This window comes from Nitrosospira multiformis (genome assembly GCF_003050865.1).
Taxonomy (GTDB): domain Bacteria; phylum Pseudomonadota; class Gammaproteobacteria; order Burkholderiales; family Nitrosomonadaceae; genus Nitrosospira; species Nitrosospira multiformis_E.
Genome location: NZ_QAOK01000005.1, coordinates 1 through 115,343 on the forward strand (window position 1 = coordinate 1; position 115,343 = coordinate 115,343).

At 54.3% G+C, this 115,343-nt stretch carries 97 protein-coding genes and 1 tRNA gene (1 of these 98 running past the window's edge); 44 read left to right on the top strand and 54 right to left on the bottom strand.

Going from position 1 to position 115,343, the window contains the following annotated elements; all coding sequences use genetic code 11:
• Positions 1-97: 97 nt before the first annotated feature.
• Positions 98-185 (bottom strand) — tRNA-Ser (locus C8R21_RS03895).
• Between the two features lie 445 nt (positions 186-630).
• On the opposite strand from C8R21_RS03895, the gene C8R21_RS03900 reads away from it, so the two are divergent.
• Both C8R21_RS03900 and C8R21_RS03905 read left to right on the top strand, forming a co-directional pair.
• Entirely contained in the window at positions 631-1,167 is a 537-nt protein-coding gene (locus tag C8R21_RS03900) for a hypothetical protein (RefSeq protein ID WP_107761530.1), read from the top strand.
• Positions 1,168-1,360: 193 nt separating this feature from the next.
• Positions 1,361-2,056, top strand: coding sequence for a Bax inhibitor-1/YccA family protein (locus C8R21_RS03905; RefSeq protein WP_074703749.1), 696 nt, complete (start codon positions 1,361-1,363; stop codon positions 2,054-2,056).
• Between the two features lie 99 nt (positions 2,057-2,155).
• Here C8R21_RS03905 and rlmD read toward each other — a convergent pair whose 3' ends face one another.
• From rlmD to C8R21_RS03950, 9 genes are all read right to left on the bottom strand, one after another.
• Entirely contained in the window at positions 2,156-3,475 is a 1,320-nt protein-coding gene (rlmD, locus tag C8R21_RS03910) for a 23S rRNA (uracil(1939)-C(5))-methyltransferase RlmD (RefSeq protein WP_107761531.1), read from the bottom strand.
• Positions 3,476-3,609: 134 nt separating this feature from the next.
• Positions 3,610-4,413 (bottom strand): 3'-5' exonuclease, encoded by an 804-nt coding sequence (locus C8R21_RS03915; protein ID WP_107761532.1) that lies wholly within the window; start codon positions 4,411-4,413, stop codon positions 3,610-3,612.
• Between the two features lie 57 nt (positions 4,414-4,470).
• Positions 4,471-4,893, bottom strand: a complete 423-nt coding sequence (locus C8R21_RS03920) for a YdbL family protein (RefSeq protein ID WP_181258841.1) — start codon at positions 4,891-4,893, stop codon at positions 4,471-4,473.
• A 17-nt stretch (positions 4,894-4,910) separates the two neighbouring features.
• Complete coding sequence (locus C8R21_RS03925) at positions 4,911-5,141, bottom strand: hypothetical protein (RefSeq protein ID WP_107761533.1); 231 nt, start codon at positions 5,139-5,141, stop codon at positions 4,911-4,913.
• Entirely contained in the window at positions 5,138-7,228 is a 2,091-nt protein-coding gene (locus C8R21_RS03930) for a YdbH domain-containing protein (protein WP_258192253.1), read from the bottom strand. Before C8R21_RS03930 ends, C8R21_RS03925 begins: the two co-directional genes overlap by 4 nt.
• 90 nt (positions 7,229-7,318) lie before the next feature.
• Positions 7,319-8,206 carry a cysteine synthase CysM gene (cysM, locus tag C8R21_RS03935; protein ID WP_107761534.1) on the bottom strand — a complete coding sequence of 296 codons (888 nt, stop codon included), beginning with the start codon at positions 8,204-8,206 and terminating at the stop codon, positions 7,319-7,321.
• A gap of 157 nt (positions 8,207-8,363) precedes the next feature.
• Positions 8,364-8,690: a ComEA family DNA-binding protein gene (locus C8R21_RS03940; RefSeq protein ID WP_375135994.1), complete on the bottom strand. Its 327-nt coding sequence runs from the start codon at positions 8,688-8,690 to the stop codon at positions 8,364-8,366.
• Between the two features lie 31 nt (positions 8,691-8,721).
• Entirely contained in the window at positions 8,722-9,180 is a 459-nt protein-coding gene (gene ssb, locus C8R21_RS03945) for a single-stranded DNA-binding protein (RefSeq protein ID WP_107761535.1), read from the bottom strand.
• Positions 9,181-10,566 (bottom strand): MFS transporter, encoded by a 1,386-nt coding sequence (locus C8R21_RS03950; protein ID WP_107761536.1) that lies wholly within the window; start codon positions 10,564-10,566, stop codon positions 9,181-9,183. It abuts the gene before it with no gap.
• Between the two features lie 112 nt (positions 10,567-10,678).
• Between C8R21_RS03950 and uvrA the strand changes: the two genes are divergently transcribed.
• The 5 genes from uvrA to C8R21_RS03975 all read left to right on the top strand — a co-directional run bounded on the left by uvrA (position 10,679) and on the right by C8R21_RS03975 (position 17,845).
• Positions 10,679-13,513, top strand: a complete 2,835-nt coding sequence (gene uvrA / locus C8R21_RS03955) for an excinuclease ABC subunit UvrA (RefSeq protein WP_107761635.1) — start codon at positions 10,679-10,681, stop codon at positions 13,511-13,513.
• Positions 13,514-13,545: 32 nt separating this feature from the next.
• Complete coding sequence (locus C8R21_RS03960; protein WP_107761636.1) at positions 13,546-14,898, top strand: glycerate kinase type-2 family protein; 1,353 nt, start codon at positions 13,546-13,548, stop codon at positions 14,896-14,898.
• A 182-nt stretch (positions 14,899-15,080) separates the two neighbouring features.
• Positions 15,081-15,785 carry a phosphate regulon transcriptional regulator PhoB gene (phoB, locus tag C8R21_RS03965; protein ID WP_107761537.1) on the top strand — a complete coding sequence of 235 codons (705 nt, stop codon included), beginning with the start codon at positions 15,081-15,083 and terminating at the stop codon, positions 15,783-15,785.
• 40 nt (positions 15,786-15,825) lie between these two features.
• On the top strand, positions 15,826-17,127 hold the full coding sequence (phoR, locus tag C8R21_RS03970) for a phosphate regulon sensor histidine kinase PhoR (protein ID WP_107761538.1): 1,302 nt from the start codon (positions 15,826-15,828) through the stop codon (positions 17,125-17,127).
• Between the two features lie 142 nt (positions 17,128-17,269).
• Positions 17,270-17,845, top strand: a complete 576-nt coding sequence (locus C8R21_RS03975; RefSeq protein WP_258192244.1) for an NUDIX domain-containing protein — start codon at positions 17,270-17,272, stop codon at positions 17,843-17,845.
• Between the two features lie 87 nt (positions 17,846-17,932).
• Here C8R21_RS03975 and C8R21_RS03980 read toward each other — a convergent pair whose 3' ends face one another.
• The 7 genes from C8R21_RS03980 to purB form a co-directional block, all read right to left on the bottom strand.
• Positions 17,933-18,502 carry a DUF1292 domain-containing protein gene (locus C8R21_RS03980; RefSeq protein WP_258192245.1) on the bottom strand — a complete coding sequence of 190 codons (570 nt, stop codon included), beginning with the start codon at positions 18,500-18,502 and terminating at the stop codon, positions 17,933-17,935.
• A 56-nt stretch (positions 18,503-18,558) separates the two neighbouring features.
• Positions 18,559-19,173, bottom strand: a complete 615-nt coding sequence (locus tag C8R21_RS03985; RefSeq protein ID WP_107761541.1) for an SCO family protein — start codon at positions 19,171-19,173, stop codon at positions 18,559-18,561.
• A 127-nt stretch (positions 19,174-19,300) separates the two neighbouring features.
• Entirely contained in the window at positions 19,301-20,812 is a 1,512-nt protein-coding gene (locus C8R21_RS03990; protein ID WP_107761542.1) for a YncE family protein, read from the bottom strand.
• A 672-nt stretch (positions 20,813-21,484) separates the two neighbouring features.
• Positions 21,485-22,591: a molecular chaperone DnaJ gene (dnaJ, locus tag C8R21_RS03995; protein WP_107761637.1), complete on the bottom strand. Its 1,107-nt coding sequence runs from the start codon at positions 22,589-22,591 to the stop codon at positions 21,485-21,487.
• A gap of 170 nt (positions 22,592-22,761) precedes the next feature.
• Entirely contained in the window at positions 22,762-24,696 is a 1,935-nt protein-coding gene (dnaK, locus tag C8R21_RS04000) for a molecular chaperone DnaK (protein WP_107761543.1), read from the bottom strand.
• 97 nt (positions 24,697-24,793) lie between these two features.
• Entirely contained in the window at positions 24,794-25,375 is a 582-nt protein-coding gene (gene grpE / locus C8R21_RS04005) for a nucleotide exchange factor GrpE (protein ID WP_107761544.1), read from the bottom strand.
• Between the two features lie 122 nt (positions 25,376-25,497).
• Positions 25,498-26,880, bottom strand: a complete 1,383-nt coding sequence (purB, locus tag C8R21_RS04010; protein WP_107761545.1) for an adenylosuccinate lyase — start codon at positions 26,878-26,880, stop codon at positions 25,498-25,500.
• Positions 26,881-26,988: 108 nt separating this feature from the next.
• Here purB and C8R21_RS04015 point away from each other — a divergent pair, with 108 nt between their 5' ends.
• Positions 26,989-27,597 (top strand): glutathione S-transferase, encoded by a 609-nt coding sequence (locus C8R21_RS04015; protein ID WP_107761546.1) that lies wholly within the window; start codon positions 26,989-26,991, stop codon positions 27,595-27,597.
• Positions 27,598-27,838: 241 nt separating this feature from the next.
• On the opposite strand, the gene mnmA is transcribed toward C8R21_RS04015, so the two are convergent.
• Positions 27,839-28,930 (bottom strand): tRNA 2-thiouridine(34) synthase MnmA, encoded by a 1,092-nt coding sequence (gene mnmA / locus C8R21_RS04020; RefSeq protein ID WP_107761547.1) that lies wholly within the window; start codon positions 28,928-28,930, stop codon positions 27,839-27,841.
• A 1-nt stretch (position 28,931) separates the two neighbouring features.
• Complete coding sequence (locus tag C8R21_RS04025) at positions 28,932-29,378, bottom strand: NUDIX hydrolase (protein WP_107761548.1); 447 nt, start codon at positions 29,376-29,378, stop codon at positions 28,932-28,934.
• Positions 29,379-29,642: 264 nt separating this feature from the next.
• On the opposite strand from C8R21_RS04025, the gene icd reads away from it, so the two are divergent.
• Together icd and C8R21_RS04035 are read left to right on the top strand one after the other, a co-directional pair.
• Complete coding sequence (icd, locus tag C8R21_RS04030) at positions 29,643-30,896, top strand: NADP-dependent isocitrate dehydrogenase (protein WP_107761549.1); 1,254 nt, start codon at positions 29,643-29,645, stop codon at positions 30,894-30,896.
• On the top strand, positions 30,893-31,105 hold the full coding sequence (locus C8R21_RS04035) for a hypothetical protein (protein WP_107761550.1): 213 nt from the start codon (positions 30,893-30,895) through the stop codon (positions 31,103-31,105). Before icd ends, C8R21_RS04035 begins: the two co-directional genes overlap by 4 nt.
• Here C8R21_RS04035 and C8R21_RS04040 read toward each other — a convergent pair.
• Entirely contained in the window at positions 31,085-31,288 is a 204-nt protein-coding gene (locus tag C8R21_RS04040) for a cold-shock protein (protein ID WP_011381544.1), read from the bottom strand. The two genes, C8R21_RS04035 and C8R21_RS04040, sit on opposite strands and share 21 nt — an antisense overlap.
• 280 nt (positions 31,289-31,568) lie before the next feature.
• Here C8R21_RS04040 and clpS point away from each other — a divergent pair, with 280 nt between their 5' ends.
• Complete coding sequence (clpS, locus tag C8R21_RS04045; protein ID WP_107761551.1) at positions 31,569-31,877, top strand: ATP-dependent Clp protease adapter ClpS; 309 nt, start codon at positions 31,569-31,571, stop codon at positions 31,875-31,877.
• Between the two features lies 1 nt (position 31,878).
• Positions 31,879-34,137: an ATP-dependent Clp protease ATP-binding subunit ClpA gene (clpA, locus tag C8R21_RS04050; protein WP_107761552.1), complete on the top strand. Its 2,259-nt coding sequence runs from the start codon at positions 31,879-31,881 to the stop codon at positions 34,135-34,137.
• Positions 34,138-34,343: 206 nt separating this feature from the next.
• Here clpA and C8R21_RS04055 read toward each other — a convergent pair whose 3' ends face one another.
• The 9 genes from C8R21_RS04055 to C8R21_RS04105 form a co-directional block, all read right to left on the bottom strand.
• Positions 34,344-34,562 (bottom strand): dodecin family protein, encoded by a 219-nt coding sequence (locus C8R21_RS04055; protein WP_074974823.1) that lies wholly within the window; start codon positions 34,560-34,562, stop codon positions 34,344-34,346.
• Positions 34,563-34,945: 383 nt separating this feature from the next.
• Positions 34,946-37,516, bottom strand: a complete 2,571-nt coding sequence (cphA, locus tag C8R21_RS04060; RefSeq protein ID WP_107761553.1) for a cyanophycin synthetase — start codon at positions 37,514-37,516, stop codon at positions 34,946-34,948.
• A 49-nt stretch (positions 37,517-37,565) separates the two neighbouring features.
• Positions 37,566-39,806, bottom strand: coding sequence for a cyanophycin synthetase (locus C8R21_RS04065; RefSeq protein WP_107761554.1), 2,241 nt, complete (start codon positions 39,804-39,806; stop codon positions 37,566-37,568).
• Between the two features lie 384 nt (positions 39,807-40,190).
• A complete protein-coding gene (locus tag C8R21_RS04075) occupies positions 40,191-40,670 on the bottom strand; it encodes a cyanophycin metabolism-associated DUF1854 family protein (protein ID WP_107761556.1) in 480 nt (159 codons plus the stop codon).
• Positions 40,667-43,009: a cyanophycin metabolism-associated ABC transporter gene (locus C8R21_RS04080; protein WP_375135995.1), complete on the bottom strand. Its 2,343-nt coding sequence runs from the start codon at positions 43,007-43,009 to the stop codon at positions 40,667-40,669. Before C8R21_RS04080 ends, C8R21_RS04075 begins: the two co-directional genes overlap by 4 nt.
• Before the next feature lie 276 nt (positions 43,010-43,285).
• Positions 43,286-44,161, bottom strand: coding sequence for a DMT family transporter (locus tag C8R21_RS04085; RefSeq protein WP_107761557.1), 876 nt, complete (start codon positions 44,159-44,161; stop codon positions 43,286-43,288).
• Between the two features lie 111 nt (positions 44,162-44,272).
• The gene (locus C8R21_RS04090; protein WP_107761558.1) at positions 44,273-45,499 is read right to left on the bottom strand and encodes a MalY/PatB family protein; all 1,227 of its coding nucleotides are present in this window, start codon (positions 45,497-45,499) and stop codon (positions 44,273-44,275) included.
• Positions 45,496-47,607: a 5-histidylcysteine sulfoxide synthase gene (gene ovoA / locus C8R21_RS04095; protein ID WP_181258842.1), complete on the bottom strand. Its 2,112-nt coding sequence runs from the start codon at positions 47,605-47,607 to the stop codon at positions 45,496-45,498. Before ovoA ends, C8R21_RS04090 begins: the two co-directional genes overlap by 4 nt.
• 382 nt (positions 47,608-47,989) lie before the next feature.
• A complete protein-coding gene (locus C8R21_RS04105; RefSeq protein ID WP_107761561.1) occupies positions 47,990-48,688 on the bottom strand; it encodes a GNAT family N-acetyltransferase in 699 nt (232 codons plus the stop codon).
• 133 nt (positions 48,689-48,821) lie between these two features.
• On the opposite strand from C8R21_RS04105, the gene C8R21_RS04110 reads away from it, so the two are divergent.
• The 3 genes from C8R21_RS04110 to C8R21_RS04120 all read left to right on the top strand — a co-directional run bounded on the left by C8R21_RS04110 (position 48,822) and on the right by C8R21_RS04120 (position 51,767).
• On the top strand, positions 48,822-49,484 hold the full coding sequence (locus C8R21_RS04110) for a thiopurine S-methyltransferase (RefSeq protein ID WP_107761562.1): 663 nt from the start codon (positions 48,822-48,824) through the stop codon (positions 49,482-49,484).
• A 186-nt stretch (positions 49,485-49,670) separates the two neighbouring features.
• Positions 49,671-50,213 (top strand): Slp family lipoprotein, encoded by a 543-nt coding sequence (locus C8R21_RS04115; protein WP_107761563.1) that lies wholly within the window; start codon positions 49,671-49,673, stop codon positions 50,211-50,213.
• 291 nt (positions 50,214-50,504) lie between these two features.
• Positions 50,505-51,767: a hypothetical protein gene (locus C8R21_RS04120; RefSeq protein ID WP_107761564.1), complete on the top strand. Its 1,263-nt coding sequence runs from the start codon at positions 50,505-50,507 to the stop codon at positions 51,765-51,767.
• A gap of 230 nt (positions 51,768-51,997) precedes the next feature.
• Here C8R21_RS04120 and C8R21_RS04125 read toward each other — a convergent pair whose 3' ends face one another.
• From C8R21_RS04125 to C8R21_RS04135, 3 genes are all read right to left on the bottom strand, one after another.
• A complete protein-coding gene (locus C8R21_RS04125; RefSeq protein ID WP_107761565.1) occupies positions 51,998-52,384 on the bottom strand; it encodes a TIR domain-containing protein in 387 nt (128 codons plus the stop codon).
• 97 nt (positions 52,385-52,481) lie between these two features.
• Entirely contained in the window at positions 52,482-52,871 is a 390-nt protein-coding gene (locus C8R21_RS04130) for a RidA family protein (protein ID WP_107761566.1), read from the bottom strand.
• Between the two features lie 76 nt (positions 52,872-52,947).
• Entirely contained in the window at positions 52,948-53,415 is a 468-nt protein-coding gene (locus C8R21_RS04135; RefSeq protein WP_107761567.1) for a hypothetical protein, read from the bottom strand.
• 440 nt (positions 53,416-53,855) lie between these two features.
• Between C8R21_RS04135 and epsA the strand changes: the two genes are divergently transcribed.
• Positions 53,856-54,638 (top strand): XrtB/PEP-CTERM-associated transcriptional regulator EpsA, encoded by a 783-nt coding sequence (gene epsA / locus C8R21_RS04140; RefSeq protein ID WP_107761568.1) that lies wholly within the window; start codon positions 53,856-53,858, stop codon positions 54,636-54,638.
• 73 nt (positions 54,639-54,711) lie between these two features.
• On the opposite strand, the gene C8R21_RS04145 is transcribed toward epsA, so the two are convergent.
• The 6 genes from C8R21_RS04145 to C8R21_RS04170 form a co-directional block, all read right to left on the bottom strand.
• On the bottom strand, positions 54,712-57,096 hold the full coding sequence (locus C8R21_RS04145) for a sucrose synthase (protein ID WP_107761569.1): 2,385 nt from the start codon (positions 57,094-57,096) through the stop codon (positions 54,712-54,714).
• Positions 57,080-59,245: an HAD-IIB family hydrolase gene (locus C8R21_RS04150; protein WP_107761570.1), complete on the bottom strand. Its 2,166-nt coding sequence runs from the start codon at positions 59,243-59,245 to the stop codon at positions 57,080-57,082. The genes C8R21_RS04145 and C8R21_RS04150 overlap by 17 nt, the downstream gene beginning before the upstream one ends.
• A gap of 7 nt (positions 59,246-59,252) precedes the next feature.
• Positions 59,253-60,167 carry a carbohydrate kinase family protein gene (locus tag C8R21_RS04155; RefSeq protein ID WP_258192246.1) on the bottom strand — a complete coding sequence of 305 codons (915 nt, stop codon included), beginning with the start codon at positions 60,165-60,167 and terminating at the stop codon, positions 59,253-59,255.
• A 456-nt stretch (positions 60,168-60,623) separates the two neighbouring features.
• Positions 60,624-61,358 (bottom strand): bifunctional demethylmenaquinone methyltransferase/2-methoxy-6-polyprenyl-1,4-benzoquinol methylase UbiE, encoded by a 735-nt coding sequence (ubiE, locus tag C8R21_RS04160; protein ID WP_107761571.1) that lies wholly within the window; start codon positions 61,356-61,358, stop codon positions 60,624-60,626.
• A gap of 55 nt (positions 61,359-61,413) precedes the next feature.
• Complete coding sequence (locus C8R21_RS04165) at positions 61,414-61,833, bottom strand: gamma-butyrobetaine hydroxylase-like domain-containing protein (protein WP_107761572.1); 420 nt, start codon at positions 61,831-61,833, stop codon at positions 61,414-61,416.
• 423 nt (positions 61,834-62,256) lie between these two features.
• Positions 62,257-62,766 (bottom strand): DUF1269 domain-containing protein, encoded by a 510-nt coding sequence (locus tag C8R21_RS04170; RefSeq protein ID WP_074974845.1) that lies wholly within the window; start codon positions 62,764-62,766, stop codon positions 62,257-62,259.
• 232 nt (positions 62,767-62,998) lie between these two features.
• Between C8R21_RS04170 and C8R21_RS04175 the strand changes: the two genes are divergently transcribed.
• Together C8R21_RS04175 and fghA are read left to right on the top strand one after the other, a co-directional pair.
• Complete coding sequence (locus tag C8R21_RS04175; protein ID WP_107761573.1) at positions 62,999-64,123, top strand: S-(hydroxymethyl)glutathione dehydrogenase/class III alcohol dehydrogenase; 1,125 nt, start codon at positions 62,999-63,001, stop codon at positions 64,121-64,123.
• Positions 64,124-64,160: 37 nt separating this feature from the next.
• A complete protein-coding gene (gene fghA / locus C8R21_RS04180; RefSeq protein ID WP_107761574.1) occupies positions 64,161-65,030 on the top strand; it encodes an S-formylglutathione hydrolase in 870 nt (289 codons plus the stop codon).
• Between the two features lie 189 nt (positions 65,031-65,219).
• Here fghA and mgtA read toward each other — a convergent pair whose 3' ends face one another.
• Complete coding sequence (gene mgtA, locus C8R21_RS04185; protein ID WP_107761575.1) at positions 65,220-67,796, bottom strand: magnesium-translocating P-type ATPase; 2,577 nt, start codon at positions 67,794-67,796, stop codon at positions 65,220-65,222.
• Positions 67,797-67,934: 138 nt separating this feature from the next.
• Complete coding sequence (locus C8R21_RS16360; protein ID WP_258192247.1) at positions 67,935-68,063, bottom strand: hypothetical protein; 129 nt, start codon at positions 68,061-68,063, stop codon at positions 67,935-67,937.
• A gap of 198 nt (positions 68,064-68,261) precedes the next feature.
• On the opposite strand from C8R21_RS16360, the gene C8R21_RS04190 reads away from it, so the two are divergent.
• From C8R21_RS04190 to C8R21_RS04250, 13 genes are all read left to right on the top strand, one after another.
• Entirely contained in the window at positions 68,262-68,498 is a 237-nt protein-coding gene (locus C8R21_RS04190) for a HypC/HybG/HupF family hydrogenase formation chaperone (RefSeq protein WP_107761576.1), read from the top strand.
• Positions 68,491-68,838 carry a hydrogenase maturation nickel metallochaperone HypA/HybF gene (locus tag C8R21_RS04195; protein WP_107761577.1) on the top strand — a complete coding sequence of 116 codons (348 nt, stop codon included), beginning with the start codon at positions 68,491-68,493 and terminating at the stop codon, positions 68,836-68,838. Before C8R21_RS04190 ends, C8R21_RS04195 begins: the two co-directional genes overlap by 8 nt.
• Before the next feature lie 18 nt (positions 68,839-68,856).
• Positions 68,857-69,663, top strand: a complete 807-nt coding sequence (hypB, locus tag C8R21_RS04200; RefSeq protein ID WP_107761578.1) for a hydrogenase nickel incorporation protein HypB — start codon at positions 68,857-68,859, stop codon at positions 69,661-69,663.
• The gene (hypD, locus tag C8R21_RS04205) at positions 69,660-70,805 is read left to right on the top strand and encodes a hydrogenase formation protein HypD (RefSeq protein ID WP_107761579.1); all 1,146 of its coding nucleotides are present in this window, start codon (positions 69,660-69,662) and stop codon (positions 70,803-70,805) included. The genes hypB and hypD overlap by 4 nt, the downstream gene beginning before the upstream one ends.
• A 107-nt stretch (positions 70,806-70,912) precedes the next feature.
• Positions 70,913-73,222 carry a carbamoyltransferase HypF gene (gene hypF, locus C8R21_RS04210; protein ID WP_107761640.1) on the top strand — a complete coding sequence of 770 codons (2,310 nt, stop codon included), beginning with the start codon at positions 70,913-70,915 and terminating at the stop codon, positions 73,220-73,222.
• Positions 73,215-74,219, top strand: a complete 1,005-nt coding sequence (gene hypE, locus C8R21_RS04215) for a hydrogenase expression/formation protein HypE (protein WP_107761580.1) — start codon at positions 73,215-73,217, stop codon at positions 74,217-74,219. The genes hypF and hypE overlap by 8 nt, the downstream gene beginning before the upstream one ends.
• Before the next feature lie 6 nt (positions 74,220-74,225).
• Positions 74,226-76,022, top strand: coding sequence for an NADH-ubiquinone oxidoreductase-F iron-sulfur binding region domain-containing protein (locus C8R21_RS04220; protein WP_107761581.1), 1,797 nt, complete (start codon positions 74,226-74,228; stop codon positions 76,020-76,022).
• Positions 76,004-76,756, top strand: a complete 753-nt coding sequence (locus tag C8R21_RS04225) for a 2Fe-2S iron-sulfur cluster-binding protein (RefSeq protein WP_308811375.1) — start codon at positions 76,004-76,006, stop codon at positions 76,754-76,756. Before C8R21_RS04220 ends, C8R21_RS04225 begins: the two co-directional genes overlap by 19 nt.
• Positions 76,746-77,294: an NADP oxidoreductase gene (locus C8R21_RS04230; RefSeq protein ID WP_107761583.1), complete on the top strand. Its 549-nt coding sequence runs from the start codon at positions 76,746-76,748 to the stop codon at positions 77,292-77,294. Before C8R21_RS04225 ends, C8R21_RS04230 begins: the two co-directional genes overlap by 11 nt.
• Positions 77,295-77,338: 44 nt before the next feature.
• On the top strand, positions 77,339-78,820 hold the full coding sequence (locus tag C8R21_RS04235) for a Ni/Fe hydrogenase subunit alpha (RefSeq protein WP_107761584.1): 1,482 nt from the start codon (positions 77,339-77,341) through the stop codon (positions 78,818-78,820).
• Positions 78,821-79,019: 199 nt separating this feature from the next.
• Positions 79,020-79,742, top strand: a complete 723-nt coding sequence (locus C8R21_RS04240) for a PEP-CTERM sorting domain-containing protein (protein WP_107761585.1) — start codon at positions 79,020-79,022, stop codon at positions 79,740-79,742.
• Positions 79,706-80,251, top strand: a complete 546-nt coding sequence (locus tag C8R21_RS04245) for a hydrogenase maturation protease (RefSeq protein ID WP_107761586.1) — start codon at positions 79,706-79,708, stop codon at positions 80,249-80,251. Before C8R21_RS04240 ends, C8R21_RS04245 begins: the two co-directional genes overlap by 37 nt.
• Positions 80,232-82,901, top strand: a complete 2,670-nt coding sequence (locus tag C8R21_RS04250; RefSeq protein WP_107761587.1) for a bifunctional acetate--CoA ligase family protein/GNAT family N-acetyltransferase — start codon at positions 80,232-80,234, stop codon at positions 82,899-82,901. The genes C8R21_RS04245 and C8R21_RS04250 overlap by 20 nt, the downstream gene beginning before the upstream one ends.
• Positions 82,902-83,076: 175 nt before the next feature.
• On the opposite strand, the gene C8R21_RS04255 is transcribed toward C8R21_RS04250, so the two are convergent.
• The 6 genes from C8R21_RS04255 to C8R21_RS04280 all read right to left on the bottom strand — a co-directional run bounded on the left by C8R21_RS04255 (position 83,077) and on the right by C8R21_RS04280 (position 91,214).
• Positions 83,077-83,988, bottom strand: coding sequence for a universal stress protein (locus C8R21_RS04255; RefSeq protein WP_308811376.1), 912 nt, complete (start codon positions 83,986-83,988; stop codon positions 83,077-83,079).
• 18 nt (positions 83,989-84,006) lie between these two features.
• Entirely contained in the window at positions 84,007-85,680 is a 1,674-nt protein-coding gene (locus tag C8R21_RS04260; protein WP_107761588.1) for a multicopper oxidase domain-containing protein, read from the bottom strand.
• A gap of 196 nt (positions 85,681-85,876) precedes the next feature.
• A complete protein-coding gene (locus C8R21_RS04265) occupies positions 85,877-86,242 on the bottom strand; it encodes a BON domain-containing protein (protein WP_258192248.1) in 366 nt (121 codons plus the stop codon).
• Between the two features lie 60 nt (positions 86,243-86,302).
• A complete protein-coding gene (locus C8R21_RS04270) occupies positions 86,303-89,083 on the bottom strand; it encodes a cation-transporting P-type ATPase (protein WP_107761589.1) in 2,781 nt (926 codons plus the stop codon).
• A gap of 48 nt (positions 89,084-89,131) precedes the next feature.
• On the bottom strand, positions 89,132-90,034 hold the full coding sequence (locus C8R21_RS04275) for a universal stress protein (protein WP_107761590.1): 903 nt from the start codon (positions 90,032-90,034) through the stop codon (positions 89,132-89,134).
• 136 nt (positions 90,035-90,170) lie between these two features.
• Positions 90,171-91,214 (bottom strand): zinc-dependent alcohol dehydrogenase family protein, encoded by a 1,044-nt coding sequence (locus C8R21_RS04280; protein WP_107761591.1) that lies wholly within the window; start codon positions 91,212-91,214, stop codon positions 90,171-90,173.
• 78 nt (positions 91,215-91,292) lie between these two features.
• Between C8R21_RS04280 and C8R21_RS15815 the strand changes: the two genes are divergently transcribed.
• The 8 genes from C8R21_RS15815 to C8R21_RS04320 all read left to right on the top strand — a co-directional run bounded on the left by C8R21_RS15815 (position 91,293) and on the right by C8R21_RS04320 (position 100,014).
• A complete protein-coding gene (locus tag C8R21_RS15815; RefSeq protein ID WP_181258847.1) occupies positions 91,293-91,622 on the top strand; it encodes a hypothetical protein in 330 nt (109 codons plus the stop codon).
• A protein-coding gene (gene prfB, locus C8R21_RS04290) for a peptide chain release factor 2 (protein WP_146162439.1) occupies positions 91,539-92,643 on the top strand; the annotation gives its coding sequence in 2 pieces (ribosomal slippage) (positions 91,539-91,619 and positions 91,621-92,643; 1,104 coding nt in all). Before C8R21_RS15815 ends, prfB begins: the two co-directional genes overlap by 84 nt.
• A 33-nt stretch (positions 92,644-92,676) precedes the next feature.
• Positions 92,677-94,194 (top strand): lysine--tRNA ligase, encoded by a 1,518-nt coding sequence (gene lysS, locus C8R21_RS04295; protein WP_107761643.1) that lies wholly within the window; start codon positions 92,677-92,679, stop codon positions 94,192-94,194.
• Positions 94,195-94,945: 751 nt separating this feature from the next.
• Positions 94,946-97,345, top strand: coding sequence for a heavy metal translocating P-type ATPase (locus C8R21_RS04300; protein WP_107761594.1), 2,400 nt, complete (start codon positions 94,946-94,948; stop codon positions 97,343-97,345).
• A gap of 65 nt (positions 97,346-97,410) precedes the next feature.
• Positions 97,411-97,620, top strand: coding sequence for a heavy-metal-associated domain-containing protein (locus C8R21_RS04305; RefSeq protein WP_107761595.1), 210 nt, complete (start codon positions 97,411-97,413; stop codon positions 97,618-97,620).
• On the top strand, positions 97,604-97,915 hold the full coding sequence (locus C8R21_RS04310) for a metal-sensitive transcriptional regulator (RefSeq protein ID WP_258192249.1): 312 nt from the start codon (positions 97,604-97,606) through the stop codon (positions 97,913-97,915). The genes C8R21_RS04305 and C8R21_RS04310 overlap by 17 nt, the downstream gene beginning before the upstream one ends.
• A gap of 69 nt (positions 97,916-97,984) precedes the next feature.
• Positions 97,985-98,716: a c-type cytochrome gene (locus C8R21_RS04315; protein ID WP_107761597.1), complete on the top strand. Its 732-nt coding sequence runs from the start codon at positions 97,985-97,987 to the stop codon at positions 98,714-98,716.
• The gene (locus C8R21_RS04320) at positions 98,713-100,014 is read left to right on the top strand and encodes a c-type cytochrome (protein ID WP_107761598.1); all 1,302 of its coding nucleotides are present in this window, start codon (positions 98,713-98,715) and stop codon (positions 100,012-100,014) included. Before C8R21_RS04315 ends, C8R21_RS04320 begins: the two co-directional genes overlap by 4 nt.
• A 33-nt stretch (positions 100,015-100,047) precedes the next feature.
• On the opposite strand, the gene hpnA is transcribed toward C8R21_RS04320, so the two are convergent.
• The 4 genes from hpnA to C8R21_RS04340 all read right to left on the bottom strand — a co-directional run bounded on the left by hpnA (position 100,048) and on the right by C8R21_RS04340 (position 105,419).
• Positions 100,048-101,040 carry a hopanoid-associated sugar epimerase gene (hpnA, locus tag C8R21_RS04325; RefSeq protein ID WP_107761599.1) on the bottom strand — a complete coding sequence of 331 codons (993 nt, stop codon included), beginning with the start codon at positions 101,038-101,040 and terminating at the stop codon, positions 100,048-100,050.
• 314 nt (positions 101,041-101,354) lie between these two features.
• Positions 101,355-102,998 (bottom strand): MutS-related protein, encoded by a 1,644-nt coding sequence (locus tag C8R21_RS04330; RefSeq protein WP_107761600.1) that lies wholly within the window; start codon positions 102,996-102,998, stop codon positions 101,355-101,357.
• Positions 102,999-103,208: 210 nt separating this feature from the next.
• Complete coding sequence (locus C8R21_RS04335) at positions 103,209-104,540, bottom strand: TolC family outer membrane protein (protein WP_308811377.1); 1,332 nt, start codon at positions 104,538-104,540, stop codon at positions 103,209-103,211.
• Between the two features lie 207 nt (positions 104,541-104,747).
• Positions 104,748-105,419, bottom strand: a complete 672-nt coding sequence (locus C8R21_RS04340) for a protein-L-isoaspartate O-methyltransferase family protein (RefSeq protein ID WP_107761602.1) — start codon at positions 105,417-105,419, stop codon at positions 104,748-104,750.
• 268 nt (positions 105,420-105,687) lie between these two features.
• On the opposite strand from C8R21_RS04340, the gene thiC reads away from it, so the two are divergent.
• Entirely contained in the window at positions 105,688-107,595 is a 1,908-nt protein-coding gene (gene thiC, locus C8R21_RS04345) for a phosphomethylpyrimidine synthase ThiC (protein WP_107761644.1), read from the top strand.
• Positions 107,596-107,901: 306 nt separating this feature from the next.
• The gene (locus C8R21_RS04355; RefSeq protein ID WP_107761604.1) at positions 107,902-108,723 is read left to right on the top strand and encodes an undecaprenyl-diphosphate phosphatase; all 822 of its coding nucleotides are present in this window, start codon (positions 107,902-107,904) and stop codon (positions 108,721-108,723) included.
• A 146-nt stretch (positions 108,724-108,869) separates the two neighbouring features.
• On the opposite strand, the gene C8R21_RS04360 is transcribed toward C8R21_RS04355, so the two are convergent.
• Positions 108,870-109,328, bottom strand: coding sequence for a rhodanese-like domain-containing protein (locus C8R21_RS04360; RefSeq protein WP_107761645.1), 459 nt, complete (start codon positions 109,326-109,328; stop codon positions 108,870-108,872).
• Positions 109,329-109,591: 263 nt separating this feature from the next.
• Here C8R21_RS04360 and glnA point away from each other — a divergent pair, with 263 nt between their 5' ends.
• The 3 genes from glnA to C8R21_RS04375 all read left to right on the top strand — a co-directional run bounded on the left by glnA (position 109,592) and on the right by C8R21_RS04375 (position 113,131).
• Entirely contained in the window at positions 109,592-111,001 is a 1,410-nt protein-coding gene (gene glnA, locus C8R21_RS04365) for a type I glutamate--ammonia ligase (RefSeq protein ID WP_107761605.1), read from the top strand.
• A 59-nt stretch (positions 111,002-111,060) separates the two neighbouring features.
• Positions 111,061-111,726 (top strand): tetratricopeptide repeat protein, encoded by a 666-nt coding sequence (locus C8R21_RS04370; protein WP_107761606.1) that lies wholly within the window; start codon positions 111,061-111,063, stop codon positions 111,724-111,726.
• Between the two features lie 142 nt (positions 111,727-111,868).
• The gene (locus C8R21_RS04375; protein WP_107761607.1) at positions 111,869-113,131 is read left to right on the top strand and encodes a putative Na+/H+ antiporter; all 1,263 of its coding nucleotides are present in this window, start codon (positions 111,869-111,871) and stop codon (positions 113,129-113,131) included.
• Between the two features lie 89 nt (positions 113,132-113,220).
• On the opposite strand, the gene C8R21_RS16365 is transcribed toward C8R21_RS04375, so the two are convergent.
• The 3 genes from C8R21_RS16365 to C8R21_RS04390 form a co-directional block, all read right to left on the bottom strand.
• Positions 113,221-113,688, bottom strand: a complete 468-nt coding sequence (locus tag C8R21_RS16365) for a LapA family protein (protein ID WP_258192250.1) — start codon at positions 113,686-113,688, stop codon at positions 113,221-113,223.
• A 74-nt stretch (positions 113,689-113,762) separates the two neighbouring features.
• Complete coding sequence (gene pbpG, locus C8R21_RS04385) at positions 113,763-114,599, bottom strand: D-alanyl-D-alanine endopeptidase (RefSeq protein WP_107761608.1); 837 nt, start codon at positions 114,597-114,599, stop codon at positions 113,763-113,765.
• A 170-nt stretch (positions 114,600-114,769) separates the two neighbouring features.
• On the bottom strand, positions 114,770-115,343 hold the 3' end of the coding sequence (locus tag C8R21_RS04390; RefSeq protein WP_107761609.1) for an EAL domain-containing protein. Its footprint extends 2,513 nt past the window's final position; the window shows 574 of its 3,087 coding nt (coding positions 2,514-3,087); its start codon lies beyond the right edge, outside the window; it ends in the stop codon at positions 114,770-114,772.

Consider the following 115,343-nt stretch of genomic DNA (forward strand, 5'->3'; position numbering starts at 1 on the left):
GAATTACCGCATGAGGGTCTTGGCTCAATGCGGTTGGAACGGTGTGATCAACCGTGTCTGATGAATGACCCATCCCCCGTTAATGGGAAAGAGCCGATGGCGGAAGAGGTGGGATTCGAACCCACGAATGGTTGCCCATTGCCGGTTTTCAAGACCGGTGCCTTCAACCGCTCGGCCACTCTTCCGAAACCCTGCGAATCATACTCGTTTGGGAAATGATTTGCCAGCAGCGCCCGTTACAACAACGTCGTACATGATAGGTGCTTGCTTGCCATAACAAGTGGTTACAAAGGAGACTTGCGCAAGTAGTACGACTTTTCCTCAAATAGAGTACCGGCACGCCTTGTGCCGTGTGAAGATCGACGGACGAGGTTGGACAGCATGCCCGGATCGCTTATGTGCAGACCAGCTAAACGTTATAGGACGATAAGCACATAGAGACAAGTCCATCCCTGATGTGCCTGTACTGATGAATTAGGCGGTTTTTTTGCCTCTGTTCTCCATTTTGAGAGCCATGCCAGATTGTTATGTTCTGTTGTTCAGCTAAGAAAAAGATGCAATCTAAATAGATGCACACCTCTACTGAATCGGCAGTTCCGGCAACTCAATCAATCAGAACGGGAGGATAAAATGTCGACTTCTCATGACAATTATATATTCTTTGATGTAGCAGGGATGAAAGCGTTCAGCTTTACCGAAACAAGTCATTCGATAACATCTGGACAGCCATATCACGGCGTTTCATCTGGCATAAAAAAGGAGGATGGTCACGACCAGGCCTACATCATGGTTAATGCCGGGAGGAAAAATTCGGCATCGGTTGCAAACTGGTTTAGAACGGCAGCGGGCAATGGTCAGACCGTAGTTTGTGACAGCGCCGGAACTTATCCAAACGAACTGAACTTTGCGGTACAAGGAACAATGAAGATTACCAACGAATCCAATCAAGTAATAGTTTGCGAAAACTTGATCGTAGCTCAAGGTCATTTTGTCACAAGCAATAACTGGTGGATTTCCAGCCCAACCATGCAGGGCGCTCATGTTTCCATCTCGGGTGCAGCCATGCAACGATGTACCGTAGAAGGCAGCTTCCTTCCGGTAATGGCTATTTTCAGTCCAAAGACACCTTGCGTGAATCATTTTAGTATCGGCATTATGAGTATCTAGCGAGACTGATCTTCGCGCCCAGGCATCGTCCGCAAATGTGCCAATGGTCACCGATCCGCGACTGTTTGCATTGATCCTCGTTCCCGATTGTTGATGCATTGTATTTTCGGAGAGACTGGATCTTTGAGATTGCAACTTTCCATAAAGATGAGTAGTCTTATGCGTGTAAAGTTTCGTCAACCAAGGAGACGTCATGCAACCTGAACTTCGATATTCCAGCCCGACTGTGCAAACCGGACTTGCAGTCGATCGCAACAAGGTACTGCGCAATACCTATTGGATGCTTGGTCTGACCATGATTCCAACGGTAATCGGTGCGATGATCGGAATGAGCACCAACTTCGCGTTCCTCGCGCAAGCGCCTATCATGGGACCGCTGGTGATGCTGGCCATCATGATGGGATTGCTGTTTGGAGTGAGCGCCACCCGTAACAGCGTCGTGGGAATCGGATTGCTGTTTCTGTTTACTTTTGTGGCCGGATGGTGGTTAGGCCCGATGCTCCAATATGCGCTTCATTTCAAGAATGGCGCGCAAATCATCACAACCGCCGCCGCGGGAACAGGAGCAATCTTCTTCACGCTGGCGACCATCGCCACGGTGACGAAGAAGGATTTCGGCTTCATGCAGAACTTCCTGTTCGTGGGACTGATACTCCTGATGATCGCGTCGATCGCCAATCTGTTCTTTGCCATACCGGCAGCCTCGCTCGCCATTTCGGCAGTTGCGGTACTGCTGTTCTCCGGCTTCATTCTGTTTGATGTAAGCCGCATCGTGAACGGCGGGGAAACCAACTACGTGATGGCAACCATGGGCATCTACCTCAGCCTGTACAACCTCTTCACCAGCCTGCTGCACCTGCTGCTGGCTTTGTCGGGCGAGAAAGACTGACGCGAGAGCGCCATAGGATAAAACTACAGGGTAAACCCGGCGAGCAAGCCAGGGGAATCGGGGAATACCTCCGGGGCGGCTGGAAGCAGTCGCCCTTTTTCATATCTGCTCGCTGGCTTTCTCGAACAGCGCGATGGACTCGACATGTGCCGTATGCGGAAACATGTTGATGACACCCGCCGCCTTCAACACATACCCATTCCTGTGCACCAGCACGCCCGCGTCGCGCGCGAGTGTGGCGGGATTGCAGGAGATGTAAACAATGCGCCACGGCTTGAGCTGTTTCTCTTCGAGAGCGGTCACCACGGCAATAGCGCCCTCCCGTGGAGGGTCGATCAGCATCTTGTCGAAATCCCCCTGCTCATGCATCCACCTTTCATCGATTTCAAACAGGTTGGCCTCCATGAATCGCGTACTACCCGCCAGCCCATTGCGTTGTGAATTTTGACGGGCCCGGGAAACGAGCGCCGCGCTGCCCTCATAGCCCACTACCTGCGCGCCGCCCCGCGCAATGGGAAGGGTGAAATTACCCAAGCCACAAAACAGATCCGCGACGCGTTCTCCCGCCTGAGGATCAAGCAGGTTTAGCGCCCGCCGCACCAGCATGCGATTAACCGCCGGATTCACCTGAGTGAACTCAGTCGGATGAAACGGAATGGTTACATCGAATTCCGGCAGCGTATAACTCAGTTCCGGCGCGTCTTTGGGATAGAAAGGATAGGCTGTTTGAGGACCGCCGGTTTGCAGAAAAAGCTGAACGTGATGCTGATCGGCAAAAGCCTTGAGCAAGGTTTCATCCTGCACGGTCAAGGGTTCAAGAATGCGCAGGACCAGTACATCCACGTTCTCGCCCAGTGAAACTTCAATCTGCGGCAGACGCTCGCGGATGGACAAATTTTCCACCAGCTTTCGTAATGGCATGATGAGCGCGGAAATACGCGATGGCATGATCCTGCAGATCTGCATGTCGGCAATGAAGCTGCTGCGCTTTTCATGAAAACCCACCAGCACTCCGCCTTTTTTTGCCACATAGCGGACCGACAGCCGCGCCCGGTAGCGGTAACCCCAGGGTGATCCATAAACTGCCGGCAATATCAGTTCGGGTGCGACCTTGCCGATGTGCTTGAGATTATCTTCGAGCACGCGCTGTTTTGCTGCCACTTGGGTACGAGCGTCCATGTGCTGCATGCTGCAACCGCCGCAGATGCCAAAATGATGGCATTCCGGCGTTACCCGCGAAAACGCGGGCTTGAGAATCTGATTGACCTGGGCAAGCTCGAAGCTCGGTTTTTTGCGATAGGCGTTATAGGTGACAACCTCTCCCGGCAGGGCGCCTTCGATGAAAATGACTTTGCCTTCAGCGTGCGCAACGCCCCGGCCTTCCTGATCCAGGGATTCGATAAGAACGGGGGCAGTCATCTCACATTGGCAGGTCCGAAATCGAGAACGGGTTCAGAAGGATTTGATATTCTACCCTCGGTTCTACCCACGGATGCCTTCCGGAATCTGACGCACCCCCATGCAGGAGAATGAGCAGCCTGAGCAGCTGTCGATCAATCCAGAAATGAAGAAGCTTCGCTCAAACAGAACCACTGTTCGAGAAATTCCTGCCAATGCGGCTCGGAAGACTTGCTCTGGGTGAGGCGAACCAGCCCGCATTCACGTTGATACTGTTCGTTATTGAAGGTTCCACGCATAAGCTGAAAGCGCAGGAACACAAGGTAGGTATTCACCACGTCCGTTTCGCAATAGTTGCGAATGGCGGCAATCTCGCCTTTCTGGAATGCGCTCCAGACCTGGGAGCCATCCATCCCCGACTTCCCCGGAAAACCCATCAGCTTCGCCAGCTCATCCAGCGGAACATTGGCGCGCGGCTGATACAACGCCAGGATATCCATCAAATCGAGATGCCGGGTATGGTAGCGGCTAAGATAGTTGTTCCATTTGAAATCGCGGTCATCATCGCCCATGTCCCAGTAGCGCCGGGCCTTCAGACCGTGGATGAGGCCGCGGTAGTGGAGCACGGGCAAGTCGAACCCGCCCCCGTTCCAGGAGACCAGTTGGGGACTGTATTTCTCTATGCCGTCGAAGAAGCGCTGTATGAGTTCAGCCTCGGAATCCGCCGGGCTTCCCAGAGACCATACACGGAATTCATCCTTGTCGCGCAGCGCACAGGAAATCGCCACCACCTTCTGCAGGTGCAGAGGAAGAAAATCGCTTCCGACAGTCTGGCGGCGCGACTGAAACGCCATCTCGGCGATATCCGCGGCCGGAAGCTCATGGGGAAGATTGTAGAGCCTGCGCAATCCCTCTGTATCGGGAACAGTCTCGATGTCGAAAACCAGTACGGGAGTCACGCTAGACGTTCAAATAAATCCTGCACATCTGTTTTTGAGGGTACCCGCCGCCCGCCTTTACTTCTTGACCCATCCGCCGTCCGCACCCTGATACCACCAGCCGCCCCGTGCCAGTTCGATCCACCGTTGGCCAAACGTGGAGCGAATATCGGCTTCCCATTCCGGGTGACTATTGGCGCGAGCGATCTCGCGATAAAGCGCGTTCCTGTCCTGATTTTCCGCTGCGATCAATCCATTCACCGACTGCCGCGCTGCCAGTGGCACTGCGTTGGCGTCCCGCATGACAATGAGGCCGTCACGCGTGAAGCCTATTGCTCCACCTGAATAATACGGCTCCAGTTGGCTATGGCGTTGCTGCATGCTCCGCTTGATGCTTGCTATCGCGGGGGTATCGATTTCGATATTGGCCTGGGTATGCCCGGCAAGCGGGGTCAATGATAATAGCATCAGCAGCGCTGCCCGGAAAATCGAACTGACCATGATATTTGCCTTTACTGTTATGGCTGCTGCTGCGGCTCTACCGCAGGTTGGGAAGAAGATGGGGGTGAAACGGGCTGCTCCGTCTTTTCACCCGCTTCAGGTTTCTTGAGTTGCCACACTTCTTCTATTATCTTGTCTGCTGCTTTTTCGGCTGCTGCGGCAGGGAAATAAATATTGATGGTGACGCAGGCGGCTGGCATCGTGCTGACCAGGGTCAGCAAAGCTGCCTGGAACAAAAGGTTCTTCATTGTTTATCCTGTTGAAGGACAGGCCTGGCATTGGCGTCCGTAATCCGTTGAAGACGACTTACCAATTCCCGCCAGTCCACCCTGCGATTATAACCTATCACTGTGATCGCCGGGATTCCGCCACCTTTGACGATCAGATACCCGTGGGGCATAGGTTCCGATTCTATCCCGCCCATACCGCAGACACCATTGCGCAATGTACAGCTCCACCCGATCTGCGAATAGCCGAACTCATCGAAGACACGCAGGAAACTGCGCTGGATTGCAGCGGCAGCGCCGACTCCACCCAGTGATGAAATGCTTTGCACTGCCCGCTGGCTGATGCGGCGGCTGTAATCGCCCGGGCTGCTCATGAGGCGGGCATCGAATTTCACCGGTTTCCAGTCAAAAAGCTCGAGATCATGCACAGCCACATCTATGCGGCCTTCCATATTGCCAAATGAGAATGCGCCGGTGAGCAGGTCAAGATCGAGATTGCGCATGTCCACATCCGCCATGAGGGAGGGCGCGGAGCCGAATGGCTCCAGCGCTTTCAGATTCCACACCAGCACCGTGCCATCAAACACGTTGAGAAGCAGGGCGCCCTGCACTTCAATAGCGGAGCCGTCGAATGTTACCTTGGGGATTTTTCCCGAGAGAGTGCCGCGCATCGGCTGAATCCCGAGCGCGCGGGTGAGTTGCTCCATGGATATGGGCGAGAGGTCGCCGCTGAACTGCCAGCGCCAGCCGGGGAGCGATCCCTGCGCCTGCCTGATGGCGCTGAAGTTCTCCAGGGTCAGCTTGCCGTCCAGCAAGGGTGCTTCCATTCGGGGTATGCGAAAATCAGGTTCATTTAATCCGGTTATCTCCAGAGGGATATGGACCGGCCCCACCGGTAGCCGGCTTACGTGCCCACCCCCTATCGTAATGGCGGCGTGCGTCAGCTCAGCTGCACGCAGGGGTATGCGCGTATTGATATCGCGCAGTACAAAGCGCCCGCCCTCGTCCTCCAGCGATACGTCACGCAGATCGACATCGAGCATTTCGTTCACACCATTCCGGAATCGCCACTTTACTCCCGCCTGCCCGGCGGTCTTCAATGCGGAAAAAGATGTGTTGATCAGAAAAGGTTTTACGATCTGACTGTATAACCCTGCCATTTGGAGATCAGGCGCATCGAGGTCGAAATCGTGCAGCGTGTTGGCCCTCCAGTCCATCCTGCCGGACAGATCGATCTCACCAATCTCCGCCAGAGAGAGTCTTCCCGTGCGGAGACGGAGGGTACTACCATCGACTTCGCCACGCGCGCTGAAACGGTCACCATGGGCAGCGAAATACAGCGGTTGCCAGAACACTTCCCCTTGCGGCCAGTGCGCATCTGCCTGCCACTCCCATAAATGAGTCTTCTGCCCGGGAATCTGTCGAGGCATGCGCCTGGCTCTTGCGTCAACGGTGACACTGATATTCTCGCCCGCATGCAAACCGCTGACATCGCTGAAGGCTACGTCCTCCACCGCCAGATGGGCATCGATGACAGCAGCTCCGTCGAGATCGGCCCGGAGTTTCGCTACGCCATTGATTTTCCCTTTCGTGGATGAAGGCAGGATGGCATTCTCGCTGACCGGCAGCAATTGCACGACCTGTGCAATCTCTCCGTTAGCCGCGGTAAGCGTACCTTCCCAACCTGCTCTTCCCGTGCGAAGCGACAGCTTCCACCCCTCGCCTGTCTTGCCTGCGCTGTTTCTGATTCTCACATCGAGGATTTTTACGTCGGAAGTTCTGCCTGGAACAGATAGCCGAAATGACACAGGCAGTGGCGCGGACTCCGATAACCTCAGGGCACCGCTATCACAGTTGATCTCTTCCCTGCGGGTGCGAAATCGATCACATGAAAAATGCAGGTTATGCCAGGTCTTTCCCTGTATCCCCACCTCGGCCAGCTTCATTCTCAGCGAGGACGATGGAGGAGCGCCAGCGAGGGTGATCTGGATTCCCTTGATATTGGAAAGCGGACCGCGGATATCCTCTGCGGAAAGGGTAAGAGACGCAGCCTGCACGGATACCACTGCGGGGAAGAACGCTGCCAGTATCCTGATGAGGAATTTCATCACGAGCAAGCCATTTTTCGTTCGTTCTGGGCCCTATTGCCGGTACCTTGCTACGGCTATCAGACCCCGCCTACCCCCTGAAACCGGTAATCACGCAGGGAAAACACCCGTGGAAAGATAACGGTCGCCTCGGTCGCAAACAATCGAGACGATCGTTGCATTTTCTGCTTCTGCAGAAACCTTGAGCGCCGCAGCGAGCGCACCGCCGGAAGAAATCCCTGCAAAAATCCCCTCCTCGGACGCAAGCCGCCGCGTCATTTCTTCGGCTTCATCCTGGGAAACCAGCATGATGCGGTCTACCCGGCTCGGATCATAGATTTTTGGCAGATAGGCTTCAGGCCATTTTCGGATACCGGGAATCTGGGCGCCTTCTTCCGGCTGCACGCCGATGATCCGGACCTCGGGTTTCTTCTCCTTGAAATAGCGGGAGCAACCCATGATGGTTCCGGTCGTGCCCATGCTGCTCACGAGATGAGTAATCTTTCCTTCGGTATCCCGCCAGATTTCGGGAGCGGTGCCTTCGTAATGGGCGCGCGGGTTATCGGGGCTGGAAAACTGGTCGAGGATGATTCCCCGCCCCTCGTCGTGCATTCGCTCGGCCACGTCGCGCGCTTCTTCCATGCTGCCCTCTCTGGAAGTCAGTATGATTTCCGCTCCGTACGCCTTCATCGATTGCCGACGCTCCACGCTGAGATGCTCGGGCATCACCAGCACCATGCGATATCCCATGATTGCCGCCGCCATGGCGAGCGCAATGCCGGTGTTGCCGCTGGTAGCCTCTATCAACGTATCGCCGGGCTTGATTTCCCCGCGCTCCTGCGCGCGCGTAATCATCGACAAAGCGGGACGGTCTTTTACCGAACCCGCCGGATTGTTCCCTTCCAGCTTCAGGAGAATGGCATTGTTAGTGTTTCCGGACAGGCGTTTGAGCTTGACCAGAGGTGTATTGCCGACAAAATCTTCTATGGTTTTGAACATGACCTGCCCGACTTGTGAAACGTCACAACGAATTCCCGCAGTAGTGCCGGAGTGACGCGTAGTGACCGTGGGAGATGAGGATAAAGCGTAATCTATGGATAGTGGATAGGTTGGCCAAGCCTTTATCCATTCCGCAACCTGCGACTATGCGCGAGGATTATTCTCTGGCAGCGGCTTTGTGCTCCTTCCTGCCTGCCGCGCCGCCACTACTGCCACCGACAGTTATATCCTTGCGGAGCTTCTGAACCGTGGCGGGACCAATGCCGCTTACGTTCTGCAAATCGTCCACGGATTTGAAAGACCCCTTCTTCTTGCGATATTCGATGATCGCCTTGGCTTTGGCCGGGCCGATTCCCTGAAGACTTTCCAGTTCGGCCTGGCTAGCGGTATTGATATTGACAGCCGCGAATGCCGCTCCGCTAAATACGAACAGCGTAATAAGGAGAAGAAACAGTTTGGTCATATTTTTAGCGGATTCGGTCATCAAATATCGTGCAGCGCTGTCGGAAATGGCATCAGAACGGAATATCATCATCCATATCATCAAACCCGGTGCTACTTCTGGCAGGCGCCTTACTGCTGGATGTGCTCGGTGCAAAACCACCTTCATCTCTATCGGGCGCTTCATAACTGACGCCCCCAGGCTTACTCCCTAACATTTTCATATCGTTGGCGATGATATCGGTGGTGTAGCGTTCGACACCCGACTTGTCGGTCCATTTGCGCGTCTCCAGCCGTCCTTCGACATAGACCGGGCGTCCTTTCTTGAGATACTCGCCTGCGATCTCAGCCAGCTTGCGGTAGAAAGTGACGCGATGCCACTCGGTTTTTTCCTGCTTTTCGCCGTTCTTGTCTTTCCAGGTCTCGGTTGTTGCCACGGTGATATTCGTTACCGCGTCACCATTCGGCATATAGCGGGTCTCAGGGTCCTTGCCGAGGTTGCCGATGAGTATGACTTTGTTGACTGATGCCATTTATGCTTCCCCTCCAAGTAATTGAGCAACCCCTTGCTCATCAAAACCGCGCATATCTACTTTCAGGTAAGCCACCCCTTCGCTCGCAAGCACAAGCGCTTCATGCACACCGGGCAGCGCTGCAAGTTGCTGCGAAAGCCCGTGGGCGGCGCCGGTATCCATTACCTGTACGTGATACATCCTGGTGCGGACAGCTGCGGGCGCCTTCATGGTAACGGCAAATATCAGCCAGAACATGAGGAGCGCGGCACAAAATGCAAACAGTGCAGTACTTCCGTAATGCTGATAGAGATAGCCACCGGCACTGGCACCAATAAACGTGCCCAGGAACTGGACACTGCTATAGACACCGATGGCGGTGCCTTTTGCCCCCACCGGGGCGATCTTGGAAATGAGCGAAGGCAGGGTTGCTTCCAGCAGATTGAAGGCGGTAAAGAATACCAACAGGGCCCCTGCGGTGCCCCATATCGAATCGAATGTATAGGCCAGCAGGATCTGGCTTACCAGCAGCACAGCGACGGATATGACAAACACTTGCTTAAGCTTTGCCTTCTTTTCGCTATAGATGATCACTGGAATGATCAGCAGCATGGAAATGACCAGCGCGGGAAAATAGATTTGCCAGTGATGATCCGCTGCGAGCCCTGCCTGCCGCAGCGATAGCGGTACCACCAACCATAGTGCCATCAATACAGCGTGCAGTGCAAAGACACCAAAATCGAGCCGCAACAGTTCGGGATTTCGCAAAACATTGGAAAATCGCCCAGCGGATGCTTCCGTATCCGAATGAAACCGACTCTCTGTCGGGTTGGGAACCACTCGCGAAACTACGACCATCGCCAGCAGCACCAGCACGCCTGTCATCAAAAAAATTCCGGGCACGCCAATCATGAGGTTGAGCGACGGCGCAATAACCAGCGACAGCGCGAAAGTAGTTCCTATCGTCATGCCGATCGCTGCCATTGCCTTGGTGCGATGCTCTTCGCGTGTAAGGTCCGCGGCAAGCGCCATCACAGCCGCCGAAATCGCACCTGCGCCCTGGATAACACGGCCAATGATTACCCAGTAAATATCCGTTGCCCCGGCTGCGACAAAACTGCCCAGGGCGAACAAGAGCAGGCCGCCATAAATCACCGGTTTGCGGCCGAAGCGATCAGACAGCCAGCCAAACGGAACCTGCAATATCGCCTGCGTCAACCCGTACGCCCCCAGTGCAATCCCGACCAGCGTGTAATTGTCGCCTCCCGGTAGATGTTCGGCGTAAAACGCGAATACCGGAAGAATGATGAACATTCCCAGCATGCGCAGGCCGTAAATACTCGCCAGGCCCGCGATCGCGCGTACCTCTGTGGGTGACAGTTTCTCGGAAGACGATGAGGGGGACATGAATCAGATTGGGAAAACGCGGAAACTTGAGTATATTAACAGGTTTGGCCGGTTCTCAGGTAGTCTTGCCCCGGTGGATGAGCAGGCGCCGGACCGTCAGCGAAAGGAGTCAATGGAACTCATCAAGATCCGCGGTGCGCGCACGCACAACCTAAAAAATATCAACATCGATCTGCCGCGCAACAAACTTGTCGTCATTACGGGTCTGTCGGGATCGGGCAAGTCTTCGCTGGCATTCGACACGCTCTATGCGGAAGGCCAGCGGCGTTATGTGGAGTCGCTTTCCGCGTACGCCCGCCAGTTCCTGCAATTGATGGAAAAGCCGGATGTCGATCTGATTGAAGGATTATCGCCCGCCATCGCCATAGAGCAGAAGGCGACTTCGCATAACCCGCGCTCGACTGTCGGCACTGTCACTGAAATACATGATTACCTGCGCCTGCTTTTCGCACGGGTAGGAGATCCGCAGTGTCCCGATCATGGCATCACGCTGACCGTGCAGAGCGTGTCCCAGATGGTCGATCATGTGCTGCGACTGCCGCCGGATACCCGGCTGATGATACTTGCGCCACTGGTGGTGGGGCGCAAGGGCGAGCAAGTGGACTTGATCGATGAACTGCGCGCGCAGGGCTTCATCAGGCTGCGGGTCGACGGGAACGTATACGAAATCGATGCCCTGCCCAGGCTGCAAAAAAACCAGAAGCATACGATCGAGGTGGTAATCGACAGGCTCAAGGTTTCGCCGGATTCGAAGCAGCGGCTGGCGGAATCGTTCGAAACAGCGCTGCGCCATGCCGAGGGACGCGCACTGGCGGTAGAGATGGATTCCGGTGCCGAGCATCTTTTTTCAGCCAGGTTCAGTTGCCCGATATGCAGCTATTCGCTGCCCGAACTCGAACCGCGTCTGTTTTCGTTCAACAACCCGATGGGTGCCTGCCCCAAATGCGATGGACTGGGCAGAATCACCTTCTTCGATCCCAAACGGATCGTCGCGTTTCCGCATCTGTCGTTGGCTTCCGGCGCCATCAAGGGATGGGACAGGCGCAACCAGTTTTATCATCAGTTGCTGGTGAGCCTGGCGAGCCATTACGATTTTGATCTGGAAGTGCCTTTCGAGCAACTGAACAGCCATATTCAGGACATCATCCTGAATGGATCGGGCAATGAAAAAATCATGTTTTCGTATCCGAACGAAAACGGATCGAGAAATTATCGCAAGCATACGTTCGAGGGAATCATTCCCAACCTGGAACGGCGCTACAAGGAAACCGATTCAGTTACCGTACGCGAGGAACTGGCGAAATACCTGAATTCCCAGGTCTGTACTGAATGCGCTGGAACGCGCTTGCGGCGGGAAGCACGCCATGTGCATGTAGGCGGCATGGCAATATATGAAATCAATGCCTTGCCGCTGAAAGAAGCAAAGGTTTTTTTCGAGCAGGTGACGCTGACCGGTCATAAGCTTGCCATTGCAGAGAAGATCATCAAGGAAATCTCAAGCCGTATATCATTTCTCAACAATGTCGGGCTGGACTACCTGTCGCTGGATCGGTCCGCCGATACCTTGTCCGGGGGGGAATCCCAGCGCATCCGGCTTGCCAGTCAGATCGGATCCGGTCTCACCGGTGTGATGTATGTGCTCGATGAGCCTTCCATCGGCCTGCACCAGCGGGACAACAGCCGCCTGCTGAAAACCCTCAAGAATCTGCGCGATCTCGGCAACAGCGTGATCGTGGTGGAACACGATCAGGATGCAATACTGACCGCGGATCACGTGATAGACATGGGTCCGGGGGCCGGTGAGCATGGGGGCGCCATTATCGCTCAGGGTACGCCGGAAGCTATCCAGCGCGACCCCGGCTCACTTACCGGAAAATATCTCTCGGGCGAATTGACCATAAGCACACCCGAAAAACGCACCGAACCGAAAAATGATCGCTGGCTGCGGATTGAAGGCGCCTCGGGAAACAACCTGAAAAACGTCACCCTGAACCTGCCGGTGGGATTGTTCGTTTGCATTACCGGTGTATCCGGCTCGGGTAAATCCACGCTCATCAACGAAACCCTCTATCAGGCTGCTGCCCGGCATCTCTATGGCAGCGCAACTGAACCCGCTCCCTATCAGAACCTGGAAGGGCTGGCGTTTTTTGACAAAGTGATCAGCGTGGATCAAAGCCCCATCGGACGCACGCCGCGCTCGAATCCCGCAACTTATACCGGGTTGTTCACTCCGATTCGGGAGTTATTCGCCGGTGTGCCGCAGGCGCGGGAACGCGGCTATGGGCCGGGGCGGTTCTCGTTCAATGTGAAGGGGGGCCGTTGCGAAGCCTGCCAGGGTGATGGCATGATCAAAGTGGAAATGCACTTTCTTCCCGACATCTACGTATCATGCGATGTCTGCCACGGCAAGCGCTATAACCGCGAAACCCTGGAGATTCAATACAAGGGAAAAAACATTCATGAAATCCTGCAGATGACGGTAGAGCAGGCGCATGAATTCTTCAGTGCCGTACCCGTGGTGGCGCGCAAGCTCCAGACCTTGCTGGATGTCGGCCTGGGTTACATCAGCCTGGGCCAGTCCGCAACAACGCTTTCGGGCGGCGAAGCGCAACGGGTGAAGCTGTCGCTGGAACTCTCCAAGCGAGATACCGGGCGTACGCTCTATATTCTGGATGAACCCACCACCGGGCTTCATTTCCAGGATATCGACCTCCTGCTCAAAGTGCTGCATCGATTGCGCGACCACGGCAACACCGTGGTCGTGATCGAACACAACCTGGATGTGATCAAGACTGCGGACTGGATTATCGATCTCGGCCCCGAGGGCGGCGAAGGCGGTGGTGAAATCATCGCACAGGGGCCGCCCGAGGAAATAGCAGCGAATGAAAGGAGCTTTACCGGGCATCACCTCAAGGACATGCTGGAGAATTTTCACGTGGCCACCTGAATACTGGCGTGAGGCTGGAAGGTGAACGTACGATGAATCCCCGGGCACTCCTGCTCAATAGTTTCAACGCTGCGCTCACCGCAGCCGATCCGCTGCGCGTTGTACCGCCGCATCTTGCTTCCGTGTCATCTCGCGCCCCTGCAGTCAAACAGCATGAGGGCTGCATTAGAGGCCATATCAGGGACCGTGAAGGACGGACCTTGGTGGTAGGTGCGGGCAAGGCCGCGGCGGCAATGGCGCAGGCTGTGGAAACCCATTGGCCGCAAGAGGTGCCTTTGAGCGGAATCGTACTCACCCGCTATGGTCACGGCCTGCCCCTCGAACGAATCCGGTTGATAGAAGCAGGCCATCCGCTGCCTGACGAAAGCGGGGAGCAAGGGGCCCGTGCCATTCTGGCGGAAATAGAAAAACTGGGAGCCGGCGATTTCCTGCTGTGCCTGCTGAGTGGAGGCGGTTCCAGTCTTCTGTCGGTACCTGTAACCGGCATATCGCTCGATGATCTCCGCGATGTCACTACCCAACTGCTGCATAGTGGTGCGCCCATCCAGGAAATCAATACCGTACGAAAGCATCTCTCCGCGACAGCGGGCGGGCGACTGGCGGCTTCGAGCCGTGCTCCGGGGCTGGCACTGATCATTTCCGATGTAACGGGAGACGATCCGACCCATATTGCTTCCGGCCCCTGCGCACCTGATCCTACGACGTTCTCCGATGCGCTCGCCATACTCGAACACTATAAAATCGAGGCGTCGGCAGCCGTGACGGAAACGTTGCGTGCAGGAGTGGAAGGCAGACTCAGGGAGACGCCCAAACCCGGAGATGCCGTTTTCGACCGGGTGGAAAACCGGGTGATTGCAACGGCGCATGCTTCACTCGTGGCAGCGGCGGAATATTTTTGTGCCCAAGGAATTCCAGCTGTAGTGCTGGGGGATTCCGTTACCGGGGAAGCGCGCGAGGTGGCGAAGGTCTTCGCCGCAATGGCGAAGGAGGTGCGGCAACATGGGCAGCCGTGGAAGCTGCCGGTAGCCCTGATCTCAGGAGGCGAAACGACAGTCACATTACGGGAAAATGAACAAGGATATGAGAAGGGCGGACGGGGTGGTCGCAATACCGAGTTCCTGCTGTCTCTTGCCATCGAACTGAACGGTGCGCCAAACATCTACGCGCTCGCCTGCGATACCGACGGCATAGACGGCACTGAAAACAATGCGGGCGCACTCATCACCCCGGACTCCCTCAGGCGCGCCGCCGAGCGGCGCATGAACCCTTCGTCCTTGCTAACCTGTAATAATGCCTATGCCTTTTTTGAAGCGCTGGGCGATCTGATCACGACGGGTCCGACCCGAACCAACGTCAACGACTACCGCGTCATACTGATTCTGTGAATCTGCGACAGGAGGTTCGAATCCCTCGATGCGGCCGGAAGCCTCTCTCGGCTTGACGATACCTGCTGCGGAATCTCTCGCTGCTTGCAAATGTCACAAAACCGCAATACTGTTTACATATCATCGAAATATAAGAAAAAATCAAAAACGGAGAAGATTCTGACGATAGAAGGAACGATCTAATGGCAGCAACAATACTGGTGGTGGAAGATGAACCGGCGATCCAGGAACTGATCTCATATAGTCTCCGGCAAGCCAAGCATACGGTTTCCTCGACGAAAAACGCAGAGGAAGCCATGAAAATCATCAATGATACGCTGCCCGATCTGGTGCTCCTGGATTGGATGCTACCTGGGATGAGCGGCGCGGATTTTGCCCGCATGCTGCGGAGAGCCGCCCGTACAAAGGATATTCCCATTATCATGCTCACCGCTCGCGCAGACGAAAGCGACAAGGTGACCGGACTGGAAAGCGGCGCCGACGATTACATTACCAAGCCTTTTTCACCCCGGGAGCTGCTGGCGAGAATCAAGGCGGTACTGCGGCGGCGCGCTCCCGAAGCCGCCGACGATATGGTGGAGATCGGTGGACTGCGACTGGATTCGGCAACCCATCGCGTCACTGCGAATGAGACTGAAGTCGTGCTCGGGCCCACCGAATTCCGCTTGCTGCACTATCTCATGACTCATTCCGAACGGGTACATAGCCGTTCCCAATTGCTCGATCAGGTATGGGGCGATCATGTATTTGTCGAGGACCGTACTGTCGATGTGCATATCCGCCGCCTGCGCAAGGCCCTCGAAAACGTCGACAAGGATGGATTGGTGCAGACAGTACGGGGCTCCGGCTATCGCCTCTCGGCAGGGCAAGCGGTGAACGCGGGATAAAAGCTGGAATGATCTGTTGTAATCGTTCCAGCTGACGCTTGTGTCCGGTTTCTGGGGGCATTTTGCCACTCTCGTACTGATTGCCGTTGTAAGCGGAGTACTGATGGCTGTGTTCAGCGCAGCTGCGGCGCTGACCTTTTATGTCATCGTTCTGTTCCTGCTGGTCCTGCGCCACTCGCGCAATCTGAAGCGGCTGGACCGATGGCTCCGCAGTGAAGAAGCTGCGCTACCCGACAGCTCCGGCAGATGGGGAGATGTATTCGCGCGCCTGGCCCGGCTCATGCGCGATCAAAAACAAACCCACCAAAACCTCAGCTCCGCTTTGGAGCGTCTGCGGCGCGCCACCTCAGCCATGCCCGAGGGAGTTGTCATCCTCGATGAAATGGACCGCATCGAATGGTGCAATCCAGTGGCCGAAAAGCATCTGCGCATCAATGCCGGTCTCGATACCGGACAGCATATTACGCATCTTATGCGTCAGACCCAGTTCGCGGAATATCTCGCCTCGCGGAATTACAAAGAACCCCTGGTGATTAAACAGCCGCGGCAGCACGAGTTGATGCTCTCGCTGCAGTTCGTTCCTTATGGCGACAAGCAGAAACTGCTCCTCAGCCGTGATATAACCAAGCTTGAAAGAATCCAGACCATGCGCCGCGATTTTGTCGCCAACGTCTCGCATGAACTGCGCACGCCTTTGACGGTCATCGGTGGATTTCTCGAAATGCTGTCGGACGATAATCAACCAGATCCTGATACACGCCGATGGGCGCTGGAATTGATGAGCGAGCAGACACGACGCATGCAGAGCCTGGTGGAAGATCTGTTGACCCTGTCGCGACTCGAAGATACGGAAAACCAGGTGCGCGAGGAGCACGTCAATATACCGGAAATGTTGCGAATGCTGTATGAGGAAGCGAAATCCCTGAGTGCAGGACACCATCGCATCACGCTCAAGCTCGATACAACCGCAAGACTCCTCGGCAACCTGTTTGACCTGCGCAGCGCCTTTATCAACCTGATCAGCAATGCCATACGCTATACTCCGGATGGGGGGAATATAACGCTGCGCTGGGCTGTTCAGGACGGGCAGGGTGTATTTTCGGTGCAGGACACCGGGATAGGGATCGAACCGGAACATATCTCGCGCCTGACGGAGCGTTTTTATCGCGTGGATCGGGGCCGCTCGCGTGAGACCGGAGGCACGGGCCTCGGTCTTGCCATTGTCAAGCACGTGCTCAGTGGTCATCAGGCGAAGCTGGAAATTACCAGCGAACCAGGCAAAGGCAGTCGCTTCAGCGCAGTGTTTCCGACTACCCGGCTTCTGATACAGCAAGATGAGTGAATAGCGGCCTGCTGCGCGCGGTATAATCGGCTGCATACCACTTCCCCGGAAAGCGGATATCGGACGCAACGAACAGTGGAATAAACAGATCCACTGCGGACAAGATATCGCTATCCATTGCATGAAGAGACGTACCGTTCCTATGTCCAGAACCCGGCCTGAACATCCCGATCTTACCGAAACTACTGTCAGCAGCCAGAAGGTTTTTGAAGGCGACCTGCTGCATGTCTACCAGGACCATGCACGCCTCCCCGACGGCAAAGTGAAAATACGCGAGTACATCGCGCACCCTGGCGCGGTGGTCATTATCCCATTGCTCGACAATGGTGAACTGGTGCTGGAACGTCAGTTCCGTTACCCGCTGCACCGGGATTTTTACGAATTGCCCGCTGGAAAAATCGACTCCGGGGAGGAGCCGCTTGTATGCGCGCAACGGGAACTGCTGGAAGAAACCGGTTATACAGCGAAAAGCTGGCGTTATCTCACCACCTTGCATCCCTGCATTGGTTACTCAAACGAAAAACTGATCTATTACCTCGCGCAGGAACTCACTTTTGAGGGGGCAAACCTCGATGATGGAGAATACCTGGAGATATTTACCCTGCCTCCGGCAGAAGCACTTGAATGGGTAAAAGAAGGAAAAATTACCGACAACAAATCGGTTTCAGGTTTGTTCTGGGCGGAGAAGATATTGAGAGGCGAATGGGCAGTAAAGTAACAGAGGAGAAAAGCAGCAGAGATTGTACAGATCAGGTGGGTTCGGACCTGCCCAAAACTTTTAGCTCAAAAAACTTCGGCTGCCCTATTAATCTCTGCCTGCTCGCAGTCGCTGGGGCGTACACAGTTTATTGAGCAGGGTAACGGCAGAGAACTTGTTGCTTCCACCGCGGCCTTTTCCTGCCTGATCATGGACTCTGCTTATTTCCAGAGTATCTCCCTGTACCTGCGCACTTACAGTGTAGGCATCGAAACCGAAATCTTTACCGAAGTCGATCCACTCGAGAGGGAGTGTAAATTCCACTCCCCTGGCGACACGTTCTACCTTCAAATGGCGGGGCATATCATTTTCACGGGACTGCTCCAACACTTGGGGCAATAGAGGGTAATCAGGCTGAAGGGCCGTTTCATACATCAGAACCTTATTTCCATTTTCTTTATTTATCGGAATGAGGAAAACATAGACTTTTCCATGTAGTATACGCAGCAGTAAGTGATCGGCAACTTCCCCCTGCGCTCTTTCTCCCCTGGTCTTAACTTGAAATACCAAGTGATCCTCTGGAGAAATATCGGTAGTCACAGATAGAATATCGAGCTCCGGAGACAACCCTTTGTCCATGAAAGAGACGATCGTACGAGGATCGGCATCGATCTGCATGGCGGATACAGTGAGAGAGAAGACCATCAGCAGTGGGAGCAGCGCACCAGGGGGAATCATGATTCAAACAATGTCCTGTTCTTGCGAAATAAATCTTCTATATCTGTGGCGTCCGTCAATGCATCGAATATCACTCTGATATTTCCTGCAGGATCGATCAGAAACGCGGTAGTGCTGTGATCCACCTGATAATTCAGCATGTTTCCAGCATTTTTCGTATAGAAGGCGGTTTCCACACTGAAAGCAGCCTTGAACCGCTCCAGTTCCCCACCCTCGAGCCGCAAATAGCCAAGGTCGGTTCCGAAGGCCCTGATGTACTGTGACAGGATCGCATCCGTGTCCCGGTCCGGGTCTATTGTTACAAAGATTCCACCCAGACTGATCCGCTCGGCAACGCCGGCTTTGACCAGCATGGATAGATTGGCAAGCGACGCCGGACAGACATCCTTGCAGTGGGCAAACCCGAAAACGACCAATTGCCACATCCGGAGATCCCTGTCCGCATGTACCTGATTCAATCGGGCAGCAGCCTCGGGAAGCAAGGGTATCGGGCGGCGCAGGAGAACGGTAGCCGCCTCACTTCCGGCGCTCGCCGCCAGAAACAAGATTGCCAGCATAGGGTTGACGTATTTCCGGTATGTCCCTGAGCGGATTGCGCTGATGTATTTCATAGTCAAGTCAATGAATTCTTCTGGTTGGCTTCCGGAAGCGGTCCACCCTGTTCAATCTCCGGGAAGAATCCCGGAGGAGAGAATGGGCCGGAATACGAAGGTATAAAGGAAAGGCGGGATGCCGGGATCAGCGCAGACCGCCTGCGGCAAATATGCCATGCGGCTTGACAAGACCATCACGCGGCCCCCATACCTTGGCTACCGTGTCGGTTTCAGTATCGATCTTCAGCACATATCCGGAAACCCAGCTGGCCACCAGTAAATAACGGTGATCCGGTGTCGGGCTGATCGTGTGAGCGACGGCGTATCCTTTCGGAAGTTCGAAACCGGGCCGCAGTCTCTTGATGAACTTCGGCTTTTCACGGTTGGTCAAGTCGAATACCGAGATGTAGCCATCATTGCCGAATGTAAAATCAAGCGTATCCTCTTCTGCGATGTAGAGCTTACCATTCACCACGGCGATATCCGATGCGGAGCGGAATACACCCGGGCTATTGGCGTGATGCGCAGTCTTGACTATTTCCTTTGCCGTTCCCAAGTGAGTGTCGATCAGCCACACGCCTGGCGGAATGATCTGCTGGGTGCTGGAGGGTGTCAGGGAAGTTTTGTCGAATTGCATCGAGGCGGTGACCGCATACCGCTCATCCAGCCAGTATACGAAATGGGTAAAAGCTGCATGCCTCTTTTCGTCGCCCAGCATGATCTGGCCTACCGTCTGCAATTCACCCGTTTCCCTGTTCGGCTTGTATACATCGATCACGCTGTTATCGAAAAAATAACCTGTCCCAAGACCAATGGTGCCCGATTTGTTGAAGTTAACCCCATGGGTTTGCTCCGTGTAGCCAGGTATGACGATTGGATCAAAACTCAGGAACTGATTCGTTTTGTGGTTGATGACACGTATCCTGTCCGATGTAAATTCCGTAAAGTAGAGAAAATCGGAGTACGGCAACAGGGTTGGGCCGTGAATTTGCGTTCCCCTGCCTATGAGCCAATTGGGAACGGCCTGTACGGGATTGACCGGCGTGACAAATGGTAATTCCGAGGGATTATTGGGTGAATCAGTCGCCAGCACGGCATCCACCCTCAGAGAAGCGTAGCGGGTATCCCAATTGATTTCGTTCACACCCAGGGCGATGATATAGGAAGGGTGATCCGACGTATTGTCGGAAGTGAGATAAATCCTGTTTCCTTCGGGCATCACTACAGTATGCTGCAGGGGAACATTTCCGGGCCAACCGGGAAGTGTGGCGGGATCCAGGATGATCAGCCCGTCGTTTTCATAATTGAAGAGATAAACCATCCCGTTGTGGTAGTCGATCGCGGTTGCGATAGGCTGAACATAACCGTTATAGACGTTCGGATACTGCTCGAACGGCAACGGCTCGCGATCCCCTCTTCCACGCCCCTTATCCGCATAATCGTCATCGTCGGTGAACGCCTTGTCGTCTTTTCCACGCAAGCTGTCGATTCTGGTGCGCATTTTGCCGGCGTTTGCCGTCGAAACAGCGATGCTTGATGAAGTGCTCTCTTTTAAGAAGGAGGGATTATCTGCGGCATAAATTGCGCTCACAGAGAGCGTCAGCATGCACAAGCCCGCCTGTAAAAACAGGCGAGAATTCTTCTTGATTAAAGTCATTTGAGATTCCCCTTATATGAATGAATAAATTCAACGCACTGGAAGAAATTTCCATCCATCAAGGAACCGGGATGCCAAAAGCAGCTTCTTCGGTTTGATACCGATCACTGACAGAATGAGGTATTTCCAGCACGCTTCTTTTTCTCGGATTATGAAAGCGCAGTGCCCGAGTCTCTCGCCCCAAGGAAGCGACATCGATACAACTGCGTTCCGAAAGGTTAGCACCGCCGGGCTGGATTCAAATCGGGGAATAAGAAGGGGAAGACTCCGCTAATTGCTGGGTATGAGCTTGATGAAGCGATGAGGATGCGTACTACTGTCCGGAACAAAATGAGTGGCAATCTGGAGAACTGCATGGACAAAAGACAGCCGCCTTGTAAGGACAGAATCTTTTGGGAAAAACCTTGATCGTCCGCAAAAGCGGAAATCCGTTGGTTTGTTATTACGTTAAAAAAGATCTGGAGATCTGCTTTTGCGGGCATGACGATACCTTGATGAATCCGGCGCAGAATTCATCACTCCGGTGTTCCCGCAAATGCAAATGGTTTTATGAGAACTGCTCGATTTGCGAAACCGGACAGGCACGCTCTCTAATGCAGCAAAGGGGAAAGGATATCAGTCAACGCGGGAAGTCCCACTGACTCTATGTCTTATATGGCCTCGAATATGCACTCACTCCGCAAAAAACTCCCGGACCTTGTCCATCCAGGATTTTGCGCGCGGGCTGTGGCGAGAGCCATCTTCCTGGTTGATCGCTTCCAGTTCTTGCAACAGCTCTCTCTGGCGAGAGGTAAGCTTGACCGGCGTCTCCACCACCACATGGCACAACAGGTCGCCCGGATTATTGCTGCGCACGCCCTTGATCCCTTTGCCGCGCAGTCGGAAGATTTTTCCGCTTTGTGTTTCCGCCGGTATCCGGATTTTGGCATGCCCTTCAAGCGTAGGAATTTCGATCTCGCCCCCCAGCGCTGCGGTCGTGAAACTGATGGGCATTTCACAGTGCAGATCGTTGTGATCGCGCTGAAAGACTGAATGAGGCGTCAGGTGAATGACGACATACAAGTCCCCTGGAGGACCGCTGTTGATCCCTGATTCGCCTTCTCCCGATAAGCGGATGCGATCGCCTTCATCCACACCCGCCGGAATTTTTACGGATAACGTCTTATGGTGTTTGACGCGGCCGGAACCGCCGCATGTATTGCATGGGCTGGAAATGAATTTACCGCTGCCATGGCACTTGGGACACGTCTGCTGGATCGAGAAGAATCCCTGCTGCATCCTCACTTGCCCGTGGCCATTGCAGGTAGGACAGGTGGTGGGGGAGGTGCCAGGCTTTGCGCCGTTGCCATGACAGGTGCCGCAGGCATCCATGGTGGGAATACGAATCTTCGTTTCGGTTCCGCGCGCTGCCTGTTCCAGTGAAATTTCCAGGTTATAGCGCAGATCCGCCCCGCGATAGACATTGGTTTGCGCGCCGCGCCCCCCGAAAAGATCACCGAATATATCGCCGAATGCGTCAGCAAATCCCTGTGCTCCGCCGCCGCCCATGCTGGCATCCACTCCGGCATGGCCATGCTGGTCGTACGCTGCCCGCTTTCTCGGATCTGAAAGTATTTCGTAGGCTTCTTTTGCTTCCTTGAAGTGTTCCTCTGCTTTCGGGCTATCCGGATTGCGATCCGGATGATATTTCATCGCCAGCCTGCGATATGCTTTTTTTATTTCATCCTCGCTGCTGTCTCGATTAATGCCCAGCACTTCGTAGTAGTCGCGTTTGCTCATATAGTCTTCTTGAAAATTTGGCAGCACGAGAGTAGCAGAGTAACTTAAACCAGCTTCCTCTCCGGCACGCCAAAACGCAGGATGCGGAAAGGAATGCTGTGCCTTCCCGCACCGCTGCGCTTAGAAATGTCTTGATGCTTTTTTGGCTGCTGCTTTTGCTGCTTGCGGATTTACTTCTTGTTTTTTACTTCCTCGAACTCCGCATCGACAACTTCTCCTTCGACAGGTTTTTCGGTCCCGCCGCTCTGGCCGGAAGGTTCCTCACCGGGTGCGGCCTGCGGGCCCTGCCCCTGTGAATACATCTTTTCCGCCAATTTATGCGAAGCCTCGGCCAATGCCTGGGTTTTGGCTTCGATGGTTTCCTTGTCGCCAGACTTCAACGCATCTTCCGCATCTTTCAGTGCCGCCTCTATCCTGGATTTTTCCTCATCGGCCAGTTTATCCCCATGCTCCTTCATGGTTTTCTGCACAGAGTGGATCATCGCATCGCACTGGTTGCGCGCCGTGACCAGTTCCATCGCCTTATGGTCTTCCTCGGCATGGGCTTCGGCATCCTTGACCATGCGCTGCACTTCCTCTTCCGACAGTCCGGAACTCGCCTGAATCTTGATCTTGCTTTCCTTGCCTGTCGCCTTGTCCTTCGCCGACACATGCAGTATGCCATTCGAGTCGATATCGAACGCCACCTCGATTTGCGGCATGCCGCGTGGAGCCGGTGGGATATCGGCCAGGTTGAATTGGCCCAGGCTCTTGTTGCCGGATGCCATCTCGCGTTCGCCTTGCAGCACGTGAATGGTTACGGCAGTCTGATTGTCATCCGCGGTGGAAAATACCTGTTGCGCCTTTGTCGGAATAGTCGTGTTCTTCTGGATTAGCTTGGTCATCACGCCGCCCAGCGTTTCGATACCCAGCGACAACGGCGTCACATCCAGCAGCAGCACATCCTTCACCGCGCCCTGCAGCACGCCCCCCTGGATCGCTGCACCCACCGCCACCGCCTCGTCAGGGTTCACATCCTTGCGGGGCTCTTTGGCGAAAATTTCCTTGACCTTTTCCTGTACCTTGGGCATGCGGGTCTGACCCCCCACCAGGATAACGTCGTCGATATCGGAAACCTTTATACCTGCATCCTTGATGGCGGTACGGCAGGGCTCCACTGTGCGCGTGATCAAATCTTCCACCAGGCTTTCCAGCTTGGCGCGTGTGATTCTTACCGCGAGATGCTTCGGCCCGCTGGCATCCGCCGTGATGTACGGGAGGTTGACGTCGGTTTGCTGGCTGGAAGAAAGTTCGATCTTGGCTTTTTCCGCGGAGTCCTTTAACCGCTGCAAAGCAAGCATATCCTTCTTGAGATCGATACCGTTTTCCTTTTTGAACTCATCCACCAGATACTCGATGATGCGGGCGTCGAAATCCTCACCGCCCAGGAAGGTGTCGCCATTGGTCGCCAGCACTTCAAACTGATGCTCGCCTTCGACTTCTGCGATTTCGATAATGGAAATATCGAATGTTCCGCCGCCCAGATCGTACACGGCAAGCTTGCGATCTCCTTCCTTTTTATCCATTCCGAAAGCAAGCGCAGCCGCGGTCGGCTCGTTGATGATGCGCTTGACCTCGAGTCCTGCGATGCGGCCTGCGTCTTTTGTGGCCTGCCGCTGGGAATCGTTGAAATAAGCCGGAACGGTAATGACGGCTTCGGTCACGGGTTCCCCCAGATAATCCTCCGCCGTCTTTTTCATCTTCATGAGCACTTGTGCCGACACCTCGGGCGGCGCGACTTTCTTGCCGCGCACCTCAATCCATGCATCGTTGTTGTCGGCTTTGATGATGGTGTAAGGCACCATTTTGATGTCCTTTTGCACCATCTCCTCGTTAAAGCGTCGACCGATCAGGCGTTTCACCGCGAACAAGGTATTTTTCGGATTGGTAACCGCTTGGCGTTTGGCAGACGCGCCCACTAGAACTTCGCCCTCTTCCGTGTAGGCCACGATGGAAGGCGTGGTGCGCGTCCCCTCGGAGTTTTCTATTACCTTGGGCTTGCCGCTCTCCATGACGGCCACGCATGAGTTAGTGGTTCCCAGGTCGATACCGATAATTTTTCCCATAATTGATCCTTGTATTAGTCAGTTCTTGATATCCGTTGTTATAAATCCGTCGAGTAATTCGCTTGTTACCGCTGAAATGGGGGTAAAGATCGTGATTTCAAGACTCTTTTCCCTTCGAAACCGAAACCAGCGCCGGCCGGATAACGCGATCATTCAGCACGTAGCCTTTCTGCATGACCTGCACTACGGTGTTGTGCGGAAGCTCGGACTCCACCATGCACATGGCCTGGTGCAAATGCGGATCGAATTTTTCACCCTGGGGATTGAGCTGCTTGATATTGAACTTGGCGAAAGCCGCAGTGAGCTGCTTGAGCGTCAACTCCATGCCGCTTTTGAAATTCTCGACGGTTGCATTTTCCACCGCCAATGCAGCGTCCAGGCTATCCATGACCGAAAGCAGTTCAGTCGAAAAATTTTCAATGGCGTATTTGTGCGCGTTGGTGACATCGAGCTGGGCACGCTTTCTTATGTTCTCACCCTCAGCCTTGGCGCGAAGCCATGCATCATAATGTTCCGCTGCATCGAGTTCCGCTTTTTTCAGTAACTGCTCCAGGCTGGGCATGGCTTCGCCCTCCTGCCCGGGCATCTTGGCTTTGTTTTCCCCGGTTTCCTGTACACCGCTTCCGCTTGTAACGGTCAGTTCGGGCTGGTCTGGTTGAGGCCGGTTTTCTTCTGTCATGGCTTTCTCCTGATTTTCTATCCATAAACATATCGGGATGGTTTCTCGAATTTCAAGCCCAAAAATTTCCAGGCTCGATAATGTGTGCAGGGGGCAGCTTGATAGAAAAAAGGACGTGAAAATCAGTGTTCCACGCTGATTTTTCTCGCTAATGCAGCAGCGTTCCCCAGGTATGTTTCGGGTCTCAGTTCACGCAATCGTTTTTTTTCTGTATCAGGAAGGGCAAGACCGTCAATAAACTGATGCAGCGCTGCCTGGGTGATGCCGCCCTTGCCACGTGTCAGCTCTTTCAACCGCTCGTATGAATCCGGCATGCCGTAACGGCGCATCACTGTCTGAATAGGCTCGGCCAGTACTTCCCAGGCATTTCTCAAATCCTCCTCCAGCCGGCCTGGATTGATTTCCAGTTTGTCCAGACCCCGGCTGCAGGAGTCATATGCCAGTAAGGTGTGCCCTAATGCCACACCCATGTTACGCAGCGCAGTGGAGTCGGTAAGATCGCGCTGCCAGCGCGATATTGGCAGTTTCTCGCTCAAGTGCCGCAGCAGCGTGTTGGCAATCCCTAGATTGCCTTCGGAATTTTCAAAATCTATCGGATTGACCTTGTGCGGCATGGTTGAGGAACCGACTTCATCTTTTCGGGTTTTTTGCTTGAAATACGCCAGCGAAATGTATCCCCATATATCACGGTTGAAATCCAGCAGGATGGTGTTGATCCTGGCATAGGCATCGAACAGTTCAGCTATGGTGTCGTGCGGTTCGATCTGGGTGGTATAAGGATTGAATTCCAGGCCGAGCTTTTCCACAAAATCCCGCGCAAATTTCTCCCATTCCAAGTCGGGGTACGCTGCCAGATGCGCGTTGTAATTGCCCACCGCACCATTGATTTTTCCGAGAATAGCCACCTGCGCAAGGTGCCGGCGTCCCCGTTGCAGACGATAAGCGAAGTTGCCGAACTCCTTGCCCACTGTCGTCGGCGTGGCAGGCTGCCCATGCGTGCGCGCAAGCATGGGTACCTCGGCCAGTTCGTGCGCAAATCGGATGAGGCTGCCAATAATGTTATCCAGCGCCGGCAACATGATGTCGTCGCGGCTGTGCATCAGCATCAATCCATGGGAAAGATTGTTGATGTCCTCTGAAGTGCAGGCAAAATGAATGAATTGTTCGATTCTGCCAATCTCGGCATTCCCCGTTAACTGCTTGCGAAGCCAGTATTCCACAGCTTTCACGTCATGGTTGGTGCGCGCCTCGATAAGTTTGACCGCTTCGCCATCCCTTTCGGAGAAATCCGTTACCAAGGTATCGAGCTGCGCAACCGTATCCGCGGATAACGGCAGTGCTTCATTAATGACGGATGCCTGACTCAATGCCTTGAGCCATTCAATCTCAAGCTGGACGCGGTAACGGATCAGCGCGAGTTCACTGAAATAGGACCTCAGTGCATCGACTTTGCCGTGGTAACGGCCATCAAGGGGAGAGAGTGCGGTGAGAAAGGATGAATTCATAGCTTGGTTTCCGGCGAAATTTTAACACAGGTAGGCTTCGGTCCCGTTATGCCATGCAGTGCGGAAAGCCGATATAATGCGCGTTGACCACTCTCTTCAAGATTCGCCATGAAGCTTATTGGATCGCTTACCAGCCCCTACGTACGCAAGGCACGTATTGTCCTCGCCGAAAAGCACGTTGGCTATAGCTTCGAACTGGATGTTCCCTGGAACGATGATAGCCAAGTACCCCACTACAACCCGCTAGGCAAGGTGCCGGTGCTGATCATGGATGATGGGGCGAGCGTGTTTGATTCACGTGTGATCGTCGAGTATCTCGACAGTGTCAATCCCGTATCGCGTCTGATTCCGGACGGCAATCGGCGGCGCATCGCGGTAAAACGCTGGGAAGCGCTGGCGGACGGTATCTGCGATGCCGCTGCCGCCATTTTCCTGGAACGCAAGCGTAGCAAGACACAGCAAAGCGGACAGTGGATCTCCCGCCAGCAGAAAAAGGTTGAGGGAGGCCTGGAAGCGGCGGCAAGGGAACTCGGTGACAGAAAATGGTGCGATGGAAATGCCTATTCCCTGGCTGACATCGCGTTGGGCTGCGCGCTGGGCTATCTTGCTTTCCGGTTTCCGGAGATCAAGTGGCGGGAGAATTTTCCCAATCTCGCGGATCTTTCCGACCGTCTGGAAAAACGGTCTGCGTTCATGGAAACCGCCCCGCGGGACTGACAGCGACATTGTCAGATAAAATGGATCATCCCTGCGGGAGGCAGGTATCCATTTTTTTACCTGGAGATAAACTTGGATTTCAACTTCCGTGAAAATGAGGATCGTTACTTCCCGCAGCCCGCAGGATGGGGAGTGAAGCGTAGCCCATCGAATTCTGGTGACGGGTGATGGATTGCGGCTTTCAGCCTCCACCCATCCTATCCCTACCACCTCTGCTGTCCGTTTTATCTGCTTTCCCTTCTCAATCATCTTGCCTAGCGGTAATTATACCTCCCCCCAGGCACACTTTGCTTTCGTATACCACCACTGACTGCCCTGGCGCCACCGCCCACTGCGGTTGGGCGAACTCGATTTCGCACTTGTTGCGGTCGAGGTAAGCAATCGAACAGGGAGCATCCGGTTGGCGATAACGGATTTTGGCCGCGTATACCCAGTTACAGTGGGGTATCTGGCCGCTCACCCATGTCAGATCGGTTGCGATAAGCGCGGGCCTGAGCAGGTCGGGATGATCATGACCCTGAACCACCGTCAGGATGTTCCGCTTCACGTTCTTGTTCGAAACAAACCAGGGCTCGCCATCTCCTCCCCTTGTTCCGCCTATGCCTAATCCCTGCCGTTGTCCGATGGTGTAATACATAAGGCCGGCATGCCTGCCCATGACGTCCCCGGAAGGCGTCCGGATTTCGCCTGGATCGTTCGGCAAGTAGCGGTTGAGAAATTCCCGAAAAGGCCGTTCGCCGATAAAACAGATACCGGTGCTGTCCTTCTTGGAGAAATTGGGCAACCCGTGATCTTTCGCGATGCTTCGCACATCGCGCTTATAAAGATGCCCGATGGGAAACAGTGTCCTGGACAACTGCGCCTGGTTGAGCCGGTAGAGAAAATAACTCTGATCCTTTGTTCCATCCTCACCCTTGAGCAACTGGAATACGCCATCCGTATTGCGCACCTGGGCATAATGGCCTGTCGCAATATAATCCGCGCCCAGCCCCGCCGCATGATCCAGAAACGCCTTGAACTTTATCTCGGCATTGCACAGCACGTCCGGATTGGGTGTCCGGCCTGCCTTGTATTCGGCAAGAAAATGGCTGAATACCCGCTCCTTATATTCGGTGGAGAAATTTACCGCTTCAAGGGGAATTCCAATAACATCCGCCACTGATGCCGCATCTATCAAATCCTGTCGGGATGAGCAGTATTCATCCGTGTCGTCATCTTCCCAGTTTTTCATGAAGAGACCGATTACCTCATACCCCTGCTGCTTCAACAACAAGGCGGCGACAGAAGAATCCACGCCGCCGGACATTCCGACAACTACCCGTGCTTTGCTCATTTCAAGCCAAATGAGTAAGAATGTCGAGCGGACAGCCCTTCCCCGTCAGGTGGTCTTCGATGCATTTCATGACGAGTGGGCTACGGTGGCAATAGGTCATGCTGCGGATTTCATCGATGCCGAACCAGTCCGCTCGTACGATGCCCAAATCCAAGTTACGGCCGGGATCGTGGTCGCTCACTGCACCGGAAAAAGCAAAGCGTATGAATGTCGTATCTTCCGCCGGGGAATGCCAGTGGTAAATGCCGAGTACGGATCGGGGGACAAACGTGTAGCCCGTCTCTTCCAGAGTTTCCCGTATCGCGCCATGGATGATTGACTCGCCCGGCTCCAGGTGACCCGCCGGTTGATTAAACAACAAGCCGCTACTGGTTTGCTCTTCCACCAGAAGATATTGCCCGTCTTTCTCCACCACTGCTGCAACCGTCACATTGGGTTTCCAGATCATGATTTCGTTATTTCAACCGTTTTAATTATCAAATAGCGGAACGTGGATACAACCGGATACGGAGGCGAAATGTCATCCCCCTATTATAAGGGAAGCCGCCCTGCTGCTGCCGGCTGTAACGCTTTCCAGATATACCGGGGAAAACCCGCGGGCAAAAGCAAGCGCTTCTATCTGAAACGCGGTTAAAATATACGAATTTTGCCGATCCGGTTCCGGCTTGTTCTGGATTATGGAACTAAGCCCAGCTCAACAAATGGAGATAGCATGTATCAGCACATCAGCATACCAGCGGAAGGCTCAAAAATCAGCGTAAATGCGGATTATTCCCTGAATGTGCCGGACAATCCGGTCATTCCCTATATAGAAGGCGACGGAATCGGGGTGGACATTACCCCGGTAATGAGGAAGGTAGTTGATTCCGCCGTAGAAAAGGCTTATGAAGGCAAACGCAGGATTTCCTGGATGGAAATCTATGCCGGAGAGAAATCGACGCGTATTTACGGCGAAAATGTCTGGTTACCCGAGGAAACCCTGCAGGCGGCGAAAGAGTACGTGGTTTCGATCAAGGGTCCGTTGACCACACCGGTGGGAGGCGGAATCCGCTCCATCAATGTCGCTTTGCGCCAGGAACTGGACCTGTACGTATGCCTTCGTCCTGTTCGCTATTTTCAGGGAGTGCCTAGCCCCCTGAAAAATCCGGAAAAAACCGACATGGTCATTTTTCGCGAGAATTCGGAAGACATCTATGCCGGTATTGAATGGGAAGCTGGATCAGAAGGTGCAAAAAAAGTCATCGATTTTCTAATGAACGACATGGGCGTCACCAAGATACGCTTTCCCCAAACCGCAGGGATCGGCGTAAAGCCGGTATCCCGGGAAGGGACCGAAAGGCTGGTGCGCAAAGCAATCCAGTATGCGATAGATAACGGACGGCGCTCGGTAACACTGGTGCACAAAGGCAACATCATGAAATTTACCGAGGGTGCATTCAAGAACTGGAGCTACCAGCTTGCAGCAAAAGAGTTTGGGGCAAGCCTGCTCGACGGCGGTCCATGGATGAAGCTGCCCGAGGATAAAGGCGGTATAGTGATCAAGGATGTGATCGCCGACGCTTTTCTTCAGCAGATTCTGCTGCGGCCGGAGGAATATGATGTCATCGCCACACTGAACCTGAATGGTGATTATGTTTCCGATGCTTTGGCCGCGCAGGTGGGCGGCATCGGGATCGCTCCCGGCGCAAACATGAGCGACTCGATAGCCATTTTCGAGGCGACCCATGGAACCGCCCCCAAGTATGCCGGCAAGGATCAGGTTAATCCAGGCTCCATCATTCTGTCCGCGGAGATGATGCTGAGGCATATGGGCTGGGCGGAAGCCGCTGCTCTCATCACGCGGTCGATGGAAAAAACCATTCAAGATAAAACCGTAACTTATGACTTCGCCCGACTGATGGCTGGCGCGCAAAAAGTCTCCTGTTCAGCATTCGGGCAGGCCCTGATCGAAAACATGGCCCGTTGAAAACATGGCGCATTGAAAATCTGCCGCCTTGGGGGCAGAAGAGTAAGCAAGCGTCAAGCGCATTGCTGAGCTTGCTGCTTATCCTCGACAAGAAAAAGCCCCTTGCTGATTTACAGCAAGGGGCTTTGTATAATTCTGTGATGGATCACATGCTGCTCAGTGCGCTCGCACGCCCCGGCATGAAATCTTTAAGCAGACTGAATATTTGATGCTTGCTTGCCCTTCGGACCCTGGGTAACCTCAAACGTTACTTTTTGACCTTCTTTGAGAGTTTTGAATCCGGACATATTGATTGCGGAGAAGTGGGCGAATAAATCCTCGCTTCCATCATCGGGTGTAATGAAGCCAAAACCCTTTGAATCATTGAACCATTTTACTGTACCAGTTGCCATTATTGCTTCCTATAAATAAAACCGGGCCGGAAACCCGAACACTGTTTGAGTTTCAAGACCGCAAAACGGCTGTAACCGGTGCTGCAGAGAACTTGAAGCCAAACGCCAAGAGCTGTTTTACGCAAATCCATTGTTCAAGTCAAGTAGTCGGCCCCGTTATTTGGTAGAAATGCAGCAGAAAATTTTCTAAAAGGTACTTGAATATTTCAGCGCAATCATCAAATATAAAGATTGGAAGTTGTTATATTTCCGTTTTAATTGAAGGCAAGAATACAGGATCATGGCTGCAGGAAATAATGGTGAGGTTGTACTTGAGGCTAAAAAGAGTAAACTCAAGCCGCCACCAATGTTCAAGGTTATTTTGCTGAATGATGACTTCACGCCGATGGATTTCGTGGTGACTGTATTACAGACTTTTTTTTCCAAGAACCGAGAACAGGCGACACAAATCATGCTCAAAGTCCATATGGATGGAGCTGGAGTATGTGGAGTTTATCCCAATGATGTGGCTTCCACAAAAGTCGAGCAGGTAGTTGCATTTGCAAGGCAGCATCAGCATCCGCTACAGTGCGTGATGGAGGAGAACTGAAATGATTGCTCAAGAATTAGAGGTAAGTCTGCATATGGCATTCGTGGAATCGCGTCAGAAGCGCCACGAGTTCATTACGGTCGAGCATCTGTTACTGGCCCTGCTCGATAATCCGACTGCCGCAGAGGTATTGCGCGCCTGCTCGGTTGATATGGACGATTTACGCCGGCTGCTGACTGAGCATGTCACCGAAAACACGCCGACTGTAGGAGGGAGTGGAGAGGTGGATACGCAGCCTACTCTTGGTTTTCAGCGCGTTATCCAGCGCGCAATTCTGCATGTGCAGTCCTCGGGGAAAAAAGAAGTTACGGGCGCAAACGTACTGGTAGCGATATTTGGCGAAAAGGATTCCCACGCAGTTTATTTTCTTCATCAAAAAGGGGTAACCCGACTCGATGTCGTGAACTATATTTCTCACGGCATCAGCAAAGTTCCGCAGGGAACCAGCGCCAAAACCGAAAGCGAAGGAGATACCGAGCAGGAAATGAATGCGGGGGGCGCACTGGAAAGTTACGCGGTCAACCTCAACGCCCAGGCCCTGGCAGGCAAGATCGATCCGTTGATCGGGCGGGAGCGCGAACTGGAGCGCCTCATACAGACGCTGTGCCGCCGGCGCAAGAACAACCCGCTGCTGGTAGGGGAGGCAGGGGTAGGCAAAACAGCTATCGCTGAAGGTCTGGCGCGGCGAATTATCGAGAACGACGTTCCCGAGATCCTTGCACATCATCAGGTCTATGCCCTCGACATGGGCGCATTGCTGGCGGGTACCAAATACCGGGGTGATTTTGAGCAACGCCTGAAGGCAGTGCTGAAACAGTTGCTCGAGAGTTCGAATGCCATACTGTTCATCGATGAAATTCACACCTTGATCGGGGCTGGGGCGGCTTCCGGAGGCACCCTCGATGCCTCCAACTTGTTGAAACCGATATTGAATACCGGGCAGCTGAAATGTATTGGCGCCACCACCTACAGCGAATATCGCGGCATCTTTGAAAAAGATCATGCGCTTTCGCGGCGCTTCCAGAAAATTGATGTGCCCGAACCAAGCGTGGATGAAACGGTTTCCATACTGCGTGGCTTGAAAGCGCGTTATGAGGCGCATCATGGTGTCAAATATACCGCTACCGCGCTTACGACCGCCGCGGAATTGTCAGCCCGCTTTATCAACGACCGGCATCTGCCGGATAAAGCAATCGACGTAATCGACGAAGCCGGTGCAGCCCAGCGTGTTTTGCCGAAATCCAAGCAGCGCAAGGTAATCAGCAGGCACGAAATAGAAAGCATCATCGCCAAGATTGCACGCATTCCGGCGCAGAATGTTTCCAGTGATGACCGCAACACGCTCAAGACTCTGGACCGCGACCTGAAAGCGGTTGTGTTCGGGCAGGACCAGGCCATAAATGCGCTGACCGCAGCGATCAAGATGGCGAGAAGCGGCTTGGGCAATCCGCAAAAGCCAGTCGGTTCTTTCCTCTTTTCCGGCCCGACCGGAGTCGGCAAAACCGAGGTTGCGCGGCAGCTCGCCTACGCGCTTGGCATTCACCTGCACCGTTTCGACATGTCCGAATATATGGAACGGCATGCTGTTTCGCGTCTGATCGGCGCGCCGCCAGGCTATGTGGGATTTGACCAGGGTGGTTTGCTCACCGAGGCTATCATCAAGCAGCCATATTCCGTGCTGCTGCTGGATGAAATTGAAAAAGCGCACCCGGATATTTTCAATATCCTGCTGCAGGTGATGGATCACGGCACGTTGACGGACAATAACGGCCGCAAGGCGGATTTCCGCAACGTCGTCATCATTATGACCACCAATGCCGGAGCGGAAGCCTTGAGCAAGGCTACCATGGGCTTCACCAAGGCCGCGCAGACAGGTGACGAGATGGCCGATATCAAGCGGATGTTTACGCCTGAGTTCCGTAATCGGCTGGATGCGATCATTTCCTTTGCACCGCTGGATAGAGAAGTGATTCTGCGCGTGGTGGATAAATTCCTGATGCAGCTTGAAACACAGTTACAGGAGAAGAAAGTGGATGCGATATTCACCGATGCACTGAGAGAATATCTTGCCAGGAACGGTGTGGATCCCCTCATGGGCGCACGGCCGATGGCGCGTCTCATTCAAGACACCATACGCAGCGCCCTGGCGGATGAATTACTGTTCGGACGTCTGGCCAATGGCGGCAAAGTAACTGTCGATATCGATGCCGATAGCAAAGTGAAACTTCAGTTTGAGGAAGAAGCAGCAGCAGCGATATAAACTTGATTCATCAGGGTAGAAAAAACAAAGGAGGCGCGCATTTCCGCGCCTCCTTTGTTTTTGTCTTTTTTACTTTGCCTCGGCTGTTGTTCCGATTATTCTTCGCACCCTGATTCAGCAAGACCAGCGGCATCCCGGTCCATCTAACTCTATGGGCCCTATGGGCCCTCTATGAACTCCTTTGCCTCATGGTGCCGGAAAGCCGGTTATTTACCGGTCTCGTACTTGAAAGACAGGCTTACCCTCGCACGATAAGCCACCACCTTGCCATTTTCAACCACCAGATCCAGCTTCACTATTTCAGCGACGCGTAAGTCTCTCAATGTCTTTGATGCTGTTTCCACGGCGTTCTTGGCGGCGTCTTCCCAGGAAGTCGTGCTGGTTCCGATTATCTCCGTTATTTTGTAAACGCTATCTCCAGCCATGAAATTCTCCTTCGTAGGTGAACAACATAAACTCAGCACCGGACAAACCGGTATCTCTACTGACGTGATTTTCAGTTTAGGTTCAATTTTTGCGGATTGCAACCGGTAAGGAGCTAAAACTGCCCACTCTCCCCACCTCTCACCGGAAGAGTGCGGATTTCGGAACAATAGAGGGGAAATGAGTTACCTTTGTCGATTCAGTCTTCGATCCTTCGGCAGGCATGTCCTGAGTTCCATTCAACCTTCGATCCTTCTTCAAGCTCAGGATCGGGCGAACAGAGAAGAAGGACTCGACGTTTTTGCGTAAAACCGGAGTAAGAAACCCTTGAAACGCTCGGATCAAGAGGTGTTCCGCGAATCTCGGGGAATGGATAACTCCCCTATCAGCCAGCTACCACCCGCTTGGTGATGTATCCCAGCGCCTCATCCACCTGATCGATGAGAATAAGACACAATTCTCCCTCTTTCAGATCGTCAAATGCGGCATCAATGGCTCCAAACTCTCCGTAGATTTCCTTGATCTTCCGGGTGCGTTTCGCCTTTTCCAGGCCCTGCCGCAGCAGGCTCAATACCTCCCCATTCGCGCGACCGCGCTGGCACTGATCCTGATAAAGCACCACTTCATCGAAAGCATCTCCCAGTATTTCCGTCTGCCGCCGAATATCCTCATCGCGTCGATCGCCAGCACCGCTGATAACCACGAAGCGCCGTTTTGCCGGAATCTTGTCGATTGCATTTACAAGTGCGCGAATCGCATCGACATTATGGCCGTAGTCGGCAATAAGTGTAGCCCCCCGATGAGTGAAGAAATTGAAGCGTCCGGGAGCGGTTTGCATGTCGCTGACAAAATTCGCGAGATCGCCGCGAATGATCTGCCAGTCGAGACCCAGCGCCCAGCCTGCTGCGACGGCCGCCATGGCGTTTTCAATCTGGAATGCGATCGCGCCATTCTGTGTCACAGGTATGCCTGCAAACGGAAGGCGATATTCGAAATTGCCTTCCGCAGCGATGATTGCGTCGCCATCGACGTAAACGACACGTTTACGTTGGGCGCGATGCTTCGCGATCACGGGATTATCCGGATCGCGCGCAAAAAAAGTGACCTTGCCAGGGCAATGAGCGGCCATGCCTGCCACAAACGGATCAGCGGCGTTCAGCACTGCCACACCTGTCCCGGGCTTCACATTCTGCACGATGATGCGTTTGACGGCGGTCAGATCCTCCACGGTATTGATGTAGGAAAGACCGAGGTGATCACCGACTCCGATGTTGGTAACCACCGCGACATCACAACGATCGAAAGCCAATCCTTCGCGCAGCAGACCACCTCTCGCAGTTTCAAGCACTGCCGCGTCCACATCCGGATGAAGAAGCACTTTTCTTGCACTCTTGGGACCGCTGCAATCGCCGGTGTCGATACGTTGCCCCTCAATATAGACGCCGTCCGTGCTTGTCATGCCGACCCGCAGGCCCTGACAATCAAGAATATTGGCAATCAGCCTGACAGTAGTCGTTTTGCCGTTGGTGCCTGTTACCGCCACTACCGGAATGCGGGCATCATCACCCTTCTTGAACATGTTTGCAATGATCGCCTCTCCCACCGCCCGCCCTTTGCCGAAGGAAGGCTGCAAATGCATGCGCAAACCCGGCGCTGCATTGATTTCGATAATGGCGCCTTGTCCCTCCAGAGGTCTGGACACGCTTTCGCAGACAACATCCACTCCACAGATATCAAGGCCAATCATCTGGGCAGCTTCGCCCATACGCGCCGCAAATTCCGAATGAACTTCGTCGGTAACATCTGTCGCCGTTCCGCCGGTCGAAAGATTCGCATTATTCCTGAGAACTACTCGCGTTCCCACCGGCGGTACGGATTCCGATGTCAGACCCTGAGTTGCAAGGTGGGCAAGAGCGATTTCATCAAAATGGATTTTTGTAAGCGCGTTGGCATGTCCCTCACCGCGTCGCGGATCACTGTTGATCTGCTCCACCAATTCTCCAACCGTGTGAATCCCATCCCCTGCAACCTGGGGTGGCTCACGTCGTGCTGCGGCGACCAGCTTGTTGCCGACTACCAGCATGCGATAGTCGTGGCCGGGAATGTAGCGCTCAACCATTACTTTTCCAGTGACTTCAACCGCAACGGCGTATGCTGCTTCCACCTGCTCTCGGCTCACGAGATTCACGCGGACCCCCCTTCCCTGATTGCCGTCCTGCGGCTTGACGACGACAGGGCTGCCGATTTCACAGGTCGCCACCCATGCATCCTCCGCACTTGTAACCGGCCTTCCGGGTGTGACAGGTACGCCGGCAGCATCCAGCAAGAAGCGGGTAAGCTCTTTGTCCTGCGCGACCGACTCGGCTACCAGGCTGGTAAGGCAGGTTTCTGCAGCCTGAATACGCCGCTGCCTGCTACCCCAGCCGAATTGCACCATGCTGCCATCAGTCAGCCGGTGGAAGGGAATACCGCGGGCAACCGCTGCCCGCACTACTGAACCGGTGCTCGGCCCCAGGCGTATGTCCTCATAGAGCTCACGCAGATGCTGCAGGGCATCCGCCAGATTGAAAGGGGTATCTTCGATAGCCGCGCTGCACAGGGCTTGTGCAAGATCAAAGGCGAGCCTGCCAACCGCCTCTTCGCTGTATTCCACGACGACCTGGTAAACGTCGGCTTCAAGCGTCGGAGCGATCTTGCTGAAAGCCACCGGGCAACCCACCTGTACTTCGAGTCCGAGTGCAGTGCGCTCGAGCGCATGCGCAAGCATTTCCGCTTCAGAGCAAGATGCGGCTCGAAGCAAATCGATTTGCGGGAATCGCGCGTACAGGCGATCCAGAAAACCCGGCATGCCGCCCGGCAGGGATTCAGGAGTGTCGCAGGAAACGACTGCCTCTATGGCTGTCTGACGGCTCCACAAATTGGGCCCGCGCAAAGCGCGGAGACGTGATACTTGCATCGGCAGTTCTCCTAGCGTTTCTTATTCAGCGGAGGTTTACTGATTCTTTTTACGCCTTGTTAAACGCGTGAAAGTTTCCAATCCCCGCGCGTATGACGGCCAGGTCGATGCCGAGTGACCATGCGGCGCCTACTGCCGCGAGTACATTTTCGACCTCCAAAACATCCTGCCCGTTACATGTAACCGGAACATCGTTCAATTTACTCAGTAGCAGTTCACCGGACCCGTCAACAAGGAAAATTTCTCCGTCTCGAACCGTTACCGCCCGTTTGCCTTGAACGCCGTTTATACCAGCGGTGCCGTGCAAGCAATGCTCTTTTATTACCGGAAGATCGGAATCCAGGCTGAAGTAAATAATTTCCCCATTGCACAGCGCAGCCATTTCCACCAGCATCGGTTCCCTGGCGTTGAGCACTGCCGCACCTGCGGGCACGACTACATCCACTTGGGTACGCAACAGGTCGAAGACCTGTTTGGGGGTTTCGAGATACTTTCCATAATGACGGGTCAACTCCACATTGGCAACGATGCCGACATGACAGCCATCGTAGGCCAATCCCTCGCGCAGCATGCTGTCACTGCCGTTTTCAAAAACCGCCGCCTCGATTGACCGGTTCATGAGAATGTTGCGCGCTGTCTTCCAGTTGGCCTGATCGCCTTTTTTCACTTGCCTGCGGTCAAGATAGAAGCCGTCGCTGCATGCCAGGCCCGTCTGCTTTCCGGATAGCGCGAGCAGTTGAGCAATGAGATGAGCCAGATTGGTTGTACCATAACTGCCGGTAATACCTACAACCGGAATGCGGCCGTCCTCGTAGCTCGGGAAGAGATGCTCGACGATCGCTTCACCGACCGGACGCGGGGTACCAATAGCGGGCTTGATGTGCATCAGCAAACCGGGTCCGGCATTGACTTCGACAATGGCTCCGCCCTGTTCTGCAAGCGGCCGCGCGATATCCGTGGCGACAAGATCGATGCCCGCAATATCCAGCCCGACAACACGCGCCGCCAGCGAAGCCGCCGCCGCCGTACTGGGATGCACCTCGTCGGTAACATCGAAAGCATGGTTACCGTTACGCTGAATGATGACTTCCTGCCCGACAAGCGGTATTGAATCCGTGGTGAAACCTTGCCGCAGGAGTTCCATTATCGTTACCCCATCCACACTGACCGGATTCAGTGGATGATCTTCACTTTCCCCCCGACGGGGATCAGAGTTGAGCTGCTGCTGGATCAGTTCGTTTATGGTGGAAATCCCATCGCCTGTAACCGAAACGGAATCACCCCGGCTTGCGGCGACGAGACGGCCCCCGACTACCAGCAGGCGGTGTTCCGTACCGGGAACATAACCCTCGACCAGGACACCGCTGCCCTCTTCCAGAGCTACCCTATAAGCGGACTCGATTTCTTCACGCTTGCTCAACTCGATAAAAACGCCGCGCCCATGATTTCCGTCACACGGCTTGATCACCACCGGCAGACCGATTTCCTGGGCCGCTTCCCATGCATCCTCGGCGCTGTGAACGATGCGGCCCTCAGGGATGGCGACACCGCACGATTGAAGCAGTGCTTTGGTCAGATCCTTATCGCGCGAGATGCTTTCTGCAATTGCGGGAGTGCGGTCCGTTTCGGCTGTCCAGATGCGCTGGCTTCGGATGCCATAGCCCAACTGTACCAGATTGCCCTTGGCAAGAAGGCGAATCGCCGGAATGTTGCGGCTGGCGGCAGCTTCAACAATGCAGGCAGTGGATGGCCCGAGCCACAGCGAATCGATCATCCCGCGCAGATGCGCAACAGCGCCTCTCACATCGTAAGGTTCGTCCCCCGGTGAATAATCCATTGCCGCAAGCAGCAATTCCCTTGCTGCTGCGAGAGCATTGCGCGTGACATCCTCATGCCACGCGCTCACAGCCACCTTGTAGACACCGCGCAGGGATGTTTCGCGCGCCCGGCCGAAGCCACCGGGCATTCCTGCCAGATTTTGCAGTTCAAGCGTAACGTGCTCGAGAATATGGCCAGTCCAGGTACCTTCCTTTAAACGGCGCAGAAATCCGCCCCGCTCCCCATAGCTGCAGCGGTGCTCAATGAGCGAAGGAAGCCAGGAAGACAGGCATTCATAGAAACCGGGGATTGTGTCGGAGGGAAAGTCTTCGAGTTCCCCGATATCGACAATGGCTTCAAGTACGGGACGAACACTCCAGATATTGGGTCCGTTGAGGTGACGTATTTCAATAAACTTGATATCCCGATTTACCGTTATGTAGTCAGGTTTGGTATCTGCGTAAGCCAGCATAAAGTGAGATTCTCACAAGAAATAAGTTAAGGTTGAACTAACGCGGCTGACTACAATAGGTTTACAACCAGGTAAATTAATATGAAAAGCAAATGATTTTTCTCACGAGCGTCTGGCTTTCAGGACGGGGTCCCCATCCGCAAGAAATCAAGCATGGATTATGCCAGCTAAAATAATCTTTGAAAAACAGTTATTTGGAGCAGGAGAGGAGGCCATTTTGTCGCCATTTCCCGACAATCGGTTTCCCGGCGAAAATATACCGTTGATATCACGCAATGTTGTATGTCTCCTGGCAGCGACAGGCTTTGCAGAGGGCGCTGTAAACACGCAACTGCGAAACAATGCTCCAACTGCAAGTGCCGGAATCGGTACCCTTGCTTTGAATCAGAGGAAGCGGTCGAGGACCTTTCGGCTGTGATGATCAAGCGCCGTACGGTCGCGTATCAGGAAATTGATGTTCTGACTGTCGGTGATCAGCAAAGCGATTGGAGTCAGACGGCGAATGTATTCTTCGCCCTTGAGAACGAATGACGTGCTTCCGCGGTCGGTTTCAACTCGCCAGGTGCTGGGGGTGGCAAAACTTGAAACTGCCTCGATGCGTTTGATTTCCGGCATGAACTCCCGGTTGGCAAGATCCGTTTCAACATGCCTGCGCGCCTCATCGGGAAGGTCGCTCAACACCTCGATCCACGCCAGCTCATGGCCATCCGTATCGACCAGCGAGATACCGCGGCTGGGAGCGGTAATGGGAAAAGCCCGTACCGGAACCACACCCTCTCGTACTTCCCCGTTCGCTCCGATAAACATCAGTCGTCCAAAGGCATTGCGGCTCAGGGAGTAGTGTAAGGGCACTTTTTCCGTCATTCCCGGCCACCTTCAGCCCTTGGCTCCGGGCTCAGCCCGCGCAGATCGTCCTCTGTGTCCACATTGCGCACTTGCGCCTGGTAAAGCCGGTAATAATGCCCTTCACGCGCCATGAGTTCATCATGATTGCCTATTTCGATAACGCTTCCGCGATCAAGAACGATAAGCCGACTGGCATCACGCAATGTGGAGAGCCGGTGGGCAATCGCGATGGTAGTCCGACCGCGCACCAGGTTTTCGAGCGCTTTCTGGATCTCTTTCTCGGTGGTCGTATCCACGGAGGATGTCGCTTCGTCCAGGATCAGAATACGCGGATCGATTAGCAGTGCCCTTGCAATCGATATGCGTTGCCGCTCTCCACCCGAGAGCGCCTGCCCCCGTTCGCCGACCAGAGAGTCATAGCCGTGCGGCAGGCGGAGAATAAACTCATGCGCATGCGCAGCTCGTGCAGCGGTGACAATTTCCTCCTCTGTCGCGTTCGGTCTGCCGTAGGCAATATTCTCGGCAATGGTACCGAAAAACAAAAAGGGTTCCTGAAGAACAAGCCCGATATGCTTGCGGTATTCCGCGACCGGAAGCGCGCGTATATCCACGCCATCCAGCAGGATTGCGCCTTCCGTCACGTCGTAGAAACGGCAGATCAGATTGACGAGCGTACTCTTGCCTGAGCCGCTATGTCCTACCAGACCCACCATTTCACCCGGCTCGATGGTTATATTGATGTCGTGCGTGACTGTGCGGGTACCGTAGCGGAACTCGACATTTCGCAACTCGATTCGCCCCTCTACGATGGGCAGGTGTACAGGGTGGGCCGGCTCCGGAACGCTGGAAACGTGATCGAGAATTTCGAAGATGCGCTTGGTGCCGGCAGCGGCCTTTTGCGTAAACGAGACGATACGGCTCATCGAATCCAGCCGCACATAGAAACGGCTGATGTAGGTGAGAAAAGCCGTCAGCACGCCTACCGTGATTTCATCTTTTGATACCTGCCAGATACCGAAAACCCACACCACCAGCAAACCGATCTCGGTCAGCAGCACGACTGTTGGCGTGAACATCGACCAGACTTTGTTGACCCGGTCATTGACTTCCCGATTGCGTTCATTGGCAGCGCGAAAGCGGGTTGCCTCCCGCTTCTCCTGCGCAAACGCCTTCACCACCCGCACGCCGGGAATGGTGTCGGCAAGCACGCTGGTCAACTCGGCCCAAACGCGATCGACCTTCTCGAACCCGGTCCGCAACTTATCGCGAACCAGATGGATCAGCCACGCAATGATCGGCAACGGCGTCAGGGTGACCAGCGCAAGCCACGGCTCGATCGAAACCAGGATAATGGTCGTCATGCCGATCATCAGCACGTCGGTCGCGAAATCGAGCAGGTGCAGCGACAGGAAAATGTTGAGGCGGTCTGTTTCCGACCCGATACGCGCCATGAGATCCCCCGTGCGCTTGCCGCCGAAATAGGCGTGCGAGAGTTTGAGAAGATGCTCGAAAGTGGCTGTACGCAAATCAGCACCAATGTGCTCGGAAACCAGTGCGAGTACGTAAGTGCGTGCCCATCCCAATCCCCAGGCCACAATCGCGGCTCCGAGCAGTCCGGTCAGATAAAAACCAACCAGTTCAACGTCAATCGGCTTACCGTTCTGATAGGGAATCAGTACGTTGTCCATCAGGGGCATGGTCAGGTACGGAGGCACCATCGCCGCTCCCGTGCTGCCAAGCGTCAGAAGAAAACCGGCAAAAAGTCTCCACTTGTAGGGTCTGGCGAAACGCCACAAGCGTAACAGGGTCCAGGTAGACGGTGGCGCGTGTACTTGCTTGCGGCACGCTTCGCACTCCTCCTGCCCCGGAGCCAGTGAAACATCCAGTATCCTGTGACACTTGGGGCAGAGAATCTGTACAGGTAAAGAGCGAAACTCCCCTGTCAAGTGATAATGAAGTTGCTCACGGAAATTATCGATGAGCCGGCTGGCCGCAGCATCCCTCCCCAATGTGTAGCGCCAGCGTGCAAGTAGCGCGTTCTCATCGAAAAGCTCAAGACTGCCGACGCCTGCATGATCGCTGCGCACAAGCGTCAGTCCGAGCCGGTAACTCCACTCCTGCCACGTTGTCGCCGCCCCCGCTTCCGCCTTAGCGAGCAGACGTTTATTGGTGACGACTACAAGTTCAGGATCAAAATGCAGTCGGTCATTGAGGTCAGTTTCGAGCCATGCCGCCACCTTTTCTCCCTTGGAAAGCCGCGATTCAACAGCCCCAATCCAGGCAGCTGGCAGAGCAGGCGCCACTGCGTCTGGCAGCATGTCATCGGGAGAAATCGGCGAAAGCCCGGATTCCGGCATTACTCTATATAGGGGAAATCAGTATCAGATATTCAAAAATAGCGAACAGGAGCAGTTCTGTCTCTTCGTCCGTTCCAGTTCGCAGCAGGCATCTCCGCCTCGCTTTGAAGCGTCATCGTTCAAGAACAATTCGCAGAGCGAGATTCACATATAAACGAGCACAATGACGCAGTTCCTCCACTCCGAAACCCGAGTATGGTCGGCTGGAGTATCAGATAGTGCTCATTATGCCCTTATCGGGATACTATGTCTGAGCATTTACTCCCCGTCCAATATTTATGCCTGGCGCGCTCCTAGGATAGCGCCTATGGTAACCGCCCCCAATCCTGCCAGAGTGAGCAGAGACAAGGGTTCTCCCAGGACAGGCACAGCCGCCAATGCGGATACGACGGGCACGAATGCCATCAGCAGGGCGACCGTTTGCGACCCGAGGCGACGCACGGCGAACGTATAGAGCAGCATCGCGATAAAGACGACCAGCACACCCTGATATGCTGCCTGAATGGTGATTTCGCGAACAGAGGCCTGTGCGAGATTGCTGGGCAGAAATAACAGCCAAACGGGCAGGTAAATTGCGGCGCTGCCCAGGGTGGTCGTTACAGTGGCAGCAAGCGGCGGCATCGGATAGCGCGCAAGCAGCAGCGTGAATATCGCCCATAATAAGGACCCGCAAAGAAATAGCACGTCCCCGAGAATCTGCGTGGGAGATACATGTGTTCCGAGTGAGAGCGAGTCAGCGGCGGTCAGCAGGATGCCGACAAAAACAATAAGCAGCGCTATCTGGCGCACGCCTGTAAATCTTTCGCCGAACCACAGCCACGCAATAATCGCAGTCAGAAAAGGCAGTGTGCCGGGCAACAGAACGGAAGCATGAGCTGCCGGCGCCCAGCGAAAGGCAGCGTATACCACCGCAGCGTAACCGATGCCGCCGAACAGCGAGAACAGGGCTATCACCTTGAGGGGGGGCAACAGGATTCGCGGCAAAAAAAAGACGGCGATCGAAGCGCCTACTCCGAATCGCAGCAGGGCAATATCCCAGCTTGTCAACGTGCCCATCCCCCCGTATCGGCTGACGAGAATGAAGCCGGTCCAGATGCATATGGAAAAGAAGACCGCTATCCAGCCACTCCAGGATTTGAGTGCTTCGCTCATGTATTGAAACAGCGCTTGTTATTGTCTGGTTGTTCTTTGTTGCGGCTGTTTCATGAGTACGAGCGGAGCTTCCCTTCCTGGGAAAACAGAACTGTCGGAACCTCCATACGCTCAGGTGCTCCCCTGCTTCGCTTTGTGCACAGCTTTTCTGATACTTTCAAGTGCTGCTTCAATGATGCTACGGGGCGCACCGATATTCATGCGCATGAAACCGCTGCCTTCTTCGCCAAACAAAGTGCCCGGACTCATACCGATACCCGCTTCATGCACAAAAAAATGCCTGAGCTGGATATCAGTCATCCCCAATGCGTTCATCAGCTCGTGGCAATCAAACCAGAGCAGATACGTGCCTTCGGGGTCGATGAGGTGGATTTCAGGGAGGTGGGTCGCCAGATACTCTGAGACAAAATCACGGGTTTTCTGTAGATAAACCAGCAATTCATCCAGCCAGACTTCACCTTCCCGATAGGCTGCCTCGAAAGCAGCAATGCTGAAAGGATTGGATGCGCTGGCATGCAGGATATCGAACGTCCGCGCAAGCTCTTCCCGATGCCTGGAATCCGGCACGACGAGAGCGGAAAGATTCAATCCGGGAATGTTGAATGCCTTGCTGGGGGCGACAGCTGTTATGACATCTGCCTTGCTTCCGGCCCATGCTTTCGCCAGCCGTGAGAGCATATGATGCCTGGCTTCGGGATAAATCAGATCAGCATGGATTTCGTCGGAAAATACCACGAGGTTGTGTTTATCCGCTATCCGCAGGATGCGTTCGAGTTCCCCCCTGCTCCACACTCTGCCGACGGGATTATGCGGTGAGCATAACAGCAGGAGACGTGCGCCTTGCGCGCATTGCTCGAGATGATCGTAATCGATCTCATAATGGCCATTCCGCAACCGCAGCGGATTCTGTACGAGTTGCCTGCCGGTACTGGTGACGGCAGAAAAAAAGGGGAAATATACCGGCGGCTGCACGATAACCGGTTCTCCGGGTTGCGCAAAGGTCATGATAGCGGCATGCAACGACGGAACCACGCCGGGGCACATCATGATCCAGTCTCGCTCGATCTCCCAGCCATGACGACGCCTCAGCCAATCAATCAGCGACTCATACAAACTGTCGGGAAAGACGGTGTACCCATACACCGGATGGGCGGCGCGTCGAGAAAGCGCCCGCGTGACCGCGGCTGGAGCGGCAAAATCCATGTCCGCGACCCATAGGGGAATTACTCCCGCTGCGCCAAACATGCTTTGGCGCTTGTCGTATTTCAGGCTGGCTGTCCCGGTCCGGTCAATTTCCTTATCAAAATCCTGGTTCCCGATGGAAGAGCTTCTGTTCAAACAACTTTCTCCCAGATTGTTACTTCCGAGAGTGTGTGCTGGAATTTACGGCGTGTTTCGCGAATAACAAATGGAACTTCCGTGGGCCCCTGAATCAGCTTGAAGTGGGTACTCAGAATTTCTTTCAGCCCATCGAGCGTTCCGAAACTTTCACCATCCCGCTTGAATCCACCGATCCAGGCTTCCCGCTTGGTATGTTCCTCCAGCCATGTATAAGGAGAGGCAATCAGCAGAATACCGCCGGGATTGAGGCGAGTGTGTATGGATGTGAGCAGTTTGGCCGGATCATAAAGGCGGTCTATGAGATTCGCCGCGAGAATCAGGTCATAACCTGTATAGAGCGGCTTGAGATTACAGGCATCGCCCTGATAAAACGCCACTTTGTGCCTGACGTTATCGAGGCCCAGTCCAGTCAGCGTCCGCTCCCGGTAAAAGACCAGATCACCTTCATCGGCGAGGGTATAGCGCAGCACGCCTTGCGACGCCAACTGAACTCCCTGCCCAATGAAGCGGGCGGAGAAATCGACTCCTGTCACCTCATCGAAATGTCGCGCCAGTTCAAAGACGGCCCTCCCCGATGCGCAGCCCAGATCGAACGCCTTGCGCGCCGGCTTGTCCCCCATGGCGGCAATAGCGAGCTCGGCCAGCGCTTTCGGAAAATTTGGCACACCGAAATAGGTGTCTCCGTAATGGAATTCTGCATATTCGGAGAGCAGCTTATCGGTTTCGTAGTGGGAGCCATGCTGAATCGCCGGGGCAGCGCCGACCACATAGCGAAAACCCGCGTGCTGAAAGAAATGGCGCCGAAACGCGTAACGCGAGTTCTTCAAGGATTCGTTACCGCAGGAAATCCAGGAGCCTCCCTTGATGAGATTGTGCCTGCCATCGAAAGTCGGTGTTGTGAAATCATCATAGTGGGAATGAACATCAAAGCCGTCGAAAGGATAAATAGGCGTTTCGGTCCACTGCCACACATTCCCGACCACATCGTAAAAATCGCCCTGGACAAATTCGTTGACAGGGTGGCTGGATGCACCATGATCGAGATGAATGTTGGCTTCGGCTGGTGCGGCAGCCAGAACCTCGGATAATCCCGCCACCTCATAGAGACGGTACCATTCATCCTCTGTCGGGAGGCGATAAGGCTGGTCGCTCACAGACGCTTTCCAGTTACAGAAGGCCTTGGCTTCGTGATAATTCACCTCCACCGGCCAATCCCAGGGCATGGGAACTTCCTTGGTCATCAGGCGCAACTCCCATTCGACGCCTCGCCGGAGCCAGAAAGTAGGATGCTTCGCGCCAGCATGCTTCAGCCAGGCGCGCCCTTCCTCTTCCCAGTAACTTTCGGTTCCATAGCCTTCCGCCTGAACAAATTCCAGGAATTCCTGATTACTCACCAGGTATTTGCCAGCTTCGAAGGCTGCAACGTCCGCAATGTGGGTACCGTATTCGTTATCCCATCCGTAGAAAGGATCGTCTTTTTTCTTGCCAAGCTGCACGGTGCCTTCCGGTACCTTCACCAGCTGATTGTCGGGCGCAACCCCAGATTTACGGTAGGGCTCCCACGCAGGATGGGGAGCGACATGTTCCAGCGCATGCTGCCGGATAAGGACGGACGAAGTCTCTAGATGAATGCGCTCGTGTTCGATACCCATCACGATCGTCCACCAGGGGCTGTCCCATTCAATGGGCAGGGTCAGAGGCGTTTCACGAATGAGTCGATCGACGGTTTCCCGCATCCTTCTACGATAGGCTCGCACCTCTTCGACAGAAGGCCAATCGTAATGCGTCGTATCCAGATCGTCCCAACTCATTTCATCGACACCCACTGCGAACATCGATTCCATTTTTGGGTTGATACGTTCAGTGATCAGACCCGCGAGCAGCAGTTTATTGGTAAAGAAGGTGGCCGTATGGCCGAGATAGAATATGAGCGGATGACGCAAAGAAATGGGTTTTTTGAAGTAGGCTGCATCTCCCCGCAGCGTTTCGAAGAGCTGCTCGTAACGATCCAGTGTGGAATGAAAGTATTCGCGTATTTCCTCGCGCTTTGCCGCAGCATTATCACCTGTAAGAACAGGAGTTCGGGAAAAGAGCTGTTTGGGCATTACACGCAACTTGGGGTTTTCGGAAGCAGATTGAACAGCTGTGGTTGTTTTCTTTGCATTCAAATTCATGTTCACCCTCGGTTATGGATATAGCCTCTCAATATAAAATAAACGAAGTGTACACCCGGATACATTGCCTCACTATTGCCAGGAATCATGGAGCAGAGAACTCAGCACTGAAAAACATGACAGCACAGTGAGAGGAGCTTTTCTCGAATTGCTGACGCCCGTCCGCCTGTGCTTCATACCGTGGTGCTGCGTAAAAAGACCTGAGGTTACTTCCTTCACCCTTCGCACCTTCGGGCGCTTGATTATTTTGGTTTATGCTGGTGCTTTCGATTGCTCTGGCAAGCCCGAGTTCCATATTTATTTCAGGGAGGGATTATTGGATCAGCAGAGCATCGGGACGTAATTTTAGCTGAACATGTCCGGACTTCCCAAACGACAAGTGAAGGAAGGGAGAAATAGTGGCAGCCATGAACTGCAACTGCCCAGCCTGCAAGAATAGTGTGCGTCCCACACATTTCCACCCCAGGTGGCTGTGCGCCCGGCGGGAGGCGATGTTCGTCCGGGTAACACGGCTGAAGGTATATTTTATCCCTCGCTCGTTAAGATATTGATTGGCTCCGTTCCACACACCGATAAATCCGCGGCCCATGCGATATTCGGGAAAAAGGTAGAAGTCGAAATCGAAGACCGCTTCGCCGATCGGCGATACCAGGAAGATGCAGCGAACCTCGTCTTCTTTGTAAGCATAGGGACAGAACCACATATATCCGATAAATTTCCCTTTCTGAAAAGCGCCAAGGCAAACCGCATTCTGTTCAAAACGGGCTTCCTTTATGTCTGGCCGCGCCGGCATGAGATCCACTTCCGGATCACCTCGTTTGATCTCGCGAATTTCAAGATTCCTGCTTAACCGCTCGGGGATAAGTGGCTCTTTGTGAATCGGCTGGACCATAATATCGTAGAAATACAGTCGCAGGGCGGGAGAAATACTGGCAAGAAAACGATCTGACACATACAACAGGCCAGCAAAAAATCCAAATTCCTTAAAAAGCGCAGCAAGTTTTTGAAGCATTTCGTAGTTATGGGCAGGATAATTTTGGCGAATTTTTATATCGGCGAAATATTGCCGGCTTAATCTTTTATGAGTTCAAGTGGATGGCGACAGGATAAATTTATCTTAAATAATGCCGGGAGAACACAGAAAAATGAAAAAAGAATACTGGCTGGAACGCTGGAGGCAGGAAGAAATCGGTTTTCACCAGAGCGAAGTCAATCCGTATTTACGCCAGTATTGGCGTGAATTAAAGGTTGAGCCGGAGAAACAGGTTCTCGTTCCCCTCTGCGGGAAAAGCCGAGACATGATGTGGCTCCGCGAGCAGGACCTTTCCGTGTTGGGTGTGGAATTAAGCGCTCGGGCAGTCCAGGCGTTCTTCAAGGAAAACGCATATTCTCCTCGCCACACAACCTTGGGGAAATTCGATCGCTGGGATGTGGAGGGCATCCGCATCCTGTGCGGAGATTTTTTTGACCTGGAAAAAGACGACCTGGCAGAGGTGGGCGCAGTGTATGACCGCGCCTCCCTGGTCGCGCTGCCCCCGAAAACCCGCTATGCATACGCAGACCACTTGCTGCGCATCTTGCCGCCCGCAATCCCGATACTGCTCGTTACTTTCGATTATCCCCAAGCTGAAATGTCGGGTCCGCCTTTTGCGGTTTCCACAGCCGAGGTAGAGGCGCTTTACGGAAAACGCACGGATATTCGTCTGCTCGCAAAATTCGACGTGCTGACGGAGAATCCGCGCTTTCAGCAACGAGGCATAAGCCGACTTCAGGAAAGCATCTTCCTCCTCACGACACGGACGGCATAACACTCGAAGAAATCCCCTGACAGCTTGCCCAGTCGTGAGAGAGATTCAAAGGCGCCCTATTAATAACGTCGTGTTTTTACTCCAGATTAAACTATGCTTGTAGTGGCTCTATTAAGAAATTCCAATTCTAGGCGAAGATGGCAAATAAACAACCCCTGGGCCATGTTTTCATGAAAGGAAAAAAAGATGAGACCATACTTGTTATTCGTCTGTATTTTCTTGAGCGCATGCGTCGGACTGCCGGCAGCAGTGCGAGACGTACCGGTGGCAAAAGTCGGTTATGGCGAAGTGAGCCAGAACCCGAACAGCTATAAGGATACGTCCGTCCGCTGGGGAGGCGTGGTGATTGATGTTGAAAATGAAGAAAACTTCACCCTGGTGCAGGTGCTGTCCTATCCCCTCAATTATTCCGGACGGCCGCAACTGAACAAACAGAGCGAGGGACGTTTCGTGATCAAGAGTTCCGAATTTCTGGATCCCGCTGTTTATGCAAAGGATAGAGAAATCACAGTTGCGGGAACAATCGAAGGTGATATCGAGCGTACGATAGGAAAAAAACACGTACGTCTGCCTCTGCTTTCTTCCAAAGGCATTTATTTATGGCCGGTGTACCAATATCAGCCTTACACTTATGGCGGGCCCGGCTACGGCTTCAGTCCATACTTCGGATATGGGTATTATGGCGGACCATATTGGGGAGGATTCTACCGCCCCTACTGGTGGTATTAGAAACCCTTTGATAAGTCCTCCTTGAGCATTCTCAGTAAAGTCGGGATAATCATCGCCCGGGTACAGCATGCGCCGCCCTGCCGGGCACGTTGCATGCCATATGGAACCGTTGTGGTCTGTTCCGCCTTTTTTGAGAAAGCGATTTGAGCATTAGTCGAAACCGCGGCGTTTTTCTTTATCCTTTCGCGGCAAACCCACAGGACCGGTAAATCCACAAGGGCGCAGCTGCCATGGTCCGGAATACTGGCATCGTGCGCCCTTTGTCCTGAGCGGACACTTCAATAAAATTTCATGCGCAAACTTCTGATTGTCTCGGCTGGATTGCTATTGATTTTTTCCCTGATCCTAGTCGTCGTAATCTCGCTCGCTATTGAAGATCGCCCACGCATCAACCGTCAGGTCGTCCTGACATCGGATCACATAGAACGCGCAAAGCGCATTGTGGATAAGCACCGTTACTGGGTACGTCCGGGAATGTTCGCTGCTGCAAGGATAATGCCGGCGGATGCGGATCTGGCCGCAAATTACCTGGCGCGCAGGCTCCTGAAAGGCAGCGCTCACCTCACCCTTGCCCATCGAAGCGCAGTGATCCGCCTCAGCATTCCCCTTTCCGAGACTCCACTCAAGCGCTACCCGGATAGATATCTCAATATTCAGGCATCTTTAGTCGAGACCGATCGCCTGCCACAGCTCAGATCGATCCAGATCGGCAAACTTTCGTTACCTGACGCGCTTGTGGACATGTTCATGCCCCGGATACTGGAATGGTTAAGAGAGAGCCCGGAATATAAGGCTAGTTTGGATTCGCTTCGGGTGGTAAAGGTTTCTCCGGATGAATTGACCATTGTTTATCGTTGGCGCGGCGGCCTCTCCCACGGCATGAAGGCCTCGATCATAGGCGAAGAGGAGCGCGAACGTTTGCTTCGTTATCAACGCCTGCTGGTGGAAAGCAGCAGAACTGGCGAGAAAGAATTATCGCTGTCGGACGTGCTTTCACCGCTCATACGCGCAGCAGTTGGGCAATCGACGGAGACTGACCCGCGTGCTGAAAACCGTGCCCTTATTCTGGTTGCCACAGCACATGTGCTGGGTATTTCACTGAAGCGGATTCTTCCAGGAAAAACAACCTGGCCCCGAGCCCAGCCTCAGGTTGTAACACTGGATGGCCGTGATGATTTTGCCAAGCACTTCATGGTTTCCGCCGCTATCGCTGCCTATGCCGATACCGCACTCGCGGATGCAATCGGGTTGTACAAGGAATTCGAGGACTCCCGCCATGGCAGCGGCTTCTCCTTTAACGATCTTGCTGCAGATCACGCAGGCACAAAATTTGGAGAAAAGGCGGTAGCAAGCGAGATATCAGCCCAGCAACTTCAGTATCGTGTCCTTTCCAGCATTGGGGACACAGATTTGATGCCCCCCTGGTCCGACCTGCCGGAATTCATGACGGAGGCCGAGTTCAAAAAACGCTTTGGGGGAATCGGAGCGCCCGCCTATGAGGAAATGATGCGGACTATCGAACAACGGGTGGCGGATCTGGGCGTGTTTCAATAAGCGTTTTCTCGACTCACCGAACGGCTCCATCGGAGCATCGATACCCTACAGCGATACCCTTTAACGGCCGGGCTTTCACTTCCGTCGAAGGCAGCGGTCGAACTTGGCTCAAGCTGCGAGCGCCTTCTGACAGGTTTCCCCGGGTTATGGAAAGTGGTGTATGAAAAACTGACATGCTCCGGTCGGCAATTTCCGGTTTCTTGCCGCCCGGAGTGCTCAGGAAAAAATGCTTATAGTCTGTCGAGAAACGATGAGATTGCTGGCCAGTTCCACGCATCGATCTCGCGGTCTCCAACGGGTTCAGGCAGTTTGGAGGGGAGCCTGTCGGAATCTCCGTGAATAAGCAATACAGGTATTCTCGCATCGTAAGCGCAGCGCAGTTCCCATTGCTGCCCGTCGGCTCTGACATAGTTTTTGGTAATCAGGCCAATCACGCCATCACATCCCTTCACCGTCTCCCGGCATTCGTCTTTCCAGGAAGGCTCCCAGGACTGTTTGACAGGCATCTCCACAAAGGAAAATTTTGTTTGCTCCTTCAATTGCTCCAGAAGCTGATCGTGAGCACTCCTGTCCTTGAGTGCAAAACTGATAAAGATCTTGTTTGTTTTTTCAGCCATCAATTACCCCCTTCATTTGTTATTAGCGTGGAATCCCAAGTCCCAACCATCCTCTCTGCCAGCAGCGGCAGACCTCTCCCTTGATCGTTCAAATATCTCACGCTCCTGAGCCGCGCCTTGCGGTTACCTGTATCTCGATACGCATACGCGGATCCGAGAGGCCGGCAGCCAACATCATTGCCGCTGGCCTTACATCCCCGAGATATTTCCGGAATATGGGCCAGCACTTGGGGAAGTCGGCAGCATCAGGCAATATATAGGTGACGCGCACAATATCTCTCATGCTTGCCCCGGCCTCATCCAGAGCAGCGTCGATATTTCTGAAACATTGCTCAGCCTGCTCAAGAAGATCGTCTGAAATTGTCATTTTGCTGTAGTCAAAACCTGTCGTGCCTGAGACGAAGACCCAGTCACCCTCAACCACAGCCCTGGAGTAACCGATCTCCTGTTCGAACGTGGATCCTGAACTGATCAATCTGCGTGTCATCTGAGCTTCCTGTTCTTTATGGTTAGCGCGGACAAACCTCCACCGCTTTTCCAGATGATGTACCCGATCGTGTCCCTCAGTGAGAGAAACACTGATTCTTGTCGGATACGACCGTGCATGCATATTTCATTTGCTGCACCTGGCCGGCACGATTGAATATGTATTCGGCCCGCAGCGCTTTGAATTGAGCATCTGTAAACGAAATCGAGTCAGCTACGTAACGTTCTTCATTCCAGAATCTGACTCTGCAGAAATCGGATTCCGATCTGCATATCTTGCTGAGTGCAGCGCCGTAAACCGCCTTATCCATATCCCGCTTGCTATCGATCAGGACCATATGGATATAGTTTTTTGAGTTGCCAAGCTGAATCGAGCGCACAAGGCGCCAACCGTCTCCATGAGGCAGTTCCGGGGATGAAGCCGATTGTGATTGCGATTGCGACTGTGATTCCGGCTGCTGCAATGAGAAGGCAGAGACGGGCCATGACAGAATAATAAAGAATGCCATCGCTATTACTCTCTTGTCGTTTACTCTTTTGTTCATGATACTCCTTTACGGAATTTCTCCGCACTGGTCAAAATCGGCAATAAAAAAGAACGTGCCTCTCCTCCTGGCAGTAAGGAATCGTGGCTCGCCCTGTTCTCAACCTGCCCTGTTCCTCCGGTTCTGGAACAAATAGCTCTGGTTCAGGAACTCTCAAGAGCTAAATCCAATTTATTTTATCAACAAAGAAAGTGGTCAACAAGAAAATACCAATTGCGGAAAAGCCGTATTCCGGCGCCGCGGTGGGTAGAAATAATCCAGAAGCTTCGGTGCTGCAAGTTTAAATAGGCCTGATCGCCTGTCAGAAATCTTTACATTCTTCCCATATTTCTTCCATCAACGTCTGTTCAACCTTTGAAATCCGCGAGTTAGCTCTTGGTATGAAGATTGCTTGCATATAGTGTGAATGGGTCTCCCGTAACCCGGATTGAATATTCCAGATGAACTTGCCGGCCTTTTTTTCTGTGGAACACGTGGAGCGGTACCACCATATCATCCAGGAATGGCTGGAAGTAAGCTGTCACTATGATCTATTGCTGTGGCTGCAAGGCGAGATGCAAGACTATCTGCCTCACGAGATCATGCTTGCTGCATGGGGAGATTTCGATACAGATACCGTGTGTCATGACATTGTCTCTGCCTTGCTCGAAGTGAGGAGCGAAAACTCCGATGCAAGGGCGCTGCTACCCTTACTCCAGGGTCTGTTCCGCCGCTGGGTTCAACTTGGGAAGGCCCCTTACGCTCTTGGTAGCGGCGAATATGGTTTCCTGATGGAAGAACGCGTCCTGCAATGTCCTCTGGGAGGGGCGCTGCAAGGTATGCATTCCATGTTGGTACATGGCATCAGCGACAAACGCGGGCAGCATGATTGTCTGTACGTGATGTTCAGTTCGAGCAGGAATATCTCCCCTTCCTCGATGAACGTCATCGGAATACTGCTTCCATACATCGACGCGGCATTCGGCCGCATTGATCCACCCCCCGGGAACAATCGACGCACCCTGGTTCCGTTAAATCCAGAGAAGTATGGATTCAGCCCTCGCGAAATCGCGATAATGGAGTGGACCCGGATGGGTAAAACGGTTTCTGAAACGGCTGCGATACTGGAGGTCAGCACTTCTACGGTAAAAAACTGCCTGCTGGATCTATTCCAGAAACTGCATGCTGCCGATCGTTCTCAAATGATGCCAGCAGCAGAGAAAACATCGCCGAACAACAGATAGGCTTTCACAATTGACGACACGGCGCGCATTGAAACTGGTCTTTATTCTTTAAAAACGACAGCATGACCGCCTTTTATTGGAGAAGCGCCTTTGCCATGGGCCGAAACTGCAAGTGATAGAACATGTTGAGGTAACGCACGGTTTCTTCGTGCTCCAGCTTACTGACGAACTTCCAGAAGCCGTAAATACGCGATAGCGTCATCATTCTCTCGGCATAGAGACGCCAGGTATAGCGCGCTTCGACCCTCTGCAAGGCCCTCTGGGAAACCTTGTCCCAAAAACCCGGATCGGCTGCCGCTCGCGCAAAAAAATCCGTCATGGCGGAAGCGGCCGCCAATCCATTGTTGGGATCGAAATGGTAGCCCGAAACCCCATGTTGAATGATTTCGCGCGGCCCCCCATAGCAGGTGGCGAATACAGGCAGGCCGGAGGCCATGGCCTCGATAATGGTCAGCCCGAATGCTTCGAATCGCGCCGGCTGAACAAAAATGCCGCGACGATCCGCCACGTGCCGGTACAACTCGCCGGCAAGATTCTTTTCCAGCCGAGTGCCAAGCCAGCGCATGCGTCCCTCCAGCTTGTACTCGTTCATGAGGGCATGCATGTGCTCGATCTCGGCACGCTCCTCGCTATCACTGGAGGCTGCTGGATCGATATGCCCGCCGATCACCAGAAGGTTGGCTGCGTCCGATAAGGATTGACACTGCCCGAACCATGCGGCAAGGCCGGTAAGATTCTTCACCATGTCCAGGCGAGCCATTGTAAAAATCAAAGGTTTCGCAGGATCAGCGAAGTAGCCGCGGCAGGGCACGCCCGGATCATCCCCGTACAAAAGACGCTCGATGTCCGGAACCAGGGCATCCAGGCGCCGCTCGCGATCGAGATAAGAGAAATAGACTTCCGCATCCGCACCCGGCGAAACGATGTTGAACTTGGGATCGAAAAGGTCAATACCGTTCACTACCCGGTATAAACCCGGCATCGTATAGTCCTGGTACGTTTCATATTGGCCTACCGTCTGCTCGGTACCGGCAATTTCCTGAAAGGTGCTGGTGATGATGAAATCGGCGCTGTTCATTGCGATGAGATCGGCGGTATATTGGCAGTTGAAGTGATACTGAGCTTCGTTCTCCCGCCAATACAACGCCGAGTGCAGGTACTTGCTCTGCTCCAGCGCATGCGCAATATTGCATTGGGTTACGCCGATCCGTTTGGAAATCAGCGACGCGACAAGATTTCCGTCGGAATAGTTGCCTATGATCAGGTCGGGACTACCGCTGAGTTGGGCCAGTGCTTCGCGTTCAATGTCGTGCGCAAAATTTTCCAGGTATGGCCATATTTCGAACCGGGAAATCCAATGGCGAACGATTTCACCGCTCGCTTTTCGAAATGGCACCCGCACGATCCATGAATTCTGGGTGCCGTGGATTTTTTCCAGAGGCTGGTGGCAGAGTGTATCGCCCGCGTCAGGGATGAGGCGCGTGCCGATCAGGATTTTTGGCGGCGCATCTATTCCCTGCAATATCAGGCGCTCACTCATTTCCCGTTCCAGGGCCCGCACCTGATCGAGGATGTATACCACTTGCCCGCCTGTATCCGGCAATCCCAACACGTTATCCTGACCGAAGTAGCCATGGGGAGACAGAATCAGCAGTTTCGAGATCATTGGAATGCGTGCGAGGAAGTTCTCCAGGATCTGTGGAGAGGGAGCCTCCAGAATATCCACCAGCAAACTCATCGTCTCGCTCACACGGCCCACGCAATTTCCCCAGCCGGGTGCAAATCCGATACCCCCCAGCGGCTCGGCAACATCCTTCCACTCGGTATCATCGGGATACTTCTCAAGCATACTCAGAGCCCGGCGCAGTCCGGAACGCAGCGCCGGTACATCGGTGAAGTTGCCGCCCAGCATCAACTGCTTCCCGTCCATGGAATGTACTGTCAGGAAATGCAGCAGCTTGTCCGACCCCAACCCCAGTTGCCCAAACAGACCCCCGGCAAGCTGCTTGTTGAGGAAAATCACACCCTGTCCTATAGACCGGATTTCCTTGAGCTTTGGAGAACCGCGATTAAAAGGCGCAAAATCAATTTCCAGCACGGGCTCATTCGCCCCCTCCGGATTTACCAGCAGTTCCTTGAAAGCGAGATATTCCGACACGGTGACAGGCTCGGGGACCAGCCGATCCAGATGCAGGCGCGCGTACCACCAGCACCCCGCATCCTCGCGGCCCGCCATATAGACCATTGGCGGCCGGCACACCGCTTCCTGCAAAATGTCTACGATCTCTTGTACCTGCGGGTCAGAAAGCAGATGGGCGTGGTCCGCACTCAACGCATCAAAAACCGCTCCCAGATCGGAGCGAAGCAAAAGCGGCCTTTCCAGTTCGAACCACCTGCGTAGAAGCGTATACATATCACCGCGATGATCGGCAGCCCAGGCTTCAAATTTGTGCAGCATTTGCAGTCTCCATGATGGAAGTACCAAATTCATAATGCGCCATACCCTCTGCAATGCCGTCGGCATATGCGGACCGGGCAAAATAGATTTGCTCATTCCCTTTCAGGCTTGCGAGTTCGGAACTATGGTTGGCAACTATAACGCCGAGGGTGTCACCGATCAGCATTTCATGATCATTGCCGGAATCCCCCGCGACCAGAAACGCGCGTAGCGGCAGTCCCCACTTGTAGGCAAGATAACGTATTGCCCGCCCTTTGGACGCCCTCAGCGGCAACACGTCGAGATAAGTCTGTCGCGAGTAGATCAGGTGTGCTGACAGATTCTGCTCGCGCAACAAAGCACGGATTTTGGCTACTGGCGGCATTTTTTCCGGATCCACGTTGTAGCTGAGCTTGAATTCGCGCTGGTTTTCGCCCGCCTGCAGCTTGAGTCCCGGCACTTTCCGCAATACGTTTTCAATGGCATCGCGGCGCCATAGATACTTGATCAGGTTTTGCCACCCGAGATCCGGACGAAGTTCGGGACCATAATAGATTTCGCTGCCCACCGCGGTGATCAGCACATCGGGCAAGGGTACGCTCCATTCCTTCAATATTTTCACAGCGCTTTCCAGCGTGCGGCCAGTGGCGACACCAAAGCCCAGGTTGGGTGGCGTCGCCCGCAGGATAGCAAGAAGGCGACGCAGGGCAGCACGGTCGCCGAGCAGCGTATTGTCTATATCCGTTATGAGCATATGCGATATCAAGGGCAGCGGGCGCGGTTGCCTTTGATATATCGCCAGGTTCCGGCGGATGCGCTTGCGCTCCTGATGCAGCAGACGCGACAGAACGTGCAGATATCTCCTGACATGCGCCTCCCACGTGTAATGGTTTTTTACCCCTGAAACGCCGTCCCGCGCCCAGCGCCGCCAGCGCATAGGGTCAGCAAGCGCATACTCGATCGCTTCGGCAATCGCGCCAGTGTCCGATGGATTTACCAGTATCCCATTTTTGCAGTTCGCCACGATATCCCGCGGTCCTCCATCTTCTGTCGCGATAATGGGAAGTCCACTGGCGGCGGCTTCGATCAGTGTAAGACCGAAGGGTTCGGTAAGCGCCGGATTGATGAACACGCCGCGCCGCTGGGCTGCGAGACGGTAGAAACCGGCGATGTCGGAAGGCTTGTGGTGTTTGGGCAGCGCCACCTTGCCCCATAAATCGTAGCGGTCGATATCCAGCAGCAGATCGGTCATCACTTCGTTCTGGGCAGCATCCAGTTGACGGATGTCATCCCGGTTGCCCGCCACGATGGCGAGATTGGCCTGTTCATGCAGTTTGGGCGAACTGCCGAAGGCCGCAACCAGCGCCCCCAGATTTTTTCGAATTTCAGGACGGCAAATGGTCAATACCAGGGGCTTGCGCGGATGCGCGAGAAAGCGATCGATGAGATCCGCGGTCTCCACTTCCACTGGTTTTTGACGGCTGGGGGGAGAAAAACGCGATATATCAGTTCCCGGCGGAATGACAACCGCGCGTTCCGGGCGATAGTTGGTGTACAGCCCGTATTGCTCGACGCTTTCCTGAGGCGTGCTGGTTATGACCAGGCTAGCATGTTGCAGTACGGCTTCCTCTGTGGCTATTCGCCGGTAGAAGCTGAATTGGCGCTCCAGTGCCTGCGGCTTCCGGCCTTGTGCCAGCAGGCGTTGTTGCTTGCTGCGTCCCAGGGAGTGCCCGGTATGAATCTGAGGGATGCCCAATAGCTGGGAAAGCTGCATGCCGACATAACCGGCGTCGGCATAATGACTGTGAATGACATCCGGCAAGCGCTTCTGCCCGCGGAGAAAAAGCAGCGCGCGATCCACCAGTTGATCCAGATAGGGCCAAAGGCTTTCCTTGCGCAGATAGCGGCGGGGGCCGCACTGAAGGCGGATAATGCGCGCGTTGTTGCCCAGCGTTTCCTCAAGGCGGGCATAATCCGCGGAAACCGAAGGATCTTCTATCCTTCGCGTGAGCAGATCCACCTTGCCGACCTGGGGCTGACGCGCGAGTGCTCGCGCCAACTCCACTACATACAGCACCTGGCCGCCGGTATCCGCATCGCACCCCAACTCCATGTCGTTTCCCCGAATCAGCCCGTGCAGGCTCAGCATCAGTATGTATAACTCTTTCATCCGTCTCCTAACCGTCCACTGACCACTGTCTGATGAACGGTTCGTAAAAATCATCGTGTTCGGGAATGGCCCCCCGTATTCCGCAAATTGCGCCGGCAAATTGCTGTGCCTGCTTCAAGATGATGGGCATACCCCATCCCTGCAACAGGCCGAATATGAAGACCGCAGAGAACGCATCACCCGCTCCCACCGTGTCGACAACATCCACTGCCTTGTCCGGCGCGATCGATATTTTTTCTCCCGCTCGCTCCAGCCACCAGGCACCGGTTGCGCCGCAAGTAACGAGCATCCCGCGCAACTGATATCGCTCAATCAGCGCTTTGGCCTGAGCCTCGGCAACAGGCTCATCCATATTCAACAGTTGAGCGATGCGATCCAGTTCATCGTCGTTCGCCTTAACAATATCAGCATGCCGCAACGACCAGTGCAGTCGTTCGCCATAAATCCAGGGATCGCGCAGATTGACATCAAAAAAACGTTGGCCGCTGGTTGCGCGCAGCATATGGCGCAGCGCGCGATGCGAATCGGCGCGCTGCGCCAGTGTTCCGAAATAGACCATTTCCGGGTTTGCCGCAAGCGCAGCCACCCGTGCCAGACGTGGATGAATATGATCGTAGGCCTGGTTAGGGACAATAGTGAACCGATGCCCTTCCGCCCCCAGATGAACCGCTACCACGCCTGTAGGATAAACCGAGTCAAGCTGTACACCCTGCGTGCTCAATCCGGCCCTCTCCATCGTCTGCAACAGACGCGCACCCTCCGCATCCTGGCCTATCCGACTCACGAGAACAGGTGCACAGCCAAAAGCGCGCAAATGGCGGGCAACATTGAGAGGTGCGCCACCGACCACATCCCCGCCGGGGAACCGGTCTATCAGTGTTTCGCCAAAAAGGAGCACCGAGTGGTGGACGTCGATCATCATGATAACTTGAAAAAATCGGTCGCGAATCTGCTCCGGGTTCGCCGACGCACATGAACGGGCCTTCCTTGTACTTCCGCGTGAAGCCATGGGAAAAGAGGGATATTGCCTGCTATACAAGCATCTCCCGCAATACCTGCACAAAGCTTTTTTAAAGCGGGTGCATATGGCATCGATTCAGAAGCTTATTGCCTGTCGCGCTGCCGCTCCCGAAGCGCCTCCCCGCGGATAAAGGAAGAAGGAAGCATCAGAAGAAAATTCAGGGAAAAATGAAGAACACTCCGCTCTTATCTGTCATAATTACCGCTCCTTTTGCCTCTTTTCCATCTGCCTGCGAAAGCAGGAATAACAACAGGAAAAACTAACAATATTATCAGCTACGGAAAGGGTTTCTGTACGGTAGCAGACATACGGCGAGAAGAAAGCCTGCCAGCTTCCGGGCTAGTTTTCGAAAGATTTCTAGAACTTGTACCCGCGATGCAGTGCTACCGCGTTTGCGGCAAGATTGAAATATTCCACGCGCTCGAATCCGGCTTTCTGCATCAGTTGCTTCAACTCCTCCTGCCCGGGATGCACGCGGATGGATTCGGCAAGATATCGGTAGCTGTCCGGGTCCTTTGCGATGAAACCACCCATCGCGGGAAGTACTTTGAACGAGTAGAGGTCGTAGAGCCGTTGCAGAGGTTTCCATATCCTGGAAAATTCAAGCACGATAACGCAGCCACCGGGGCGCAATACCCGCAGCATTTCTTTCAGCGCAGCATCCTTGTGCGTCATGTTCCTCAGACCAAAAGCAACGCTTACGCAATCGAAGTAATTGGTAGGGAATGGCAGCTTTTCCGCATCGCACTGTGCAACCGGCACGGCAGTACCTTCATCCAGCAAACGATCGCGGCCAATGGTCAGCATGGAATTGTTGATATCGGTCAGCCAGACCTCTCCCCTGCTCCCCACCTGCTCAAGGAAGAGCGAGCTCAGATCCGCAGTTCCTCCGGCAATATCCAGCACACGGTTACCTGACCGGACTCCGCTCACCTCAACTGCAAATCGCTTCCACAGTCGATGCATGCCCCCAGACATCAGGTCATTCATCAGGTTGTAACGTTCCGCAACAGAATCAAACACACCTGCTACCTCGCGTGCTTTCTCCGTTTCCGACACGGTCTTAAAGCCGAAATGGGTAGTTCTCGTCATCGATGTTCAAACTTAAATAAAGGGTAGAGGGAAAGAAGCCTTGTTCCGAATAGTCTCAGCTTTTTGCCGCTGATTCCCGGTTCGAACCCGGTAAATGCCCGGCCGGTTCCCGGCTGGCTCCCGCTTCTTCCATTCGGCGCAGGTAACGCTGCCACATTTCATCCTGGTGCAGGCCATACTCGTAGAGCAGATCCCAGGAATAAAGCCCGGTATTATGGCCATCAGAAAAAGTCAGCTGGATCGCATAGTTGCCCACCGGATCGATACGATTGATATTCACCTCTTTCTTACCGGTCTGCAGCACTTCCTGGCCGGGGCTATGACCCCGCACTTCTGCCGAGGGCGAATACACCCGCAGGAACTCGCTGGTGGACCGGAACGTCTTTCCATCACTGAAAGTGATTTCCAGCAACCGTGATTTTCGATGCAACTTGATTTCGACGGGAACAGGCGTGTTTTTACTCAAGCCAGCCATTGCCTTTCTCCAGTTTGATTCCGGTTGGGAATGGCGAATGATAAACCAGTAGGGGCAAAACTAAAACCTTGACGGCAACTGGATGTGATTTCCGACAAAATCGGGTACCGCAAAGATTGCGATACGAAAATGCAGATCCCGCCGAGAAGAACCAGGGACAGAAGAGAGGTATCCGGAAATAGGTCAACAGAATTCCGCCGGCTCCCGTGCCTTTACGAGAACCAGCCTATCCGCGCCCACCTTTGCCCCTCACCGCTGAGGATCAATGCAGATTATCTGCTGATAAAATCATATATAGCATACGCAATTCTCACTGCTCCTCGTCGCTGTGCGATGCTACCTTTCCCGCCCACCTTGCAATTGAACAGAGTGCGACATTATTCCATTGCGCAATTCAAAGCGCGGGTGGCGCAGACTGCCCGATCACGGAAAAGCAGGCTGTTTCGGTTCGGTTCCTTCAATCTCTACAGTCGGTAAATGATTTTTTATGCGCGCCTCGATCTCCTCGACACGAGCTTTTGGCACATCAGCCAGTACGAGCAATTGACCTGCTTCGATCGCCTGTTCAAACTGCTTTATTCTCGAGCTTGCCGCACTCACACCAATCAGGCTTCCCGCCCAGGCGCCGACACCTGCTCCTGCAAGCGCGCTTCCCAGCACAATACCGCCCGCAATTACCGTGGATGCTGGCGGCAGAACGACCGCAACCAGTCCGGCCAGAGCACCGGCGGTACCGCCTACCGCCAGTCCCCGTTCCACCGCGGGAATGAAGTCAGTCTTCTGCAACAGGCTGGCCTCGGGCAGATCCTCAAGCTCGGTACCGCGCTTGGCCACCACATGAATGTGTTTTTCCCCTATTCGGGATAGAAGCAGCTCATCGACAATGCGTTTGGTCGTCGAAATGTCGGGAACCAGAAAGTATATTCTTCGCATCATGATCTCCTGATAGTGGTTAACAAGGCAAATCACCAGCGTGCAGAATATTCAAAATATTCAAAACCGGCTGATTTCAGCATAGGACAGGTCAACCGAAAAAGCAAACTAACGCTCCGAGTAGGGGAATCAGAAAATGATGGATACTGATTTACTCATACCACATTTGTAAGTCGCCCGCATCCTCCTGCATACTAACGCGAGATCGTGCAAAATAAGGAGCATACGTTACATGGATACGATAAAAACCCGTGCGGCAGTGGCTTGGGCTCCAGGCCAGCCTTTGAAGATCGAGGAAGTGGACTTGATGCCGCCAAGGAAAGGCGAGGTGCTGGTGCGCATAGTCGCTACGGGAGTCTGTCATACAGACGCATATACTTTGTCCGGAAAAGACCCTGAAGGCAAATTTCCGGCTATTCTGGGGCATGAAGGCGGCGGCATCGTCGAGGCGGTCGGCGAGGGCGTGACCAGCGTGGCGGCAGGCGATCACGTCATTCCGCTGTACACGCCCGAATGTGGCGAGTGCAAATTCTGCAGATCGGGGAAAACCAACCTGTGCCAGGCGATAAGGGCAACTCAGGGACAGGGGCTGATGCCGGAGGGCACTACCCGTTTTTCGAAGGATGGCAAACCCATTTATCATTACATGGGCACTTCGACTTTTTCCGAATATACGGTAATCCCTGAAATTGCACTGGCCAGGATCAGCAAGGAAGCGCCACTGGAAAAGGTCTGCCTGCTCGGCTGCGGCGTTACGACCGGCTTGGGCGCGGTGACCAATACTGCAAAGGTAAAGGCGGGCGATACGGTAGCGGTATTCGGTCTGGGTGGCATAGGCCTGGCCACTATAATCGGCGCTGCGATGGCCAAAGCTGGACGCATCATCGCTATCGATATCAATCCGGGCAAGTTTGAAATTGCGCGTCAATTGGGCGCTACCGATGTAGTGAATCCCAAAGACCACGACAAGCCCATCCAGGAGGTGATCATCGAGATGACCGATGGAGGCGTGGATTTTTCCTTCGAATGCATCGGCAATGTAAAGGTCATGCGCTCGGCCCTGGAATGTTGTCATAAGGGTTGGGGGGAATCGGTGATTATCGGCGTTGCCGGGGCAGGAGAAGAAATCTGCACCCGCCCCTTTCAGCTCGTTACCGGCCGCGTCTGGCGCGGCTCCGCTTTTGGGGGAGTGAAGGGCCGCAGCGAACTGCCCGGCTATGTGCAGCGCTATCTCGATGGAGAATTCGAGCTGGATACCTTCATTACCCACACGATGGGATTGGAGGATATCAACAAGGCATTCGACCTCATGCATGAGGGCAAGTCCATCCGCACGGTGATACATTTCGACAAATGATTGGTGCGGTTTCCGTTAACCGCAAAGGTTTGTACCCATGAATCAGAATCCAGAGGAGTTGCAGCTTCTCTCATCGCATCGTTCGTTCGACGGATGGCAAAAACGCTACAGGCATTTTTCGCCATCGCTGAGCTGCGAAATGAATTTTTCCATCTATCTTCCACCGGCGACAGACCAGGGTGAAAAGGTACCTGCTGTCTATTGGCTCTCAGGCTTGACCTGCACGGATGAGAATTTCACGATTAAAGCCGGGGCGCAGCGGGTGGCAGCAGAATCTGGCATCGCGTTGATCATGCCAGACACCAGTCCGCGAGGAGAAAAGGTGGCGAGAGCAAGCGATAATGCGTACGACCTAGGATCGGGCGCGGGTTTCTACGTGAATGCCACGCAGGAGCCCTGGAGCCAGCATTACCGGATGTATGACTATATCGTCGATGAGTTGCCGGCCCTGATGGAAAAGCACTTTCCTCTCAATGATCGGCGCTCGATCAGCGGTCATTCAATGGGAGGACATGGCGCTCTGATGATCGCCTTGCGCAACCCGAAGCGCTATCGATCAGTATCCGCCTTCGCACCTATCGTGAACCCTACCACCAGTCCGTGGGGCATAAAGGCCTTCAGTCACTACCTGGGAGATGACGTCAAGAACTGGTGGAACTATGATGCCTCTTTGCTTATAGAATCTGCACGCCCCTCGGAGTATCTGCCCATGCTGATCGATCAGGGCTCTGCCGATGAGTTTCTGGCCGAGCAACTGAAAATCGAGCGCTTTATCGCCGTGTGCAATACGGTGAACTACCCCGTGCGAATCAACATGCGTGAAGGTTACGATCACAGCTATTTCTTTATCAGCACATTTATCGGAGAGCACCTGCGTTTTCACGCGGAGGTCCTCAAGAATCCTTGAACAGATTCCCTGAACCTGTAAACGGGATATTCCCATCCCCCAGCCCCTGCAATAAGCGGTGCGACAATTTGCCGCATTCCCAGAGGGGTTAAAATCCATTATTCTGCTCGTGACTTCTCCTTGAAGTTGCCAGTAGTACCGTGTTTGTTTTACGCATTATTTTCCTTCTACATTCGGGCTCGTCGCACATCACCCCACGATGTCACGAGCCCTTTTCTTTTTCTGATCGACTTGTCCTGCCCATCGGTAGAAACCTTGCTTGGCCAGTTCAGCAACCATGAGATAGAACACGACCATCGTCCCGAGGATGAGATAGAACTCGATGGGAGGTGGCACGAAACCAAAATACGCCCCTATTGGCGTCACGGGCAGCAACGCTGCAACCGCAATTATCGTCAGCGAGGTGACAACCAATATCGGATGGGCAGTACTGACAAGGGGATTTCCCCTTGTGCGAATAACGAAGATCACCAGCACTTGCGTGCAAAGCGACTCGACAAACCAACCGGTTTGAAACAGTTTTTCCCCGGCATCCAGGACCACCAGCATGATATAGAAGATTATGAAATCGAACAGCGAACTGATGGGTCCGAGCACCAGCATGAAATTACGGATGAGATCAAGATCGAGGACATGGGGATGTCGCATCTCCCAGGCATCTACTTTATCCAGCGGGATAGGGACTTCAGATATGTCATAAAGAATATTATTGAGCAGAATCTGTGTCGGCAACATCGGCAAAAAAGGCAAAAACAGTGCGGCTCCTGCCATGCTGAACATGTTGCCAAAGTTAGAGCTGGTACCCATCATGATGTACTTCATGATGTTGCCCAGGGTCCTTCTTCCTTCCATAACAGCGAGGTATAGCGCGTGCAGATCGTGCTTTAGGAGAATCATGTCTGCCGCTTCTCGCGCAACATCCACAGCTGAATCAACCGAGAGGCCGACATCGGCGGTATGTAGCGAAGGAGCATCATTGATGCCGTCTCCCAGGTAGCCAACCACGTGATTACGCGCCTTGAGTGCGCGAATCACACGCTCCTTCTGTATAGGATTCACCCGACAGAATATGTTGGCTGATTCGACTCGTGCCTGCAAAGCGTTATCATCCAATTCTGCGATATCCTTCCCTGTTAGAAGCCCATTTACCTCAATCTTTAGCTCTTTGCATATGTAGCGAGTAACAAGGTCACTATCACCGGTTACGATTTTGATCGCAACGCCGGCATGAGCGAGAGCCGCTAGCGCTGATGCGGCACTTGCCTTGGGCGGATCGAGGAAGGCGGCGAAGCCCGCCAGTATCAGATTTGTTTCATCGCGCACAAGCTCGTGGAAGTGGTCTGGCGATACTTCGCGCCAGGCAATACCGAGTACCCGAGAACCTTCTTCCTCCAGTGCCCGGTATTGCTTATGTATCTCCTCCATTGCCGCTTCATTCATGGAACACTTTGCGCTTTCCCCATCAGCCTCGTAGTGGCTACACAGCCGCAGGATTTCATCGGGCGCACCTTTCACCACTAGCCAACGTTTCGTTCCGTTATCAATGAGAACAGAGATGCGGCGTCGCTCAAAGTCAAAGGGAACCTCATCGATTTTCCTCCAGGTCCCGACCTCGATATGCTGATGATCAAGAATGGCCTGGTCCAGAGGGCTTCTCATGCCTGTCTCGAAAAAGCTGTTGAGATAGGCTAGCTCAAGCACCCGGTTACTCGAGCATCCATTCACGTCCACATGTTTAGCGAGGCAGATTTTGGCTTCAGTCAGAGTACCGGTCTTGTCGGTACAGAGAACATCCATCGAGCCCAGGTCCTGAATCGCAGAAAGACGTCTGACGATTATTTGCATGCGAGCCATTCGCAGCGCCCCGCGGGACAGGGTGACCGAAATAATCATGGGCAAGAGCTCCGGAGTCAACCCCACCGCAAGAGCTACCGCAAAAAGAAAGGACTCGAGCCACGGTTTGTGAAAGAACACATTCGTGAGCAAAACGAACATCACCATAAGGATAGTGAGTCGCATGATCAGTGCACCAAAGCGATGGATACCTAGTTCGAACGAAGTCGGCGCGGCAGGCCGGGAGAGACTGTCAGCAATTGCCCCGATAGCAGTACGAGACCCGGTATTGACTACAGTTATTCGTGCACTGCCGCTGATGACGGATGTTCCCATGAACACAGCATTGCTTGCGTCTTCGAGTCCCGTAGCAGACTCAGGGAGTAAACCTGGCCGCTTTTCTACTGGGTAGGGCTCCCCGGTGAGCAGCGCCTGATTCACAAAAAAATCGCGTGATTCAAGCACGAAACCATCTCCCGGCACCAAATCACCTGCGAAGAGCAGCACGACGTCACCAGGCACGATCTCGCTGACCGGAAGCTCAAGCGGTTTGTCATCCCGCACCACCATCGCTCGAAGGGAAACCGATCGGCGCAGTTTTTTTACGGATTCATTGGCGCGATACTCCTGGACAAAATCAAGAGTAACGCTGAGCAAAACCATGAAGCTGATAATGAAGAAACTGGAGGTGTCACCTGTCAGTGCCGACACCGTACTTGCGGCAAGTAGAATAATGATAAGGGGATTTCTGAAGCGTGCGATAAACTGTAGCGGAAGCGGTTTCTCCCGAGTCTCGCGAAGCAGATTAGGACCGAAACAAGCAAGGCGGGATTTAGCCTCGGCTGTGGACAGTCCTTTCCTGGCGTCCAGTCCGGCTTTTTCCTCTAGCCCTGGTTCCAGCCACCACGGCCGATGTTTTACATCAACTGGCATTATGGGCGTGGAAAAGTAAGAGTTGAGCCCTCAGATATCTGTTTCTGCTGTAGTAGTCATAATTGCAAACATCTTTCCTGTTTCCTGAACATTTGTCATCCACGCTGATCCCCTCCCCACTCTTTTTCGCGCTACTAATCAGAGGCCAAATGCTGGTAGAAATGCGGCCACAAAATAAGAGATGACTATCACCCAGATGAAATAGCGGTGAATGAGATGCACGAAGGCCTCAACCGGATTTTTCATGACGCTATAGTTCACCCTCATTCCAGCCTTCTCCAGTACGACATCAGCAATAATGATGCTCTGCCTTTGTTATAGACTGCTTGTCAGGTTAAATGAGAGTTCAGGAATGTATTCATTCGTCTAAGCCTCATTACAATCTCCATCCAGAGGCCGAACGGACCATCGAATATCTCCGCAATTAAGATTGAACTGACTGGAAATTGGGTAGACAATATTTTTATGTGTCTCGGTATTCCCATGCAGATAATCGAAATCGAGGGCTTTAACGCACTTTGCGAAGCAAAAGGCGTAAGGCGCGAGGTGAGCCTATACCTGGTTCAGGGAGAGCAGGTTGCAATTGGTGATTTCGTCATGGTGCACGTGGGGTACGCCATTCAGAAAATGAACGAAAGCGAGGCGCGCTCAGCCTGGGAGCTTCACGACGAGTTGCTTGCTTCCGGGACGGACAGTGCATGAATTCTCGGTCTGCCAAGCTTTGATTGCACAGGTCGAGCAGATTGCGATCAGCCATGGGGCGTTGAAGGTGCAATCGGTAAAACTGCGGATCGGTCCCCTCTCTGGCATGGAACTGCCGCTGCTTGAGCATGCATATCCCTTTGCCAGCGCGGGTACCCTCGCGGAGGGCTCGATCCTTGAAATAGAGCGTGCTCCGCTCAAAGTAAAGTGCGAAGCATGCGGCCTCGACTCAAAGGTTAAGCCAAATTTGCTCACATGCCGCATGTGTGGAAGCTGTAAGACCAGAGTCGTGAGCGGCGAGGAATTGATGCTCATGAGTGTGGAATTGATCACCACTTGAAGTCTCGGGAGGTCTGGGATGTGCAACACGTGTGGCTGCAACATCACACCCGGTAACCGCGAATTCGCGTATAAGCCGGTAAACGGCAAGACCGCAGTTTCGGTTCTGGAGAACCTCTTGGCCAGGAACGATGACCAGGCGGAACACAACCGGCAGCATTTCGACAAACATCGGCTGCTGACGGTAAACCTGATGTCATCCCCAGGCGCCGGCAAGACAGCGTTGCTGGAAGCGACCATCGATGCTTTGCGTGACAAGTACCGTATCGGTGTGATCGAGGGTGATCTGGAAACCGAGAACGATGCGGTACGCATCCGTGCCAGAGGGGTGCCGGCATACCAGATCACTACAGGCTCGGCGTGCCACCTCGATGCCCACATGGTGCACGACGCATTGCATAAATTTCCCCTGGAAGGACTGGACATCCTCTTTATCGAGAATGTGGGAAATCTCGTCTGCCCCGCAAGCTTTGATCTGGGCCAGCATAAGAATGTCACTTTGCTCTCCGTCACTGAAGGCGATGACAAGCCTGCGAAATACCCCGTGATGTTCCGTGCTGCGGATATCGTGCTTCTGACCAAAAGTGACCTATTGCCGGTGCTGGATGATTTCGATCCTGAACGGGCAGAACTCAGCCTTCGCAACCTGGGTAGCCGAGCACCGGTAATCAGGCTTTCCGCGCGGAAGAGTCTGAACCTCGGGGACTGGCTTGATTGGCTGATCGGCGAACTGGTGCAGAAACGGGGGAAATTAGCTTCGGACGTTCTGGTGCAACCTGTGGCAGAACCGCAGTCGATATCGTCCAATACGGGAATGCAGGGATGACCCTTACCGCCCAGGAGTGGCTAAAAAAAATCCATGGGCTACCGCTCGATCGGCCTGCGCGCATCATGAACGTATGCGGGGGGCATGAACGCTCGATTACCATGGCCGGAATCCGAAGCGCGCTGCCCGAATCCATCGAACTGATTGCCGGGCCCGGCTGCCCGGTGTGCGTTTGTCCCGAAGAAGATGTGTACCAGGCAATTCAACTCGCACTGCGTGGAGAGGTCATCCTGGTCGCTTTCGGCGATATGCTGCGCGTGCCGGCGAATGTGCCAAAGAAAGAAGTGCGATCCCTGGAGCAGGCCAAGGTTGCGGGAGCAGATGTGCGTGCCATTGCCAGCCCCCGCGAAGCGGTCCGGATAGCGCGCGAAAATCCGGAACGGCAAGTCGTTTTCTTTGCTGCGGGTTTTGAGACCACCACAGCCCCGGTAGCAGCCATGCTGCTGGAGGGAGTGCCGGACAATTTATCCGTCCTGCTGTCAGCGCGGCGCACGTGGCCTGCAGTCGCAATGCTGCTTGATTCTGATAAGCCGGGCTTTGATGGGTTAGTGGCACCCGGCCATGTTTCCACAGTCATGGGACCTGAGGAGTGGAATTTCGTCTTCGAAAAGCATGACATTCCCACTGCCATAGCCGGTTTCAAGCCGGTCTCGCTGCTCGCAGCCATGTATTCGGTGTTGCGCCAGTTACTTGAAGGCAAGCGTTTTCTGGATAATTGTTATCCTGAACTAGTCCGGCCCGGGGGAAATCGAGCCGCACAGGCGCAACTCGCCGAAGCGCTGCATGACACGGATGCTAACTGGCGCGGCATTGGCGTTATCCCATCTTCCGGTTTTCACCTCCAAAAGCGCTTCGCAAAGAACGATGCGCGACTTCAATTTCCCGATTTCGATACAGAGGGACGCAAGCGCACAGGTCAGATGCCGCCCGGTTGCGAATGTGCGAGCGTAGTCCTTGGAAAGATAAATCCAAATCAGTGCAAGATTTATGGCCGTGCCTGCACACCGAAAACACCCGTAGGTCCGTGCATGGTGTCGGACGAGGGTGCTTGCCGCATCTGGTGGGCAGCAGGCGTACGGGAGAACATGGCCACTGGAGAGAAGACGGCGGCAGATAGCACTTCTACTCCCGATGTTAACTAAGAAGCCAGAATAAGCGGCGCAGATTCACGGCAAGAGGCTTGGAAGCTGAACGTGTCTTCGCCTTGTATCCTGTACGGCCCTTTTCTCTCATTTTTCCTGCTGCCCCGATGAATGTGAAAGAGGAACAAATCACTCGCCCGTGTAAGCCCGAAGTGCGCCGCTGGCTCATAGGGGGTCGGGTGCAGGGCGTAGGTTTTCGCCCGTTTGTGTACCGTCTGGCGCAACGATTTCGCTTGACTGGCCATGTACAGAATACTTCCGACCAGGTGGTAATCGAAGCAGCGGGAGAAAAAAAGCTTCTGGATGCGTTTGGTGTCGCACTGCTTGCCGAGGCACCCCCTCTTGCCCAACCGGAGATGGTGCACGTTGAGAAAATCCCCTACCTCAAAAGGGATGGCTTTGAAATCCTGCAAAGCTCGGACAATTCGGCAGAGCGCATTCACATTCCTCCTGATTATTTCTTGTGCGATGACTGCAAGCGGGAAATGCAAACACCGGGTGACACGCGCTATCGCTATCCCTTCATTAACTGCACCCAGTGCGGTCCCCGCTACACGCTGATCACCAAACTGCCTTACGATCGTCCCAATACTGTGATGGCAGGCTTTGAACTATGCTTGCAATGCCGCAGGGAGTATGAAGACCCCGGCGACCGGCGTTTTCATGCCGAACCGGTAGCTTGTCCTGCCTGTGGCCCGCAGCTTTGCCTGTCGGCACCCGAAGGCCGGGTTGACGGACCTGCCGCGCTGGCAGCTTCTGTTACCGCTCTGCGGCGAGGCGAGATCGTCGCAGTGAAGGGTATTGGCGGTTATCACCTGATGTGTGATGCCCGCAACGAGACAGCGATTGAGCAGTTGCGCACGAACAAGCACCGGCCACATAAACCGCTTGCGCTGATGTTCCCCTGGTGCGGTGAGGACGGACTAGCGCAGGTGCGGGATGAATTGGAAGTCGACGCACAGGGGCAAGCATTGTTGTGCGGGCCAGCGCGGCCAATCGTGCTCTTGCGAAGGCGCAGGGATTCAATGTTGCCTCAATCTATCGCTCCGGGGATAAGGGAAATCGGCGCGATGCTCCCCTATAGTCCCTTGCATCATTTGTTGCTGGATGAATTGGATAAACCGGTAGTGGCCACCTCTGGAAATGTGAGCGGAGAGCCAGTATTGACCGATAATGCAGAGGCGGAAACGCGGTTGGCCCGAGTGACTCGAGTTTTTCTCCATCATAATCGCCCCATTGCGCGTCCCGCGGATGATCCGGTGGCTCGCGTCATTGCAGGAAAGTCTCGCTTGGTTCGAGTGGGACGCGGAATTGCTCCGGTTGAATTTGACCTGCCTGGCCTGTTTGCGCGGCCATTGCTTGCTGTGGGCGGGCATATGAAAAATAGCATTGCCTTGGGCTGGAACGGGCGAGCCATTCTTTCTCCCCATATCGGGGACCTGGATGCTCCCCGAAGCATGGCAGTATTCGAACAGGTTATTTCAGATTTGCAGCGGTTGTATGGCGCTTCCCCTCAGGCTATCGTTTGCGATGCCCATAAAGGGTATGCCAGCAGCCGCTGGGCGGATCGGCAGAGTTTGCCACTCATCCCCGTCTGGCACCATCATGCCCATGCATCCGCTTTGGCGGCTGAACATTCACGAGAACTTACCTGGCTGACTTTCACCTGGGACGGCGTCGGCCTGGGGGAAGACAATACCCTTTGGGGCGGCGAAGCGCTGCTTGGCCGGCCCGGTGCCTGGCATCGAGTCGCACGCCTGCGTCCGTTCCGGCTACCTGGAGGCGAGCAGGCAGGACGGGCCCCGTGGCGTTCTGCTGCTGCGCTTTGCTGGGAAAGCGGAAGAGAGCCTCCCCTCAAGGGAACCCGCCTGGGGCTGCTAAAAAAAGCATGGGAAAAAGGACTAAATTCACGCGTCACCACCGCAGCGGGACGTCTTTTTGACGGCGCCGCCAGCCTGCTCGGGGTGCTCGGGCATGCGAGCTACGAAGGCCAGGCCGGGATGTATCTGGAAAATGTTGCAGAAGCCTGCGATTTAGAACGCGACGTGCACGCAATTGATCTGCCTCTTTTCCAAGGCGCTACCGGTTTGCTCACTGTGGACTGGGAACCGCTCATCCCCGCACTGCTCAGTGAGGCGATTCCGGTTGCGCGAAGGGCAATGCAATTTCACTTGAGTCTCGCAAATTCCATTGCGGTCCAGGCGCAACGCATCCATTCGTCAACACCGTTTGATCGAGTGGGGCTGACCGGCGGCGTGTTCCAGAACAAAGTGCTTGCCGAGCTGGCTGTTTCGCAGCTGGCAGCCGCCGGGTTTGCGGCACATTTGCCGGAAAGAGTGCCTTGCAATGATGGGGGCATTGCGTTTGGTCAATTGGTTGAAGCGGGTGCGGGCGTCAAGGCTGGTGCGCATGGATGATAGGCACATCAGCCTGGCCCATGGCAACGGCGGCCGTTACATGCGCGAGCTGATCGAAACCGTATTCGCGAGCCACCTTTCCAACCCCTTGCTCAACGTACAGACGGATGCAGCGGCCTTACCTGCCATGGAGGGAGTGATAATGATAACCACGGACGGCTTTACAGTACAGCCGCTGGAGTTTCCTGGGGGCACGATCGGTTCCCTGGCAGTGCACGGAACAGTAAACGATCTGGCCGTATCCGGCGCCCGCCCCTGTTATCTCACACTCAACGCTTTTATTGAGGAAGGCTTCGATATGGCGCAGCTGGAACGCATTGTGGCCAGCCTCGCCAGTACGGCACGGGAGGCGAATGTTTCCGTGGTAGCGGGCGACACCAAGGTTCTTCCTCGTGGGCAAGGGGGCGGGCTGTATCTTGCCGTCACCGGAGTGGGTGTGAGGCCAAAAAATCTGGAACTTGGCCTCAACCGGGTGCAGCCGGGAGACTCCATTCTGGTAAGCGGCCCGGTAGGCGATCATGGCATTGCCGTTATGCTGGCCCGGGAACAATTTGGCTTAAGCGGTGAGCTGCTGTCGGACGCAGCCAGTGTGCTTCCCTTGACGCAGGCATTAGTGCCGTTGCCAGGCCTGCGTTTCATGCGCGACCCCACGCGGGGCGGGCTTGCTACCGTTCTGCATGAAATTTGCCGCACTACGGGACTGGAAGCGCGGCTCGACCAGCTAGCGGTTCCGGTACGCGACCAGGTAGCGTCCGTGTGCGAAATGCTGGGGTACGATCCTTTTTATCTGGCTTGCGAAGGACGGGTGGTGGCGGTGGTGGAATCTGCTCAGGCAGAAGAAGCGCTTGCCCGGTTGCAGGCGCTGCCACAGGGGCGTGAAGCTGCAATTATCGGCACCGTGAACCAGGGCCGTCCGCACGTCGTACTCGAAACCGAACTAGGTGGGGAGCGCATTCTGGATGAACTGGAGGATGACCCGCTCCCCCGAATATGCTAGAAATGAATGATGCAGCCCCCTGATCTTCCCGATATCGAGCAGCGGCTCGCAATCATATGCGAACGGCACGACTGCGAGCCCCATCGCCTGCTTCAGATCCTGATCGAGGTGCAGGAGATGTACGCCTTTATTCCTCCAGAAGCCATCACCACTATTGGCAAGCATCTCAATCTCCCCCGAGTGAGCGTGGAAGGCGCAGCAGGTTTCTACTCCTTTCTTTCGCTCGAACCCGCAGGCCAATACCGCGTGCTGTTTTCCGATAACGTGACCGACCGGATGCTGGGTAACGAGGAACTAATGCGCCATTTCTGCAACAGGCTGTGGCTTGAGCCTGGCAAAGTGTCGGAAGATGAACTGGTCAGCACCGATCTCACTTCCTGTACCGGAATGTGTGATCAGGGGCCGGCCGCGCTGATCAATGGATGGCCTGTTACCCGCTTAAACAGAGAGCGCATCGATCTCATCGCCGATTTGATCCTCAGCAAGTCCCCCGTTTCGGACTGGCCGCCTACTTTGTTTGAGGTTAATGACAATATCCGCAGGACCGCTAGGCTCCTGGGCGAACCGTTCGAACCTGGCTCTGCGATCAGGGCAGCACTCATGCGTGGCGCCGATGCGACCCTGGGTGAACTCAAATTGTCCAGATTGAGAGGGCGCGGTGGAGCGGGATACGTAACGGCGGACAAGTGGACCGCCTGCCGGAATTCTCAGGGGGCAGCGCGTTATATCGTTTGCAATGCAGATGAGGGTGAGCCGGGAACTTTCAAGGATCGCATATTGCTGAACCGTTACGCGGATATGGTGTTTGAAGGCATGACCGTAGGTGCGCGGCTGCTAGGTTCTGCAAAGGGGTTTTTATATCTGCGCGGAGAATACCGGTATCTGCTAAAAAAACTCGAGGAAGTACTCGTTCAGCGATGCGAGGCTGGCCTGTTGGGCAGCAACATCCTGGGCGAGCCCGGATTCGACTTCGATATCGAGATCCATTTGGGCGCTGGTGCATATATATGTGGAGAAGAATCCGCATTGATCGAATCGCTTGAAGGCAGGCGGGGCAGGCCGCGCAACCGTCCGCCCTACCCCGCACAGCATGGCTATCTCGATCAGCCCACAGTCGTGAACAACGTGGAAACGTTTGCCTGTGCAGCCATGATTGCGGCGTGTGGGGGAAAATGGTTTAGGGAGACGGGCACGCGAGACTCTAGCGGCAGCAAGGTTCTCAGCATCGCAGGCGACTGCACTTTGCCCGGCATTTACGAATATCCGTTCGGTGTATCGGTGCAAAAAATACTGGAAGACTGTGGCGCGCAGGAACCCTATGCTGTTCAAGTCGGCGGTCCGTCCGGCATTCTTGTTTCCTGGCAGGAATTCGAGCGTACCATTTCGTTTGAAGACTTGCCCACTGCGGGCGCCTTCACCATATTCAGGCGAGGGCGCGACATATTGGAAGCCGTGCGCAATTACGCCCACTTCTTCGCGCACGAAAGCTGCGGTTTCTGCACGCCCTGCCGAGTGGGAACGCAATTACAGAAAAAGATCGTGGACAAGATCGCAAACGGTCATGGCACAGCCTCAGATCTCGAAGAGCTGAAGCAGCTGGGACACCTTATGAGAACCATGAGCCACTGCGGACTGGGACATACGGCTCCGAATCCGGTGCTGGATATGCTCCAGAAATTTCCCGGTGCTTACGAGCAAAAGCTCACGAGCCTGTCGTTCGAGCCGGCTTTCGATCTGGATGCTGCACTGGCCACAGCGCGCAGGATCACTGGAAGGGACGATCCGTGGGCCCATCTGCCATGAGTGGAACCATTACGATCGACGGAAAAACGGTGCCATTCACCGGCGGCCAGACCATTATGGATGCCGCGCTGGAGGCTGGGGTTTACATCCCTCACCTTTGCCACAATCCCGAGTTCAAGCCGCACGGCAGCTGCAAGTTGTGTGTAGTGGAGGCCAATGGACGTAATGTGACTTCCTGCACCATGCCGGCTTCCCCCGATATGGTGGTGATCAACGACACGCCGGAGTTGAATGAGGATCGCAAGGCCTTGGTGCAAATGCTGTTCGTCGAAGGCAATCATATCTGTCCGGCCTGCGAGGCGACGGGAAATTGCCAGTTGCAGGCGGCAGGCTACTACCTGCACATGCAAAGTCCGCGCTTCATGCATTTCTATCCGCCGCGCAGGGTGGATGCTTCGCACCCCGATATTTTTCTCGATCTCAATCGCTGCATTCTGTGTGAGCTTTGCGTTCGTGCCAGCCGCGATATCGATAAAAAGAACGTGTTCGGCATTTCAGGCCGAGGTATAGATTCTCATCTGGTAGTCAATTCGGAGAGCGGCAAGCTGGGCGACACGAACATGACAGTCACCGACAAGGCTGCCCATGTCTGCCCTACAGGGGCGATTCTGATCAAACGCAAGGGCTACACCATGCCTATCGGCAAGCGCACATTCGATCAGAAGACGCTGCGCGAATTCCATCTGGAGCAGCAGAAACGAGTCGAGCCGAAGGACGGACCGGATGGCGGATGAAAAACGCAAGATTCGCATCGCAACCTGTTCCCTAGCGGGATGCTTCGGATGCCATACCTCCATGCTCGATATCGACGAGAGGCTGTTTGATCTTCTGAAGATGGTCGAATTCGACCGTACTCCCTTCACGGATATCAAGCATTGCGGCCCGTGCGATATAGGCATTGTCGAAGGCGGTGTCAGCAATGCGGAGAATGCCCGCGTGCTTAGGGAATTCCGTGAGAATTGCAAGGTGCTGGTTGCAATCGGCCCTTGTGCGATTACCGGTAATGTCCCTGCCCTGCGCAACAATATCGACTTGTGGGACTGCTTTCAAGAGGTGTACCTGTATGACCCGGGAACAGAAGGCAAGCAGATACCCAACGATTCGGAGTTGCCGCTTCCCTTCGATAAGGTGTACCCCATCTACGAGGTTGTCAAAGTGGATTATTTTCTGCATGGCTGCCCTCCCCCGGCGGAAGCGATCTGGAAATTTCTCACTGACCTGATCCAGGGAAAGGAGCCGGAAATCGACTATGAATTGCTGCGGTACGATTAACTGCCCATTTCTCGCATGGGCAACTGTGGGTTCAGGAGTGCGAAATGCCGCGTGAACTGGAAACTGCCGTCCATCCGGAAAAGCTGAAACGGGTGGTAATCGAGCCGGTCACCCGCGTGGAAGGTCATGGCAAAGTGACCATCCTCCTGGATGAGGATAACCGGGTGCACCAGGCGCGGTTTCATATCGTCGAATTCCGCGGCTTCGAGAAATTCATCCAGGGACGTCCCTATACCGAAGTGCCGGTACTGGTACAACGCCTCTGCGGCATTTGCCCGGTAAGCCACAATCTTGCCGCTTCCAAGGCGATGGATGTGATCGTGGGCGCAACGCCTCCCCCGGCTGCCGACAAGTTGCGCCGCCTCATGCACATGGGTCAGATGCTGCAATCGCACGCGCTGCATTTTTTCCATCTTTCCTCTCCCGACCTGCTCTTCGGTTTCGATGCGGAGGTGGGGAAGCGCAACATCGCGGGTCTTGCCATGGAATTCCCCGATATTGCCAGGCAGGGGGTCGGATTGCGCAAGTTCGGCCAGGAAGTCATCCGCATGACGAGCGGCAAGCGGGTGCATGGTACCGGTGTGATTCCGGGGGGCATGAGCAAAAATTTGTCTTGCGAAGATCGGGATTGGCTGCTCGCCGAAATAGACCAGGTGGTGCGCTGGAGCCAGGAGGCAGTGAATCTGATCAAGCGCCTCTACGGCGATCACAAGGATTTTTACAACGACTTTGGCTATTACCGTTCGAGTTTCATGAGTCTGGTGCGTGAAGACGGCGCCATGGACCTGTACCACGGGGGCTTGCGGGCTATAGATGACAAGGGCCAGACGATTTTCGACCATGTGGACTACAGCCACTACGGGGATTACATCCACGAGGAGGTGAAATCATGGTCCTACATGAAATTTCCGTTCATACGTTCCCAAGGCAGGGAGGAAGGCTGGTATCGGGTGGGGCCGCTGGCGCGCGTCAACAACTGCGATTTTATCCCCACCCCACTCGCCGAGGCCGAGCGCAAAATTTTCAAGGAATATGACGAAGGACGTGCGACCCATGCCACACTCTCCTTTCACTGGGCGCGCATGATCGAAATGCTCCACTCCGCGGAGGCGATACGGGAGCTGTTGCACGATGACGATTTGCTGAGCAACGACCTGGTGAATACCGGGGAGCGGCAGTTGCGCGGCGTGGGCGTAATCGAAGCGCCCCGCGGCACCCTGATCCACCACTATCGCATCAACGAAGACGAGCAAATCGTGCGCGCCAACCTGATTGTAGCCACCACGCATAATAACCAGGCTATGAACGAAGCCATACGACAGGTGGCGCTGCAATATCTCGACGGGCAGCAATTGACCGAAGGGTTGCTCAATTATATCGAAGTAGCGATTCGCGCGTTCGACCCCTGTCTTTCCTGCGCGACCCATGCTCTTGGAAAGATGCCGCTGGAAGTGGAACTGATCAATGCGGAGGGCGCGAGGGTACAGCACCTGATCAAGGATTCCGACGGGAAGCATCACGCTTAACTACCTATTATCAACTCGGCACAATGTCTGCGATGCTCGATAATCTCAACTGCTGTTTTTGAAATTAGCACAACCCGTAGCTGGAAATATCATCAACCCCTCGGCTCAGAAGAGAGAGAACCAGCAAGGGAGAGATTTGCGAAAAACACTGGACCGTTCATAAACACACTTTTAACAAATACAGACAAGGAGCGGTGAAATGAAAATTACGTCGTTTACAGGTGTCCTTACGTACGCCTTCCTATTCTTGTTTTCGGGATTTGCACAAGCTGTTTCGGTTTCTATCCCGGGAACTGCCAACCCTTACCTGGCAGGAATGCCAGATGGATCAACCGCACCACCTGACCAGGCTCCTTATCAATCCCCGGTAGAGGTCCCCGGGTTGAACCTTGCAGCCGGCGGAATACTGACATTCACAGGGGCTACCGGTGGAGTCAGCAATACTCCTACTTGCGATGGAACAAATTGCAGTTCCATCGATGGTAACGTATACAACGGTGTCCTGTTCTATGACCACGGGGAGGATGCCCAGAATGGGATATCGGATATCAAGTCTCCAATCAATTCCCTGGTTGGCGTATTTTTGACGGACAGCAGACCTGACTTGACCCCAGCGCCTTCCAAACTTGACTTTGAGGCAACTGGCCTGAATTTTACCGCCTTGTCGCCGGAGCCCAAGCAGGTGTTCTTTATTGGCGATGGAATGACGTCCGGAGGCACCATACAGCAATTTTCCATTCCATCCTCTGCAACTCGCCTTTTCCTGGGGACGATGGATGGTGGCGAATGGTTGAACAATAGCGGTGCCATCATGGTCAATGTAGCCCAAGTGGTGCCCGAGCCTGAGGTTTACACTATGCTTCTTGCCGGACTCATACTTTTGGGGTGCGGGGCGAAGAGGCGGACACGGCGCGAAGCTTAAAGATCTCAGGCATTTCAGATTTAACACCTCCTCTACTGGTCTTCGGATATGGCAACCCCAGCCGGGGGGATGATGCGCTCGGGCCCCTGCTGATAGAGCGCCTGGAAGCACTTGGCTTGCCCAATGTAGAGCTGCTCACCGATTTTCAGCTCCAGATCGAGCATGCACTGGACCTGCAAAGCCGCGACAGGGTGCTGTTCGTAGATGCCAGCGTCTCCTGTGTGCGGCCTTACGCCTTTTCACGACTTAATGCGCGCAAAGATGCCAGTTTTACAAGCCATATCATGAGTCCCATGGCGCTCTTGCATGCTTACCAAAACCTGTATGGAATCCCTCCCCCTGCTTATCTGCTCCAAGTTCGGGGTGAGCGCTTCGAATTGGGCGAGCCGCTTAGTCCGGAAGCTACAGTCAATCTGGACGCTTCCTTCGATCTGGTAAAAGGGTTATGTTCCGACCTTGACTTAATCGCGTGGGAGAAATGGGTGAACCATGAGCAAACACTACCTTAGCCCCCTTTTTACACCCAAATCGGTGGCCGTGTTTGGGGCAAGCAACAGTCCGGGCAAGGTGGGCTATGTAGTGTTTGAAAACATGTTGAAAAGCGGTTTTCAGGGCGCGCTCTACCCCATCAACCCGAAATATACCGAGGTACAGGGAAAACCAGCCTATTCCTCCATCAGCGTGATTCACGAGCCGGTTGAACTGGCGGTGATTGCAACGCCGCCCCAGACAGTGCCTGGGATTATCGAGAACTGTGGAAACGAGGGCGTGAAGGCCGCAGTCATCATCACTGCTGGGTTTCGCGAGGCTGGCGATGGCCTGGAGGAGCAATTGCTGGCCACCGCCCGAGCCCACGGAATCCGCCTCATCGGCCCCAACTGCCTAGGCATCATGCGCCCCTCAATCGGGCTCAATGCCACGTTTTACAAGGGGGGAGCCAACAGCGGGAACATCGCGTTCGTCTCCCAGTCCGGCGCGCTCTGTACCGCCATTCTGGATTGGGCGCAAAACAACGACGTGGGCTTTTCAAGCATCGTTTCGATGGGGTCGTCGACCGATGTCGATTTTGGTGAGATCCTCGATTATCTCGTGGCTGACTCCAGCACGCAAAGCATCCTGATGTACATAGAGGGTGTTCGCAACGCACGCCGATTTATGAGCGCCCTGAGGGCTGCGACACGGATAAAACCGGTCATCCTCGTCAAGGTGGGCCGCCACGCGGCGGGGGCAAAGGCGGCGCGCTCACATACCGCTGCACTGGTGGGAGCCGATAATGTATTCAATGCGGCACTCAACCGGGTTGGCGCGGTGCGTGTGCAGACCGTTACCCAGCTCTTTACAGCAGCGAAAGCGTTATCGCTTAATTTCTGCCGATTCGGCAATCGGCTCGCCATTGTAACCAATGGGGGAGGTCCGGGCGTAATGGCGGCCGACCGGGCAGAAGACCTTGGCCTGGTGCTGGCGCCTCTTGGAGATGCCACGCTTCAATACCTTGATCAGCATCTGCCCCGGCATTGGTCACGCGGAAATCCGGTCGACATTATCGGCGATGCCGGAGCGGATCGTTACCATCACGCCGTGAAAGCCTGCCTCGAAGACGGAAACGTGGACGGGGTGCTGGCCATACTCACCCCCCAGGCCATGACGGCGCCACTCGAATCGGCACAGGCGCTGATAGCGCTTTCGGCCGCGCACTGCAAGCCACTGCTGGCCTGCTGGATGGGCGAAGCACAAGTTGCCTCGGCGCGAGAGGCCTTCGCCCAGGCCCGTATCCCCTACTTTCGTACCCCCGAGCCCGCGGTTGAGGTTTTTTCTCATCTCTCGGCCTATTACCGCAACCAGCAATTGCTGGGGCAAATGCCCGGCCCGCTTTCGCATTATCTCGAACCCAACGTGGAAAGCGCCCGGCTGATTATCGAAGGGGCCATGCAGGAACAGCGGACAATATTGACGGCAATGGAATCCAAGGCGGTTCTGGCGGCATTCCATATTCCCGTCGCCCCGACGATGCTCGCCCGCTCGCCGGCCGAGGCACTTCTCATCGCGCAGCAGTTGGGATTTCCAGTAGCAATGAAAATCAACTCACGCGATATCACTCATAAGACCGACGTCGGCGGCGTGCTGCTCAACCTGAAAAATGCCCACGAAGTGCGTGCCGCGTATCAGGATATGCTGGATACCGTGCGGGGGAAACGCCCTGAGGCACATCTGGATGGGGTTTCCATCGAACCCATGATCCGCAAGGCCAATGGCCGGGAATTGATGATCGGGGTTACCAGCGATCCGGCGTTCGGACCTGTCATCACGTTCGGTTCGGGCGGCACCGACGTCGAGGTAAAGAGCACTCCTGCCGTTGCCCTGCCGCCGCTAAACAAATTTCTGTCAGGGGAGCTGATAAGGGAAGCCAACATTGCTCGCCTGCTGGTGGCTTTCCGGCAAATGCCACCAGTCAACCTTGAAGCGCTGGAAGACATACTTTTACGAGTCTCGGAAATGGTGTGCGAACTGCCCTTCCTCAGGGAAATGGACATCAACCCACTCATCCTCGATGAGGCAGGCGCCTTGGCCGCAGACGCCCGCATCGTCGTGGAATACCGGCAACCCAGCGCTGACCGCTATGCGCACATGGCCATAGCCCCCTATCCGGCCCACCTTGTTAGCCATTGGCAGCTTTCTGATGGAACCGACATCATCATTCGTCCGATCCGCCCGGAAGATGCCGAACTGGACCAGCGATTTATTCGGGGACTATCGAAGGAATCCCGGTATTTCCGCTTCATGCAGGCAATGCAGGAGTTGCCGGAAACGCTGCTGGCATCGCTCACCCAGATCGACTATGGCCGGGAGATGGCGCTCATCGCCGTTACCCAGGATAAAGGCCACGAAGCCGCCCTGGGTGTTGCCCGCTATGTCATCAATCCAGATGGAAATTCCTGCAATTTCGCGTTGGCTGTGGCCGACAGCATTGCTGGAAAAGGATTGGGAGGGAAATTGATGGTTTCCCTGATGGCTGCTGCCCGTGAGCAGGGGCTGAAAGAGATTGAAGGCAATGTGCTCAACAACAATCACCGCATGCTCAAATTCATGAGTGACCTCGGTTTCGCCATCAAGCCCGACAAGGAGGACCACGGACTCATGAAAGTGAGCAGGCTGTTGTAGCGATGGTATCGTTATGCCGCCCGCCGCAAGGCTGCTTAAGCAAAAGCTGATTCAGCGCTATGGAAGAACATGCGTCCCTTGTAGCTTTTTTTTGCGGAGTGAAAGCCTGTTCCTGGCGTTTAGCGACAGTTCGAATCTGACATTGTTTGTCAAATCAAATCCAAGCCAATACATTTCAGAACAGCGGTACTACCAATATGTCGCAGCTTGCCTCTTGTATCAAGCGCCTTGTTACACCGCCAAGCAGCGTCTCGTCCTGCCCGGACTGCCCCTGTTTGCCGATGACGATCAGATCGGGGTCAAGCACTTCCAGATTTTTACGGATTACAGCAGATGCAGGGCCCAATTCCATGATACTGGATAAGGTGGCCTTCGGCGCTCCCAATTCGGAGATAAATTGCTCCATCTCCTTTTTCTTTTGTGCTTGAACTTCGCTCTCGTAAATCTGAACCAGATCATCGTCTACACCAGCGGATTCCAGGCTGGCTTTGAATGGCACCTCAAACGCGTGTAGAGCAGTAATGCTTGCATGCGGAGCAATATTCATGGCAAATTCCGTTGCCTGCCCGGAAAATTCGGAGAAATCCACAGGGATCAGCACTTTCCGGTACGGTACCTGAGGCTCGCGTTTGACGATCAGCACCGGACGGGCAAGCTTGCGCAGCACCCTGTCGACGGTAGAGCCGACAAACAACTCTCGCACCAACCCGCCGCCATGAGCGCCGAGCACCACAAGGTCGGCATTCAGGAACTCGGCATAGCGGACAATTTCGGTATAAGGACGTCCTACATTCAGTGTCGTGGCCGACACCGGAATCTGATATTTTTCGGAAAGTGTGCGTTCAATTTCGGTTAATTGCTTACGCGACAGCTCCATCAATCGACGCTCGGTTTCCAGCGGCGTCTTCATTAGATGACGTAGCGTTTCAATGGCAAGGTTATCTATGACATGTATCAAATCAACAGACTCGCTCCCTGATTCATGCGCCAGCAAGGCGGCTCGTGCTGCGGCCCAACTTGCAAGCGGAGACATGTCAGTACCAACCACTATTCGCTTTATAGACAACATAAAATAGTTTTCCTTCATAACCGATGTCGGAGCACGTTAACTCACATAAAAATTCCGCATCATGCCCAGGTCTTCATGCTCCAGATTGTGGCAGTGATAGAGAAACAATCCCGTATAGTCCTCGAAGGGTTTGATAACGTCAATTTCCTCGTTCGGCATGACCAACACAGTATCTTTCCATCCGCTATTAATGAAACCGTCACGGACGGTGGCATAACTATCCATATTCCCATCTTTCAGCTTGCGTGAAATGATGCGAAACTGCTGACCGTGCATATGGATGGGATGCGGCAACATCATCATGCCCATGCCCCCCCTCATTCCCCCCATTCTTCCTCCCATCGGGCCCCTCCCACCCATTCCACTCCCCATGGACCCATGCTCGTTGGTTATGCGGACCTTCTGGATGGTATTGACCGGGATTCGTTCGATATCCATCACTTCATCCATTTCGAAAGACGCGCTGTTCAAGAGGGGTGACATATGCTCCATGGAGGCGGCGATTGGAACAGGCCGGCCGGGATTGGCAACATCTTTCTCCGTCAGATTCCGCATTTTCACCAGTCTTTTCGGCAGCTCAGGCGACTCGCCGATTTTCTCAACAATATGGAATCTGACGATCGGAAAATCTTTACCTTGGGGCAGCCTTCCTGTTCCCATGCCCATGCCACCTCTGCCACCCATTCTCCCGCGGCCCATGCCACCATGCATCTCCATGCCGCCACCCATCCCCATTCCCATCTGGGGAAAGTCGTACTCGAGGCTCCGGAGCATCAAATCCGTTCCAGGTTTGCGGCCGCTGAAATCCACCCAAAGCTCGACCCGCTCCGCGGGTGCCAGCATGATGTATGGAAACGTTTGCGGGTCTTCCAGCAATCCTCCATCGGTGCCGATCGCTGTCAGGGGCGTACCGTCCTCCCACCCCAGCTTGTATATGCGCGAGTTGGAGCCATTGAAAACGCGTATCCGATAGGCACGGGTTTTTACGGGAATAATGGCATCTGCCCGGCCATTGACCAGAATGGTGTCCCCAAGAAAGCCGGTCATCCGCTCATGCATTCCAAAAATGTATTGCAACTGGTTCCCCGCAGTAAAGCGGCGGTCCTGGATGGTCAGCGGAAGATCGTACTCCCCATCAGGCAAATCCAGCTTCCGCTCCTGCTCGTCCCTTATGGTGATCAATCCCGCCTGGCCGCGATAGACTTGGGGTCCCGTCATTTCGTGGGGATGAGCGTGATACCAGTTTGTGCCTGCCGGGTTCTTTACTTCAAACTCATACACGTACCTTTCACCCGGCTCTATCGCGTACATGGGATGACCATCCATTTTCTGGGGCACGTGCATGCCATGCCAATGCATGATGGACGGCTCGGGCAACTTGTTGTAATAAAAAATGCGCACCTTTTGCCCCTGGACAAGATTCATGATGGGTCCCAGATAACCCGGGGCGCTTTTCAACAGGGCCGCTTGAGGCCCTTTCAATACTTTCCCGTCGTATCTGAAAACACTCGTGCTGGGCCCCGGTAGTATCGGGACCTCGGCTAATTGGGCGACAAACTCGATTTCCACATCGGGCTTGAAATTCGGATCGGGTTTAGCGTTCAACATTCGTCTGTCTTGAGCTAACCCAAAACCAGGAAATGCCGCAGCCGCAGTGCCAGCCAATAGATACTGCAAGAATTGTCGCCGCTTACGATCGTAATCTTTCATGATTTATCCCTTTTTCCATGCTGCAACGGGTTTAGAACCTGGCACCAGGGCATGAGCATTCAGGATTGCTCCTTTGGCAGCGAGGGAGGGAGAAATGCAGTTAAGTCTTGTATCCTGTCTACGATGAGACTTCCTTTCGCTACCTTGAATAACTGGAGTCGAGTGGGTCCGCTCATCTGCCGCTCCCGATAATGCACTAATACTGCCACTTGAACTGCATCTCATCTTTCACCGCTCTTACCCCTTGCACCTCTCGTGCAACTTCAATCACTTTTTCCATGACGAGAATGGAACTCACCCTACCCGTCAATCTGACATTGCCTTGACTCGTTTCAACCCCGATCTCCTCGTCTCTAAGCGAGGGTTCTTCGGAAATCGCGGTTTTCACCCTGGCGGTAATGGCTAAATCTGCATTTTCATCCATATCGCGCCTGCCCGTCTTGCTGGCCATCTCCAGGTGCTCCTTTTCCTGTGCAGCCATCACGGAGCTAGCAGGAAGCCAAACAAGCAAGGCAGCAAAGAAGAACACGAGAAAACTGTTAATTGCATTCAGAAAAAGCATAAATGATCCCTGGAACTTGAACTTGGCAGGCAGTTAAATGGATCAGGCAGACAATTCATTCTAGCCTCTGCCCGCGTTTGCAACAGGCATATATTTGCTCTGCTGCAGGCGTCTGACCACAAGCTTTTCAAATTCGGCCACTCCGAACACGAACAGTCCGGCACAGACTACCTTAAACCATTCCAGAAGGGTCAGGTCAGCCGAACCGAAAATATGTTGCATGACGGCAGCATGTGTAAACGCCAGCTGTAAGGGGATGCAGACGGCAATTGCCAGAAGCGCATAACCATTGCCGGTGAGGCCTTCAAGGTTGATGACCGGATCAAGAATGTGGCGGCTGTTGATGAGATAGAACATCTCTGCGGCGACGATTGCATTGACCGCCATCGTGCGGGCCACTTCCAAACTCGTGCCGCTATCCAGTTCCCACAGGAAAAGGCCGAGCCCCCCGGTCATCATGAGAACGGAAACCATGACGACTCGCCAGATAAAGAAGCCGGACAGCAAAGGCTCGCCGGGAGGCCGCGGGCGACGCGACATGATATTGCCCTCCGTCGGCTCAAAAGCCAGCGCCAGGCCCAGCGTACTGGATGTAACCATGTTGATCCACAACACCTGGGCAGGTGTGAGTGGCAACGTCAGCTCGAATACGATTGCTGCAAGGACCACGAGGGCTTCTCCCCCATTGGTGGGCAACATGAAGAGAATGAATTTCTTCAGGTTGTCGTACACCGCGCGGCCTTCGCGAACGGCAGTGACAATCGTGGCAAAGTTGTCGTCAGCGAGTACCATGTCGGAGGCTTCCTTGGCCGCCTCCGTGCCTTTCATGCCCATCGCTACGCCCACATCGGCGCGCTTGAGAGCAGGGGCATCATTCACTCCGTCGCCTGTCATTGCCACGACCTGCCCGGCGTCATGCAGCGCCTCAATGAGACGCAACTTGTGCTCGGGGCTGGCACGGGCAAAAATGTCTGCGTGCATGACCATGCCTCGCAGCGTCGCGTTATCCATTACGTCTATCTCGGGACCCGTGATAGCGGGCTTTCCTGCACCGATTGCCAGTTGCGCACCAATGGCGCGAGCCGTATCGACATGATCGCCGGTAATCATCTTCACGCGAATCCCGGCGCGATGGCATTCTTCCACGGCGACGATCGCTTCCTCTCGGGGGGGATCGATAATTCCGACCAGAGCAAGCAAACCGTAGCCCTTCTCCACATCCTCGAACCGTAATTGATGTGTGGCAGGAGCGGTACACTTGCAGGCAATTGCAAGCACACGCAATCCCTGTGCCGCTGTTTCCGCAGCCATCCGGTTCCAGTAATCCGGGTCAAGCGGCACCAGGCTGTCGTGGCCGAACTGATGGGAACAGATATCGAGGATACGCTCAGGCGCTCCCTTGGCGAACAACCAGGACTCCCCGTCAGGATCGAGGTGGTGCGTAGCCATAAAGCGGTATTCAGATTCGAATGGAATGCAATCCATCCTCGGCCACGCGCCCAGTGCCGCGTCCTGGACGAAGCCTGCCTTGTGTCCCAGAACAAGCAGCGCTCCTTCAGTCGGATCCCCGTCAATCCGCCACAAACCTTCTTCCTCTTCTCGCAGGGAGGCGTCATTGCACAGCATGCCGGCTCGCAGCGCCATTGAAAGCACAGGGCGCTTGCTAGCCTCCATTACCTTGCCATCGACGCTGAAGTCGCCAAACGGAGCGTAGCCTATGCCACCAACATTGAATACATGGCTGGCACAAACTACCCGCTGCACCGTCATTTCATTGCGCGTCAGGGTTCCAGTCTTGTCCGAGCAGATGACTGTAACTGAGCCCAAGGTCTCGACCGCAGGCAGACGGCGGATGATCGCCTTGTGCCGCGCCATCCGTTGTACTCCGATCGCCAGGGTAACGGTCATGATCGCCGGCAATCCCTCGGGAATTGCAGAAGCAGCCAGCGCGACCACCATCAGGAACATCTCCGTTGGGGGATGACCGCGAACAAGCGTGCCGAAAATGAATGTCGACCCCGCCACCCCAAGGATAACCACGGCCAGTCCTCGCCCAAAACGGTTGATCTGGCGGAGCAGTGGCGTATCGCGGCTCTCGATGCCTGCCAGCATCGTACTTATCCTGCCAAATTCGGTACTCTCTCCCGTGGCAACTACAATCCCGGACGCTTGACCATAAACGACAAAAGTGCCCGAGTACGCCATACTGTAGCGATCGCCCAAGGGCGCATCCTCCGCCACCGGTTCCACGCGTTTTTCCACCGGCACCGATTCGCCGGTCAGTGCGGCTTCCTCGATCCTAAATTCCCGCGCACTCAGCAAACGCACGTCCGCCGGAACCCTATCACCGGAAGAAAGCGCGACGACATCTCCCGGCACCAGTTCGGCCGCATCAATCTGTCGCCGGATTCCACCCCGAATCACGGTGGCATGTGGCGAAAGCATGGAGCGTATGGAGTCGAGAGCCTCTTCCGCCCTGCCTTCCTGAATGAAGCCGATGATCGCGTTGATCACTACTGCGCCCAGCAAGACGCCTGTATCCAACCAATGGTCAAGAAAAGCGGTGATGGCTGCCGCCCCTAGCATGACGTAGAGGAGAATGTTATGAAACTGCATCAGCAGACGCACCAGAGCGCTTCTGCGCTTCGGTGGCGCAAGACGGTTGGGTCTGTATTGTTCGAGCCTGCGCCGGGCTTCGGCGTCAGTCAATCCCTCAGGTGCGGTTTCAAGCTTTTGCTGCACAAAAGCCGGCTCGAGCGCGTGCCAGGGTTGCGGTGGGTATAGCTGCGCCTCAGGCTGAGGCTGATTATCCCCCTTTATCTGGGCAGAATCTCTTTGCATACCGGACAATCTGCGGAAGGTCAGCTTTGATATTTCGGAGAATTCTGTTCAACGGCGAGGCCCGATTGTTATGAGCACATCGCACGAGGATTGCTCAAGAACATGCCGCGATACACTGCCCAGCAGCAGTTCCTCGAGACCGGATTTTCCATGTTTTCCCAAGACGATCAAGTCTGGCCTGGTTAGCTCTGCGTGATCACATATCACATGACCCGGATAGCCAAAAACAACCTCGCGGGTAATTGCCCGATTATCCCCTTCCGGAATACCCGCAATAAACTGATTCAAATCGCGCCGGGCATCTTCTTCCGCTTTGACATGGTAGTCGTGAACGAGGTTGTTCCCAATGCCTGCCAACTGCATTTGCTCCTCCAGTACGACATCAAATACGTGTAGAAAATCGATTTTTGCCTCCGGTGCAATCTTCAGCGCCATCTGTACCGCACTTCTGGAGTTTTCGGAAAAATCAACTGGAACCAGCACTCGTCGATAGGATGTTATCGCTTCCTTCTTTATTACCAGCAAAGGAGTTTTAATCATCCGCGCCACCTTATCGGCTGTGTTGCCGAGAAAAATAGAAGTTAAAAAATGACCTCCATGCTCGCCAATAACCGTTAAATCCGCAGGCAACTCATCTGCTCTTGCAACAATCTCTTTCTCAGGTCTCCCAAACCTGACCGTTCTGGTACAGCGGATACCATGGTTATCCTGCAGATGCGCAGAGATCAGTCCTAACTCGCGTATCGCCCGCTCGACGAGAACCACCTCGGCTGCCCCAGGCGTACTCTTGAGAACAAGCGCCAGCGTGTCGGGCAATCCTGCTTCTTTCACAGTCAACAAATCAATTGTGTCCGACTCCAGAAGAGCTGCCAGCATGCCCGCTCGCTTACCCGCCCAACGGGAGAACTGGGAAAAGTCAATTGCTACCAGAATACTTTTAATGTCACGCATACACCCAGATCGTACGCCAATTTGCTTCGTTCCAACCCTGATGGCTGGCAATAATCTTGCCACCCATCATTGCCATTAAACTCTTCGCTGCTACACTTTTCTCATTCGATTTTTGCTGCCAAGCTCGTTCCCTGACTCAGGAACAAGAAATAATTACCTTCAGAGCACGTTCCTTCATTGCATTACTGAAGGCATCGTAGGCGCTCATCATGTCGTCCAGCTTGAAATGATGCGTTATCAATTGTCCTGGTTGAATCCTGCCTGACGTCACCGTTTTCATGAGTAACGGCGTGGTCGCAGTATCGACAAGACCGGTTGTAAGCTTGATATTCTGAGACCACAATTTATCCAGATTCAATTGGACCGGCTTGCCGTGCACACCAATGTTGGCGATATGACCTCCTGCGGTGACGATAGCCTGGCAGATGTCGAAACTCATCGGTATTCCTATCGCCTCTATTGCCACATCGACCCCTCTGCTGCCGGTCAGTGCCATCACCTTTTCGACTGCCTTGCCGTCGCTGTTGTTAATGGTCCGGGTCGCTCCCAGTTTTTTGGAGACTTCCAGGCGATTATCATCGATGTCGATCATAATGATTTCCGCAGGTGAATAGAACTGTGCCGTCAGTAATGTGGCCAGACCGATAGGTCCGCCTCCGACAATTGCTACTGTATCGCCCGGCTTGACCTGTCCGTTGACCACACCGCACTCGAAGCCTGTCGGCAAAATATCACTTAACATAACCAGCGCTTCTTCGTCGGCGCCAGGGGGAACGGAATAAAGGCTGTTGTCCGCAAATGGAATCCGGACATACTCCGCCTGAGTCCCGTCAATGAGGTTCCCCAAGATCCAGCCACCTCCATTTTCACAGTGTGAGTACATTCCTTTCTTGCAGTTGGCGCATTTGCCGCACGATGTAATGCAGGAAATCAGGACGCGGTCACCCACGCGGAAATTTGAAACATTCGTGCCTGCCTGATCGACGATTCCGACTCCTTCATGGCCCAGAATACGACCCTCGGCAACAGTAGGCACATCACCTTTCAGGATATGCAGATCGGTTCCGCAAATGGTTGTTTTCGATATTTTGACAATTGCATCAGTCGTATTTTCAATGACAGGCTTTGGTTTGTCTTCCAGTTCGCGTTTACCTGGACCACGATATACAAGTGCTTTCATGAGGGGTCATCCTTCATTCCAATGAATAATTGCTACGCCGTTACAGATAGTGTCAAGTATAGTTCGAGAGCTGCGACTATGAGGGGCGTGAAAGCGATATCATCACAGCCGGGTTTTGCGCGATGGCTTGGAGGAACAATTGTTCTCTACGTGAATCCACTGAATCCACTGAATCCACTGAATCCACTGAATCCACTGAATCCACTGAATCCACCTATCAATGATAATTTCCCCTTGCCGAAAGAGTCGGATCATCCCCATCCCAGCCTGAGGCTCCGCGCCGCTTCCTGTATAATTCCCTTTTATATTTTGAAAGCATTTTTCATGGAAGCAGAACACGTCAACGCTCTCACCCACCAGCTCGGCGATCTGGATAGCCGGGCAGCAGAACTGCGGAGGTATCTTTGACTTCGATACCAGGAAAACACGTCTGACCGAACTTAACCGGTTGACGGAAGACCCCGCAGTCTGGGATGACAACAAGCGTGCCCAGGAACTGGGGCGCGAAAAAAAGATGCTGGAAAGCGTCGTCATCAACCTGGAAACAATTTCCCGCCAGTTGCAGGATGCACGGGAGCTGTTCGAGATGGCGGAAGAGGAAGATGACGACCCTACTCTTCAAAGCGTGGCGCGCGACATCAGCCATTTGGAAAAAGCAGTGTCGGACATGGAATTCCGGCGCATGTTTTCCAACCCCATGGATACGAATAACTGCTTCGTGGATATCCAGTCCGGCTCGGGCGGTACCGAAGCGCAGGACTGGGCCGCGATGCTGGAACGCATGTATCTGCGCTATTGCGAGCGCCGCGGCTATGAGGTGGAAGTCATGGAAGAGTCGCCGGGCGAAGTGGCCGGAATCAAGAGCGCGAGCCTCAAAATATCGGGTGAATATGCCTATGGCTACCTCCGCACCGAAACCGGCGTCCATCGACTGGTGCGCAAATCGCCGTTCGATTCCGGCAATCGCCGTCACACCTCGTTTGCGAGTGTATTCGTCTACCCAGAAGTGGATGAGACCATCGAAATCGATATCAATCCCGCGGACCTGCGGGTTGATACCTTCCGCGCTTCCGGTGCGGGCGGCCAGCACATCAACAAGACTGACTCTGCGATCCGGATCACTCATAATCCTACCGGTATCGTCGTTCAATGTCAGAGCGGACGTTCGCAGCATCGTAATCGTGCGGATGCCATGGCCATGCTGAAATCGCGCCTTTTTGAAGCGGAACTGCGCAAGCGCAATGAGGAAAAGCAGGCGATAGAAGACACGAAAACCGATATCGGCTGGGGGCATCAGATCCGCTCCTATGTGCTGGACCAGGCGCGCATCAAGGACCTGCGGACGGGAGTGGAAAGCGGCAACACGCAGGCTGTACTTGACGGCGAGCTGGATGGTTTCATCGAAGCAAGCTTGAAACAAGGCGTATAAGGGGATCGTGCTGTGGCAGATGATGATGCTTTAATAGATGATAAAAAACTTACAGAAACGCTAGAAAAGGTTCATGCAGAACTCAAACTCGTTGAAGAGCGCCGCACTAAACTTGACGCGCTGCGTGCAACGGGCAATGCCTTTCCCAACGACTTTCCCCGCGAGCATTTTTCGGCGGACCTTCATCGCCAGTATGGCGAGCACGCCAACGAAACGCTGGAGGCAGAACCGATACCAGTGCGCGTGGCTGGCCGCATGGTCCTCAAGCGGGTCATGGGCAAAGCAAGCTTTGCCACCTTGCAGGATATGAGCGGTCGCATCCAGCTTTACATTGCAAAGGATGTAGCGGGCGACAGCGCATATGACGCATTCAGGCATTATGATCTTGGCGACATATTAGGCGCAGAGGGCACCCTGTTCCGGACCCGCACCGGGGAACTGTCAGTACGGGTAACAAGCCTGAGATTGCTCACGAAATCGCTGCGACCGTTGCCGGAAAAATTTCACGGCCTGACCGACCAGGAGCAGAAGTACCGGCAGCGCTATCTCGACCTCATCACGAATGAAACCAGCCGCAAGGTGTTTATCGCGCGCTCCATGATCATCCAGGCCATTCGCGAGTTTCTGGCGGACCATGGCTATCTGGAAGTCGAAACGCCCATGATGCATCCTATCCCCGGGGGTGCGACTGCCCGCCCCTTCATCACGCATCACAACGCGCTGGACATGCAGCTGTATCTGCGCATCGCGCCCGAGCTTTATCTCAAGCGGCTGGTAATAGGTGGCCTGGAAAAAGTATTCGAAATAAATCGTAGCTTCAGGAATGAAGGGATTTCCACCCGGCACAACCCCGAATTCACCATGCTGGAGTTTTACGAGGCCTACCGGGACTATACGTATCTGATGGATCTTACCGAGGCTCTGCTGCGGGAGGTAACGCTAAAGGTGCTGGACGCCACCAGCTTCACGTATCAGGGGCGCGAGTTGGATCTGGCGCAACCCTTCGAGCGGCTCACCATCACCCAGGCTATCCGGAAATTTCATCCCGAATATACGGAGGCGCAGCTCGACGACCGTGCATTCCTGTTGAAGAAATTGCAGGAACTCGGAATTCCTCATAAACCCGAGGATGGTATAGGAGGATTACAGCTTACCCTGTTTGATGAAACTACCGAGCATTTGCTGTTCGACCCTACTTTCATTGTCGATTATCCGGCGGAAGTGTCGCCGCTTGCGCGTCGCAATGACAGGAATCCTGAGATAACCGACCGGTTTGAGCTCTATATAGCCGGACGGGAGATTGCAAACGGATTTTCGGAGTTGAATGATCCGGAGGATCAGGCGGCGCGCTTCCTGGAGCAAGCCAGAGCCAAGGAAGCAGGCGATGCGGAAGCCATGCACTACGATGCCGACTACATCCGCGCACTCGAATACGGCCTGCCTCCCACCGCGGGAGAAGGTATCGGCATCGACCGGCTGGTCATGCTCCTGACCGATAGCCCGAGTATCCGCGATGTCATCCTGTTCCCCCAGTTGCGGCGGGAGGATTGAAAATCTGGATCGTTTCGATTGCCCGGAGTTGTCCAACTCCGGTTTTTTATTGAATCGGCGAGCAAGCAGTACAAACGTCATACCAGCGGAAGCCGGTATCCAGTGACGTTCAAAGCACGCCATTGTTGGTTTGCACTAGATTCCGGGTCAGGTCCGGAATGACGAGATTCATAGTATTTTCTGGCCGGATCAATAACAAACTGCGTAACAAATACGCTCTTCAATATACTCTTCAGGCAGCTGAACTGCTCCTGATCTCATCTGGCGCGGCTTGAGTTTTTCGGCTCGATGCTGCCGGATTCACCGTCCCCTTACTGGATTCTCCCAGCTCGTTCGCGTCGCGAAGCACATCTCATCCTTTGCTATCTTTCCAGGCTGGAAGATGGAGTGTCTGCTTGAACCTTTTACTCCATTCGCTGCCAAAGTTTATATACCCTACCCAGGTATTGACCCTCTATGGAAGGGACGGAGCATGATCCAGCGGGATGACAACAAATACCGGGAAAGGGTCACTCCGGTTATTGAAGAGAATGATAAAAACTGGCGAGAAGCATCCTCCGAACCGCAGGAGGGAGCAGGACTTGAGCAGGATTTGGATTCGCATTGAAGGTTGAAGCTGAGTAACCTCCGCCTGTAGCGTTCGCTTTGCGGGGACTAAGTAGACGAAAGGCACGAAAGGTGGACTGTTCAGAATATTTGACATATACCCCTACAGGGTATAAAGTCAGCTGAACGTTTTGGAGACACCATCATGAGTTCTCTTACTCTCAGGCATATCGAACTGCCTATCGAAGGCATGACTTGTGCGGCATGCGCGACCCGGATCGAAAAAAACCTCAACAAGCTGCCAGGCGTGCAGGCAGCAGTAAACTTCGCCAACGAAAAAGCGCGGATCGAGTTTGACGCTTCGGCGACTCAGCCGGAAGACCTGGTACACTCCATTGAAAAAGCAGGTTTCCATGTCGCCCCTCAGTCGGTGCAGTTGCAGATCACTGGCATGACCTGTGCGGCATGTAGCGGTCGGATCGAGAAGGCATTGAGCAAGCTTGGGGTTACAGCTTCCGTCAATCTGGCAACCGAAACCGCGCATGTCAATTACAATCCCGCCGTGGAAACGGTGGAAGATATCATCAACGCTGTCGTCAAAACCGGCTATGGAGCCCGGGTGCTCAGCGATACCAGTCGTGCCGAAGAGAAAGCACGCAAGCTGGCTGCCTATCAGGCGGAGCTTCGGATGTTCTGGATTTCCGCGGCACTCAGCGCGCCGCTGCTGGTGCAGATGGGGCCGATGTTCTGGGGCGGTGAGATGGAACTGCTGCCGCGCTGGCTCCAATTGCTGGTGGCCACGCCGGTACAGTTCTGGATAGGCAAGCGCTTCTACGTGGGTGCCTGGCATGCATTGCGAGGCGGTGGCGCCAATATGGATGTACTGGTCGCGCTGGGCACCAGCATGGCCTATCTTTTCAGCGCGGTGGTCACGTTGCTGGGGCTGGATCAGCATGTCTATTTCGAAGCGAGCACAGCCATCATCACTCTGGTGCTGCTCGGCAAATTGATGGAAGCACGCGCCAAAAGCAGGACTTCCGCCGCCATCGAGGAGCTCGTCAAGCTGCAACCCAGGACAGCGCGCGTGGAACGCAACGGCGAGATCATCGAGGTGGACGTGAGTACGCTCAAGGTGGGCGATATTTTTCTGGTTCGCCCGGGCGAAAGCCTGCCGGTAGACGGCATCGTCCTCGAAGGCGCATCCAGTGTAAACGAAGCAATGCTGACGGGGGAAAGCCTCCCCGTGGCGAAGCAGGCAGGCGCCACGGTATACGCCGCCACCGTGAACCAGCAGGGCATGCTGAAATGCCGCGCTACAGGCGTCGGTGCACATACCCAGCTCGCTGCCATTATTCGCCTGGTTGAGGAAGCGCAGGGCTCGAAAGCGCCCATCCAGCGCCTCGCGGATACCATATCCGGTATCTTTGTGCCAATCGTGACTGCCATCAGTGTCCTGACTTTTATCCTGACATGGTGGCTGGCGGGCAACTTTGTCCCGGCCCTGGTCAGCGCCGTGGCGGTGCTGGTGATCGCCTGTCCCTGCGCGCTCGGACTGGCAACTCCGACCGCCATCATGGTAGGCGTAGGCCGCGGCGCGCAGAGCGGCGTGCTGGTCAAGAACGCCGCAGCACTCGAGCACGCAGGAAAAATCGAGACACTCATCCTGGACAAGACCGGCACGCTCACCGAAGGTAAGCCAGCGCTTACGGATATCGTCCCCGTCGAGCCTTTTACAGAACGAGAGCTGATGCGTATTGCAACCACCCTTGAACAGGGTTCGGAACACCCTCTGGCAAAAGCAGTCATGGAACATGCCAGTAAAACGGGTATTCAACCGGAGCCTGTAACCAATTTTCAGGCTGTCACTGGCAGCGGCATCACTGGCAATGTTGGCGATATCGGGTATATTCTTGGCTCACCCGGATTCCTGCGAGAGCACGGTCTGCAGGTTGATGAGAACACGATATCCGCCCTTCAGTCCAAAGGCAAAACGGTCGTCGGCCTTGCCGCCGTAAATATCCTCTCCGGAGAATCTCCCCAAGTGCTGGGCTATCTCGCCATCGCCGACCAGCTCCGCGCAACTTCAGCACGGGCGGTGGCGCGATTGAAAGCGATGGGTATCGAGGTTGTGATGCTCACCGGCGACAATGCGCCGACCGCGGCTGCAATCGCCGGCCAGGCAGGGATAACCGTGTATCGGGCCGAGGTGCTGCCACAGGACAAGGCCACAGAGGTAGGCAAGTTGAAGGAAGGCGGCAAAGTTACCGGCATGGTGGGCGATGGGATCAATGATGCGCCCGCACTGGCGGCGGCTGACGTAAGTTTTGCCGTCAGCGCGGGTTCGGACGTCGCGATCGAGGCAGCCGACATTACCCTCATGCGCGATGATTTGATGAGTGTGGCCGACGCCATCTCCCTTTCGCGCATGACATTGAGGAAAATCCGGCAGAACCTTTTCTTTGCCTTTTTCTACAATGTGCTGGGTATACCGCTCGCGGCGATGGGTCTGCTCAATCCTGTCATTGCAGGTGCGGCGATGGCAATGAGCTCGGTATCGGTGGTAAGCAATTCCCTGTTGTTAAAGCGCTGGCGAGCGAGTGCCTGAGCTTTCGTCACGGATGAGCGATAATAAATTACCTCGGCCAGCCAAACCAACCAAAGGAGGCAGAAATGCAAACGGAAGTCATAAAAATCAATGGAATGACCTGCATGGGCTGTGTCAATAGCGTGAAGAATGTGCTGGAAAAGATACCCGGGGTGAGCAATGCAAATGTCTCCCTGGAACAGCAACAGGTAACCATTGAGTATGATGCTTCCAGGGCTCATACTGATCAGTTAAGGGAGGCAATCAAGGATGCAGGCTTTGAAGTCGAAAACTGACAAGAAACCTTGCCACATGCCAACTGCGGTGGTGCAGCCGGATAAGGAAGCGCTGATAAAACGCCTCAACCGCATCGAAGGCCAGGTGCGTGGCGTGGCAAAAATGATCACGGAAGACCGTTATTGCGTTGACATCCTGAATCAGGTGTCCGCGCTTCAGTCCGCGCTCGATGCTGTCGCAATGCGCCTGCTTGAAAATCACACGCATGGCTGCATGCAGAGTGCGATCAGGTCGGGAGACGGAGACGCAGCAATCGATGATCTGATGACAGTGGTGCGGAGGTTCGCCCGCTAGCGTGGTCCCGACTGAGGATAATTTTTATTGTAACGGCCGCAATCCCTTGCACAAGAAGAATTTCTCACAATGAATCCTCCTATCCTCATTAGATCAGCCCTGATCGCCTTGCTGCTGATTGGGTTGCCTGCCGTAGCCCACGAGATTCCGGATACAACGGAAGAACGCGTGAAGGCATGCATCATTTGTCACGGCCCGGAAGATAAAAAGGGTAGAGATGAATATTACCCTCGTATCGCAGGCAAGCCGGAAGGCTATCTTTTCAACCAGTTGCGGAATTTCCGGGATAGCCGCCGCCACTATCGGCCCATGGCCCTGCTGCTCGAAGGCTTGCCCGATGCATATCTGTGGGAGATGGCCGGATATTTTGCCTCGTTAAAACAGGCCTTTCCTTCACCTGAACCAATGCGGGCTTCATCACCCAAAGTCAAAATAGCGCGCGAGCTGATCGAACATGGAGATGCTGCCCGGAATATACCCGCCTGCGTCGGCTGCCACGGCAAGGACTTGATGGGCATAGCGCCGTTCATTCCCGGTCTTATTGGTCTCCCGCGCGTATATATCATGGCCCAGTTCGGCAACTGGCAGCACGGCGCGCTGATGCGTGGGCGAACGCCCGATTGCATGTCGGAAATAGCAAAGAAGCTTACCACCGAAGAGGTAAGCGCTGTTGCCATGTGGCTGGCCGCGCAACCTGTCCCCGAGTCGGACGAGAGACATGCAGGTGCGGGGGTAGAATTGCCCAAGCGGCTGGCAAGACGCTGCGCCAGCATCATTCCACAAACAAACAATCCAAAATGAGATATGGCTTATACGGCTCCCTCGCAATCCTGATCGCCGGATTTACCGGCCTGGGCATTTTGCTGGCGCCACCCGTTACGCTGTCGTCGGCAGCAGAAAAACCGGAGGCAACGAAGGAGGTACGCGATACTGCCGAAATCGAGGGGCAGAGGGCGCGCGGCGCTTATCTGGCACGCATCGGCAACTGCCTGGGTTGTCACACGGCCTATAGTGGACTCCCATACGCTGGCGGACACATCCTCGATACTTCGATCGGCATATTCATCACGCCTAATATCACTTCTGATAAAGAAACGGGTATCGGCCTCTGGAGCGAGGAAGATTTCTGGCGGGCTCTCCATAACGGCAGGGGGCGCGATGGAAGTCTCCTTTATCCGGCATTTCCGTATTCGGAATATACCAGGGTATCCCGCGAAGATTCGGATGCCATCTTTGCCTACCTTCAATCACTTCCACCCGTGAGGCAGCGTAATGCGCCCAACCGCATCAATTTCCCTTTCAACTGGCGTCCGCTGCTGCATCTCTGGCAGCTTATTTATTTTTCTCCGGGCATATATCTTCCTGACACGATGCGGGATGACGAATGGAACCGGGGGGCCTACCTCGTGCAGGGGCTCGGGCATTGCAACGCATGTCATACCCGGCGCAACATATTGGGAATAAGCAAAGGAGATATCCTGGGAGGAGGTCAGCTCATGGGCTCAAACTGGTATGCGCCGTCGCTGACTTCCCTCCAGGAGGCCAGTACCGCCGATTGGCCGATCGAAGACATTAAGAGATTACTGAAAACCGGATCCACTTCGCGCGCTGTGACGACGGGACCGATGGCGAATGTTGTCAGCCAGAGTCTCCAGTTCCTGACAGAAGACGACGCGCGCGCCGTGGCGAAGTATCTGAAGTCTTTGCCCGAGACCGAGCCTCGCTCCCGTGGAATCGCCCCTCCCCTTACCGAAGAAGTCGACAAGCAGCTTAAAAAAGGGGGGCAGATTTACGAAACCTATTGCCAGGACTGCCATGGAAATCTGGGGGAAGGCGCACCGGGAAGCTATCCGGCGCTGGCCGGCAACCGTGGGGTGACAATGGCATCCCCGGTCAACGCGATTCGCAGCATTCTCAATGGCGGCTATGCTCCTGTCACTGAAGTCCAGCAGCGTCCCTACGGAATGCCACCGTTTGCGCAAGTTCTGCCCGACGAAGAGATTGCATTGGTGCTGTCGTATATCCGTAACTCATGGGGCAACCGGGGAAGTCTCATCACGGCGGAACAGGTGGACCGAAGCCGAAAAGGCGCGCAATAGAGCGCCGCTGGCGAGACGTTCAAACTATCCAGGCTAGCCACAGTAACCATTTGCCTGAAACCAGTTCATTGCATCCTCGAGTGCAGACGCAGCCGGGCGATAGCGATAACCCAGTTCTCTTACCGCCTTGTCACTGGAGTAGAACATCTTTTTCTTTGCCATGGAGACGCTATCCACGGTAGCGCGCGGCTCAACCTTGGTAACGGCGGACATTTTTTCCATCAACCAGGCAGCAGGCACCACCAGCTTGACGGGAAGACCAAGTCGCCTGGTCTGCTTGCCTCTTATCTCATCGATTTTCTGCAGAATCTGCAGCAAGGTCATGTTTTCGCCCCCGAGGATGTAACGCTCGCCAGGTTTTCCATGCTTGTACGCCAGCAGATGGCCTTCAGCGATATCGTCAGCGTGCACGATATTCAAGCCAGTATTCACGTATGCCGGCATTCGATTGCGCAATGTATCCACTACGATGCGACCGGTGGGGGTGGGCTTGATATCACGCGGCCCTATCGGCGTGGATGGATTGACGATGACCATGGGCAGGTTATGTTCCCGCGTCATCTGCTGAACAATTTCTTCAGCCATGAATTTCGAGCGCTTGTAGTGTCCGCACATCAATCCCAGGCTGGAGGGGGTATCTTCGTTGGCAGGAATGCCATTTTCAGCCGTGCCCAGCGTCGCTACACTGCTGGTATAGACCATGCGTTTCATTCCAGCTTCGGCGGCTGCAAGCACCAGTGCCCGGGTTCCCTTTACATTGATTTCGTACATGGTATCCGGATTGGGTACCCAAAGACGGTAGTCTGCTGCTACATGAAACAAGTTATCGCACCCGGCGACTGCCCGTTTCAGGGAGGGAGCAGAACGCAAGTCACCTTCCGAAATTTCAACGTGCAACTTATCAAGATTTCGTCGATCGCTTCCTGGCCGAACAAGACAGCGCACTTCATGGCCCGCTTCCAGTAAACAACGCGTTACTGCGGAGCCGACAAATCCGTTGGCTCCGGTTATTAAAGACTTAGTCATATCTGACCCTTTCGACTTCCGATTCAGTGCGAACCTGCGAGCAGCCACTCGCTTTGGTGTTGTTCAGTTATGAATGCTGCCCCTGTCAGAGCCCCCTCGCAATGATCAGGGATCAGACGGCGGGGAATCCGCAAAGCGTTGCGCACTCACAGCTTTCCATTTGAGAAAACCAGGTGAGATCCTTTATACGGGAATTCTGGATAATTCAGCAATAGATCGTTGTCTGAAGCAGGCAGGATGAAGCGTTACAAAGAACAAAATGCATCCAGCAATATAGTAGAACCTCTCTTTACTCGACCTGCTGATCCTGGCAATTAGCCGCGGCTGGCAAGGTGCTTTTCCACATCTTCCTTACTGAAACCCAGGGCAGCCGCAACCCGATCCGCATGACTCACCCGGGATACACCCGGAATCAGGCGATAGGTCGGACCCTGTGGCGAAAATTCGCCCTGGAGATAGCGGCCTATCCCCTTGTCCTGCAAACGCTCGCACAGTTCATGGTTATGGGTAACCAGCAAGGTGCTTGCGCCAAGCTTGTAAAAACCGGCGAGAACATACTCCGAGAGTTCCATCTTCTCTTCGAATGTCGTTCCCTCCGAAAGCTCATCCAGCACGACGAGACTGCGCGGAGTGGAATTGAAGAAAATTTCGCGCGTGCGTTTCAACTCGTGGCCAAAGCGCCCCATGCCCTCATCCAGATGGCCTGGGTCCGGTACCTGGTAGAAAATATGCTCAGCCGGCACCAGGCGGGCGCCAGCGGCGGGAATATGGCAACCTATCTGTCCCAGCAGCTGAATCTGGACGACTGTCTTGCAATACGCAGTTTTGCCGCCGCTGTTGGGTCCGGTAATGACCAGCAAGCGGCCGGCATCATCGAGCGAAACATCATTCGGTACATAATTGGAGTTGGCCTTCGCGAGCACGGGGTTCCGCGCTTCAGTGACTTCCAGTGCGTGCCGCTCGCTTTCCGATATTTCCGGCAAGGTCATCTTGCCGCCGAAGGCTGCCGAATAGCGATGGAAGGAGAGCAGTTCGTCGAGCATTCCCAGCACATCCACCAATCGCGCCAGTTCAGGGCTGTGCTTGAACAGCTTGCGTAGTGGATAGATGACAGTATCGCGATCTGAGGCGGCAATTGCAATCAGAACAACGGGCAAAATCGGCACTGCCAGCACGAGTATCCCATAACCGAGATAAGCGATGCCGAAACTCGCCAGCAATCCCTGAAAAAAATAAAGCGCCGCGGCGAGCGCAGCCACAACGAAAAATACCGGAATCGGCTTGAACATGGATGGCGTGAAGCGCGAGAGCGGCAGGTAACGCGACTTTTCTTCCCGGGTCTTGAATTTTCCTTCGGAGACATAGACCGGACCGCGCATCAGGGAATAAATCCTTGATTTGCCGAAGTCGCGAACAGCCTGGAATAGCTCCCGGAGATAAGCGCTTTGCGGCTGAGGTAGAATTTCCACCGTCTCGACCATGTCGATCGCAAACCCCGTACCATCGATGAACTGGTGGTAACCGTAACCGCTAAACTCCATTTCATCTTTACCACCCCTGGAATTGTCTATGGCAATTCCCCCGGTAAAAGTACCGTAGAGCAAATGATAAAGGGACTGCTCTCCCTCTTTCACCGTATCGACGAAGTGCTGGAGCGCTTCACGAAGCATTGAATTTGACGCAAGTTCCCGTACTGCTTCCTGTTTCTTTTGAATCAGCGCCGCATCTGTCTCCGGTCGCGCAAGCGAGCGATAGAGCACAGATTGCCCTGCATGAGTAATAGCGTGATTGACCGAATCGAATAACTCATCGGCTTCGATTGCATCGAACGTTTTCGCATCCAGTACACCGTAATTGTCTTCCTTCGGCCGACTGTCTCGAATACCCCTGGGCTTCTGGCCACTGGAGAGAACAGGTTTTTGATTCCAGTATGAATTGGGAGCAGAGGGCGAATTCATGATCAGGTTATGTTGGATTGATCGATTTCCGGGATAAGATTGGCAACCTTCCTGAAGTGAGGGATGCCCGGAGGAGAAGATGGGGGCCTGAAAAGCAGTTTACGACAGCGTACCATCCTTTTGGTGGATGCCTGCTTCACGACGTGCTTATCGGCGTGCATGCCACCTTTCACGTTTCCCCTGAAAATCTACCACCGGGGCAGGCGCCCGTCAATGCGCGGCGAGTGGTGGCTGGAAGGGGCCTGGGGCTTGTGGCCGAAACAACGCATCGTTCACCTCCTTCAAATCCTCCTCGTCCAGTTCTCCCGCCTCTGCCTTCAACCGCAATCGTGACATGAGAAAATTGTAGCGCGCCTGCGCGAGATCTCGTCGCGCCGAATAATACAATTGCTGTGCGTTCAGCACGTCCACTTCGGTCCGGACACCTACTTCCTGGCCGAGCTTGGTGGAATCGACCTGGCTCTGACTGGACACCAGGGCCTGCTTCAGCGCCGTTACCTGCGCAATGCCATTGGTGACATTGAGATACTGCTGGCTTACTTGCAGCACACTGTTACGCCGGGTATTGTTCAGGTCCTGCAACACCTTTTCCTGGATAGCCACTGCTTCGCGCACGCGCGACTGCACCGCAAAACCCTGAAACAGCGGAAAGCTGAGCTGTACGCCAATTTCTTTCGATGTCAGGTCAATGGGACGCCCCGTGATCGTACCCCCCACCCCTTTCTGGTCGCTGTATATCGCAACGAGATCGAGCGTCGGATAATGCCCCGCCTGAGCCCGTTCAACGTCCTTTTTTGCAATTTCATATACCGCCTCCTGGACCTTCAGCGCGAGATTGTTCTGTTCGGCCACGCTGATCCAGTCCTGCATGCTGGGATACTTCAACATGAGCAGATCGGAGGGCACCTCGGCGGGACGAACCATATCTTCCGGTATCCGCCCGATGATCTGTTCGAGCGCCCGTTTGCGCACTTCAAGTTCGTTCAACGCGCCTATCTGCAACGCAGCCGTCAAATCGAAACGCGCCTGAGCTTCGTGAGTGTCGACGATGGTAGCGGTTCCGACTTCGAAGTTGCGCTTTGCCTGCGCCAACTGTTCGCTGATGGCCTTTTTCTGGGCCTCCGCAACCTCCACGTTTACTTCTGCCAGCAGAATATCCAGATACGCCTGCGCCACGCGCAAGATCAGATCCTGCGCCGCAATGATGAATTCCGAATCGGCCTGCGCAACCTGAAGCTTCGATTGTTCGTAAATCGCAAAATTCTCCTTGCGATAGATCGGCTGAGTGGCGGTAATGGTCAGGCTCTGGTTATCGATGACAACTTCGGAGGGTCTGACGGCCACACCTGTTCCGATCGCGGTTCCAGTTCCGCCGATTCTTTCTATATCGATCCACTGCCGCCGCCGCACCCCCGCAAGCGTTACCGTGGGCAGCAGGCCCGCCCGGCCCTGGGGCAGTTTTTCCTGCGCGGCCTGGTGCGTGAAGCGGGCTGCGCGAAACTGCGCGTCATTTTCCAGCGCTTCATGATAGATGTCCATCATGTCCGCGGCCTGCAGCGGGGTGCTCAGTGCTCCGATAAACAGGAGCCCATGGACGTACGGCGCAATTTTCGATTTGATTCCGGATTGCCTTGCGCTGCTTGAAAAGAACATCTTCGTTGACTACAGTTAAAGATAGATGGATAGCTATAGGAGAGTAGCGATGGATACGTCGCGTGGACTGCAATTCCTGGAGTTCGGGCCGAAAGATCAGAATGTAAATCTCTCCGGCTGCTTCGCATTTCTGAGCGGCGCAATACAGGTTTCGAACAGGCCGACTGTGCTATATGCGCCTGCGCGCCCGTTTTCCTCCTGTGCCACGCAAGTAACGAGAAGAGCCTGCATTACCGGTGGATCGCCCACTACAGCAAAGAGGCGCCCGCCGGTTTTAAGGCTCTTCTGAAATCCCTCCGGCAGCACGGGGGTGGATCCGGTCAGGACGATAACATCATAGGGGCCGTACTGGACCCAGCCCCGGGCAGCATCGCCATTTTCCACCAATACGTTGGTAATCTCTTGATTCCGCAGGTTTTTTTCGGCCATGGCCGCCAGCTCCGGCACAATCTCGACGCTATGAACAAATCTCCCTTTTTTGGCAAGCAGCGCAGTCAGGTAACCGCTGCCGCTCCCTACCTCCAGAATTCTGTCGGTATTATTGACTCCCAGTTCCTGCAGAATCCGCGCCTCAACCTTGGGGGCGAGCATTACCTCGCCGTATCCCAGCGGGATTTCCATATCGACGAATGCAAGTGAACGGTAAGCTGCCGGGACAAATTCCTCGCGCCGCAGCTCGAACAATAGTTGGAGAATCTCCTGGTCCAGCACGTCCCACGTACGAATTTGCTGCTCCACCATGTTATACCGGCTTTGTTCGAGATCCATATCCAACCCTCTGCTCCTATATGAAATGTCATAACAAACTTGCAATTATTCCACATTTCCGTTAGCTTCACAGCAGCAGCTAGGGGTCCGTTTCCGCGAGCAGCCGGAAACCGGTGAGAGAGTCCCTCATGGAACCTGCGGATAAGTACACTTGCATATCACGCTTATTCGGCGGTTCCTCTACCTGACACGGATAATGCCGCCGTAGGGAAGCTGGGAATCGGTTGTCCGGTCGTCCCGCTCCTTTATGGCACTCAAGGAGCGTAATATGAATGCAACATTTTCAAGCGTGGTACAAAGTTCATCGCCCTTTTCGGGCAAAACCGCCCAGGTTGACGAAGGCGCGGTCAAACCTCTGCCCCAGTCACGAAAAACCTACCTGAGCGGTTCCCGCCCGGATATCCGGGTTCCCATGCGGGAAATCAGCCAGTCCGATACGCCCGCCAGTATGGGAGCGGAAAAAAACCCGCCGATTTATGTCTATGACACTTCCGGTCCTTATACCGACCCGGCGGTCAAAATTGACATTCGCTCCGGCCTGGCGCCGCTGCGCGAAAAATGGATAGATGAGCGCGGCGATACGGAGATTCTCTCCGGTCCGGCCTCCATCTATGGCAGGCAACGTCTGAATGACCCACGCCTGGCCGAATTGCGCTTCGACCTGAAGCGCAGCCCCCGCCGCGCCAGAACCGGAGCAAACGTGACACAGATGCATTATGCGCGACGTGGCATCGTCACGCCGGAAATGGAATTTATTGCCATACGGGAGAATCAGCGTTGCGAGCATTTGGCCGATCAACAGCGGGAACTGCTTGCACGCCAGCACCCGGGCCATGATTTCGGCGCGTTCCTGCCCCGCCACATCACGTCCGAGTTCGTACGTGATGAGGTCGCCAGGGGACGCGCAATCATTCCCGCCAACATCAACCATCCGGAATCCGAACCGATGATCATCGGGCGCAATTTTCTGGTGAAAATCAACGCAAATATCGGTAATTCGGCGCTAAGCTCAAGCATCCAGGAGGAAGTCGAAAAGATGACATGGGCGATACGCTGGGGGGGAGATACCGTAATGGATCTCTCCACGGGAAAAAACATCCATGAAACGCGTGAATGGATCATACGCAACAGTCCCGTTCCCATCGGCACGGTGCCGATCTACCAGGCCCTGGAAAAAGTGGATGGCAAGGCAGAAGACCTGACCTGGGAAATTTTTCGCGATACGCTGGTAGAGCAGGCTGAACAGGGTGTGGACTATTTCACCATTCATGCCGGCGTACGGCTCGCCTATGTTCCGATGACGGCAAAACGGCTCACCGGTATTGTTTCCCGCGGCGGATCGATCATGGCGAAGTGGTGCCTTGCGCACCACAAGGAGAGTTTCCTGTATACGCAGTTCGAGGAAATCTGTGAAATCATGAAGACTTACGACGTAAGCTTCTCCCTCGGTGACGGATTGCGCCCCGGTTCAATATATGATGCAAATGATGAAGCCCAGTTTGCGGAGCTGAAAACCCTCGGCGAGCTGACACAGATTGCCTGGAAGCATGACGTGCAGGTAATGATCGAAGGTCCCGGCCATGTTCCCATGCATCTCATCAAGGAGAACATGGATATGCAGCTGAAATACTGTGACGAAGCGCCGTTCTATACGCTGGGACCCCTTACCACCGATATCGCCCCCGGCTATGATCATATAACATCTGCCATTGGCGCTGCCATGATCGGCTGGTACGGTACCGCGATGCTATGTTATGTGACGCCCAAGGAGCATCTCGGCCTGCCGGACAAGGACGACGTCAAGGACGGCATCATCACCTATAAAATCGCTGCGCATGCCGCAGATCTGGCAAAGGGGCATCCCGGCGCACAGTTACGCGACAACGCCCTTTCGAAAGCACGCTTCGAGTTCCGGTGGGAAGATCAGTTCAACCTCGGCCTCGATCCTGACAAGGCAAGACAGTTCCATGATGAAACCCTGCCGCAGGAAGGCGCAAAGCTCGCTCATTTCTGTTCGATGTGCGGCCCGCATTTCTGCTCGATGAAAATCACTCAGGATGTGCGCGACTTCGCGGCGAGCAAAGGTGTCAGCGAGCAAGAGGCGCTGGAAAAAGGCATGGAAGAAAAAGCGAGCGAATTTGTAGCAGGAGGAACAGAGATTTACAGCAAGGTGTGAGCGGCATGAAAGGTGGGCCTGTGGCAGGCTTGCTATTGAAAAAGCGAAATGGGAAGGAGGCAGGAGAGTTCAGGTGGTTACATTGCGCCAGGGCATTCATTCCTGCGCGCCTCCCACAACAGCGTCGCAAGTTTTCTCAAACCCGAAGCCGGTTTGATGCGATAATATCAGAAAAACAAACAGTCACGCTCTCGGCGCAACTTCTCTACTGGATATCCATTGCCCGTATTCCCTGGTAACACCATGGTTCATTCCCGTTCGTTCCCGGTTACCCGCGGCCTCCTGGTTTCTGCCGGATAATCTGGAATGGACTGGTTTCTTCTCCTCAAGGGGCTCATCCTTGGCATAGTCGAAGGTCTGACGGAATTTCTTCCGATTTCGTCCACCGGCCACCTGATTCTGGTCAGCGACCTGCTCAACTTCAATGACGAAAAGGGCAAGGTATTTACCATTGTCATTCAGCTTGGCGCGATTCTGGCGGTCTGCTGGGAATATCGCGTCAAGCTTCGCCATGTAGTGACGGATATCGGCTCCCGTCAGGATGCAAACCGCTTCGTGTTGAATCTTTTGATCGCGTTTCTACCAGCAGCAATTCTGGGTTTGCTGTTCATCAAAACCATCAAGCAACACCTGTTTCATCCGGTGCCGGTCGCGCTGGCATTCATAGTCGGCGGCCTTCTAATTCTTTGGGCCGAGCGCAGGCCACATGTGGTGGACGTGGAACGGGTCGAAGACATGGACTGGAAACATGCCTTGAAAGTGGGATTGGCGCAGTGCCTGGCGCTCATACCCGGTACTTCGCGCTCAGGCGCCACCATTATTGGGGGCCTCCTCTTCGGCCTCTCCCGCAAAGCCGCTACTGAATTTTCATTTTTCCTCGCGATTCCAGTTATGTTCGCGGCGACTTTTTATGATCTTTACAAGAATCGCGATATTCTTCATCTGGATGATGCGAGCGTGTTCGCGATCGGGTTCGTGGCGTCCTTTATCAGCGCACTTCTCGCGGTGCGGGGCTTGCTCCGCTTTGTCAGCCAGCACGATTTCTCCGTTTTTGCCTGGTATCGCATCGGGTTCGGGATTATCGTCCTGATTACGGCTTACTCCGGGATGGTTCAGTGGTCGGCGTAAGAAGGATTCATGTCCAGTAAGTTTTGCTTATGCACTTATTCCCCATTATTTTCCAGATTATTGTCGCCGCAGTAAGCATGCCCTGAGCCCCTCGAGGGCCAGGATAAACAAGGGGACGATAACTCAGAGATGGAGACGAAAGATCCTCAACTCTGTACCCAGGGTAGTCCTGCCGCCTTCCAACCGCCTTTCTTACCGCGATGGCCGGTGGTGTCCTTTTCACCTTCGAATCCTTCGAGAACGTTGTAGCAATTCGTATAACCCAGTTCGGAAGCGGTAGCTGCGGCCTGATGCGAGCGCCCCCCCGTACGGCAGATGAACATGACCAACGATTCCTGATCTACCTGACTGGAAAGATAGTTGATGAAATCAGGGTTGGAACGCATTCCTGGATAAGATTGCCATTCGATTTCCACTGCACCCGGAATTCTTCCTACCCAATCCCATTCAGCGCGTGAGCGTACATCCACCAGTTTCGCATCGGGCGCTTCCTGAAGCAGGGTAAGCGCCTCGGTCGGCAGCAGCGCCCCCTGATAGGGCAGATCCATTTCCTCGGCACGCTTCTGCGCCCTCTCGAGTATTGCAGTGATTGTTTCGGTTCCCATATGGTTTACCATGACACGAATGAAATAATATGTAATGGTAATCGATTTTCAGCCATCTGGATGCCTGGAAAACTTTAATCCAGGAACAGAGTGCAACAAACCGTACCTCTTCCAGCTTGCGGTATTTTATTGCTGAGGGAATGGCCGTTCCCCTCCTGATATATAATATTAATTCTGCAAATTCCCTTTATATGAGGACACTCAATTTTTTAAAAGGAAGGCGCTTTCGCACGCTTGCATATTGACATGGTTTGGAGACTGAAATGGCGGTAGCCGATGTTCTGAAAATGATTCAGGACAACGAAGTCAGATTCGTTGATCTACGATTTACCGATACCCGCGGTAAAGAACAACATATAACCCTGCCCGCTCACGCCGTCGATGCTGATAAACTGGAGGACGGTCACGCATTCGATGGTTCTTCCATCGCCGGCTGGAAGGGTGTGCAGGCATCGGACATGCTGCTGATACCGGATCCCGACACTGCCCGTCTGGATCCCTTCATGGACGAGGCTACACTGTTCATCACCTGTGACGTAGTGGAGCCCTCGGATGGCAAGGGTTATGACCGCGATCCCCGTTCCCTGGCAAAACGCGGCGAAGCCTACCTCAAATCGACAGGCATCGGGGATACCGCGTTTTTCGGCCCGGAGCCTGAATTCTTCATTTTTGATTCCGTCACCTGGCACGCGGACATGTCCGGCTGTTCCGTAAAAATCGAGTCGGAAGAAGCAGCCTGGAGTTCGAGAGTAAAATACGAGGGCGGCAACATCGGGCATCGTCCTGGTATCAAGGGAGGCTATTCCCCCATTCCCCCAATCGACTCCTTGCATGACATCCGATCGGCGATGTGTCTTGCACTTGAGGAAATGGGTATCGAAGTTGAAGTGCATCACCACGAAACGGCGACTGCCGGACAGTGTGAGATAGGCACCAAGTACAGCAGCGTGGTGAAGCGTGCTGACTGGACTCAGGTATTCAAATATGTGGTGCATAACATCGCCCACTCTTACGGAAAGACCGCAACCTTCATGCCCAAACCCATTGTCGGTGACAATGGTTCGGGGATGCACGTGCACCAGTCAATCTGGAAAGGCGGACGAAACCTGTTTTCCGGAAACGGTTATGGCGGACTCTCGGAAATGGCAATGTACTATATTGGCGGGATCATCAGGCATGCCAAGGCCTTGAACGCCATCACCAATCCCGGGACCAACTCGTACAAGCGCCTCGTTCCAGGCTTTGAAGCACCCATCAATCTTGCCTATTCCGTCAGCAACCGATCGGCTGCCGTGCGCATTCCTTATGCCAATAACCCCAAAGGCCGACGGATCGAGGTGCGCTTCCCTGACCCTACCGCGAACCCTTACCTTGCATTTACTGCCATGCTGATGGCGGGGCTGGATGGAATCCAGAACAAGATTCATCCGGGCGACCCGATGGACAAGAATCTCTACGACCTCCCACCCGAGGAAGCCGCCAGAATTCCGAATCCCTGCGCTTCCCTGGATGAAGCACTGGACAGCTTGGATAAGGACCGCAATTTCCTGACTCGCGGCGGGGTGTTTTCGAATGATATGATAGATGCTTACATCGAACTCAAGATGGAAGAAGTTACGCGCTTCCGGATGACGACGCATCCGGTCGAATTCGATATGTACTACAGCTTGTGAGCGGTGTTTCTCACGTTCGGACCGCTAACGCTGTTTCATTGATCAGGACATAATATCTGATGAAAATTCTTTTTGTTACATTGCTCGCGCTGCCGATGCTCATGCTTGGCGGATGTGGTCAGAAAACAGCGAAGGATGCGGAAAAACCCGCCGAGCAGCAGACGGAACTACCGGATGAGTTCACTTCTGAAAAGCAAATGCCATCAGTGCTGGAAGAAAATCTGAGCCCGGAAGAGAAGTCTGCAATATTGAAAGAAATCATGCCGGCCGGGTCTGAGAGCGATTCTACACCGGAGGAAAGATTCCTGCAGTTGAAAAAAGACGCTGAGGCTGGCGATCCCAAAGCACAGACTGGCCTTGGCGTTATGTACTATACGGGTGAAGCGGTATCCAAGGATGCTTCGGGCAAAATCCTGAGTAACGATCCCGCTACCGCCGCCGCCTGGTTTCATCGCGCCACTGAGCAGGGCTATGCGGATGCGCAATTCAACCTGGGGTTGCTGTATGCCAACGGTGAAGGTGTTCCTAAAGATTCCGTCAAAGCGTTCGGACTATTTCAAAAAGCGGCCGAACAGGGCAATGTCGATGCGGAAAATAACGTGGGTGTGATGTATTACTCAGGTGAAGGCGTGCCCAGAGACGAGGCCAAGGCGAAAGAATGGTTCAAGAAAGCGGCGGCCCAAGGCAATGCCGACGCGCAGGCAAACCTGGATGCAATGAAATAAGAGCTTCGCTGTTTGTTTCGAGCCAGTCTCCGGTAGCCATTCGAAGTTTCGCTCCATAAGGACATAAGGAGATACCTATCCGAGGGCAGGTTATCGTATTCCGTGCTCCCATCCTCCAATCCTAACCACATAAAGGGAGTTGGTGACACCTTCGACAATTCAGACAATCAGCGCAGCGCTATTCGCGATTGCAATCCTGCATACGTTTTCCACCAGATTTTTTGAACGGTTGGCAAACGCGCGCCCCGCCCACGCAGGGATATGGCATTTATTGGGTGAAGTAGAAGTCGTGTTCGGCTTCTGGGCCATGGTTCTCATACTGTTCATGTTTGCGGTGGAAGGCCGTGACAGCGCAATCGATTACCTGGATTCGCGTAACTTTACGGAACCCATGTTCGTCTTTGCGATCATGGTCGTTGCTGGAACAAAGCCGATCCTCCAACTTGCCATGTTCTCGGTACGCACCGTGGCGCAATTCATTCCGCTATCGCGGGGAATCGTTTTCTATTTTACGACGCTTTCCCTCGTTCCACTGCTCGGATCCTTCATCACCGAACCGGCAGCCATGACGCTTGCTGCCCTGATTCTTCGAGATAATTATTTCTCTCGCGGAATTTCGCTCAAGCTTAAATACACTACGCTCGGAGTTCTGTTCGTCAATGTATCCATCGGCGGCACCTTGACACCCTTCGCTGCACCCCCCGTGCTTATGGTGGCGGAGAAATGGGGATGGGACATCTGGTTCATGATATCCACTTTCGGCTGGAAAGCAGCTATCGCCGTGATCATCAATGCGGGGAGCGCCACCTTGCTGTTTCGCCGCGAATTATCCCAGGCGGGGCCGGGGCAGAATTTGTCTGATCGTGGAGAGAAAGTGCCGGACCTTCTTGTAGCTGTGCACCTCATCTTCCTGATCGGGATAGTGACGTTTGCTCATCATCCTGCCGCTTTTATGGGGCTTTTTCTGTTTTTTCTTGGCATCGCCCATGCATATCAAAAACATCAGAACCGGTTTATCCTGCGGGAGGGTTTGCTGGTGGCATTTTTCCTGGCCGGTCTGGTAGTGCTGGGCGGACAGCAGCAGTGGTGGTTGCAGCCGCTATTGCTTGGGATGAGCAGTGAGGCAGTGTTTTTTAGTGCCACGCTGCTGACCGCGATAACGGATAATGCGGCCCTTACCTATCTTGGCTCGCTTGTAGAGGGGTTGTCGGATTCTTTCAAATATGCGCTGGTTGCAGGAGCCGTTACGGGAGGAGGTCTCACGATCATCGCGAATGCGCCCAACCCTGCCGGGGTCGCTATTCTGCGCGGCAATTTCGAGGATGCGACCATTCACCCGTTAGGTCTGCTGACAGCGGCAATACCACCGACTATCGTGGCTCTCCTGGCTTTCCGCTTGCTCTAGGGAACCATTGAACAAATCCCTCGCAAAGCTCCGATCCGGGTTGCAGCAAAATCGAGCCTGGCCCATTTCGGTCCGCATCTTCAATAACCTTACGGGGCAGATGTTTCGTTCTGCTTCAAGGCGCGCAAGCTGTCATTCTCGGCGCGCAACGCTTCGACCTCCTTATGCAGCCGTCCTATCGCCATGCGTTCGCGCAACATGGTCGGCAGTGTAACGAGCGCTCCTATGAGCGCTCCCAGACCGAAGCAGACTGCGATCACAACGGCAAGCGATGCATCGGCACGCCAAAGCAGGAATATGACGCTTACCTCAACAGCATTTTGAACTGCAAACGTGACAATGAGGAAAACGATGACGAGCGCTGCAATCAATTGCAATTGCACAACAACTCCTTTCCGGACACCCGTATCCAAATCGGGGAAAACGGCTTCCTTCTCAGCAAGAGGCACGATGTGCCAGATACGAACGTGAAAAACCTGCCGGGCTATACCTCCCGGTTCCGGTTGTGAAAAATGATAGAAAGAGAGCGTCCGAAGGCGGTCCGGACGCGGTTCCACGCCCTTGAATCAACAAAAGGATAACCGAACAAAAGTGGCGCTACCCTCGCAGCAAGCAGGCCACCTCGCGCACGCTAACCGCGTACTTTGCGAGTCAAGCCGGTTTCCATCCACTTCTTGATACGATTGGCATCACCAATCCGGGAATTCTTTCCCCAGGAATCGAGCAGCACGATTATGGTCGGCTTGCCTGTGATATTTGCGTGCATCACCAGACAGCGCCCGGCCTCGCTGAGAAATCCTGTTTTGGATATGCCGATATCCCACCTGCTGCTCCTCACCAACCTGTTGGAGTTGACGTAATTCAGGTTGCGGCTGCGTACCTTCCCCACGGACACCACCTCGTGCGCAGCAGTCGTGGAAAATACGCGGATGAGACTGTACCTGTGTGCCGCCTTGACCATTTTTGCGAGATCGCGCGCAGTGGAGACATTTCCGCTGTTCAAGCCGGTCGAGTCAACGAAATAGGTACTGCCCATTCCCAACTGGAATGCCTTGCGGTTCATGGCCGTAACAAACGCCTTCAGGCCGCCGGGATACGTACGTCCCAGGGCCGCAGCAGCGCGATTCTCCGAAGACATCAAGGCCAGTCGCAACAATTCTCTGCGGGTGAACTTCGTTCCTACCCGCAGGCGGGAACGGGTATACTTGATGACATCAACATCAGCCGAGTCGATGACTATTTCCTGGTTCAACGGCAGTTTTGCATCGAGCACAACCATTGCGGTCATGAGTTTGGTAATCGAAGCAATCGGCATGACGCTGTCTGCGTTCTTGTGGAAAAGAACCTGTCCCCGCTGTGGATCCAGAATCAGCGCTGCGTTGGACCGGAGAGACAGGTCGGCCGGTTTTGCAAAAGCGCCTCCCATAAACGCAAACGTGGCGCAAACCACCAATATGGCGTTCTTCATTATCATTATCCAATGGAGTTGTCCGCCCTCCCCGCGGACTGGGACTACGGTCGATAAAGTACCAAATATCACGAGCTAGGGAAAGAGCTATGTTCAGGGGCACGCGCACGTCAAGGGTTTTTCTGGAACAGCGAAGCAAGTGGAAATGGAGATCGGCGAGTAAATGGGACTTACTGCTTGGCGCAAACGCTATCGCTCATTGACAGGCGGTAGCCATCCATGAGCACTTTGGATGCGCCCTCGAGCGGCAAAGGCCGGGAAAAATAGTAGCCCTGCATTTCGTCGCATCCGTGTCTTATCAGAAAATCCAGTTGCGCCCTTGTTTCAACGCCCTCAGCCACTACTTTCAGCCCGAGGCTGTGCGCGAGCTTGATCATGGCTATGGTAATGGTTGCGTCGTCGGGATCCGTCGTGACATCGCGGATGAAGGCGCGGTCGATCTTGAGTACATCCAGAGGGAAGCGCTTGAGATAGGCAAGACTGGAATAGCCGGTACCAAAATCGTCCATTGATATCTGGACACCGAAGGCTTTCAGATTCTGCAAGGCGTTGGCGGCCATCTCGGCCTCCTTCATCAATACCGACTCCGTAAGCTCGAATTCCAGCAGACGCGGATCGATGTTCGTAGCCTTCAACGTTTCCCCGATAATGCTATCCAGATCCTGTTGCTGAAACTGCCGCGCTGACAGATTGATCGAGATGGGATGCAGCACCAGCCCTTGGCCCTGCCATTCCCTGATCTGC

Bases quoted from the DNA above. Each gene is read 5' to 3' on its own strand.
- C8R21_RS04150 (WP_107761570.1), bottom strand. From the start codon at position 59,245: ATGAAAGAGTTATACATACTGATGCTGAGCCTGCACGGGCTGATTCGG.
- C8R21_RS04330 (WP_107761600.1), bottom strand. From the start codon at position 102,998: ATGAATTCGCCCTCTGCTCCCAATTCATACTGGAATCAAAAACCTGTT.
- C8R21_RS15815 (WP_181258847.1), top strand. From the start codon at position 91,293: ATGAGGGGCGTGAAAGCGATATCATCACAGCCGGGTTTTGCGCGATGG.
- C8R21_RS04340 (WP_107761602.1), bottom strand. From the start codon at position 105,419: ATGGATCTCGAACAAAGCCGGTATAACATGGTGGAGCAGCAAATTCGT.
- C8R21_RS04275 (WP_107761590.1), bottom strand. From the start codon at position 90,034: ATGCGTGACATTAAAAGTATTCTGGTAGCAATTGACTTTTCCCAGTTC.
- thiC (WP_107761644.1), top strand. From the start codon at position 105,688: ATGAATGCAACATTTTCAAGCGTGGTACAAAGTTCATCGCCCTTTTCG.
- C8R21_RS03950 (WP_107761536.1), bottom strand. From the start codon at position 10,566: ATGTCCCCCTCATCGTCTTCCGAGAAACTGTCACCCACAGAGGTACGC.
- C8R21_RS04065 (WP_107761554.1), bottom strand. From the start codon at position 39,806: ATGCTGGCTTACGCAGATACCAAACCTGACTACATAACGGTAAATCGG.
- hypF (WP_107761640.1), top strand. From the start codon at position 70,913: ATGAATGTGAAAGAGGAACAAATCACTCGCCCGTGTAAGCCCGAAGTG.
- ssb (WP_107761535.1), bottom strand. From the start codon at position 9,180: ATGGCATCAGTCAACAAAGTCATACTCATCGGCAACCTCGGCAAGGAC.
- C8R21_RS04040 (WP_011381544.1), bottom strand. From the start codon at position 31,288: ATGGCAACTGGTACAGTAAAATGGTTCAATGATTCAAAGGGTTTTGGC.
- C8R21_RS03980 (WP_258192245.1), bottom strand. From the start codon at position 18,502: ATGCAGATCGATGCCGATCCTCGTACGATCGTCTCTTTCATGGACAAA.
- C8R21_RS04145 (WP_107761569.1), bottom strand. From the start codon at position 57,096: ATGCTGCACAAATTTGAAGCCTGGGCTGCCGATCATCGCGGTGATATG.
- cphA (WP_107761553.1), bottom strand. From the start codon at position 37,516: ATGCAAGTATCACGTCTCCGCGCTTTGCGCGGGCCCAATTTGTGGAGC.
- C8R21_RS04335 (WP_308811377.1), bottom strand. From the start codon at position 104,540: ATGATGGACATCTATCATGAAGCGCTGGAAAATGACGCGCAGTTTCGC.
- C8R21_RS04120 (WP_107761564.1), top strand. From the start codon at position 50,505: ATGCGCAAACTTCTGATTGTCTCGGCTGGATTGCTATTGATTTTTTCC.
- C8R21_RS03975 (WP_258192244.1), top strand. From the start codon at position 17,270: ATGTCCAGAACCCGGCCTGAACATCCCGATCTTACCGAAACTACTGTC.
- grpE (WP_107761544.1), bottom strand. From the start codon at position 25,375: ATGACAGAAGAAAACCGGCCTCAACCAGACCAGCCCGAACTGACCGTT.
- C8R21_RS04055 (WP_074974823.1), bottom strand. From the start codon at position 34,562: ATGGCTGGAGATAGCGTTTACAAAATAACGGAGATAATCGGAACCAGC.
- hypE (WP_107761580.1), top strand. From the start codon at position 73,215: ATGGATGATAGGCACATCAGCCTGGCCCATGGCAACGGCGGCCGTTAC.
- C8R21_RS04240 (WP_107761585.1), top strand. From the start codon at position 79,020: ATGAAAATTACGTCGTTTACAGGTGTCCTTACGTACGCCTTCCTATTC.
- C8R21_RS04305 (WP_107761595.1), top strand. From the start codon at position 97,411: ATGCAAACGGAAGTCATAAAAATCAATGGAATGACCTGCATGGGCTGT.
- C8R21_RS03925 (WP_107761533.1), bottom strand. From the start codon at position 5,141: ATGAAGAACCTTTTGTTCCAGGCAGCTTTGCTGACCCTGGTCAGCACG.
- C8R21_RS04170 (WP_074974845.1), bottom strand. From the start codon at position 62,766: ATGCGAAGAATATACTTTCTGGTTCCCGACATTTCGACGACCAAACGC.
- ovoA (WP_181258842.1), bottom strand. From the start codon at position 47,607: ATGCCCAAACAGCTCTTTTCCCGAACTCCTGTTCTTACAGGTGATAAT.
- rlmD (WP_107761531.1), bottom strand. From the start codon at position 3,475: ATGACTGCCCCCGTTCTTATCGAATCCCTGGATCAGGAAGGCCGGGGC.
- C8R21_RS04360 (WP_107761645.1), bottom strand. From the start codon at position 109,328: ATGGGAACCGAAACAATCACTGCAATACTCGAGAGGGCGCAGAAGCGT.
- ubiE (WP_107761571.1), bottom strand. From the start codon at position 61,358: ATGACGAGAACTACCCATTTCGGCTTTAAGACCGTGTCGGAAACGGAG.
- C8R21_RS04125 (WP_107761565.1), bottom strand. From the start codon at position 52,384: ATGGCTGAAAAAACAAACAAGATCTTTATCAGTTTTGCACTCAAGGAC.
- C8R21_RS04155 (WP_258192246.1), bottom strand. From the start codon at position 60,167: ATGATGATCGACGTCCACCACTCGGTGCTCCTTTTTGGCGAAACACTG.
- C8R21_RS04135 (WP_107761567.1), bottom strand. From the start codon at position 53,415: ATGAACAAAAGAGTAAACGACAAGAGAGTAATAGCGATGGCATTCTTT.
- clpS (WP_107761551.1), top strand. From the start codon at position 31,569: ATGGCTGCAGGAAATAATGGTGAGGTTGTACTTGAGGCTAAAAAGAGT.
- purB (WP_107761545.1), bottom strand. From the start codon at position 26,880: ATGAATTCATCCTTTCTCACCGCACTCTCTCCCCTTGATGGCCGTTAC.
- C8R21_RS04280 (WP_107761591.1), bottom strand. From the start codon at position 91,214: ATGAAAGCACTTGTATATCGTGGTCCAGGTAAACGCGAACTGGAAGAC.
- C8R21_RS03990 (WP_107761542.1), bottom strand. From the start codon at position 20,812: ATGACTTTAATCAAGAAGAATTCTCGCCTGTTTTTACAGGCGGGCTTG.
- C8R21_RS03985 (WP_107761541.1), bottom strand. From the start codon at position 19,173: ATGAAATACATCAGCGCAATCCGCTCAGGGACATACCGGAAATACGTC.
- C8R21_RS04265 (WP_258192248.1), bottom strand. From the start codon at position 86,242: ATGCTTTTTCTGAATGCAATTAACAGTTTTCTCGTGTTCTTCTTTGCT.
- C8R21_RS04315 (WP_107761597.1), top strand. From the start codon at position 97,985: ATGAATCCTCCTATCCTCATTAGATCAGCCCTGATCGCCTTGCTGCTG.
- C8R21_RS04220 (WP_107761581.1), top strand. From the start codon at position 74,226: ATGATGCAGCCCCCTGATCTTCCCGATATCGAGCAGCGGCTCGCAATC.
- C8R21_RS04165 (WP_107761572.1), bottom strand. From the start codon at position 61,833: ATGGCTGGCTTGAGTAAAAACACGCCTGTTCCCGTCGAAATCAAGTTG.
- C8R21_RS04300 (WP_107761594.1), top strand. From the start codon at position 94,946: ATGAGTTCTCTTACTCTCAGGCATATCGAACTGCCTATCGAAGGCATG.
- dnaK (WP_107761543.1), bottom strand. From the start codon at position 24,696: ATGGGAAAAATTATCGGTATCGACCTGGGAACCACTAACTCATGCGTG.
- C8R21_RS04075 (WP_107761556.1), bottom strand. From the start codon at position 40,670: ATGACGGAAAAAGTGCCCTTACACTACTCCCTGAGCCGCAATGCCTTT.
- C8R21_RS04255 (WP_308811376.1), bottom strand. From the start codon at position 83,988: ATGAAGGAAAACTATTTTATGTTGTCTATAAAGCGAATAGTGGTTGGT.
- C8R21_RS04260 (WP_107761588.1), bottom strand. From the start codon at position 85,680: ATGAAAGATTACGATCGTAAGCGGCGACAATTCTTGCAGTATCTATTG.
- mnmA (WP_107761547.1), bottom strand. From the start codon at position 28,930: ATGAGCAAAGCACGGGTAGTTGTCGGAATGTCCGGCGGCGTGGATTCT.
- C8R21_RS04085 (WP_107761557.1), bottom strand. From the start codon at position 44,161: ATGAGCGAAGCACTCAAATCCTGGAGTGGCTGGATAGCGGTCTTCTTT.
- glnA (WP_107761605.1), top strand. From the start codon at position 109,592: ATGGCGGTAGCCGATGTTCTGAAAATGATTCAGGACAACGAAGTCAGA.
- C8R21_RS04250 (WP_107761587.1), top strand. From the start codon at position 80,232: ATGAGCAAACACTACCTTAGCCCCCTTTTTACACCCAAATCGGTGGCC.
- hpnA (WP_107761599.1), bottom strand. From the start codon at position 101,040: ATGACTAAGTCTTTAATAACCGGAGCCAACGGATTTGTCGGCTCCGCA.
- C8R21_RS04370 (WP_107761606.1), top strand. From the start codon at position 111,061: ATGAAAATTCTTTTTGTTACATTGCTCGCGCTGCCGATGCTCATGCTT.
- dnaJ (WP_107761637.1), bottom strand. From the start codon at position 22,591: ATGAGCAAACGCGACTACTACGAAGTGCTGGGCATTAATCGAGACAGC.
- phoB (WP_107761537.1), top strand. From the start codon at position 15,081: ATGGCAGCAACAATACTGGTGGTGGAAGATGAACCGGCGATCCAGGAA.
- cysM (WP_107761534.1), bottom strand. From the start codon at position 8,206: ATGTTCAAAACCATAGAAGATTTTGTCGGCAATACACCTCTGGTCAAG.
- C8R21_RS03900 (WP_107761530.1), top strand. From the start codon at position 631: ATGTCGACTTCTCATGACAATTATATATTCTTTGATGTAGCAGGGATG.
- C8R21_RS04175 (WP_107761573.1), top strand. From the start codon at position 62,999: ATGGATACGATAAAAACCCGTGCGGCAGTGGCTTGGGCTCCAGGCCAG.
- C8R21_RS04105 (WP_107761561.1), bottom strand. From the start codon at position 48,688: ATGCTTCAAAAACTTGCTGCGCTTTTTAAGGAATTTGGATTTTTTGCT.
- C8R21_RS04235 (WP_107761584.1), top strand. From the start codon at position 77,339: ATGCCGCGTGAACTGGAAACTGCCGTCCATCCGGAAAAGCTGAAACGG.
- mgtA (WP_107761575.1), bottom strand. From the start codon at position 67,796: ATGCCAGTTGATGTAAAACATCGGCCGTGGTGGCTGGAACCAGGGCTA.
- C8R21_RS03940 (WP_375135994.1), bottom strand. From the start codon at position 8,690: ATGACCGAATCCGCTAAAAATATGACCAAACTGTTTCTTCTCCTTATT.
- C8R21_RS04110 (WP_107761562.1), top strand. From the start codon at position 48,822: ATGAAAAAAGAATACTGGCTGGAACGCTGGAGGCAGGAAGAAATCGGT.
- C8R21_RS03905 (WP_074703749.1), top strand. From the start codon at position 1,361: ATGCAACCTGAACTTCGATATTCCAGCCCGACTGTGCAAACCGGACTT.
- C8R21_RS04025 (WP_107761548.1), bottom strand. From the start codon at position 29,378: ATGATCTGGAAACCCAATGTGACGGTTGCAGCAGTGGTGGAGAAAGAC.
- C8R21_RS03930 (WP_258192253.1), bottom strand. From the start codon at position 7,228: ATGAAATTCCTCATCAGGATACTGGCAGCGTTCTTCCCCGCAGTGGTA.
- C8R21_RS04355 (WP_107761604.1), top strand. From the start codon at position 107,902: ATGGACTGGTTTCTTCTCCTCAAGGGGCTCATCCTTGGCATAGTCGAA.
- C8R21_RS04190 (WP_107761576.1), top strand. From the start codon at position 68,262: ATGTGTCTCGGTATTCCCATGCAGATAATCGAAATCGAGGGCTTTAAC.
- icd (WP_107761549.1), top strand. From the start codon at position 29,643: ATGTATCAGCACATCAGCATACCAGCGGAAGGCTCAAAAATCAGCGTA.
- C8R21_RS03920 (WP_181258841.1), bottom strand. From the start codon at position 4,893: ATGGTCAGTTCGATTTTCCGGGCAGCGCTGCTGATGCTATTATCATTG.
- fghA (WP_107761574.1), top strand. From the start codon at position 64,161: ATGAATCAGAATCCAGAGGAGTTGCAGCTTCTCTCATCGCATCGTTCG.
- C8R21_RS04320 (WP_107761598.1), top strand. From the start codon at position 98,713: ATGAGATATGGCTTATACGGCTCCCTCGCAATCCTGATCGCCGGATTT.
- clpA (WP_107761552.1), top strand. From the start codon at position 31,879: ATGATTGCTCAAGAATTAGAGGTAAGTCTGCATATGGCATTCGTGGAA.
- pbpG (WP_107761608.1), bottom strand. From the start codon at position 114,599: ATGAAGAACGCCATATTGGTGGTTTGCGCCACGTTTGCGTTTATGGGA.
- C8R21_RS04230 (WP_107761583.1), top strand. From the start codon at position 76,746: ATGGCGGATGAAAAACGCAAGATTCGCATCGCAACCTGTTCCCTAGCG.
- uvrA (WP_107761635.1), top strand. From the start codon at position 10,679: ATGGAACTCATCAAGATCCGCGGTGCGCGCACGCACAACCTAAAAAAT.
- C8R21_RS16360 (WP_258192247.1), bottom strand. From the start codon at position 68,063: ATGAGGGTGAACTATAGCGTCATGAAAAATCCGGTTGAGGCCTTCGTG.
- C8R21_RS04080 (WP_375135995.1), bottom strand. From the start codon at position 43,009: ATGCCGGAATCCGGGCTTTCGCCGATTTCTCCCGATGACATGCTGCCA.
- C8R21_RS04270 (WP_107761589.1), bottom strand. From the start codon at position 89,083: ATGCAAAGAGATTCTGCCCAGATAAAGGGGGATAATCAGCCTCAGCCT.
- C8R21_RS03960 (WP_107761636.1), top strand. From the start codon at position 13,546: ATGAATCCCCGGGCACTCCTGCTCAATAGTTTCAACGCTGCGCTCACC.
- epsA (WP_107761568.1), top strand. From the start codon at position 53,856: ATGAACTTGCCGGCCTTTTTTTCTGTGGAACACGTGGAGCGGTACCAC.
- hypB (WP_107761578.1), top strand. From the start codon at position 68,857: ATGTGCAACACGTGTGGCTGCAACATCACACCCGGTAACCGCGAATTC.
- hypD (WP_107761579.1), top strand. From the start codon at position 69,660: ATGACCCTTACCGCCCAGGAGTGGCTAAAAAAAATCCATGGGCTACCG.
- C8R21_RS04130 (WP_107761566.1), bottom strand. From the start codon at position 52,871: ATGACACGCAGATTGATCAGTTCAGGATCCACGTTCGAACAGGAGATC.
- C8R21_RS04115 (WP_107761563.1), top strand. From the start codon at position 49,671: ATGAGACCATACTTGTTATTCGTCTGTATTTTCTTGAGCGCATGCGTC.
- C8R21_RS04015 (WP_107761546.1), top strand. From the start codon at position 26,989: ATGAAGCTTATTGGATCGCTTACCAGCCCCTACGTACGCAAGGCACGT.